Below are 115343 nucleotides of genomic sequence, written 5' to 3' on the forward strand. Positions count from 1 at the left end.
ATGAAATTACGGCCTTTTAACTTGGGTTTAATGAAGAACCATTGTTTAAAGCTATGCTTCTTGGGAAAACGTAAATACAGACCACTCAATACAAAGAAAATCAGCATCAGGGTAGAGGCGCCAGTAATCTGTGCCCCAAATTCACCTGCCGTTAAATTACGGTGTAAACGTTGAATAAATTGCAACGTATCGCGACCTTTAATATCAGGTAAAACTTCCGCTGTATATGGGTTGACCATCATGTTATAGCCACGGCGCGCACCTTCTTTTTTGATATTGACGGTGGAGGACGCAGCGGGATCAGCAGCAATGGTAATACTGTTAATTTCAATTTCTGGTTGTTGTTGATTGAAATGTTGATAAAGCTGGGCAGGGGTTAATTTGGGTGTTTGAGCCACTTCAACAACATAGCTGTCCTGATTGATCCATTTAAGGATTTGTGGCTCATATGAGTAAATCGCCCCTGTAACTCCCATTAAAGAGAGAATAAGCCCCGCGGTGATCCCTAAAAACCAGTGTATCTGGAAGAAAACTTTTTTAAACATGGTCAAAAAATGTAAATAGAGTGGAATTCATGTAAAAAATTATAACTCAAGAATAAGAATACAATGTGGATTTTGCAGGTAATATTGATTTTGATTCTCATTTATTTTATGGGCAATAAAAAACCTCTCATGGTGAGAGGTTTTTGTTCATCCGTGTCTTAAATCGATTTAGGCGCGCCTACAGTTTCATTTAAGTGCTTGCGAACGGTATTAAAAGAAAAGTTCTTTGAATCCATACGCTTTGGCAAGATGTAAGCCCCTTGTTGTTGTTCACCTTTAGGCGTTTTTACCTTGAAGTTCACCAGGATAAAGTCAGGAGAGCTATACCATTCATAGATATCTTTCCAGCCAATGGTAGCAGTACCTTCTTGTAGGCCCATTTTTTGGCGCATCACGATCCCGTGTGGTTGTACACCTAAACGTAAGCCTTTAATTTCCTGAACAGGGAATTCGGTCATCTTGCGTTTCACGTACCATTCCAGACCAAATTTCTTGATCAGATAAAACAGCACCACCCCTACAATCACCACCCAGCACAGTACGGTTGAGTAGGTTGAGTAATATTTAATAAGTCCTGCTGCAACCAAGGAAAGCACCACAAGTGCAATCATAATCATCCATGCTTTGCGGCTGAATTTGTTGGTACTACGCCAAATCATAAGTTGAGCTTGACGTTGTTCAGCTTCAGAAACTTCGTAAGGAACAGGTTGTAGCGTATAAGCGTATAGCGTTTTGGCGGTCATAGTGTAAAAAATGAGTCTAGAACTGGGTTAAGTTTAACACCTATTGGCATGCAAAGATATTATGCCAATGGCGAATGATTAGAGCGATGCATACTCGGTGCCGTCTTCATGGGGTTCATGACTCAGGCTTTGTTTCAGCATACTCAAACGGGTGAGTACGCCCAGCATCAGTGACAGTTGTTGCAAGATAATCAATGAATTCTGTTCATTTTCCTCATTGCGGCTTAAACGGTCACGAATGGCTTGCATCATATTCTGTGCAGATAAATCAGGCACTTCGTCTCTGAGTAACGCACCCTGAATATCATCCAGTGCCTGATCCAGTAAGGACAGCACTTCCTGATCCTGAATTTTTTCACGGTGCGCACCCAAGGCAGCGATATAACTTAAAAAGGTATGGCTGAGACAGAGAAATTCGAAGGCCAGACTTTTCTGGTTAACATCAATATTCGGTTCGGTGGCAATGGTTGAAATCAGTGATGCCACTTCTGCATCGGTATTATGGGCCGCCCGACGTACCACCCGATAATTCAGGGCATTATTACGACCATGATGATATTGCGCGACCACTTCACTCAGGTATTGACATTGGGCCTGTAAAGAACGGCGGATTGAACGGGGCAGTCTACGGAACTTCCAGTCTGGCCAGATAAAACTCACACCAAACCAGGCCAGCGCGCAACCGAGCACGGTATCAATAAAGCGGGGAAAACCTGCTGCAAAGGCAGAGCCATCCAGATTGAAGTTGATCAAGGCCAGAATGGTAATAAAGGCCGTGGCTTGTGCATATTGCTTACTGCGCAGTTCTAAAAATAGCACACCGCTCAGCACCAGCATGACCAGTTGTCCTTCAATGGAAGGAATAAAGTAGATTATCGCAAGACCGACAATAATACCAACCAATGTACCGATAATCCGTAAATAGAGGCGGCGTTTGGTGGCGTTAAAATTCGGTTGGCAGACGAACAGCGCCGTTAACATGATCCAGTAACCGTATGCGATATCGGTCATCTGGATAAACACATAGCCAATAAATAGCACAATGGATAAACGTACAGCATGACGGAACAATACCGATTCAGGAGAAAGATGCTGTTTTACACGGACAATAATGTCATTCCAGCCTTTGAGATCATCATCTTTCAGCTGGCTTTCTGCATGTTGGGCATTGATCTTTTGCAGATTGCGTTCGGTTTCCAGATTCTGTAATTGCGCATCAATCGATTTCAGGTTCTGATACAGCGCAAACAGGGCATTAATCCGCACCTGATCATAATGTCCATCTTGCCGCAACTTTTCCAGAGAGGTGCGTAAATTTTCAAAACTATGCTTAAAGCGTTTGTTATGCACATAACGGGTACGACTTAAAATCGATTGAGACAGATCCTGACAGGCTTTGCCCTGAATCGACAGGATGCGCTGGAAGCGGAACAGGATGTCACTATGCTGGAACACTTTGGCCAGTTTCTGATAATCAATATGCGCTGAATCGGCACGTTCATGAATATCTTGCGCCACAAAATAATATTGCAGGCTGCGTCGGGTATCTTTTTGACCGCGGTCACCTTTGAGTCGGGTTAACAAGGACATGCGCAGATCATTAAAGATCGCCACCAGCTTGCCATTTTCCATGGCAATATCAATCATGCTTTGTTGATAACTGGATGGGGTCATGTCGACATCAAACAGGTTGGACTTGGCAAACAGAAAACTTCCCAGCGCTGAATAAGATGCCGAAAGCTGATCCCGGACTTTTCGTACCGGGAACAGCAGGAAACTGATGGTAGAGAGTAGGCCATACCAGGCCGCACCTGCAACCAGAAGCGTGGGTTGAACATACCATTGCTCAAATAAATGTACGCCTAGCATGGTATAGACGGAAGTCACCAGACAGCCGTACGCAATGGTGGCATAACGTCTTCCCAGCGAGCCAAGCAAGATCCAGCCGATACAGGAAGCAATCAGGCCGATTGCAAAGGCAACCGGATAAGGGAATAACAGTTGAACCGATGCAGCGGTGATAAAAAATCCGATATAGGTATAAATCAGATTCATGATGCGCACAGAAAAGCGGTCATCAATATCACTAATCGCTGCAGCAACCACACCGAGGGTTAAGGGAATGGTGGCGAGTTGATAATCGAGTAAATAAGGAACGAAAGCTGTTCCGGTAAAGGCAATCAGCATACGCACGTTATACATCAACGTGGTGTTATAGGTTGTTTGTTTTAAACGTCCGAACCAAGGATTCAAGGGTTGTCCTTCTTGTATTCTACAATTGAATTTTCATCGTGGCTGTTCACAGGGTTAAAGTGTTCGCAGACGTTAATATTATGCACAAAACTGATGGGGATGCTAAGCTTAGAATATTCCAAAATTTGTTAAAGTGGGGCAGTATGCAGGCCGAGCAAACCAATCAACGTCAATATTCAACAGCATGGATTATGTTGCTTGCTTTGTTAACTGCGTTAGGGCCGTTATCGATTGATATGTATTTACCCGCATTGCCGCAAATGGCCAATGAATTTGGGGTAAGTACACAAATGGTTGCCAATACCTTGCCTGCCTATTTCTTGGGTCTGGCGATGGGTCAACTGATTTATGGTCCGGTCAGTGACCGGATTGGGCGTAAAAAGCCGCTTTATTTTGGCTTGGCACTATATGCCATCGCCAGTCTGGCGTGTGTCTTTGCAAGCAATGAATGGGCCTTGATCGCAGCCCGTATTTTCCAGGCTTTAGGCGGCTGTGTCGGGGTTGTAATGGCGCGTGCTGCAATCCGTGACCGTCTGGATATGCAGGGTTCTGCACAGGCATTTTCCAGCATGATGATTGTGATGGGGCTGGCGCCCATTCTGGCACCCATCTTTGGGGCATGGATTCTCAACTTTTTTCCGTGGCAAGCGATTTTCATTACCTTGGCGCTGATCGGGGTAATATGCTGGCTCTGTGTGCATTTCTTCTTTAAAGAATCTTTGCCGGTTGAGCGCCGTTTAAAATTATCGGTCTATCAGGTGACCACGCTATATGCGGCGATCTTAAAAGATGAGAGTTTCCGTGTGCCGATGTTTGCAGGCTGCTTAACTGGTGCGGCCTTATTCTGTTATATCAGCTCGGCTTCTGCGGTTTTTATGGGACAGTATGGCTTATCTCAACAACATTTCTCTTATGCCTTTGCCTTAAATGCAGCAGGCATCATGCTGATGTCCTCGATTAATAAACACCTGAATACCCGTATGGGCATTTTCCAGCGTTTAAAACTGGGAGGCGCGATTCAGTGTTTTGGAGCCTTGATTGTACTAGGCGCAGGGCTGATGGCAGATGCACCTTTAGCCTTACTGATGCCGGGCTTGTTTTTGGTGGTCTCCGGGATTGGTTTAACCGGGCCGAATGCCATGGCTTTGGCCATGTCTCAACAGGGCGCGCGTGCAGGTACAGCCAGTGCAATTATGGGCAGTATGCAATTTGCCTGCGGTTTACTGGCTGGGATCATCCTGAATTTCCTGTTCTGGAAAGCATCGCTGAATATGGGCATCATGATGTTGTTATTTACCAGCGCCGGCTTCTTTGCCATCTTAAAAGTCGGTAAACAACAAAGCAGTATCTCTGGTTAAAGAAATACTGCTGCATCTCGGATGGTTTAATCTAAAAAGACAGTGAAGTTTTCAACAGGCTCACGTGGCGTAATGAAAGTATTCACAATATGGTCAGGGTCGGCATAACCCAAGGCAATGGTACACACCAGTTCTTCATCTTCTGGCGCGCCCAGAATATCCAGAACGATCGGGTGGAAATGATTCCAGGCTGCTTGCGGGCAGGTATCCAGTCCACGGGCCTTGGCGGCCACCATGACATTCTGCAACATCATGGAAATATCCATTTTTGAACCGATGCCCATGATTTTATTCACGGTAAAATACAGGGCGACCGGCGCATCAAATAGCTGGAAGTTACGCAGCTGTTGCGCTGCCATTTTCTCTTTTTCACCTTTCTGGATACCCAGCAAGCCATAGAGACCCCAGCCATTGGCACGACGACGATCGATAAATGGTGAAATCCAGGTTTCAGGGTAGTAAGCAAAGGTCTCCTGATATTGTGCGGCCAGTTCTGGTTTTTGTAGAAGTTCGATTTGTGCAGCGCACACACGGTCAATCATTTCGGCACGTTTTTGTCCAGTGACCACATAGACTTTCCAAGGCTGAACGTTGGTCCCAGAAGGGGCACGGCTGGCGACAGTCAGGATGTCTTTAATGGTTTGGGTGTCCACAGGGGTATCTAAAAATGCACGTACCGAATGACGAGAGGTAATGGCCTCGTCCACCAGGCGGACTTGTTCCGTGTTCATGAAAACTCCTAACATTTTGATCTTTTAATGACAGGAGAATATAAATCAATAAATGTTTTTTGTTGCGGGTTTTTCAGGTATAAATATAGGGTTGCATAAAAAATACGCAAAAAAATTAGAGGATTAACACTAATTGTTGTGAGTTTTCTATCTTTTGTTAGGTTTGTGTGAAAAATAATTCTATAAGTAACATAATGAAATCGAAATAATATTTATGCCTACTCAATGGAATCAATAAAACTCTTTAAATAAAAAGTACACACAATATCCGAAATTTATGCATAATACGCCCTTTTTAAAAATGATTAGACTTTCCTTGCTGAATGGCTAAGGGGGAATTTTCTATTTTAAAGACAGCTTGAATTTATCCAATTCAATCTCTGTGGGAAATGTTGAAATATACACTATATACAAGGAGCTTCTCATGAGTTTATCTCTCATCCGTAAGCCGTTCGTAATGCAAGGATTAGCAATCACAGTTGCTGCCTTAATGATGAACAGTACACACGCTGCCAGCGAGCAAGAACAGATTCAGCAACTTCGCGATGAAGTGAAGGAATTAAGAGCTTTATTACAGCAATATGTTCCCCAGGCAAAACAACAAAATGATGCCGCTCAAGTTGCTGTCGCCCCTGCAACTGCAGTAGCTGCAACCAATAATCAAAATACAGCAGCGGTAGTCACAACCACTGCCCCGAAAAAATCTCCATTAAGTTTTAGCACTGCTTCTGGTGCGGAAGTAAAACTGTACGGTTTCTTGCGTGGTGACGCGTCTTATCAGGCAAAAGGTGGTGACGGTATTTTTAACCGCATCAATAAGGTTGATCTGGAAGGTGCTGAAAAGAACAGTGACCGTTTCTATAGCACCGCAACCGTGACCCGTCTTGGTCTTGATTTTAAAGCACCGGTTGAAGGCGCTGATGTTGGCGGTAAGTTAGAAGTGGACTTCCGTGGTGGTAGCAGCAATGACACGATTCGTATCCGTCACGCTTATATGACTTATAACGACTGGCTATTTGGTCAAACCACATCGACCTTCCTGGCCACAGATTTGCAACCGGAAATGCTGGACTTTAACTCGCCACTGGGGATTGGTACCTACCGTACACCTATGGTTCGTTATAGTGGCAAGTTCACACCAGAAACCAGCTATGCGGTTGCTTTAGAAAAAGGCAATGACGATAACCGTGCGCCATCCTTAACCTCAAAAGTAAAATATGATTTTGCTGAAGGCAAGGGAACCACCTCTGCACGTGCCTTGTTGACAGAAGCACGTAGTAAAGCGACCTATGACAACAACAATAACCGCATCAATTCAGGCGAAGCTGAACTGGGTTGGGGTGTTGCTGTGGGTGCAAAATATAAATTCACAGATTCATTACAGGCCATGATTGACTATTCGCATGTCAAAGGCGATAGCAAATTCCTGCTGTATACCAACAATGCCTTCAATGTAAATCCAAATAATTTTGATTTGAATCTGAATGAATTTGATGCAGTGACAGTTGGTACAACCTATCAGATTAACCCGAAATTACGTAGTACTTTGGCCTATGGCGCCATGTTTGCAGATGACAGCAATGACTTTGCAAAACAGGCCGTGGTTGCAAAAGACACCGCCCAGAACAAAACCCTGCAACAGGGCTGGTGGAATATCATGTATTCACCAGTAACACCGATTACGTTCGGTCTGGAATATATCTACGGTGAGCGTAAAACCTTTGACGGGCAAAAAGGTAAAGATAATCGTGTAGGAGCAATGGCTCGCTATAATTTCTAAGCCATTTCAACCCGCAGATGCAAATCATCCGTGAAAACTGAATCACCATAACTTGCAAAGGTTCTCACATTGAACTGTATGCTTTTTATAAAGTTGATTGAGTTTTCACTCATTTTTAGAGTTACTATTTTGGCAGTTTGAAAGGGGCTACCCGCCGTCAGATGAACTACCAAGATAAACGGAAGAAGATATGGAATTTACTTTTAATGGTTTTTATACTCTGATTTCAGCCGTTATCGTGTTGTTATTAGGGCGTTTGCTCGTTAATAAAATTGATTTCTTAAGACGCTATAACATTCCCGAGCCGGTTGCTGGTGGTCTGGTTGCAGCCGTAGTTTCACTGCTGGTACATTCGCTTTGGGGCTATAGCATTGTCTTTAGTAGCGAGTTACAAACCAGTTTTATGTTGATCTTCTTTGCTTCGATTGGTTTAAGTGCCAATTTCCTGAAGCTTAGAGAAGGCGGTATCGGCTTGGTGATCTTCCTGGTCTGTGTTGCATCTTTCATTGTGGTACAGAACGCGGTCGGGATGAGTCTGGCAACCTTGCTTGGTATTGATCCGCTGGTGGGGCTGATTGCAGGTTCAATCACCTTGACCGGTGGTCATGGTACAGCAGGGGCATGGGGCGAAATTCTTGAAACCCAGCACGGGATTCAAGGTGCTCTAGCTTTAGGTATGGCGAGTGCAACTTTTGGTCTGATCATCGGGGGGATTATCGGTGGTCCATTGGCGAAATTGTTAATTAACCGTTATAGCCTTGCTCAAGCGCAGACACCGGCTGAGATCAAAAACCGTGATACGCATCTAGATCAGCATCCTGACGAGCTGGCACCATTTGAAAATCCACATCAAGTCCGTTTAATCACTGCTGATAATGCCATTACCACTTTGGGTATGTTTGCTGCGTGTCTTGCATTTGCAGAGTTCATGACCGGATTCAGTAAGGGCACTTGGTTCGAGCTACCAACCTTTGTCTGGGCGCTTGGTGGCGGTGTGATTTTACGTAACATCCTCGAAAGCGTATTAAAGGTAGATATCTTTGATCGTGCTATTGACGTGTTTGGTAATGCATCATTGTCACTTTATCTGGCAATGGCATTGCTGTCGCTCAAATTATGGCAGCTGGCTGATCTTGCTGGACCGCTCGTTGTCATTTTAGGTGCGCAAACCATTACCATGGCATTGTATGCAGCATTCATTACTTTCCGTGTGATGGGTAAAAACTACGATGCGGCTGTATTGGCTGCAGGTCACTGTGGTTTTGGTATGGGGGCAACACCAACTGCGGTTGCCAACATGCAGGCCATCACCAATATGTATGGACCTTCTCATAAAGCGTTCCTGATCGTTCCGCTTTGTGGTGCGTTCTTTGTTGATTTAATTAACGCAACAGTAATTCAATTAATTTTGAAATTCTTTGCCTAAGTCGGATCAAAAGCCCCTAAAGGGGCTTTTTTGATTCATCCATTGTTATCGTATATGTACGTATGTACATAAAATCTTTAAAAGCGAATAAGTGATGAATGAAAAATTAAATGACACCCTGATGGCTTGGGTAAGTTTTTTCAATGATCCTTTATGGGACTTTCTGGTTATTTTCCTTCTGGCAGTAGGTATCTTCTATACCATTGCGACCAAAGCTGTGCAGATCAGAATGTTCTTTCACAGTATCAAAGTGATGAAGGGCAGCCGTAGCAAAGGCGAAGAGAAAGATTCACACGGATTAACACCCTTCCAGGCATTCGTAACAGGCTTAGCCAGTCGTGTCGGTGTAGGTAATATTGCAGGTGTTGCGATTGCGATTGCGATTGGTGGCCCTGGTGCCGTGTTCTGGATGTGGTTTACTGCATTACTGGGGATGAGCTCGGCTTTTATTGAGTCTTCGCTTGCTCAGTTATTTAAAGTAAGAGACAGTAATAGCAAGCAGTTTCGGGGTGGACCGGCTTACTATATTACTCAGGGCTTACGTAGCAAAACCTTTGGTGTGATCTTCGCGCTGGCATTGATCTTCACTTATGGTTTCGTATTCAACTCTGTTCAGATCAATGCGATTGCCAATGCTTCCTCACATGCGTGGGGCTGGGATAAGGCCAATATGATTGCGCACCTGGGCGGTGTTGATCTGGAAATCTCATGGGTTGGTCTGGTACTGGTTGTGTTAGTTGCATTGGCAATTTTTGGCGGTATTAAACGTATCGCTAAATTTGCCGAGATGTTTGTGCCATTAAAAGCAGGTCTATACTTGGCTGTTGCTTTATATATCGCCTTAAGCAACTACGAACTTCTGCCTGGCATTTTCAAATTGATCTTTACTGAAGCATTCCAGTTTAATGCTGCAGCGGGCGGTTTCTTTGGTGCCATGATTTCCATGGCGATGATGCAAGGGATCAAGCGTGGCCTGTTCTCAAACGAAGCCGGTATGGGTTCGGCGCCGAATGCTGCCGCAGCTTCTGATGTGAAGCATCCGGTGAACCAAGGTTTGGTTCAGATGCTGGGTGTATTCGTCGATACCTTTATTGTGTGTACCAGTACTGCGATGATTATCCTGATTTCTGGTGTTTATCACGATGCCGGTTTCGTCGGGGTTGAATTAACCCAGCGTGCGTTAGAGACACAAGTGGGTAGCTGGGGGGGTGACTTCCTTGCGATTCTGTTATTCCTGTTCTGTTATTCAGCCGTGTTAGGTAACTATGCCTATGCAGAAAGTAATGTACAGTTCATCAATAACAATCCAAAAGTCATGTTCATCTTCCGGGTTTTTGTGTTGGTCATGGTGTACTTCGGTGCAATTGGTAGTGTTCCGCTGGTTTGGTCGATGGCTGACTTGTTCATGGGAATCATGGCAACCATTAACCTGGTGGCAATCTTATTGTTAACCCCAATGGCACGTACCTTACTGAAAGACTATACCGCACAGTTGAAGAAAGGCATTAAAGAGCCTGAGTTCAAGATTGATAACTATCCGGAACTGAAGAAAAAAGTTGATTCTGATATCTGGTAAGTGATTTGAATAATGCCTTGAATGTATAAAAAAAGTTCCTTGCGAGGGACTTTTTTTATGAAGATTTCATGACATATGCAAAGAAATTGATACATCTTTTCAGATGTGCTGACGCTAAAATCCGACACAGAAAAACAGACAATATGGCAACACTGCGTATGAAACAGCTTAAATTCTGGGCCCTTGGTCTTTCAATCATGCTCTTGGCAGGTTGCCAAACTACAGCGCATGTAAGCCCTGCTGTAGAAGATGCTCAGGCACATACTGTTTCGCAACCTTTTAGTTATATCAAACAGCAACAAAAGCGACCTGTGGTGGCGTTGGTGCTGGGCAGTGGCGGGGCACGGGGATATGCGCATATCGGTGTGATCGAAGTACTAGAACAACAAGGCATTCGCCCTGACTTTATTGTTGGAACCAGTGCGGGCAGTATTGTCGGTTCAATCTATGCCAGCGGTAAAAGTGCTGCTGAACTGCGTGATATTGCCTTGAAGCTAAAAGCCACTGATGTCCGTGATGTCAATCTGAGTCTAAAAGGCTTTTTTGATGGTAAGAAGGTGGAAGACTATATCAACCAGCAAGTCCATAATACGCCCTTACAAAAGTTGAAAATCCCGCTGTATGTGGTGGCAACCGAGTTAAAGGACGGTTCAAAAACCGTATTTAACTATGGCAATACCGGACAGGCGGTTCGTGCTTCCGCTTCGATTCCAAGTATGTTTGTACCAACCATGATTCATGATGTGGAATATGTCGATGGGGGGCTGGTCAGTCCAGTACCTGTGCAGGTAGCACGTGAGCTCGGCGCCGATGTGGTGATTGCGGTGGATATTCTGGCTCAGCCAATCCATACCGAAACCACCAATGTGTGGGGCCTGTTTAACCAGAATATCAATATTATGCAAGGTCGTCTGGCTGAAGAAGAGCTCAAAGAAGCAGATATTGTGATTCAACCTGACCTACGTGAGAAAGCACATATTTTTGATGTAAAAGGTCGTGAGCAGACCATGCAGGCAGGCATTGATGCAGCAAATGATAAACTGGCCGATATACAATGGGCTATCCAAAATAAAAGCAAGCCCTCTAGAGCGGATCAGCAGAATATGGCGGTCAAGCAAAATTCAGCCCTGCCACGGTGATTGAATATTGTTCAGATTTGTAGGGGGAGTTAAGTGTTTGAGTCTATTTGCTAAAATTCATTTTTTATAAAAACAGCTTATAAATATTCTACAAAAAACTATTAAAACGTCCAGAAAAATAGTAAATAACTACAAATCATAAAACTTTTCTATCAGAGAGTTTTAAGTTTTAGGTCATAGGATGACCTCATCAAATAAATTGTTTCATAACAAGGATTGTTAAACAGATGTTTAAGTCTTTCTTTCCGAACCCGCGTCTATTTTTTATTTCTGTGGTTGTCTGGCTCGCACTTAATATGCTGCTTTGGTACAGCGGTGGACATAGCTGGGGCGAATATCTGGGTTTTCCTAAAGGCTATGCTAATGCAGAATTACCGATTGATGTCAGTCGCTTTTGGGCGCCTTCATTTATCTGGTTTTATTGCTGGTTCTTTATTGCTACAGCTTTGTTTGCGGGTTTTTGGCGTATTTTTTCAGATAATAAGTGGCAGAAATGGTCGATTTGGGGCTCTGCTTTTATTTTGTTTAACATTTGGTTTTCAGTACAAGTCGATGTCGTATTAAATGCTTGGTATAACCCTTTTTATTCATTAATACAGAAAATGGTTTCTAGTGGTGGTGGTGATTTAAAGCAGCTTTATAGTGGAATGTTTACTGTTATTTTGATAGCCATGGTCTATGTCACCATCGCTATATTGAATTTATTTTTTGTTAGCCATTATATCTTTCGCTGGCGTACAGCAATGAATGATTATTATACCCAGTATTGGAAGCGACTACGTCATATAGAAGGTGCATCTCAGCGTATTCAAGAAGATACGATGAGATTTGCTGGAACTTTAGAGGGGCTAGGTGTAAGTTTGATTGAGGCGATTATGACTTTAATCGCCTTTTTACCGATTTTGATCCAGCTTTCAGTTCACGTCAAAGTTTTACCTATAGTTGGCGAAATTCCGCATACACTAATGATAGCTGCTCTAGGTTGGGCAATTTTTGGAACCGTAGTCTTAATGGTAGTTGGTGCTAAGCTTCCAGGATTGGAGTTTAATAATCAAAAGGTTGAAGCTGCATATCGTAAAGAGTTAGTTTATGGTGAAGACCATGCTGATCGAGCTGATCCTTTAACACTAAAAGAGTTATTTAGTAAGGTACGTTTGAACTACTTTAAATTGTATTTCCACTATACCTATTTTAATTTAGTGCGGTTTTGGTATTTACAATTGGATAATTTATATGGATTTTTTATTTTAGCACCATCAATTGCAGCAGGTGCGATTGCTCTAGGGATCATAATGCAGATTATGAATGTATTCCAATTGGTTAGAAAATCTTTTCAATATCTTATCACTTCATGGCCAACGATTATTGAGTTGCTATCAATTTATAAACGTCTTCGCACATTTGAAAAAACGTTAGATTAGTTTGAATGACCTAATTTTAGTCAGCCTTCAGTTGATGTGAAGGCTTTTTTTATTGGCTGTATGCTGAGTGGATTTGTTTCTTATGTGACGTTTGCATATGTATTTCTGTGAAAATTACTTTATTTGAGTGTGTGCTTTCACTATAGTCCTTTGATAAAATTAATGATCTCTCATTTTGCTCTTGTATAGCGTAGAACTTAAATAAATAGGATAAATCATGAAACCTGCATTGCTTAAAAGTGCATTAGCGCTTGCACTGACTGCTTTTACTGCAAATGTATGGGCAGACCCAGCAATTAAATCCTCCCTAAGTCAAAAAAAATCAGGCATTGACCAGCAATATATCGATCAAACTGTGTCTGCCCAGCATGATTTTTATGATCATGTAAATGGAACATGGCTAAAGGAGACTGCGATTCCTGCAGATAAGTCACGTTGGGGCGCATTTAACGAGTTACATGAATTATCGACCAACCAGTTGCATGCCATTGTGGAACAACTGAGTGCCCAAAAATGGGCAGCAGGCAGCGTAGAGCAAAAGATTGCCAGTCTGTACGCCAGCTTTATGGATGAAAAAACCATTGAAGCACAAGGCCTTCAACCTTTACAGCAGGAACTGGCGCAGGTTGATGCAATTCAAAATAAACAAGACTTTGCTCGATTAATGGGGCATTTCTCGCGTATCGGCGTGAGAACGCCATTTGATATCAGTATTGATCAGGACATGAAACGCTCTGATGTAATGATTGCAGGTTTGGCACAGCGTCGATTGGGCCTACCAGATCGTGACTATTATTTGAAAGATGATCAGAAGTTTGTGGAAACGCGTGCAAAATATCTCAAGCATATTGAAAAGATGCTGCAGCTTTCTGGCGATCAGCAAGCCGCTCAGCATGCCAAACAAATCCTCCAGCTGGAAACAGAACTGGCCAAGATTCAGTGGAGTAATGTTCAAAATCGTGATTTATCCAAGCGTTACAATATTTACCCGCTTAAAGATTTGAATCAGTTAAGTCGTAACTTTGATTGGGATAGTTATCTGAAGACGGTTGGGGTAAAGGATAAAATCCAGACCATTCAGGTACATCAGCTCAGCTATTTTAAGGCGCTTGATCCAGTGCTGAATAGAACTCCTTTAGAGGTGTGGAAGGCCTATTTTAAATGGAACCTGATCAGCAGTTTCGCCCCTTATCTGAATAAAGCTCTTGTTGATGAAAGTTTCGCGTTTTATGGTAAAAGTTTGCGTGATGTGGCTGAGCAGGAAGTGCGCTGGAAACGTGGCGTACAAACGGTAAACGGTGTGCTTGGTGACGGCCTGGGTAAAATCTATGTAGAAAAACATTTTTCTGCGGATAAAAAACAGCGCATGGATACCTTGGTTCAGAATCTGATCCGGGCTTATGATCAAAGTATTAGCCAGCTGGACTGGATGAGTCCTGCAACCAAAGTACAAGCTAAAAAGAAACTGGCTAGCTTATCCATTAAAGTGGGTTACCCGAAGAAATGGCGTGATTATTCAGCATTGGACATTAAAGACGGTGATTTGATTGGTAACGTGATTCGGGCCAGCGAGTTTGAGCATCAGGACGAACTGGATAAGCTCGGTAAACCTGTTGACCGTGATGAATGGTTTATGTCACCGCAAACGGTAAATGCGTATTACAACCCATCCTCCAATGAAATTGTATTCCCGGCTGCCATCTTACAACCGCCTTTCTTTAATATTGAAGCCGATGATGCGGTCAATTATGGCGGGATTGGGAGTGTCATTGGGCATGAGATCAGTCATGGTTTTGATGATCAGGGCAGCCAGTTTGATGAATTGGGCAATATGCGTAACTGGTGGACCAAGCAAGATCATCAGAAGTTTAAGGCCAAAACACAGGCTTTGATTGCACAGTACAATGCTTATGAACCGATTGCAGGGTATCACGTCAATGGTGAGCTGACGCTGGGTGAAAATATTGCCGATAACTCGGGATTATCGATTGCCTACAAAGCGTATCAATTGTCCTTGGCAGGCAAGCCTGCGCCTGTGATTGAAGGGCGTACGGGGGAGCAGCGTTTCTATATGGGCTGGGCGCAAGTCTGGCGCGCCAAAACCCGTGAAGCACAAGCGATTGTATATTTAAAAACAGATCCACATGCGCCCGATAAAGTCCGGGCCAATGGTGCTTTAGTCAATCAGGCGCCGTTCTATGATGCTTTCAAGATTAAAGCCGGGGACAAAATGTATTTGGCCCCTGAAAAGCGGGTCAGTATCTGGTAATCCAGAATTCAATAAAAAACCTGCATCATGCAGGTTTTTTATTGGCTCGATTTAAAGGAAGGCAATTCCTAGTCCTGCGCCTGCGGCCATCACCCAAAGTGGATGGATCTTTTTAAACATCCCGAGCACTGCAGTAACAACTACGATAATGACCAAGAGCAGGTTTTGTGCGGAAGCATCGGCAATCATCCAGGCACTGACCAAGACCAAGCCGACAGTAATCGGTTTCAGGGCTTTTTCAAAACGCGCCCGTAACGGATTGGCTTTAAAGCGTTCCCAAAATTTCAGCGCATAAATGGTAATGATGGAAGATGGACCAAATTTTGCCAGTGAGGTGACCAGTAAACCTGCTGGACCTGCCACATGCCAGCCGACCAAAGGCACAATCATCATATTCGGACCGGGTGCTGCCTGCGCCATGGCAAATAGCGAGCTAAACTGCTCTGCACTCATCCATTGATGCACGGTTACCACCTGATGCTGCATTTCAGGCAGGATGGCATTACCACCCCCAAAAGCCAGCAATGAAAGCTGAGTAAAAACCACGGCAAGGGTGACTAAGATCATGATTTTTTCACTCCCAATACCAGCATGTTAATGGCCAGTAGAATCGCTAAAGTCAGTGCCAACGGCAGCTTGATCCAGATCATGAACACGAAGGTCAGGCCGATGGTAAAAAGGGTCAGGTAACTTTTCAAGATGGGTTTGAGCATCTTAAAGCCTGTGGCAAACAGCAAGCCTGCTGCTGCTGCGGCCAAACCCTGGATCATGTGTTTGACGGCAGGTAGATATTGAAAATGCTCATAGACCTGATAGATCATTAGCACAATTGCAGTTGGGGCTGAGATCAAACCGAGGACTGAACTGATCGCACCTTTCACGCCCTGGAATTCCATTCCAATGGCAACCGCCATATTGATGATGTTACCGCCCGGTAATAACTGGCACACGCCAAGTAAGTCGGTAAATTTGCCAGCATCAATCCATTTATGTTCTTCAACGATAATGCGATGTGCCAGTGGTAGCACGCCACCGAAACCCATCAATCCCAATTTCATAAACCCCGTAAAAAGTGCCTTACAATCAGGAGCAGTCGTTAATGGTTCACGCTCTATTGATAGGACTTGGGCTTTCATTGGATTACCTTTCTGTTCAATCTTGTGAGCTATAGCATGAAAGATTTATGGTATATTCACAAATGCTATTTTTGCCATTATCTATACTTTTAAGGTATGTATGATCGATATTCATAAGCTCAATGCATTCGTGGCTGTAGTGGAAGAAAGCAATATTTCCAAAGCAGCGGTCAGACTGCATATGCAACAGCCGCCATTGACCCGATTGATCAAAAGTCTGGAACAAGAACTGGATACGGCTTTGCTGAAACGTCTGCCTCGTGGTGTCGAGGTCACGGAAGCCGGTAAGGCTTTGTATCAGGAAGCGATCACCATTTTGGCGCATGCCCAGTCGATTCCGAAACGGGTAAAAAACATTGCCCAGGGACTGGAAGGTCAGATCAATATTGGCTTTACCAACTCCGCAGGCTTACATCCTTTTTTGCCAGCGGTGTTGCGTCAGTTTAGGGAGCAGTTCCCTGCGGTAGCGATTCATCTGGAAGAGGACAGCAGCACTGCTTTAACGGATGCCGTGATCAATGAAAAACTGGATATTGTTTTTCTACGCAAACCGGCACCGATTCATACCGAAGTCCAAAGTATTCATGTACTGGATGAGCCTTTAATTGTCGCGTTGCCGAGTAATCATCCTTTGGCTGGGCAAGCGGGAGCAATCCGTTTAGTCGATTTGGAGCCTTATGAGTTTGTGTTGTATCGCCGTATCGCGGGACAGGACCTGTTCGATAATATTCTGGCGAACTGCTATCAGGCCGGTTTTAGTCCCAATATTGTTCAAGAGGCTCCTCGCTTAACCTCGAGCCTTAATCTGATTGCCGCAGGCATTGGACTGTCTATTGTTCCTGCGTCAATTCAGGACTTCTGGAACAAGCAGATTGTGTATAAATCGCTAGAGGCGAAAAAACCATGTATTGCCCCGATTTATGCAATTTGTCGTGCCCAAGGCAATAGTGTTCGGGTTGAGCATTTCTTGAGTTTACTCAAAGCCAGTCAAGCGGTTTGAAACGGTTCAATGGTTAAAGTGATAGAAATTTAAAATCGGCCCGGCCAGATGTTGCTGTGATTGATCCAACGTCACTTTAATGACCCTGAAGTTAAAGTCACCTTGGTCAATATATTTAGCCACACCATGAGTTCTGTAATTCAGTTGTGGAATCTGATAGCTAAAGAACGCCACCTGTTTGGAGGGATGTACCATCTTGACCAGTTTTTGCGGGTCTTTATAGCCGCCATATTCATTTTCAATACTCTGCTTTAACAGATTAGGAAAATAAAGCGTGGCATAGGGCATACCGCAGCCCACACAAACGGATGAGTCGTATAATTCAATCGCCTGTTTTTGATTTGGGCTCATCAGCAAAGCTGAACCGGTACCATTTGCACCTGCACTTGCCTCTACATCGTGCCAATCTTTCGGGATCAGCACAGCACCAATTTCTGGGAGTGCAACAAGTTTAAGCTGCTTGGCCTGAGATGCATTCAGCTTAAAGTCAAAATGGCAGCTTTTGGCTGTACAGCGTTTAAAGTCTTTTAATAAGCCTTCATCGGCTGGATTCAACGCAGTAACGCCATAAAAGGGAACGCGGACATCGTTGGCAAAGGATACTTCACCCAAGGCATAGATTTGGTTTTCGGCTTTACGCTGTTGGACTGTATTTGAAAATTGGGGAAAAATGGGTTTAAAGCTACGGACTTCTGCATGAGCCGAAGCCACTGATAAGATGAATAAAACAGTAGAAATAGCGGTAAAGGATTTCATTTTTTAATTAAGTATTTTAGATTTGAGTTCAAATGAATATATTCTGCAATACAAGAACCTACAACCTGTTCTATGCAATCGCATTAGAATATTTCAACGAATAATAAATAAATTGCATTGAGACATAATCCCTATGAACAAGATCTTTACAGTCTGTTGTTTTATTGCGTTGAGTTCGAGTGCTTTTGCCCAAGATATTAAGGGCATTTCTTTCTCGTATCAGGATTGGGAAATCTACTGTAGCAATACGGGTACTTGTCGGGCTGCAGGTTATCAAAATGAAGCGGAGCGTAATGAGCCTGCTTCATTATTATTGACCCGTCAGGCGGGACCACGGCAAGCTGTACAGGTGGAATTCGCACTGGCACGTTATGAAGAGGAGTCTTTTCCGGCCGCCAAGCTTAAAAATATTCATTTTTATATCAATGGTAAAGATTTGGGTGCAATCGCGTTTGAGGGGACTGAATTTCCGCTGATGGGTAAACTCTCAGCAAATCAAGTGAATGCTTTATTACAGCAGTCCCGACAACAGACCGAGATCGTGTTTAAAAATGCGCAGCTGCAATGGAACATTTCAGATGCAGGCATGACTGCAGTCTTGCTAAAAATGGATGATTTCCAGAAACGTATTGGTACGGTAGGCGCTTTGATTAAAAAGGGCCAAGCGGATGAGTCAAAGGTATTGGCAGCTCAACCCAGATTTACGGTCAAACAGATCAAAACCTCCAGTAAACCTTATCTAACTTTGCAGCCAAATAACAAACGCTATGCAGCGTTATATCGTAATTTGATGGCAGCTCAGCCGATGCCAAAACAGGAGGGCTTTTGTGAAGGGATGTATGAGGATGGTGAAACAAAGCCTCAAATGATCGAACTGTATAAACTGACCAATAAAAAAGTATTGGCGATGTCCTTGTGTTGGCGTGGTGCCTATAACGAAGGTTATGGCGCATGGGTGCTGGATGATTCACTTGCAAACAAGGCAAACTTTGTGACTGAACAGGCTTCCGAGTTTTATAACGGTATTTTGAGTAGCTCACAAAAAGGTCGTAGTATTGGTGATTGCTGGGCCAGTGATGAATGGGTCTGGGATGGACAGAAGTTTGTGCATACTCAAGATCGCTGGACAGGAATGTGTAAAGGACTTGCCGCAGGTGGGGTGTGGGATCTTGATCAGATCGAAGCCATCGTTAAATAATGTATTGGACATAAAAATAGCCTAAGGAAATATCATGCTAAAGGATAAAAATGTTTGGCCTGCAATGATTCTGCTGGGTGCATCCGCCTGTTTTAGTGCAACTATTTTTGCTGCACCTTTACAGATTCTGGAATTTAAAAAGGGACAACTGAGTTCAACCGAACAGACGCAACTTTGTGAACAGGTCAAAGACCTATGTCAGAACAAACCACAATTGCTAAGCTTAAAAACACCTGATCAAGGTTTATGGTTATTATCTGAGGGCAATATTGCTCGGTTTAGTATTTCAACTACAGGTTTTAAACTATTGAAACAGTGGCATATTCCATTAGCCTCGTCGGAAGAAATGGCTCGATCAGGACAGTATATTTTCCCTAAGCTATTTCCCATGGATCAGAATCGTTATGCCATTGCCGTGATTAATACTTCTTCTGAAATGTATTCCGGTGGTGGGGCAGGAATTGAACGGGCCAGCTTTTATGAGTTAAAGGATTCGGGTCAGACACATCGCTTTATTGAAAATTATCCATTTCATTTTTATCGCATGATTCGGGCCTGTTTCTCGGAACAGGACTATGAACGTTCTAAGGGTAACTGTCATGATGAAGATAGTTTGAGCCTAGATATTCGTCCGATCAAACCAATGCTTTGGCAATTCCGTTATCGCTACAGTCTGGATGTGTCACCTGCGTCAGATTCGGGCGAGAAATCATTTAAGGGCAGTCGTAATCTGAATATTGATTTAAATAAAGCCCCGCAGCAGCCAAATATACCCGCATCATGGGATTATGCCGGTATGGAATAAATGCGCATGCAGGAATATAGGATTGTTGTAGAGGATCATTTTACACTTTGCTAAAGCTTTAAGGGCGTGGGCTTACGCAATTTACAGCGTCATAACAGATGATTTGCACCGTACATGGTACAAAGGGAAAGATTGCAATTTGGAACTGTGCTTATGTCTCGCATTTATTCTTCTACCCGCCGTAAATTTTCTCATCTGAGTCGTTCGGTTTTGATGGCTGCGGCTGTGTTGGGTACCACCCAAATGGCAACGGCAGGGCCAACAGTCGATCAACTGAGTGACTGTTTAGTAAAAGCCACGACGGCAGCGGATAAAACCACAGTGTTGCAATGGACGTTTAGCGCTTTAGCTGCGCATCCTGATTTAAAGGCATTCAGCAATGTCACGCCTGAGCAGAAAACCCAATTGGATCAGAAACTGGCGCAGGTGTTACAGCGTGTGATTGTAGAGCAATGTTCGACGCAGACTAAGGCTGTGATCAAAGCCGAAGGAATTCAGGCTGTCGGACAGGCTTTTCAGCAGTTAGGTCAGAGTGCGGGACAGGATATTGTCAAAGACCCAGCGGTCAGACAGCAGTTGCAAGGCACCTTGCGTTATATTGATTTAAATAAATTGGTCACGACTTTTTTAACACCTGATATTTGGAATAAGTTGGGTGTATTAAGAGGGCAGTGATAATCTGGATGTAAGGTAAAATAGATTTTTATTTTTAGTTAGGCTGTGGTTTATAAAATTAGATCCATTGTCTAAATGGGTTTGAAAAGCTAGCGTATCTTAATATATTATTAGTTAATTTTTTTCCTTTAACTAGTTAGTGATGACAGAGTTTATAAAAAAACATAAATTTTTTAGTTGGGTAGTTGGAATATTAGGGACTTTAATCATTGGTGGGTTAGGGAGTGGCGTTTGGGAGATGATGCTAAAGCCTATGTTAAGTTTTTTAAGCAATGGTATTATTAACTTCCTAGTCCATACTTCTACTAGCTTTAGTAATGAAATTTATCAAAGTATTTCAATGCGTAGTTTGGATAGGTTTCAAGCAAAAGCCTATAGTTTGATAGTCACAATTTTAGGTTCTATAACTCTTTTCCTTTGGTTTATTCTATTTACTAAAGGTAAAAAGCTGTTAAATGAAGAGAGAGACGAGAGAAATGGTATTCATGAAAGTGTAAAAGAAAGAGTTTGGATACTAAAAAATTTTAAAAATTTCTATATTTTTATGACCTTTTATTTTGTATTAGGGTGTATTCCTTTCTTTATATACACTTATGATGGAATAAAAACCAGTTTTATATCAGTAAAAGTCATTAATTTTGAATACTTGTTGAAAGTAAATAGTGATGTTTTATCTGAGAATGAGCTTAAGAGATTAGAATCTAATTTCGCACAAATTAAGAATGCTCAAGACTATAATGAAATTATTGATTATTTGAAAAAGTTAGCAATTAAGAATAATAAACACATAAATAGAAACCCGCTCTAAAGCGGGTTTTCTTTTGAAGTTAGATCAGTTTAACCAATCAATTTCTTCATTAATTCATTCACTTGAGCTGGGTTGGCTTTACCTTTTGCAGCTTTCATGACTTGACCAACCAGACCGTTAAAGGCTTTTTCTTTACCCGACTTGTACTCTTCAACCATTTTTTCATTGGCTGCAAGCACATCTTTGATAATCGCTTCAATCGCACCGGTATCGGTTTCTTGCTTCAAGCCTTTTTCAGCAATAATGTCATCCGCAGATTTTCCTTCTGCTTCCCACATAAAGCCAAACACTTGCTTCGCGATTTTGCCGTTAATAGTGTTATCCACGATACGTGCAATCATGCCACCCAATTGCTCAGCAGAAACAGGCGAATCCACCAATTCCAGGCCCGCTTTGTTTAAAGCACCTGAGAATTCACCCATTACCCAGTTTGCTGATACTTTACCTTGTGCCACACCGCCAGCAGCAACTACAACTGCTTCGTAGAAGTCTGCCATTTCGCGTGACAGCGTCAATACATGCGCATCGTACTCAGTCACACCGAAGTCAGCAATAAAGCGTGCACGGCGTGCTTTAGGCAGTTCTGGAAGAGCAGCACGTGCCGCTTCGATCTGCTCGTCAGCAATGATCACTGGCAACAAGTCTGGATCTGGGAAGTAGCGATAGTCGTTCGCTTCTTCTTTCGAACGCATTGAACGGGTTTCCATCTTGTTCGGATCGAACAAACGAGTTTCCTGATCAATCTCGCCGCCGTATTCCAGAATTTCCATTTGGCGTTCAATTTCAACATTGATCGCTTGCTCAATGAAACGGAATGAGTTGAGATTTTTTAACTCGCAACGTGTACCGAATGGTTGACCCGGACGACGGAGTGACACGTTACAGTCAGCACGGAATGAACCTTCTGCCATGTTACCGTCAGAAATACCTAACCAACGCACCAAGGTGTGAATCGATTTGATATAGGCAACCGCTTCTTCCACCGAACGCATATCAGGCTCAGATACGATTTCAAGCAATGGTGTGCCCGCACGGTTTAAGTCGATACCCGACATACCTTCGAACTGGTCATGAATCGATTTACCAGCATCTTCTTCAAGATGGGCACGAGTCACGCCAATACGCTTCACAGTGCCATCTTCAAGCTGGATGTCGATATGACCCAAGCCCACAATCGGATTATCCATCTGGCTGATCTGGTAGCCTTTTGGCGAGTCTGGATAGAAGTAGTTCTTACGCGCAAATACAGAGGCTTGGTCGATATAGGCATCGATACCCAAACCAAAGCGAATCGCAAGATCAACCACTTCTGCGTTCAATACTGGCAATACGCCCGGCATGGCTAAATCAACAAGGCTGGCTTGTGTATTTGGGTCTTGACCAAATTCAGTCGATGAACCCGAGAAGATTTTAGATTTGGTTGCAAGCTGAGTATGGATCTCGATCCCGATAACGACTTCCCAACCGTCAATTAACTTTAACTTTTGAGCTTCAGTCATTATGCATTCTCCTCAGCAATTGCCGCACGTTTGGTATGCCAGTCTGTGTTTTGTTGATATTGATGCACAATCGACAGCAATTGTGATTCTGACCAGTAGTTACCAATCAACTGTAAGCCTACAGGCAAGCTGTCTTTATCAAAACCAACTGGTGCGTTGATGGCTGGTAGACCTGCCAAGTTCACAGCAAGGGTATAGATATCACCTAAATACATTTCAGTCGGGCTGAGATTCGCACCGATCTTATAGGCTGTGGTTGGTGCAGATGGCGCCGCAATCACATCAACATTTTCAAATGCTTTGAGGAAATCTTGCTGAATCAAACGACGTACTTTTTGTGCTTTGACATAGTAGGCATCGTAATAACCCGCAGAAAGGGCATAAGTCCCGATCAAAATACGACGTTGGACTTCAGCACCAAAACCTTCTGAACGTGAACGTTTGTACAAATCCATCAAGTCCACAGGATTTTCACAACGGTAACCATAACGTACGCCATCAAAACGTGACAGGTTTGAAGAGGCTTCCGCAGGCGCGATCAGGTAGTACGTCGGCACATAGGCTTCTGTCATGTTGAGATCAATCTCAACCAAGATTGCACCCATGTCTTCTAACTTTTTCAATGACTCTTCAACGCGTGCTTTTACATCTGCGTCTAAACCTGCCACATTGAAGTATTGCTTTGGAATACCAATGCGTAAGCCTTTCACCGCTGTGCCGTTCAAATTAGCAACGTAATCATCCACTTCTTTGTTGATCGAAGTCGAGTCTTTGGCATCATGACCTGCAATCACATTCATCAAATAAGCACAGTCTTCTGCAGAACGTGCCATTGGACCGCCTTGATCCAGTGATGATGCATAGGCAATCATACCGAAGCGAGACACACGACCATAGGTCGGTTTTAAACCCGTTAAGCCGCAGAATGAAGCAGGTTGACGAATTGAGCCACCTGTATCGGTGCCTGTCGCAATCGGTGCAAGATCAGCTGCCACAGCCGCTGCTGAGCCACCAGATGAACCACCCGGTACATGATCCAGTGCCCAAGGGTTAGAGGTTGCACCGATATAAGAATTTTCAGAGGTTGAACCCATGGCAAATTCGTCCATGTTCACCTTACCTAAAGTCACGAGACCCGCAGCTTTGGCTTTTGCAACCACGGTTGCGTCATAAGGTGAAATGAAGTTATCCAGCATTTTTGAACCGGCCGTGGTTTTAATGCCTTGGGTACAAAAAATATCTTTATGGGCAAGGGGAATACCCGCTAGCGCATGTGCATTGCCTGACTTCAGTGCCGCATCAGCCGCATCAGCTTCGGCCAATGCCTGTTCTGCGGTGACGGTCACATAGCTTTTTACTTTCGGGTCAATTTTTGCAATACGCTTTAAATAATGTTCAGTCAATTCACGTGATGAAAATTGGGCTGTTTTTAAGCCTTCAGAGAGTTCACGGATTGATAAGCGATGTAAATCTGTCATATGAAAAATTTCTTTACATTCTAAATATAAAATATTGACTAATCGAATAAAACTTATTCAATTACGCGAGGTACGAGGTACAAACCTGCTTCAGTAGCAGGGGCGACCGCTTGATATTCATCACGATGGTTGCTTTCAGTCACAACGTCAGCGCGTAAAGGTTGCGGGTTATCAAATGGGCTCTTTAAAGGCTCAACATCATCGGTATTAATGCCTTTCAAGCTTTCCATCATGCCAAGGATTTTATTTAAACTTTGAGCATATTCAGCAGATTGCGTGTCATTGAGAGATAAACGTGCAAGGTGTGCGATTTGTGAGACCGTTTGCGCGTTTAAGTCTGTTGTCTGCTGAGCATCTGATGATGTAGACATAACTTTACCTAATTCAGTATTAAAAAATTTCAAAATATCGTGCGTTATAATAAGCGATTGACTTGTTCAAATCATCACATTTAGTTAAAGTTGCCACCTTGTATTCACACAAAGTTTAATTGAGAACGCCCCCGTGATTCTAAAACGACTAATTGGCTTGTTTTCGCCGGATTTAGCCATTGATTTAGGTACTGCAAATACACTTATTTATGCACCAGGCCGTGGCATTATATTAAATGAACCAACTGTTGTGGCAATTCGTCACAGTGGTTCACAAAAAATTGTTGCCGCTGTAGGACTTGATGCTAAACAAATGTTAGGCCGTACACCAGCGAATATTTCAGCGATTCGTCCGATGAAAGACGGTGTCATTGCTGACTTTGAAGTAACTGAGACCATGTTGAATCAGTTTATTGGCAAAGTGCATGAAAAGCGTTTATTCCCGCCAGCACCACGTGTGGTGGTGTGTGTACCATGTAAATCGACTCTGGTTGAGCGTCGTGCCATTCGTGAGGCTGTATTCAATGCAGGTGCACGTGATGTCCGCTTGATTGAAGAGCCAATGGCGGCTGCAATTGGCGCAGGTATGCCGGTTGAGCAAGCCTGTGGTTCGATGGTCGTTGATGTCGGTGGCGGTACCACTGAAATCGCCATCATTTCATTGCAAGGTTGTGTATACGCAGATTCATTACGTATCGGTGGTGATGTATTTGATGAACAGATCATCAACTACGTTCGTAAAGCGCACGGTTGTGTGATCGGGGAAACCACAGCTGAAGTGATCAAGAAAGAAGTGGGTATGGCTGTTACAGACGGCAAAACCCTTGAAATCGAAGTTCGCGGCCGTAATCTGGCAGAGGGTGTTCCTCGCGCGATTACCGTGACTTCAGATGAAATCACCCAAGCCATTGCTGATCCATTGCAAAGCATTGTCAGTGCAGTGAAATCTGCACTTGAACAAACGCCTCCTGAATTGTCTTCGGATATTGCGGAACGCGGTATCGTGTTGACCGGTGGTGGTGCGTTGCTACGTAACCTGGATAAATTACTTGCGCAAGAAACAGGTCTGCCTGTGATTGTTGCAGATGATCCTTTAACTTGCGTTACTCGTGGTGGCGGTAAAGTTTTAGAGTTCTTTGACAATCCAAACCATGACATGCTTTTCGTTGGTTAAATCATAAGGACGAGGCGGTGCAACCGAATCTTTTTTCAAGACAACCGCCATCTTTTCGCTCATTTGTCATTGCGGTCATTACATGTCTGGTGGTGCTTTTCTTTGATTGGCGCATGCCCTATGTCATCCAACCCGCAAGGGATGTCTTGTATGCCGCGTATAATCCGATTTATGCGCTGGCAAGCTATCCTGTACTGTCGCGAGAATGGCTTAACCAACAAACCAAATCCGAAGCCCAATTGCGCCGTGAAAATACGGCCATGCAGGCTGAACTCCTTCAGGCACAAGTCCGTCTACAAAAGCTTTCAGAGCTCTCTGCGGAAAATAACCGTTTAAGAGGGCTGTTGGATACCCCATTGATTATTGATGGACGTATGCAGATTGCCGAAGTGATCGGGACCGATGCTGACCCATTGCGGCATATTATTATCATTAACCGTGGTTCCATGGATCATTTAAGAACAGGACAAACTGTGCTGGATGATAAGGGGATTATGGGACAGATTATTAATGTCTATCCACATAGTTCACGGATTATGCTGCTGTCTGATAAAGAACATTCATTATCCGTACGTCTAGAACGTACAGGAATGCGTGCCATTGTCACGGGTACAGGTGATCTGGGACAACTTAAAATGGAATATGTGCCGACCAGTGCCAATATTCAGGTTGGGGACAAGGTCTATAGCTCTGGACTCGGTGAACATTTTCCGGCAGGTTACTTAGTGGGGACGGTATCCAAAGTCAGTCGACATACCTCGGGTGAATTTGCTGAAATCGACGTGGCACCTGCTGCCCAGCTGGCTAGCGGTCATCATGTGGTTGTTTTATTCTCGGAATCTTTAGCGCAGGAGCAACCGTATGCCGATCGCTAAACTGAACTATGAGAAACGCAAAGATCCACTGTTGATGATTATCCTGTCGATTGTGATAGGTTCCGTATTGATGATCTATCCGATCCCTTATGAGGCATCTGGATGGCGTCCATCGATGATGTTGATGATCATGCTGTTCTGGATTCTTTACCAACCGGTCTGGTGCGGGGTCTGGTTTGCCTTCGGGATGGGTCTTTTTGTTGACCTGTTGCTTGATGCACCGTTCGGTTTAAATGCGCTGAGTTTTGTACTGATTGCCTTTACAACACGCTATTTGATTCGTGAACGTCGCATTCTGACCTTCGGAAATTCCTGGGTGATTGCGGTGTTGGCAATTGTTGCGCATATTACCTTTCTGTGGATTAGCCAGACCATTGCCGGAACACATTTCTCGATTGCGCGTCACTGGCAACCTGTGGTGACAGGTGTGTTAGTATGGCCACTGGTTTATTATTGTTTGCATAAATGGCGCATATAATTCTCGCATCCAGCTCGCCGCGTCGGCAGGAGCTATTGACACAACTGGGTCTGGACTTTGAAATTTACAGTCCGGATATCGACGAGGCTGTGCAAGATGGGGAAGCGGTTGAACACTATGTTGAACGTTTGGCCCGAGCCAAGGCGCAAGTGGTGTTAGAGCAGTTTCCTGACGCCATTGTGATTGCGGCAGATACCAGTGTAAGTTTTGCGGGCAAGATTATTGGAAAACCAGAATCAAAACAGCATGCCTTTGAAATCTGGGCCATACTGTCTGGACAATGGCATGAGGTTTACTCTGGCCTCTGTGTGGCAACGTCTGCACAGGTGCTGAGTACCGCGGTATGCACTCAGGTCGAGTTACAGCCACTGAGTCCGGCAGAGATGGAAAAATATTGGGCGACTGGCGAGCCAGTAGGAAAAGCGGGCGCCTATGCGATACAGGGAATTGCTGCACAATATATTCCTCAAATTCGGGGCAGCTACAGTAATGTAGTGGGTTTGCCTCTTTATGAGACAGCACAGTTATTAGAAAGGGTTAAAGCCTAAGTATTGGAATACTGGGGATAACACTTTCGGATATAAGAATTTTTATAAAGTTTTGAGTTTGTTATGGCAGAAGAGTTGCTGATTAACGTCACCCCGATGGAATGTCGTGTGGCATTGATTGAAAATGGTACGGTCAATGAACTATTTGTTGAGCGTACGGTTAAACGTGGGTTAGTGGGTAATATCTACAAAGGTAAAGTGGTGCGTGTCCTGCCGGGGATGCAAGCGGCCTTTGTCGATATTGGTTTATCTCGAACCGCTTTTTTGCATATTAACGATATGGTGTGGTCGCGTTCGCAACCCACCCCCAATGTCTTCGAGCTATTACATCCCGGGCAAATGCTGACGGTTCAGGTCATGAAGGACATGCTGGGAACCAAAGGCGCGCGCCTGAGCACCGATCTTTCCATTCCTTCGCGTTATCTGGTGTTGATGCCGTATGGTAATCACATTGGTGTATCTCAGCGAATCGAATCTGAAGATGAACGGGATCGGCTACGTGGCATTATTGAAGGCATTCAGGCCGAGCATCATTTGCCGGGCAGTGTAATTGTGCGTACTGCCGCTGAAGGCGTCGATGAAGCTGCGATTGCACAGGACATGTGCTATCTCAGCAAGTTATGGGAATTTATCCAGCGTAAACAAAAAGAAGCCGCAACAGCTGAACTGATTTTTGAAGAGTTACCTTTACCGCAACGCATTGTGCGTGATCTGGCCAGTGATGAAACGGCGAAAATTTATGTCGATTCACGCGAGATTCACGGCAAACTCAGCGAGTTTGTGGATGAGTTTGTGCCGACCATTCAAAACCGTCTAATTCATTATCCTGGTGAGAAACCGTTATTCGATTTATATAACGTCGAAGAAGATATTCAAAAAGCCTTGCAAACCCGCGTCGCGCTCAAGTCAGGCGGTTATCTGATGATAGACCAGACCGAGGCCATGACCACCATTGATGTCAATACCGGTTCTTATGTCGGCGGGCGTAGCTTGGAAGACACGGTATTTAAAACCAATATGGAAGCCACGCAGGTGATTGCAAGACAGCTACGGCTGCGTAATCTGGGCGGTATTATCATCATTGATTTTATTGACATGCAGGAAGCTGAGCATCGTGAAGAAGTGATGCGCCAGTTCGAACGTATGCTCGAGCGCGACCACGCCAAAACCAAAATTACCCAGGTTTCTGAGCTAGGTCTGGTGGAGATGACGCGTAAACGGACCCGTGAATCTTTGGAACATTTACTCTGTGAATCGTGCCCAACCTGTCAGGGGCGGGGATACGTGAAAACAGCAGAGACAGTATGTTACGAGATATTTCGAGAGATTCTGCGTTATGCCCGTGCATTTGATTCCAAGGGTGGCTTTACTGTCGTTGCGCATCCAGCAGTGATTGATCGGCTCTTAACAGCAGAAGCCCCAGCTGTCGCGGATTTAGAACATTTTATTAATCGTGTGATCAAATTCCAGGTGGAAAATCTGTATACGCAAGAGCAATACGATATCATTTTAACCTAAAGTTGTAACAAGATTTCGCTTAAGCCTTGTTACAACTGAAATTTTACTTTCTATCATGAATTTTAAATACTAGAACCATAGAATGAGCCATAGGTACTTTAGAGTCCCTTAGCAAATAATATGAGGTATATAATGATGAATGTAACTGAAAGATTAGTGAGTCACGGTTTTAAACACGTTTTAGACAGCACCCCTGTAAACACTTGCTACATGGTCGACAGTCAAGGTAAAGAAGTTCAGATTACCACAGCGATGATTCGCTCAGCCTGCCATCAGCTCTTACAGCGTTGCCGTACAATTAAAAAGTAAGGGGCTAACGAAAGCCCCTTAATTTATTCTGTTATTCTAATTTTCGACTTTTTGCGCTTGCGGCAAATCTTGAATCGCCTGTTCAAAACGTTGAATTTCTTCTTCTAAATGTGTCAGTAAATTCTGCATTTTAGGCAAAGCATTACGACATGCAATCAAGCCGACTTCCAGTTTATCCAGATAACTGGTCATGGTGATATTCAGTGCCTGACCATCCATCACAATCGATGCAGGATAGAGTGCATCCAGTTTGGCACCATTCCAGTACAATGGCTCACGCGGGCCGGGTACATTTGAAATCACAAGGTTAAAGGCCTGACGCTTAGGCAACATACCTGAGGCAATGTTTAAACCAGCAGGGCCATAGACGACTGCGCTATAGTTCAAGATTTCGTTAGCAGTCATACGACTAAAACGCTGTTTTGAGTTTTGTACGCTACGACGAATGATGTCGAGACGTTCAATCGGGTCTTCGATATGAGTCGCAAGATTGGCCAGAATCATGGTAATACGGTTGCTGACATCAGAATCATCGGTACGTAAAGACGCAGGCACCATCGCAATCAGTGGCTTTTTAGGCAAGCTATTGTGACTGAGCAGATATTCACGTAATGCGCCCGAGCAGACGGCCAAAATTACATCATTCAGGGTTACGCCCAACGACTTGGCAATACGGCGGAAACGTTCCAGTTCAAATGATTGTGCTGCAAAGCGACGTGAAGAACTCACGCGTTGATTCAGGATAGAGGGCGGTGCCTGAAAGGTCGAGACATAGTCCGGATTTTTGCCCATCTCTTTAAAGATAGTTTGTGACAGCTCCTGCATGACCTTTGGAGCCACTTCAAGCTGGGATTTAATTCCTTCCATCACGCCTTTAATTTTGCTCACCGTCGGTGGCTTAGGCGCTTTTAAACGTTTAGTTCTTTTGCCTTCTACGCACCATAACGGTACAACATGCTTTTCATTTGGATCATGAGAAAGCGATTTTTCAATCAGACGCATGCCTGCCACGCCGTCGACCATGGCATGGTGAATCTTGAAATACATGGCAAAACGGTTGCCTTCAATACCTTCAATAATGTCGCAGGTCCACAGTGGCTTAGCACGGTCAATCAATGAACTATGCTGCTGAGAGATATACACCAGCAGTTCACGGATACGTCCTGGATTTGGCAGGGCAATATGACGGAAATGATGATCCAGATCAAACTCGCTATCCTCACCCCAGAATAAGCCATTCAGCTGATTGTTGAATGGAGGCACAGGAATACTCTTGGACTGACGAATTTCCTCAACCAAATCATGTACAAAGGTCGATGATGCATTTTCAGGAAGCTCGAATAGAAACAATCCCCCTACATGCATAGGCTGTTGCCGTTTCTCTAATGAGAGAAAAATAAAATCAATGGGGTGTAGTGGGCGCATAGCAGATCTAGCCTCTCATCGCATTTTTTATAAGATACTCTATGAGTTCTTATTCGTCTTATTGAACCGTTCTGCGCAGTATATACTGTTTGTTCTGGTTAAAATATGACTTTGTACAGACGAGTCAGGAAAAATAAAACCACTGACGAATCAGTGGTTTTATTTTAATACGGAGCGAAAATCAGTGATTTAGGTGCAAACCGCATTCACGATGTTCTTCACCTTTGGTCGGATCAAAGTAATCTTCATTGTCCGGTAAATTATGTTTTTGCATATATTCCCATAGGTCTTTTGAGGTCCATTTTAATAATGGAGCAACCTTGATCAGGCCATCTGGATTAATGCTGACCGGGTCCATTTCTGCACGTACAGCGGTATCGGTTGCACGTAAAGCGGTAAACCAGACTTTAGGCGCAGTTTCACGGATTGCACGTTCAAACGGCTCTAACTTTACTTCAGCGGTAAAGGCTTCGTGTTTTGGATCATCGAGTGCTGGCACAGGGCCTTCCAGTGCTTCACGATGTGCGCGTGAACGTTTTGGCAGGTAAGTAAGAAGGTTCAAGTTCAGTAACTTGCTAATTTCATCCACATATTTATAGGTGGTTTCGGTATTGTAACCATTATCCATCCAAACCACCTGAATATCAGGTTTGACGCGGGTCAACATATGCAAAATGACAGCTTCAAATGGACGGAAATTCGTTGTCACAATGGCCTTTTCATTTAAGCTTAATGCCCATTCAATTAGTTTTTCAGCATCATTGCCAAATTCTGTATTGATTTGATCCAAATTTAAAGTCATAACACGTTGCCTTTTATGCTCATCGGTCTTCGTCGTTTACACGACATACTGCTTCATATAGTAATGCAATTATGTCTGGTCGGATATGTTCGCCAAGGAAATTCTTATTCAAAAAATCTATGGTTAGACCATGAAAAAAGGGCAATTGTTGAGCACATCTCCATGCTAAACTAGCGCAATTTTTAACACATAGGATAGTTGAATAAGCATGGAAATCGTATGCCTAGATCTTGAAGGGGTGTTAGTTCCGGAAATCTGGATTAACTTTGCAAAAAAAACAGGGATTAAAGAACTTGAGGCAACGACACGTGATATTCCTGATTACGATGTGTTGATGACTCAGCGTTTGAATATCTTAAAACAGCATGGTTTGGGCTTAAATGATATTCAGGCCGTGATTGCAGAGATGGGGCCTTTTGAAGGGGCAAAAGAGTTTGTGGAATGGGCGCGTACGCATTTCCAGCTGATTATTTTATCTGATACTTTCTATGAATTTGCTCATCCACTCATGAAACAGTTGGGATGGCCAACGATTTTCTGTCATAAGCTTGAGACAGATGAAAATGGCATGATTACCGCGTATAAATTACGTCAACCTGATCAAAAGCGCCAAGCAGTCAAAGCATTACATGGCTTAAACTTCCGTGTTATTGCGGCAGGTGATTCTTATAACGATACCACCATGCTGGGTGAAGCGGATCATGGTTTTTTGTTCGATGCACCAGCCAATGTGATTGCCGAGTTTCCACAGTTCCCACCATTGCATGGTTATGAGGCATTAAAACAGGCGATTCGTTCAGTATCACAACGTGATATTCCAGAATAATTCATCCATCTGATTACTGATTTTTAAAAATTCCAAAATAATAAAAGGCGCTTAAAGCGCCTTTTATTATGCGTCAAGCATTAGAACTTATAGCCAATTTTTAAGCCATATGCGATTGCATCATTATTCTCAAATTCAGCCACATAACCCGGTGTATTAAATTGAGAACCTGATTGCGCTTTGGCATCACCAAGCCAGAAGTATTTCACACCACCCGCAATAAAGGTTGCAGGGGTAGGGCTATATTGAACACCTACACCGATATTCCAGTAGCCTTCTGTTGGGCCTAATGTGGTGACAGGGTTGCCAGCGCCAGAATCCCAACCTACAGAGAGGTTGCCAGCCCATTGATCATTGATTTTACGACCAACGCCTGCGGTAATCGAGTATTGATCTTCGGTATAGGCCACCAGATCGAAACCATCTTTTTTGCCTGTTGAAGCAATGATTGGTGGTAAAGTCGAAGCAGCACCAAATTTATACGGACGAATCGCAAAGTCTTTCCAGTTCACCCAACGTAAATTCGCGAATGCAACTGTGTTTTCCATGATTCCAGTTTGGAAATCAAGGTTAACCGATTGAGGCGTAGTAATTTCTGTCACACCTTCTGAGTTATTAATTTTATTTAAAACAGCATCAAAACCAGCATTACCAGTCATACCCGCTACACCATGCGTTTCATAAGCATTCATTTCATGCTTGATCTTGGCGCGATAAGTTAGAGAGGCTTTAAGCGCAATCTCAGGGATTTGATATGCCACCCCAGCTAACCAGCCCACTGCTTCATCACGGCCTGTTTTAAAATCATAACCGCTATATGCACTATAGCTTTGACCGCGTAATAACACGGTACTGTCTAAGGTTTGATAAACCGCACCTGCATACAGGTTCCAGTTCTGGTTCGGCTGGTAACCGAATAACAGGTTTAAGTTTTCAGTATCCACGGTAACGGATGTGCCACCTTTAAACGGGACAGGGCGGCTTTCGATAAAGTTACTATGACCTGTATATTCTGCATCGGCACCATAAGGTTGATCATAGATCAAACCAATTGAAAATTTGTCAGTTGCTTGAATTTTTAAGGCTGCATTAGGCGAGTAATAATGGTTCGCCATATTACCTGTATGGTTTTGCGAGATATCTTTACCTGATACATTGGGATCAAGAATGGTAATACCTGCTTCAAAATAATTGTTGGGTTGCAGGAATGCTGCAATGGATTGGCCCGAGCGATCCAGTGCTGCGGCAAATGTTGTCGTTGTTGGAACCAAGCTAAGTAGAAGAGCCGTTTGAATAGCATTCAGCTTCATTAATATGTTCTCTCAAATCACTTTGTAACAGAATGGCGCGAAAAGTATCATAATTTTTATGGGCTTAAATATTTTACAAATGTCAATAAATGAACTGGCAAGGTCACCAAAAATACTTGAGCATTCATGTTTTATCTAGATGGATTGTGTGTGAGAAATGAGCAGGGGGATTTATCTATTCTTTTGATTTTATTTATTAAAATTGTATAAAAAAAGGCCATCCTGAGATGACCTTTTGATTTAAATCATTTGATTAGAATTTATAACCAATTTTTAAACCATATGCGATTGCATTGTTGTCTTCAAACTTAGCTACATAGTCATCGCTACCTGCTTGAGCACCAGTTTGCGCTTTAGCATCGCCTAACCAGAAATATTTTACGCCACCCGCGATAAAGGTTGCGGGAGTCGGGCTGTATTGTAAGCCTACACCCACGTTCCAGTAACCTTCAGTTGGACCAAGTGTCGTGACAGGGTTACCTGCACCAGAGTCCCAACCTACAGAAACGTTACCAGCCCATTGCTCGCTCAGTTTGCGACCAACACCAGCGTTTACAGACCATTGGTCATCAGAATATTCAACAAGGTTGAAACCATTTTGTTTCCCAGGGACTAAACCAGCACCACCCAATACTTTCGATAATTCTCCAAATTTATAAGGTTGGATTGAGAAATCTTTCCAGTTCACCCAGCGAATATTTGCAAATGCAACTGTATTGGCCATGATACCTGTTTGGAAATCAAGGTTTACCGATTGAGGAGTTGTGATTTTCGTTTTCTTATCAGCATTTAAACCTGCAAGTTTACTTGGATCAACGCCTAGACCTGCAAGTACATCAGTTAAACCAGGGAAGCCTAATAATGAAAGATCCTCTCTGATTTTTACATCATGATCAATTTCAGAGCGATAAGTTAAAGATGCTTTAAGTGCAATTTCTGGAATCTGATAAGCAGCACCTGCTAACCAGCCCACACCAGTTGTTTCTTTAATATCAGCATCATAGCCATTATAAACACTATATGCTTCACCACGTAGTTTTACACTACCTTTTACTGTTTGAAGTACAGGACCTGCATAGAAATTAAGGTTATTATTTGGTTGGAACCCGAACACCATTGAAAGGTTTTGGGTGTCAACTTGAACTTCTGTATTATTGGAGCCAGTACTTGAGCCAAGATAACCCTTAGCTGCATTTAATGCGGCTTGAGTTTGCTGTAACTTTTGTAATCCACCTGCGACTGTAGCATTACCGCCTTGAGCAACTTGTTGTAGCGCACCTAAAACTTCTTGTTGGGTTGGATTTGCTGGATCTCCACCAGTAGCTCCAGTAACCGCTTGTAGTGCTGGTCCAAATGATGAACCAGCCGCTTGAATTAATTGGTTAATTGATCTAGTTGATAAATCATTTAAAGATTTTTGATTCAAAACACCGTCATTTGGATTTGATACAAAAACATTGTCGCCACTATATTTTGCATCGGCGCCAAATGGTTGATCATATAATAAACCGAAAGAAATATTATCAGTCAGTTGAAGTTTTAAAGCTGCGCTAGGGAACATGTAATCGTCGCCCATATCGCCAATTTTACGTGTAGTTGACGATGTACCAGCTTCTTGACCTTTCACTGTTGGGTCTAAAACTGAAATCCCCGCTTCAAAATAATTACCCGGCTGTAAAAATGCAGACATAGATTGACCTGAACGGTCCAACGCTGCTGCAAAAACTCCTGTTGCAGGTAGCGTTGCTAAGATCATGGCAGTGCTAAGATGTTTTAATTTCATTTTTAATCTTTCCTTGAACTTCAAGATTCTTAAGTGTTAAGAAGCTATGATCTGACAACAAAAAGTTATCTATCGTGATTGGCTATAACTTCATGTAACAAAAATACCATAATTAAAATAAGAGTAAATGTTCTAAATGAACTCGACAGTATGAGCAGATCGCTGAAAGTGGACAAAAATAAATCTTAAAAAATTTATATACATATGTGTTTTTATTGGTAATGTGATGATAAATATAAAATATTATTCTAAAATAATAATCATTTATTTTTGCAGTTTTGAAAAAAAAGTTTTTTATTTGGTCAAAGATTTTTTGTAAAAAATGAGATTTATTTCTTCATGATTTAAGTTTTTGGTGTTTTTTAAGCCAATTTTCAGAATTCAAATAATTTTGCTGCGAAAGCCGTATTGTACGGGGACTGCCACACTTCAATTTATCTAGGGCTAAACAGCAGAGATGCAAGGCCACATAAGACTAAAATAAAAAAAGCATCTCATGACAAGATACTTTTTTAAACCTACTGTTGATACAGAGGTTATTTGATATTCGGATCGCCCTGTTTCAAGAAGAAACGTAAGGCCAGCTTTTGTACCCAAGTACCATACGGAGGATAGAACAGTTGGGTCGGGAAGAAACGATGACGGGCAAACACTGTTTTGGCATGTGAAAGTTCTCGGAAGCCTTCTTCGCCGTGATAAGTCCCCATGCCTGAGTTCCCAATACCACCAAAAGGCGCATCATGATTGACCACATGCCAGCCCCAGTCATTGATGGTGACCCCACCTGAGTGAGTCTGCTTGAGAATATAATCTCGTTCACCGGCATCATGGCTAAAACAATATAAGGCTAGCGGTCTTTCGCCTGCACGAATATATTGAATGGCCTCATCTAAAGTATCGTAGGCGACAACAGGTAACACAGGACCAAACAATTCTTCTTTTAAAATCCGCATATCTGCTGTGCAATTCAATACGATATGTACCGGCATACGGCGTGCATCTTTGTCACGATCATATTCACCACAGGCAATCACCTGAGCACCTTTGGCTTGTGCATCATCCAGTATCTCTAATAAACGTTTGAGATGACGCTCATTTACAATCGAGGTGTAGTTAGAGTTAGTGCTGATATTTGCCCCATACATGTTGGTAAAGCTGGATTGGCATTCAGCAACGAAGTCATCCACCTTTTCTTTTGGCACTAATGCGTAGTCAGGGGCAACACAGATCTGACCACAATTGGTCGCTTTACCATGTAATACCCGCTTTGCTGCATCGGCTAAAGGATAGTTACGGCTAATCAGGGCAGGGGATTTACCCCCCAGTTCCAGTGTTACCGGGGTCAGGTTGTCTGCCGCTGCACGCATTACCACACGGCCAATCGCAGGTGAACCTGTAAATACGATATGGTTAAAAGGCAAAGAGGTAAATTGGGCTGGATCTAAAATTTCTTCACCAAACACCGCCACTTCATCTTCCCTAAACACTTCCGCTAGCATACGTTTAACCACGGCATTGGTTGCCGGTGTTACTTCAGGCAGTTTAATCATGACTCGATTGCCCGCAGCAATTGCTGCAATCAGGGGACCCAAAGCCAGATAAACGGGGAAGTTCCATGGCACAATCACGCCAACCACACCTTTGGGCTGATATTGCACACGAAGATGATTGGATAAAAACAGCAATTCAGTATGACGTTTGCTGGGGCGCATCCAGCGTTTTAAATGACGAATCGCATGTTCTGCCTCGAGTACTGAACCGAGCAAGTCGAGTAATTTTGACTCATCAACTGAGCGTGAACTAAAGTCACTATTGATTGCAGTGGCAATCACATCTTGATAACGGATGATTTGTTTTTTTATTTGGACGAGCTTGCTGCGACGATCATCCAGCTCCGGATAAGGCTTGGCATCAAAAGCACGACGTTGTTGCTTAAAAACCGAATACATATGTTCAGTTGCCGAATCAGCCAAAGCGTGGGAAGTTGAAAGTGTCATTTGTTGCTCCTTTCATGCTTATTAGTAGAATAGACTTTATGATTGATGTGCTTTGTGGTCGATGTTAAATTGAGACAACAAAAAGTAATTTCGTGCCATTATGCATCATCACTCAAGGAAAGAGGTGAGAAAATGCGTAAATCAGCTGCTGGACACAATGTCATTGAAGGGCGCTATGATGATCCAGATACCGGTTCGGGAATTCCCTTACTTGGCTTAAGCAGTTTGCTTAATGAAATGCAGCAGCAAGGATATCCAATACCCGTTGTGCTGGAAGGAACGGGGATTGCAGTTGAAGCCTTAACCAGCGCCACGTCCAATGTCTCTCAATATCAGAAGTTAAAACTTTTTCAGAATATCCAGCGCCTGTCTAAAGACCCTCTGATCGGAATACGTGCCGGACAAAAGCAACGCTTATCTGATTTTGGGGTATATGGCTATGCCTTATATGCATCGCGCAATCTGCAACAGGCTGCTGAGTTAGGGATGCGCCATATCAAGCTTGCAGGCCCCGTTCTCAAAAAAACCTTTTATATTCAAAATAACACGGCCATTTTCGAAGGTCATGAAATTATTGCCTTGGGTAAGCTGTTACCGTTGGTGTGCGAGTTCTGGTTCAGCTCCATTCAAACCCTGATTGAATGTGTATTGGAAGCACCGTTTCAAGCGCAAAAACTGTTGCTGCCTTATCCTGCGCCGGCCTATGCCGAAGAATATCAAAAAGCCTTCCGTTGTCCGGTGGAGTTTGATGCTGATGTGATGCAGTGGCATTTTGCACTTGAGTGGCTAGATCAACCCTGTCCCAATGCCAATCCGATTACGGCGGACATGTGCCAATCCTTTTGTGCGCGTATGCTGGGTACAGCGGACGAGCAACAAGAGCCGGAATTGGTACGTACCATTCGCCTGTTACTATTAGATTCGGTCGGGGGCTTTCCGACCGCGCAAGCAATCGCGGATCAACTGCATTTATCCAAAAGGACCTTATACCGTCGTCTGGCAGATCTCGAGATGAGCTATCAGGAGATTTTAGATAGCACCAGAAGACGACTGGCAGATGAATATTTAGCCACCAGTTTAAGTGTGGATGAAATTGCGGAACGATTGGGATTTTCAGATACCTCGAATTTCAGGAAAGCTTACCGGAACTGGGTGGGTATTTCACCAAATGAATATAGAGCGCATAAAAACAAGATAATTGAATAATAAAAATAGGTTTTATTCTCAAAATATGAATTTACTCTTTTATTTTCTGATATAAATTAGAAAGTATATTGTTATAATTTTCCAGTCCTTTTAAATAAGCAGATAGCCGCTTGTATTTTAGCCAAGTGTGTCGCCGGATAATTAAATGATATTTATTTTAATTATCATTCAATAAAATGTGTTAAATTTTAATCAAAAGTTGCACCATAATGTGTCATTATTTTAATCAATATAGGTCATTTAAAAAGCTTATTTTGATTGGTCGGTATATAATAATATTTTAAAAATCATAAATTTGATAATAATTACCCCGCTTTAATTTTTAAAACATTTTTCATGTGAATGGGTGGGGTGTGCATATAATAAAATTAAATGAATTGCTTAAAGTTAAATCGCATAGAATCGGTCCTTAATTCGGGTAAGGTGTTTACCCATAAAAAAAACTTATCAGGCTAAGGATTGCTTTAAATGCTGACTTTTTTAGGTATCAGCATGATCATGTGTTTCATGTATTTGATCATGTCAAAACGTCTCAGTGCATTGGTTGCATTAATCTTAATCCCTTTTATCTTCGCTATTATTGCCTGGGGCTTAGGTTTCTATTTTGAAAGCCTGAGCCATATTCAGTTGGCTGAGCTTGGAAATACCATGCTGGATGGTATTAAGAAGCTTGCTCCAACAGGCGTAATGTTACTTTTCGCTATTTTATATTTTGCTTTAATGATCGACTCGGGCCTATTCGACCCGTCAGTCAGATGGATTTTAAAGAAAGTGAAGGGTGATCCACTAAAAATCACTTTAGGAACGGTCTTTTTAACCCTGCTGGTATCCTTGGATGGTGACGGTTCAACCACCTATATGATCTGTGTGGCAGCCATGATGCCATTATATAAACGGGTGGGAATGAATCCGCTGATCATGACCTGCTTGATGTTGCTGTGTAGTGGTGTGATGAACCTGACGCCGTGGGGTGGGCCAACCGCACGTGCAGCCAGTGCGCTTCAGGTCGATGCTAGTGATGTTTTTATCCCGATGATTCCATCTATGGTGATTGCAGCAGCCTGGTTATTCTTCCTAGCCTATCTCTATGGCAAATATGAGCGCAAACGTCTGGGCGTGATTGAACTGGTGGATATTAGCCATGCGGATAATATTTCCATTTCCAAAGATCCGGAAGCACAACGTCCGCACTTACGCTGGTTTAACGGGATTCTTACCCTGGTACTCATGGCGTCTTTGGTAAAAGGGATTTTACCGATGTCGATCCTGTTTATGCTGGGCTTCTGTATTGCATTGGTGGTGAACTACCCATGCGTCAATATGCAGAAAAAACGGATTGCGATGCATGCGGATAGCGTATTGGCCGTGGTCGGTGTGATCTTTGCTGCAGGTGTATTCACCGGTATTCTATCGGGCACGGGCATGGTTGAAGCGATGTCGAAAGGCTTCGTCGCTGTGATTCCGCCAAGCTTAGGACCTTATCTGGCACCGATCACTGGGGTTTTGAGCATGCCTCTAACCTTCTTCATGTCGAATGATGCTTTCTATTTTGGTGTGTTACCGATTTTAGCTGAAGCAGCATCACATTATGGAATTAGCCCTGTTGAAGTAGCACGTGCCTCGATTATTGGACAGCCAATTCATTTATTATCTCCACTGGTACCTTCGACCTATTTATTATGTGGTTTAGCTTCTGTTGAATTGGCCGATCATCAAAAATTTACCTTGAAGTGGGCATTTATTACCTGTTGCGTACTTATGGGTAGTGCTTTGATATTTGGTGTTTTTCCATTTTATAATCTGTAATTCTGATTATTCATGTGCTTTTATGTCGAAAATATAAAAGCACATCATTTGATTTGAATCCCTGTTTATTTATTTTTTGCTTGGAATAGAGCGAAACAGATTTGTTTTAATTTTTTTTTGAGATGGTTAGGAAGATAACAATGAAGATGAGAATTTTATTCGTCACAATGATGAGTATTGCAGCAAGTTCTGCATTTGCAGCGCCAAAATTATACGGCGAAATTGATGCCAGTCTGGATTATTTACCTGAAATGAATGCCCATTCATCCAACCGCGATGTATGGAAAGTGAACAGTAATAGTTCATTTGTCGGGATTAAAGGTGAAGAAAAATTAACCGAGCATTTAAGTGCTGTTTATTTGGCTGAATGGGCATTTTATGCCGATGGAGATAAAACCGACTGGTCGCAACGTAATCGTTTTATCGGTTTGAAAGATGACCGTTTAGGTACACTTAAAGTAGGTAAACATAATACCCCATTAAAAGATTTATCCAGCCCAGTTGATAGTTTTAATAACTATATCAGTAATAAAGCCGATATCACGGGAATTATGACCGGGGAGAACCGGGTCAATAATGTCGTGGTGTATGACTCTCCTGAGATTGCATTATATGAAGGTAATCTGGAAGCGAGTGTATTGCTGGCAACAGGCGAGAGCAAAGGGATTGAGGATGACGGGCATGGTGGTGTCAATGTCGCGGGACGTGGTTTGGGCGATGCCTGGTCTGCCTCGTTGAGCTATAACCATCCGATGTTCTTGGTTGGTGTTGGTTATGACAAGGCAATTCCAAGTGATTTCTTGGGACATGGCCTATTAAATAGCAAAGACACCGAAACTAAAGTTGATGAAGTATTTGCCGCAGCTGATACGGTACGTGTGATTGGACGTTTGACGCCAATTGAAGGACTGGCATTAAAAACCTTATATCAAACCTCTAAAGTTACTGATAAAAAAGGAAATGATGAGGCCGCAGTTGATATCGATGATGCACAGGGCTGGTTAATCGGTGCTGAGTACAAGTTTCCTAATCAGTCAAAATGGGCAGTCAAGGCGCAATATAGCCAGAACTCTACCAGCTTTAAAAATGGCGCAGCTGACTTCGAGGCCAAGCAACTGCTTGTCGGTACGGATTATGCCTTTAATAAACAAGTGAAAGTCTATGGTTATGGTGGATATTCAACTTTTGAGCAGGCCAATGCTAAAGATAAGCAACCTGTAGTTGGTAGTGGTTTAGAATTTAAATTCTAACAAAATCAAAAAATTAAGCTGAATAAATAGAGGTGATTGACTCTATTTATTCAGTAAGCTGGATTGTTGTTCCGAATGAAGCGGTTGTGTAGCCGCGTTTGCAAATCAGTGCAGAATAACCCATAAAAATTCATAATTTTTACATTTTAGTCCTGTATGGTAGGGCTATAAATCTGTCATGGATAGTATGGATAACAACGTAAAATGATTTTTAAAGATACAAATATTGCTTTGTTTAACAGTATCAATACGTTTGCCAAGGATTCTCCTGTTTTAGACAAGATCGTAATTTTTTTAGCTGAAGATTTAAATACGGTTTTTATTAGTTTTCTGGTGTTGTTATTGGTGCTTCAGTGGAAAACCTATGGTCTTCTGTTCGCAAAAACCTTGTTGATTGTGCTGTTTTCACTGGTGATAAGTGATGTGATCGAATTCTTTTATCATCATCCTCGACCATTCCAGCTGCATTTGGGCGATAAATTAATTGGGCATGGTGCCTCATCTTCTTTTCCGAGCCAACATACTTTAACCATTGTGATTATTGCCTTCTCTTATTTGCTGGCGGGTTTTAAAAAGATTGGTATCGTCGGTTTGGTGCTGAGTCTGGTGGTGGGCGCATCCCGAGTTTTTGTAGGTGTACATTTTCCTTTCGATATCGTCGGTTCTTTTATTATCGGATTTATGTTGGTTGTTGCCACCAATTATGCTGTAAAAGAAATGACGTTAAGAATCAGACGAATCCGCCCAATCCGTGTGATCGACTAGTTTTGAGATATACCTAAAGAAAAACGGAGCAGAGGCTCCGTTTTTTATGACTTATTTGGCTGGCTGGATATCCAGTTCAAAGGTCCATGTGGTGGCACTTGAGGCGTTGCTAGGGTCTGCATATTTGACATCTGTGAGATGTAGACGAGCGTAGCTGTTGCCTTTATTTCCTCGAATGATTGTTGCACCCTCAGGATTCGCTTTTAGCATATGGGCTGCTTGTAGACCATCTGCCTGTGCTGCACTTAAGGTTGGATAATAGTTATACCAGCCATAAGTGAGTTTTTGAGGGTATGTTCCCTTAAAGGTTGGATTCAAAATGGAGGTAATACTGTTAGAACCCCATTTGATATTGGTTGTAGAAGCAGCTGCTTTTAAATCAGCTTCTGTAGAGACATACGCATTACTATCTTTAAACTTATCAATGATTGGTTTACCGTCGGCAGAATAGAATCCTGCTGGTTGTGAGGCAACCATACTGCCTATACCTTGATTAAGTTGAACATTGTAGCGATTAAATGCGAGTTGCCATTGTCCTGTTACATTTTTACTGGTGGTACCTGTAATCAGATCAACATAGTTCCAGCCTTGAGTCGCATCAATCGTTAGGATTTTTACGTCATGAGGAAGTTGTGTATTGATATAACGGATTGAAATATAACCTGAGGTGGTGCCTTGATAATAATTATAAATTTGCACTGCAAACACAGGTTTCTCATAGCTTCCAATTGCTGTTGCAGCGCTTGAATCGGTCGTGACCAAGAAAGTTTTAAAGTTTGGTGACATACGATGATCACCAAACAGATCATATTCAAAGAAGCTGTTGCTGCCCGATGAAGTGTCCATGAATGCATTGCTATATGCATCTACACTCCATGCCTGAGCTGGTAAACTGCCGCTTTGTGTTGCATCCAGTTCTTTGGATAGGTTTGTCCATGTTGCATCAAATGGTGAATAAAGAGCACCGCCATTGCCTGAACCGCTTACACCACTGTTGGTAAATAAAAGTGGGGTACGTGTGCCCATTGCAAATTTGAGATCCCAGTCGGTTGTGGTACATGAAATTTCCGCTTGCATGTCGATATCATAACAATAAGCGTTATTTGCAGTGGGTGTAATGCTCCATTGTTTGCCTTTTACTGTAAATAGATCGGTATTGGTCACAGGCGGATTGCTGGTTCCACTGTTATCTGATGATCCACCTCCACCGCCACAAGCGATCAGAAGGGTACTTAAGGTACTTAAAGCAAATAACTTGGCGAAATTAAGATGAGACATTGGTATTGATCCTATAAAGATTATTTCAGATTGCTGTTCCAGTTAAAGCGAAGCCCCATGTAGGTATATCGACCGGCAATCGGGCGATAATCTACTGCACTAGAAAAATTACGTTGTTCATTGAAAAGATTGTCGATACCGGCAAAAGCACTGATATATCTGTTGATGTGATAATCCACTTGCGAGTCGAATGTCACCCAGCTTGGCGACTGTTGCTGATTGGCACTATCGCCGTATTCATTGCTTTGGTAACGGCCGCGTAGGGTCAAATCAAGCTGATCATTCAAGGCATAATCTGCGCCTAAACGTGCAATATGTTTGGGGCGTCGTGTTAATAGGGTATTGCTGGTTTTATCTTTTGCTTCGGTATAGGTATACGCACCATTCACCGAGAAATAAGGTGTCAGCTTCCATTTGGCAGATGTTTCAATCCCTTTGGTCTCCGCCTTGGCAACGTTGCTGTAGCTGTATTGAGTGATGCCATTGACCGTCGTGGCATGATCAAAATCGGTTTGGATCAGGTCCTGAATATCATTCCAGAACAGGTTGATATCCGCATTCCAGCGATCATTTTGAACCAGACTTAGTCCAAGTTGATAACTGGCCGATGACTCTGGTTTTAAGTTGGGATTGCCAATGACGATATAACCTAAGTGACTATGATCAAAAGAATAAAAACGTTCTTTTAAGTTAGGTACGCGATAGCCTTGACCATAACTCAGGCGCAGATCGGCGAGTAGATCATTCTGGTCGTAAAAACGATATTTGCTACTGAGTTTAAAGGCATTGTGATCGCCAAAATCATCATCATTCTGGAAACGCCAGCCGATCACAGCATCAAGGTTTTGTACGAGATTAAAGTCATTTTGAACATAAAATTCATGCCGATCCCGCTTTACCGAACCGCCTTGCATCTCAAATTTACCGTTATTGCTTTGCTCTAACTTTTCTTCATGCCAGTCATAGCCCAATTGCCAGTTTTGCTTATTCCATTTGGGTAACGTCAGTTGCGAGCTGAAATGATTATTTTCCTGATTCGAGTGTCTTAAAGCAGAAAGGTATCTATCTAAAGTTTGGGTCGAGGTTGAGTCATAGGTTTCATGGACAGCTTTTAAATCGATCTTACTATTTTTGATAAAATTAAATTGTGAACCCGCACTGAAACGTTGGCGTTCAATATCTTCAAGTTTGTATTGTTTTAAATAAAATGGCGGAACGAAATTTAGACTTCGCTGGTGATCTTTTTCTTTATATTCATTGAAATCTGCCCATAGCATAAATTGGTCTGAAGGCTGCCATGCACCATAAAATGCATACTGTTGACGCTTTTGCTCATCACCTTGTTGAGGATAATCGTTCGGATTAACGGCAAAGCCATCGCTACTAAACTGGTCTGCGATGATGCGACCTTTTAAAGTGGCATTTGCCGCTTCAATACTGACTTTCTGATGGTGATTATTGATCGATGTATTTTTACCATTTGCATTTTGTTTACCATAAGAGCCAATATCGACTTGCCCTGAAATGGCAACACCGTCTTGCACTTTTTTAGTGATGATATTGATCACACCACCCATTGCAGATGAGCCATATTGTGCCGAAGCTGCGCCTTTAATAACTTCAATATGCTCAATCACTCCAATTAAATATTGATCTAAATCAACAGTAGAACTGGTACTGGCAGCAAGTGGCAGACCATCAATCAGAATCAGCACCTGATCGCTACTCAGACCTTGTAATGAAATTTCATAACCTGATTTGCCATGAATTTCTCTTAACAAGATGCCTGGAATATTTTCCAAAGCATCTTTTAAGGTAATGGCATTGGTTCTTTTTAATTCTTCTTCATCAATAATTTCAGTTCGAATCGGACTATCAATTAATTTTTTTTCTGAACGTGTGCCGGTTACCACAATGGTATCGAGAACATGCAGAGGTGTTTTATTAACTGCATAAGTTGATTGCTCGGCTGCATACACAGAAGGAGAAATCAAACCTGCTGCTAAAAGAGAAGCAAATAAAATATTAGGTTTAGAACAAAATTGAGGAGAGAGTATATTCACAATAGTTAATCGCAATGAAAATTATTCCATAAATTAAATGGTAATCATTCTCACAATAATTTACAATGCTTTACAGGTTTATTTCAAAAAGATACAAGCGACTGAACTAGGGGAAGTTGCTTTATTTAATTGATTCAGTAATTTAGCGTCGAGTTGAGATTTTTATATGAAGCTTAAGTTGTCTTATGTTTTTGTAACTGCACTGATGATGGGGATCAGTAGTGTGAATGCTGCACAACAGCCAGTAAAATTGGCGGATGCTTTACAACAGCAATCTTTGCATGAAAATCTGACACAAGAACAAGCGCGTCAGGCCATCCTGAAAATGGCAGGAGAATACAAAGTTGATTTCCGCTTTGAAGAGCTTTATTCACTCAAACCAGACTATAAAGTTAAAAAAGATGATCTATCCAGTGGTTATGAAACTGTTGTGGTTTTAGAAAATACGCCAAATAAAGTGTCGTTACAGCATATTTTGGTTGCAGAGGGGCACGTGGTGAAGCACTGGCGTCAGGACTGGGAATATGAACCGACCAAGATGTGGAGTTATATTGGGGATTATCGCTGGAAAAGTATTGATTTAAAGCCAGAACAGAGCAAAGGCAAATGGCTGCAAACGGTATGGCAAGTTGATGATTCTCCTCGTTATGCAGGCTTGGGTACATGGACCAAAGATAATGGTGCAGTGGAGTGGGTATCGAATGAAACCTACCGCCCGTTACCACGCCGTGAGCATACCACGCGTAATGATTATGACGTGATTATTGGGATTAATCGCCATGCACTTACTGCAACGGGGTGGGTGCATGAGCAAGACAATATTAAATTTGATACCAAGACCAATACGGCACTTGCCCGTGAGCTGGGAGTTAACCAATACAATAAAGTTGAAGGCTATGATTTCAAGGCTGCTTATGATTACTGGAAGAAGAATGCAGCTTACTGGAGCGCAGTCAGAGATACATGGGCGAATGCATTTAACCAGAATCAAATCGTGGCATTAAAATTTGCAGGAAAAAATGAGAAATCTCATTTTAGTTATTTTAATGATCAGGCAAAGTCAGTCGCAGGAAAAACGGTCAAAGCAGAACAATTGCAAACCCAAGCGAAAACCTTACTTAACCAGCAGCTTGTGGAAGGCAAGCTTCATTAAAAGGGCTATGCGCTCAGCGGGACTCGAACCCACGTCGGTCGCTTAGGAGGCAACTGCTCTATCCAGTTAAGCTATAAGCGCATAATTTGATGATTATAAACAAAAAAGTGACTGCAAACGCAATCACTTTTTGAGGAAACCGATCAACTGTTAGTTTTCAGTATTACGATTTAAAAACTTATAGAAAATAAACATCAGTACAATCCAGATTGGAATCATCAGCACTGATTCTTTAAAGCCTTGCTGCCACATGATATACAGCACAACACCAATAAAGGCCAACACCAGATAGTTACTGAATGGAGACCACAGCGCAGGATATGAGGTTTTGATTTGTGCAGTTTTAATATGACGACGATATTTCAAATGGGTCAAGCTGATCATGGCCCAGTTTAAAACCAAAGCACCCACCACGACATACATCAAATGACCTAAGGCATCTTCAGGCACAAAGTAATTAAGTAACACACAGCCAAAGATCAGGAACGCAGAGAGCAGTACTGCTGGAACTGGCACACCTTGCTTATTGGTTTTGGTAAAGATTTTCGGCGCATTGCCTTGTTGGGCTAAACCAAAGACCATACGGCTATTGGCATACATTCCGCTGTTATATACCGACAATGCCGCCGTCAGGATAATAAAGTTCAGTAAATGTGCGGCCCAACCGATCCCCATCTGACTGAAAATCATCACGAATGGACTCTTATCCAAACCACCAAGATCGAGCTGGTTCCAAGGTACAAGCGACAACAGGATCGCCAGTGAACCGACATAGAATACCAAAATACGAATCACCACCTGGTTAATCGCTTTAGGAATTGTGGTCTTTGGATCTTTGGCTTCTGCTGCGGCCATCCCAATCAGTTCAATTCCCCCAAAGGCAAACATCAAGAATGCCAACATGTAGAACAGACCATCGAAGCCATGCGGGAAAAAGCCGCCCTGTGACCAAAGGTTGCTAAATGAAGCTGTTGAGTTTGCATCGGCAGTGAACAGGAGGAACAGACCAAACAGGATCATGGCCACGACAGCTGTCACCTTGATGATCGCTAACCAGAACTCTGATTCACCATAAAATTTAACATTGGTCAGGTTGACTGCGGTAATCACCACAAAGAAAAACAAGACCGACTGCCAGGCGGGAATTTGCGGCCACCAGTAATTAATATATTTACCTACGGCGGTGAGCTCAGTCATTGCCACAAGGATGTAGAGCACCCAATAGTTCCAGCCTGTAATAAAACCTGGAAATTTACCCCAATACTTATAAGCAAAATGACTAAATGAACCTGCAACAGGTTCTTCAACAATCATTTCACCTAAATGACGCATGATTAGAAAAACAATCAAGCCGCCAATCGCATACCCCAAAATAATAGATGGTCCAGCAGACTGGATAATTTGCGCAGAACCTAAAAATAAGCCCGTACCAATTGCTCCACCCATCGCGATGAGTTGGATATGGCGGTTTTTTAGTCCACGCTGAAGTTGAGAAGAATCGTTGTTCAAAGGACTGAGCTCGACGAGGAATTAACTGGATTATTCTAATAGATTGATTGATTTTCGCCTAGTAAAAGTACAGCATTGCCATGACTGCAAAGTTGTTTTTAAAAATTATTTAAAATTATATATTTAGATTAATATTAATGTGAAATTTGCTTCATATTTATACCGTAAAATCCGATTCTTGTTTTTCCCGACGGATGGATTCGCATTTTTGCCATTGTACAAGTCATGAAAAATACTCAATATAATGCACAGATTTTATCCATGAAAATATAATCAGGCACCATTGGTCGTATGGTATTTATAACGGCTGTGCAGTAATTTGAGATGCAAAATACCGCTGCACCAAGAATATGATAAAAGGAAGAATGGACATGAGCTCAGTACCGCAAATCAAAGTCGCTGCAACCTATATGCGCGGTGGCACAAGTAAAGGGGTATTTTTCAAACTGGATGATTTACCCGTAGCGGCACAGGTAGCAGGCAAGGCACGTGATCAACTACTTTTACGCGTGATTGGCAGTCCGGACCCTTATGGCAAGCAGATTGACGGGATGGGCGGTGCAACCTCCAGTACCAGTAAAACCGTGATTCTGGCAAAAAGTTCAGAGCCAGACCATGATGTGGATTATCTATTTGGACAAGTCTCCATTGATCAGCCATTTGTGGACTGGAGTGGCAACTGCGGCAACCTCACCGCTGCTGTAGGTTCATTTGCGATTTCTAATGGTTTGGTCGATGCTGACCGTATTCCTGAAAATGGCATCTGTACGGTACGCATCTGGCAGAAGAATATCCAGAAAACCATTATCGCACATGTGCCTGTGAGCAATGGCGAAGTACAGGAAACTGGTGATTTTGAACTGGACGGGGTAACGTTTCCGGCAGCAGAAGTTCAGATTGAATTTTTAGATCCTGCAGATGATGGTGAAGAAGGCAGCGATATGTTCCCGACAGGAAATGTTGTGGATCAATTGACTGTTCCTGAGGTCGGTACCTTTGACGCAACATTTATTAATGCAGGCATTCCAACCATTTTTCTGAATGCCGAAGATATCGGTTATCAAGGGACGGAATTACAAGATCATATTAACGGCGATGCAGCTGCTTTAGCGCGTTTTGAAAAAATCCGTGCCTATGGCGCGGTGCACATGGGGCTGATTAAAGACATTTCAGAAGCAGCTGCACGCCAGCACACTCCTAAAATTGCATTTGTATCAAAACCAAAATCGTACACGTCTTCAAGTGGTAAAGCGGTTGCGAGCAGTGATGTCGATTTACTGGTTCGTGCCTTGTCGATGGGCAAGTTACATCATGCCATGATGGGAACTGCCGCGGTGGCAATTGGTACAGCTGCCGCCATTCCGGGTACGCTGGTGAATTTGGCAGCTGGGGGCGGTGAACGTGAAGCCGTTCGTTTTGGTCATCCTTCCGGCACCTTACGTGTGGGTGCTCAAGCCGAACTGATTGATGGCAAATGGGCTGTGAAAAAAGCCATTATGAGCCGTAGTGCGCGTGTATTGATGGAAGGCTGGGTGCGTGTACCTGGGGATGCCTTCTAGGCATTACTGAGAACGATGTGATAAAGCCTTCATTTGAAGGCTTTATTATTTGGAATCGATTAAAATTACAAATGCAATTTCTTCAGATAAATAGTGTTATGATGTCGCCATTCTGGCAAGTCTTGTCATTTTCCTTCCATTAAGATTTCCCGAGGCAATTGTGTCATCTATTTCTCAAGTTAATGCGGATGTTTTAAAACAAGCTCAACAACGTATTCAACAGGATTTATTGACAGCATTGGCTGCATTTTCGATTCCAGAACCTTTAAAAGCAGCTGTTCATCATGCCGTCATGCTTGGTGGAAAGCGTGTTCGTCCAGCACTCTGTTATGCCACAGCGTCTTTGCAACCGAATCACAATTTTGCAGCGGCCCGCCGTGCAGCAGTGGCGGTTGAACTGATCCATTGTTATTCATTGGCGCATGATGATTTACCATGTATGGACAATGATTTACTGCGCCGTGGACAGCCGACTTGTCATGTCGCCTTTGGTGAAGATACGGCACTGTTGGCAGGTGATATTTTACAGTCGATGGCCTTTGAAATCCTGGGTAGTCGTCTGTTTGATGAACAGGGCCAGGGAACTGAAGCCGCGATTGTGTTGAAGCAGGTACAGATCTTGGCGACCGCGAGTTCAAAAATGGTCTGTGGTCAGGTCCTGGATTTGCAGGCAGAAGGGGCCGGTAAGCAAGTTAATCAGGCCGAATTGGAAAATATTCACCGCAATAAAACCGGTGCCTTGATTCAGGCAGCGATTATGATGGGTGCTGTAACCATCTTTGCGGGCACGGATCAGGCGATTCCTAAATTACGTCAATTTGGGCAAACTATTGGTCTGGCATTTCAGGTCCAAGATGACATTCTGGATATTACCGCCAGCACAGAAACCTTGGGCAAAACCGCAGGTAAAGATGAGCAAACGCAGAAGTCGACCTATCCTGCCTTAATGGGGCTGGAACAGGCACAAGCGTATGCGCAAAGTTTGCATGATCAGGCCTTTGACGCTTTAGCGTATTTTGGGGATGATGCCAAAGAACTGGTCGACATTTCGAAGTTTTTGCTAGCGCGTAAAAGTTGATATTCATTTCTTAAAATATGTATTCTGATTAATTATTTAAAGTAATGAGATAGCTTTAATTATCGAAATTTAATCTAGGTTACATATATTTATGTACATGTTAAATGTTCAAATTATTCGGTTCGTAGACTCATCTTTTCCTGGATGGGTTGAGTGTCTATTAACCGATACTTCGAATCGACAATGGTTTTTTATAGATAAAGTTCCTGTTTTTACGGAAATGAATTTGCATGAAACGAGTAGCTATCCACAGCATGGGCAGATTGCGTGTGAAATAATTCACTTATGGACTGAACAAGATGGGCAGAAACGTTGCATTATAACGACTGAACAACCTTGGGGAATTTCGGCAAAGGATGGTGAAGTAGAGTTCGAAGTGTTTTATGATCAACTAAAATGAAAAAAGCAGAGTCAAATAATAAAATTCATTTTAATAATAACAGGATATATTGTAATGAATCAGAACCAACTCGAACAATGCGCGTTGCATTATGTGCAAAACCTGCCTTTTGCAATCCAGTCGCAACCTTTTGGTCCCGAATTTGAGGTATTCAAAGTCTTTGACAAAATGTTTATGTATATCGGGTTTAATGCCGGAACATTGCTTGTCACGGTGAAATGTAAACCAGAGAAAAGTCTGGAATATCAGGAACTCTATTCTGCGATTTCAGCGGGTTATCACATGAATAAGAAACACTGGATTTCGATTGCCTGTAGTCCAGAGCTTAGCCCTGATCTGGTACAGGATCTCATTCAGGATTCCTATGATCTCATCATAGCGAAGCTACCACTTAAAACCCGAAAACTGATCGGGAGTGTTTAAATAAAAAAAGCAGCGTTTATGCTGCTTTTTTTATTGGATGGATAGCTTAATGTTTGCCCATGATGCCACGGATGGCATTGAGTACATCGGCAGGCAGAACCACGGTTTTGGCATTGCCAGATTTAGATAAATCCTGCATTGCTTTCACGTATTGTTCACCGAGCAGATACGCCACAGGGATTTCTTTATCACCTACCGCACTGGTCACCATTTCAATGGCACGTTGTGAAGACTCGGCAAGCACAACCTGTGCTTCTGCATCACGACGAGACGCTTCCAGACGACCATCCGCTTCCAGAATTGCAGCCTGTTTTTCACCATCCGCTTTGGTCACAGTGGCACGACGCTGACGTTCAGCGGCTGCTTGCGCTTCCATCGCTGCCTGCATGGTATGTGATGGTTGAATATCCTGAATTTCCACGGTTTTCAGGGTAATACCCCAATCTGAAATATCATCAGAAATGGCCGCTTTTAATTTCGCCTTGATGTGATCACGCGAAGAAAGCGCATCATCCAGATCCATTTCACCCACGATCGAACGCAGTGACGTCTGCACCAAGTTTTGAATAGCCCAGGTATAGTTCTCAATCCCGTACACCGCTTTTTCTGGTGTGGTCAGATTGATATACGCTACGGCATTCATGACCAACACCGCATTGTCGCGGGTAATCACTTCTTGTGAAGGAATATCCAGAACAATATCTTTGGTGGTAATTTTATATGCCACTTCATCCACATAAGGAATCACGAAATTTAGGCCTGGACTCAACGTGGTATGGTATTTACCTAAACGTTGCACAATCCATTTATAACCTTGGGGAACAATACGTACCCCTTTAAAAATAGTTACACCGATAAAAGCTAAAAAAGCTAAAACAACAATCGTACCGACAGACATTAGAAACCCTCTTTGTGTTTATGACGTATGAGGTTGAACGACTAAATCATTACCCAAAATATCAACCACGCGAACGCGATCACCGACCTGTACCGGAGTTGTACAACGGCAATGCCATTCATCAGAACCTAAAACAGGGATCGGAAAGCGTACAATAATTTGTCCATGCTCAAGTCCGGTCTGGATCACCATACCGACTTGACCAATGGTTGCTTCGCGAGGGAGACCCGCTTTGGTTTTATCAATCGACAGCGGTTTGATAAATTTGAACCAGAGAATCGTACATAAAATAGATAAAATACCCCAAGTAATCACTTGGGTGGTAAAACCCATCATCGGGAAAAGCCACAGTAAAATACACACCATGACTGCTGCTATGCCAAACCACAATGCAGCAAAAGCAGGCAAAATCAGTTCTGAAAGAATCAGTAAAATCCCTAATACAAACCAGTGCCAAGGTTCAACTACAAATTCCATAGATTTGCTCGCATAACTAAACGGAGTAGAGGTGAAAAAATATTCACCTTAGCACTGTAGCAGATGATTATGTTTATGAATATGAAAAGATTGTTTTTTTAGGCATTGCGGCTGTTGAGGACTAAAAAACCTGTGGCTAATGCACGTTTTAGTGGTCTCAACAGCCTTTCAGGAGAGATTAGAATTTTGGTCGTGGTGCCGGTTTTAAGGCAGCGGGAGATTTCTTGAATGCGCTAATTGCATTTTGAATCGCTGTGATCTTGGCCTGAGCTGCTTTTTCACCTTCTAAAATGGCTTGATTACTCGATTTAAGATCTAGTACACCTAGATGACCCACTTTAGGTTGAATCACGATGGTGGCCTGATTCAGTTCTTCATTAATGCTTTGTTGACCCATGATATTAATGGTCTGGTCTAACAAGCCCCACATGCTGAGCGGCTTACCACCGACAGGTCGTGCAGAAATGTCCACCGCAATCACGATATCGGCACCCATATCCTTCGCGGTTTTCACCGGAATTGGACTGACCAAGCCACCATCCACATATTTGGTCTTGCCGATGACCGCAGGGACAAAGACATTCGGAATACTGCAAGAGGCACGTACCGCCTGACCGGCATTGCCTTTAATAAACTCGGCTTTTTTGCCACTGTCTAAACGGGTGGCGACTGCAGCAAAACGAATCGGGAATTGCTCAATTGGCTTATTGCCGACTTGGCTATTTACATAATTCTGGAGTTTCTGACCGAGAATAATGCCTTGGCTATTAATGGTCAGATCACGTAAATCCGATTCTTGCAGTTTCAGGGCAAGGTTTTGCATTTGATAAGGTGTTTGACCGCTGGCATAAATACTGCCGACAAAGCTACCGGCACTGGTGCCTGTCACGATTTTCGGTTTGATACCATGCGATTCTAAGACTTTAATCACACCAATATGGGCAAAGCCTTTGGCACCGCCGCCGCCTAATGCCAGTGCAACCACAGGCTCACGTGCCTGAATTGCGGTGGTGGGTGGAGTTTTCTTTGTGATCTGATCACAGCCAAATAAAGCAAGACCAAAAACAGCCAAGCAGGACAGACGAGCAATGTTCATAACAAATGCAGATAAAATGTACAAAAAGATGGGCACATCAGAGCAGATTTGCCCTTCATTTTCTAGTTTTTTTTCACAAGTTTTTGTAAGGGTTCAGCCAACCAATCCGGATTTTTCGGCGAGAAGTGACCGACATAACGTTGCATGATCTGATCAAGGTCTTGCTGGTAATGTCCGGTCGGGGTAAATGCGCCCAAACAGTAAATGGTTTTATGGTCATAATCAAAGGCAAACATCACAATCGGAATGCCGGCTGCATGGGCAATGTGATAAAAACCACTTTTCATTTTTTCGGCTTTTTTACGGGTGCCTTCAGGCGCCATACCGACCCAGATTTTGTCATGCTGTTGAATGGTGGCAACCACTTGTTCAGTCAGACCATGGGCACTATCGCGACGAACCGGAATCAGTCCGGCCCAGTTTAATAGTGGCTGGAAAGGCGGCTTGAATAAGGTGTCTTTACCCAGCACGGTCACTTTTAAGCCCAATCCGCCAATTGCCAGAAAACCATACCAGCCATCGATATTGGAGGTATGTGGAGAAATGATCGCGACAGCTTTAGGCAGGTTGGGAATTTCTCCGACCACAGTCCAGCCTTGGGCAAGAAAGAGCTTTTTACACAATGCACGGCTATAAGCTGTGCCACGTTGTGGAACCAGGGGCGGTAAATCTGGAAAATGTTGTGGCATACATGAATATAAATAATGACAACTTTATTCATGTTAAACGCTGATGACAGCGACTGCATTGGCAAAAAATAAGATTTTATTGCCAGAAGAATAAAAGGATTGGATACTGATGCTCCCTTATTACTCCAGCGCTGGAAACTGAAAATGCCGAATCTTCGTCAGGTTTACATTTTATTGTTTTCTTTGTATTGGGCGCAGGGTTTGTCTGTAGGCTTTATGACCCATGCCTTGCCCGTGATTCTGAGGGCGCAAGGTGTATCGCTTGCCCATATTGGTGGCTTTGGCTTATTGATGCTGCCATGGTCGATCAAAGTGTTTTGGGCGGCTTATGTTGATCGTCTGGCCTTATCATCCCGATTAGGGCATTACCGTAGCTGGATTATTCCCACACAATTATCCAGTGTACTGATCCTGATGATCTTGTCCTTTTTCCCGATTCAGGCACTGGATCAACCCGGCTATCTGCTGGTTTTCTTTGTCTTGCTGTTTTTAATGAATTTAACCGGTGCCACGCAGGACATTGCAACCGATGGTCTGGCAGTCAACTTACTCAAAACAGATCAACAGCACTGGGGCAATACCTTTCAGGTGATTGGGTCACGCCTTGGGTTTATCGTGGGGGGCGGGGCAGTGCTCTGGTGTCTGGACTGGTTACACTGGCAAACCACCTTTTTGGCGTTGGCCTTGTTGGTATTTCTCAATACTTTACCCGTATTGTTATATTGTGAACCTACGCATGAAAACTCAACGACAAGAACGCAGACATCTTCTGTGCCCTTGTTGCAGGCAATTAAGGCCTATTTAAACTATTTTCAATCGTCAGCAGAATTAAAAGCCTGGTTACTGGTCCTGATCAGTTTCAAAGTAGCTGACGGGCTTTCAGGGCCTTTATTAAAGCCACTGATGGTGGATATGGGATTGAACTTCACCCAGATCGGGGTTTATATCACCATGTTCGGTGCGGTCGCTGCGCTGCTTGGGGCGGGGATGGCCGGACTGCTGCTCAAGCATTATTCCAGAATAGCCTGTTTGATGCTTTTCTCTATTCTAAAAATTATTAGCTTGCTGGCTTATGCAATGATTGCTCACGGCTATGAAAGCCATGTCCAGATTGCACATGTCTGGTTATATACCGTCAATGCCTTTGAAGATGCTTGTTCTGCCATGCTGTTGGTGGTGATGCTGACACTGGTCATGCAATATAGTCGTAAACAATGTGCCGGAACGGACTTTACTTTTCAGGTCTCGATCATGGCGACTGTCAGTGGCTTGCTGTATTTAATCAGTGGATTTGCTGGAGATGTATGGGGCTACTCTGGTTATTTGAGTTTTATCTGTGTGGTTGCGATGGTTTGTTTATGGCCGATTTTTTATTGGAAAAATAAAGTAAGCTCAGTTTAGATTTTTATTACAAATATATTGCTAAACATAATAGAAATGAAACAAAACATGAGCCTGTTTAAGTTTGCTTTATCTTGATATTTCCTGTTTTTAGTCTGAAATGAAGGATTTTCTGAATTGAGATTGTTTTCACAATGTCCTGCCAATTTGCATTATTAATTATTTGATAGAGCAATTAATTTATTAAATTATAAAGGTATAGAGTGAAATCTTAATAGACAGCTAAAATGTATAAAAATTAAACTTTAGTCGAAATTAGAATAAATAAATAAGATTTTAATTATTTTGTCATATAAAGTTAATGTGTAGGATTTGTTACAAATTAAACCAGGATGTAAACAATGAAAATCAAAATTGTAACAGCAGCAGTGCTCAGTTTACTTGCAACCACAACATTTGCAGTACCAACCTTTTACGGGGAGATTGATGCCAGTGTTGATTATTTACCAGAAAAAAATGCAACAAAATCAAATAAAGATGTTTGGGAAATCAGCTCAAACAGCTCATTCCTCGGTCTTAAGGGAGAGGAAAAGCTGACGGACCGTTTAAGTGCCGTGTATGCAATTGAATGGGGTTTTAGTGCTGATGGTGATAGCAGTGACTGGACACAGCGTAACCGTTTTGTAGGTTTAAAAGATGCCCAGTTGGGTACCTTAAAAATTGGTAAGCATGATACGCCTGTAAAACAGTTATCTAGTGTGGTTGATACCTTTAATAACTATGTAGCGAACAAAGCCGATATCGGTGGTATTTTCACAGGTGAAAACCGTATTGATAATGTACTGGTTTATGAATCCCCAGCTGTTCAATTACTGGATGGTGCATTTAAGGTGAATGCCTTACTTGCAACAGGTGAGTCTTCTGGGATCAAGGCGACTAGCGGTGGTGCAAAAGTTGCAGGCCGTGGTTTGGGTGATGCATGGTCAGCATCGGTGACCTATGATAATCCATTGCTGGTGGCAGGTATTGGTTACGATAAAGCCATTCCAAGTAACTTCTTAGGGCGTGGCTTCTTGAATGCGGCTGAACCTGCAATTACAGGGGGGAGCCTCTTCGCTGCAGCCAATACGGTTCGTGCCATTGGTAAAGTGACGCCACTTGAAGGTTTGGCATTAAAAGCCCTCTATCAAAGCTCTGAAGTAGAAAAAGCTGAAGGAAATGCAGCAGGTTCAGAAAATATTGACGATGCACAAGGCTGGTTAGTGGGCGCGGAATATAATCTTCCACAAGCCAAAAACTGGACAGTCAAAGGCCAATATAGTCAGAATGACACCAGTTTTAAAAATAATACTGCCGACTTTAAAGCGAAGCAGGTGATTGCTGGTGCAGACTATGCTTTTAACAAACAGGTCAAAACCTATGGTTATGTAGGTTATTTAACCCTTGAGCAGGCCAGCAAAAAAGATAAGCAACCGGTTGCAGGTCTAGGACTGGAATTTAAATTCTAAACTTGGCTTTTTGCAAGTACGCCCTTTAAGTTCGCTTAAAGGGCGTTTTTTATTAATTCATAAAATCATAGTAAATTAAGACCAATCGCATTAAACTGTTTTTAGAAAACAGGATGTTATTTAAACTTTTATTAAAATTATGACTGCACCGAATACTTTTAGTTTGCTTCTGATGCAGTTTAAGTCATTTTTAAGTTTTTATTCTTATCTTTAAAACACTAAGAAATTTATTTTTAGATCATGATGCCTATGTTGCTGCAAAGACTCAGAACCAAGCCAATTTCATTATTGACCTTTAATGTACTACTTGCCATCTGGTTAGGTGTGTTCCTGAACGTCGCTTTTTATGAAAAAATGTTGGCTTTAACACCCTATACAGGTATAAAGGCTGGACTTTTTGTCGCTGCTTCTGTGGGCGTGGTCACGGCCTTATATGCTTTTATTTTTCAGCTATTGAGCTGGAAATGGACCGCAAAACTGCTGGCGATTGCTCTGGTCTTTATTGGCGGTTTTGCTGCCTATGCAGTCAATACCCTAGGGGTGTGGATTACCTCTGATCAGATTCAAAACCTGATGCAAACCAACTTTTCCGAAGCACGAGACACCTGGTCCTGGCGCTTGTTGATCTGGATGGCCGGGATGGTACTGCTGCCGATTCTGGTGATTTTGATGACCAAAATCAAATCTGAATCCATTCCTCGGCAGCTGTTTAAAAAATTGATTGCTTCTGTCGTTTCCTTGACTTTGGTCGGTGGATTGTTATTTGTTTTCTATGTCGATTTTGCAGCTATTTTTCGTGAGAACCGCGATATCAAAGGCATGATCTCGCCTCAAAATATGATCACCTCTTCGGTGTCGTATTATAAAAAGAAAGCGCCTAAACAGAATTTACCGTTGGTACATTATGGTGAAGATGCACAGCGAACTCAGGCTGCAAAGGGTCTGCCTAAACTGATGGTGTTGGTGGTCGGTGAAACTGCCCGTGCAGAAAATTTCTCTTTAAATGGTTATGCCAAAGAGACCAATCCGAAATTAGCCAAGCAAAATATTATCAATTTCTCGCAAGTCAGTTCATGCGGTACGGCAACTGCTGTGTCGGTACCGTGTATGTTTTCAGGTATGCCGAGAGAAGATTATGATGAGCAGTTAGCAAGCCATCGTGAAGGCCTATTGGATATTGCCAAACGCGCAGGGTATCAGGTGACCTGGATTGACAATAATTCAGGCTGTAAGGGCACATGTGACCGGGTAGAACAGTTTAAAATTTCTGAGCCGATCCAGCAGAAATGGTGTAAGGATGGCGAATGTCTGGATGATATCCTGATTGATAGCTTAAAAGCCTATTTAGCGACGATCCCGAAAGACGATACCCAACCACGTTTAATCGTATTGCATCAAATGGGTAGTCATGGACCTGCCTATTATGAACGTATTCCGCCAGCATTCCGGGTATTCAAGCCAACATGTGATACCAATGCCATTCAAGGCTGTACGCAGGAAGCACTGATTAACAGTTATGATAATACCTTGCTTTATACCGATTATGTGCTGGATTCATTGATCGAAACCTTGAAAAATACGACCCAATATCAAACGGGTTTGTGGTATCTATCTGATCATGGTGAATCGACCGGTGAGAGTGGCATGTATCTGCATGGCGCGCCTTATGCCATTGCTCCGACTCAGCAGACCCATGTACCGATGTTGATGTGGTTCTCAAGCGCATGGCAACAACAGGCCAACAAACAGATGACATGTCTGGCCCAACAAAGTAAAAATAAACTGAGCCAAGATAATCTGTTCCCGACCTTGTTAAGTTTGCTTGATGTAAAAACCAAAGTAATAAATGCTAAAGATGACATGTTAGAAACATGTGCTAACCCATAAGGTGAAATGAAATCATGACCAAGATCTTGATGATAGAAGATGATTTTATGATTGCAGAGTCAACATTGACTTTACTGCGATATCATCAGTTTGACGTGGAATGGGTCAATAACGGAGTCGATGGACTGGCTTTGCTCACCAAGCAATCTTTTGATCTGGTGCTTCTGGATTTGGGGCTGCCACTCATGGACGGCATGCAGATCCTGAAACAGATTCGTCAACGCAGTGTCTTACCGGTCCTGATCATTTCCGCCAGAGACCAGTTGCAAAACCGGGTGGATGGTTTGAATCAGGGCGCAGATGACTATCTGATTAAACCGTATGAGTTTGATGAGCTGTTGGCACGGATCAATGCCTTGTTACGCCGTGGCAATGTTGAAACGGCACAACTGAAAAACCAGTCACAGTTGCTCAAAAGTGGCGAACTGACGCTGGATGTCGATCAGCATCTGGCTACTTTTAAAGGCCAGCAGATCGAATTGTCTAACCGGGAATGGGCGATTCTGATTCCGATGGTGACGCATCCGAATAAAATTTTCTCTAAAGCCAACCTCGAAGATAAGTTGTATGATTTCGACAGTGAAGTCACCAGTAATACCATTGAAGTGTATGTACATCACTTGCGGGCCAAACTGGGTAAAGACTTTATTCGGACCATTCGTGGTTTAGGTTATCGTTTGGGGCAGTCATAATACGATGCGCAACACCCGACATTATTCGCTGAAGAAAAGACTGATCTGGGGAACCTCGATTTTTAGCGTGGTGTTGGGTTGTTTTCTGATTTTGGCCGCTTATAAAATTTCCTTACATGAGGTCGATGAAATTTTAGATACGCAAATGCAATATATGGCTGAGCGCTCGACCTCCCAGCCTTTGACCACAGTTGCTAGCCGTGTTGAATTGCACCGGACCTATCATGAAGAAGATTTACTGATTGATATCTGGGCCTATAAAGACCAGAGCCATTTATGGCACCAGACCCATCTCTTGGTTCCGCCAGTCAAACAGGCTGGGTTTTACACCCAGAACACGCCGCAAGGGAAGTGGCGTGTTTATGTGATTCCCTTAAAAGATTATCAGATTCAGATCAGTCAGCAGGAGCAGGTGCGAAAAGCGTTCGCTTGGGAACTGGCGGGCAGCATGTTTATTCCTTATATCCTGTTGCTGCCTGTAGCGATTATTGTACTGGCCTTTATTATCAGTCTTAGTCTTAAACCGCTGGATGAATTTAAGGAAGAACTGACCCAGCGTGATTCCGATGGCTTATCACCGATTGACGTGAAAGATTATCCGCAGGAATTATTACCGACCATTGAAGAAATGAACCGGTTGTTTGAACGGATTCAGCATGCACAGACCGAACAGAAACAGTTTATTGCCGATGCTGCACATGAGCTGAGGACACCAGTGACGGCATTGAATTTGCAAACCCGTATCTTGATTAGCCAGTTTCCTGAACATGAATCTTTGCAGAATCTGAGTAAGGGACTCGCCCGTATCCAGCATCTGGTGACGCAGCTTCTGGCCTTGGCTAAACAGGATGTCGCACTCAGCCTGATTGAACCGAATACCAGTTTCCGTCTTAATGATGTGGCGTTAAATTGTGTGGAGCAACTGGTCAATCTGGCCATGCAGAAAGAAATTGATCTCGGCTTTGAGCGTAATGATTTAATTGAAATGCAAAGCCTTGAATCAACGGTGCATTCGATTATTTTTAACCTGATTGACAATGCGATTAAGTACACACCAGTGCAGGGGATTATCAATATTTCGGTCTATAGCGATACCGATGATTTTGCCTATATTCAGATCGAAGACAGTGGTGCAGGGATTGATCCTGAACAATATGACAAGGTGTTGAAGCGTTTCTACCGGGTGCATCACCATTTAGAGGTCGGCAGCGGACTGGGCTTATCAATTGTGGATAAAGCGACCCAGCGTTTGGGTGGTGTGTTGAGTTTATCGAGAAGTATTGAACTGGGTGGATTATCGGTATTGGTTAAATTACCGAAAAAACTTGCCCATCATGAAGACAAGGCAAGTCACTAAATCGTTGAGGAAATGACTCAACTGATCTGGGGTGCGGTTTCGGCTTGTTCGCGTAAATAACGTAGGAACAGCACACATTTCTGGATACGCTTGCCGTCATTGCCGACTTTACTGACATTAAAGCGTAGCACCCAGTTTAAACGTTTGCCGACTTTGCAAATATCTTTATAGACTTGTGGTTCGGCCAGGAGGGCTTGGTAAAGTTGCTGGCTAGCCTGTTCAAGCTGTTCAAACTCAAAATGATAAGCGGTGGAAAAAATAAATAATAACCAGTCACGTACAAAGCAGTCATGCAGGCTGAGTACATCTTTCGGATCGGTTTCAAAGTCAATAAAGGTAAACTGGTTTTGTTGATCAACCAGAATATTGCGCGCGAAAGCTTCGCTTAAATAACCTTGCTGCTGATGAATATAACTAATGGCTTGAATGGCCTGGTCAAATAAGGCATATCTCGCTTCAGGATGATCTTTGAGGCTGCCCAGCTTTTGATCGAGCTGACTCACAGGACTTTGACGTTGTGAGCCGACATCCTCCAATAAAATTCCCTTTTTGGATACTGCCAATACATTCGGCGTCGAGATCCCTAGCGCTTTGAGTTGTTGAATGCGCTTGAACTCGCATTGAATGGCCTTCGCTCCGCCCTGATTCGGGACCGGGGTAATTGCACCTAGATTAAAGATCTTGGCCAACCATTTCAGCGGCGTATAAAGCCATAGTCCATGGCGTTCAGAAGCCTTTTTTAACCATACTTTGCGTAAGCCTAATTCATAAGATTGAATAGAGTCTTGTTGGGAAGCAAGCGTAGATTCTAAAAATATTTGAAAATCGGACATACGACAGCAAAAAAATCCTAATGTGAGCAAAATTCAGTGCCCGCTCAATGGACACTGCTTGTCACTTTACCACATCAGATGCCAATAAAGGTACTGCATCGCGTTTTGCTGCGCGTTGATGATACTTATAAGTAAATGTATAACATACTAAATTAATTACAACACAGACCCACGCTGTCCACAGGTTATGACTGAGGAAGTGGGCACCACGCATCATCTGTGCCCAGCCCATGGCGAATCCAATCAGCATTCCAGCAAATAGATAGAACCAGGCTCTACGTTTGTGATCGAGGCGATAGACAAAATAACCGGTGATCAAGGCAAAGCCTGTACTGGCATGACCGCCGGGAAAGCAATGTCCGGTAGTTGCAGAGAAATCCCAGACAAAACCTGTTACGGTTTCATGGGTCATATACCACGGGCAGGCCTGGGCAGAGTGCGCTTTCAGCAAACCTACGATGCAGGTACACAACATACTGACCCAAAACATATAGCCATATTGCCAGCGTTGAGCTTTCAGTTTTTCAACTTTAAATGAAGCACACCACAGCAAAAAGAAGATCACGTAGATGGCAGTTAAAAGCTGTTTAACGTAACTATGGTTAAGTTGTTCCAGAAACCAGTCATGCTTATAAGGAAAATCACCATGTAAGCTGACCCAAGGCGCAATCAGATGTAAGTCAATTGCTCCGCCTACAGGAAACACTAACAGTAAAATAAAAAAACTGATAAAAACTAAAAAGCTCGTCCATAAGAAAAAAGGCGTTCTTAAAATCATGGAACATACTGTTAATGTGAGATAAACATCTCACTATTTAATTCCTAAAAGCTTAATCTGCTCTTAAATTTATATAAAAAAATGTTGGCTGAACGCTTGCTTGGAAAAGCTTAAAGATTTTATAAATCTGGAGGGCAAGTTTGAGCATTTTGTAAAATAACGCTCGAGCTTTATTCGATAAAAAGCAGCCATTTAGGCTGCTTTATTTGTTGCATATCGTTTAGGTTAATGCAAAATTTTATCGAGAAACTGCTGCGCGCGTTCACCACGTGGCGTACCAAAGAATTCATCTTTGGAGCAGTCTTCAACAATTTTACCCTGATCCATAAAGATAATCCGGTTAGCCACCTGACGGGCAAAGCCCATTTCATGGGTCACACACATCATGGTCATGCCTTCTTTGGCCAGTCCGACCATGACATCCAGTACTTCATTGATCATTTCCGGATCAAGTGCCGAAGTCGGTTCATCAAATAGCATGGCAATCGGGTCCATACTCAGCGCACGTGCAATTGCCACCCGTTGCTGTTGCCCACCTGAGAGCTGGGCCGGATATTTATTGGCATGGGCACTGAGTCCAACACGGTCCAGATAAGCCAGTCCTTTTTTATTGGCTTCTGCTTCTGAACGTCCCAAGACCTTGATCTGGGCTATGGTCAGGTTTTCAGTAATGCTCAGATGTGGAAACAGTTCAAAATGCTGAAACACCATACCGACCCGGCTACGCAGTTTGGTCATATCGGTTTTGGGTTCGTGCACGGGTACGCCATCGACAAAGATTTTACCCTGTTGAAAGGGTTCCAGCCCATTGACAGTTTTGATCAAGGTGGACTTGCCTGAACCTGAAGGACCGCAGACCACCACCACTTCACCTTGACGGATCTGGGTGCTGCAATCGGTCAGTACCTGAAACTGGTCGTACCATTTACTGACATTTTGGAGGTCTATCATTACTTTATTGTCGCTCATACCCGTAACCTCCTTTGTAAACGTTTAACTGCGAATGTGGCAATGGCGCTGATGGTAAAGTACACAAGTCCTGCAAATAGAATATATTGGGTAAGCAAGGACATTAAATCTCCACGAACATAGGTTGTTCTGAAAAAGTCGAGCAGACCAATGGCATACACCATGGTGGAATCCTGAAACAGGATAATGGTTTGCTGAAGTAATAACGGCATCATTTTTCTAAAAGCCTGTGGCAGGATAATCAGGCGCATCGATTGCCCATAACTCATGCCCAGCGCGGATGCCGCCGCAGCCTGTCCTTTCGGAATAGACTGGATACCGGCACGGACAATTTCAGAAAAGTAAGCGGCTTCAAACAGCATAAATGCCACGATACTGGAAACCAGTGCGGTATCAATGGTCAGATACTGGCCTGTTGCTGCGGTATAGATAAAGGGAACGGCAAAATAAAACCACATCAGCACCAGCAGCAGGGGGATGGAACGGAACAGGTTGACATAAGCCTGTGCAACCACATTCAGAATCCTGATGGATGACAGACGCATTAATGCCAGCAATGTACCAATGGCAATACCACCAATGGTGGCGATGACCACGACTTTTAAGGTAATGCTGAAACCATGCCAGAGAGCTGGTCCGGACTGCTGTAAATCACTGAGAAAAGAAGTTAACCATTCCATGCTACTTACCTCCTGATATTAAACCAGGAATGCGTAAACGCTTTTCCAGCAGGTTCATGGCAAAGATAAGACAGATATTGATGACAATAAAAATCACGGTAACATAGGTGTAGATTTCGATGGTGTTCTGGGTGTATTCACTGATGGTTTTCATCTGCGAAATAATTTCTGCCACACCCACCAAAGACGCAACCGAGGTGTTTTTCACGCAGTTGGTCAGCTCGGAACTCAACGGCGGTAAAATGGTACGAAAAGATTGCGGCAGAATGACATAGCGGTACAGTTGCAGAGTCGAAAATCCCATGGCATAACCGGCATTAATTTGCCCTTTGGGCAGGGCTTCAATACCAGTGCGCACCTGCTCACAGACACGTGCTGCGGTAAACAGTCCAAGTCCGATACTGGCCGAAATCAGGGCTGTGGTATTGGCACCCAGATCATTCATCCACCAGTTTTTAATCGGTGCAGGCAGAAAGTTGGGAACCACATAAAACCAGATAAATAACTGAACCAGTAAAGGGATATTCCTGAACACGGTGACATAGGCCGTACCGATGGCCCTGGCGGTTTTATTTGGAAGTGTGCGCATAATTCCGAGGATACTGCCTAGCAGCATGGCGATGGTCCATGCGACAACAGCAATCACGATCAGCCATCCCAGGCCGGTGATAATCCAGTTCAGGTAGGTGGTGTCTCCAATACCTGTCGATTGCCACAATACTCCCCAGTTCCAGCTATAATTCATAATAACTCCTGAGAAGAAACGGGAGAACATCCTGTGTTTCCCGGTTCTGCAATAATAGTCTTGTTATCGCGGGGAATTACTTATCCCGGTCATGTGGATTGGCAATCAAGGCTTTGAGCTGATCAGACATCGCAAAGTCCAAGTTAATATTTTTTGGTGGAATTGGTTGCTGGAACCATTTTTTATACATGTTATTGATTTCACCAGAAGCATAAGTGGCTTTAATGGCATCATCAACCACCTGTTTAAAGCCTGTATCACCTTTACGCAGCATACAGCCATAGATTTCATGAATTGGCGCAGTGCCGACGATTTCCCATTGATTCGGGTCTTTGGCTTTGGATTTTTCACCCGCAAGTAAAATATCATCCATCATAAATGCGACAGCACGACCATTTTGCAGCATCAGGAATGATTCGGCATGGTCTTTGGCAGAAATGATTTCGCCAATGCCAAGTTCTTGCTGGTGCTGGCGGATATAACGTTCAGAGGTCGTGCCTGCTGTGGTGACCAGTTTCTTGCCTTTTAAATCTGAAAAGTCCTTAATGCCGGAGTTCTTGGCCGTGAGTAGTCTTGAACCCACCTCAAAGAAACCGACCGAGAAATCCACCTGTTGCTGACGCTCTTTATTGTTGGTGGTTGAACCACACTCCAGATCAACCGTCCCATTAGAGACCAATGGAATACGGTTCTGGCTGGTCACCAGGTTATAGCGGATTTTCAGTTCTGGCATATTCAGCTTTTGCTTGATGGCTTCAACTACCTTGAGTTGCAGGTCATGGGCATAACCGACCGGCTGATTCGGATTGGAAGCAATGTAGGAAAAGGGAATCGATGAGTCACGATAGCCGAGTACAATCGTACCAGAGCTTTTAATTTTATTGAGTGTGCCCGAAGAAGAAGCACTACCATCCGCCGCTTTGTCACCGGCAGCAGGGGCCTTATTGTCGCTACAGGCACTGAGTCCCAACATCAGGGCGCTTGCACAAAGCAGCGAGGTCATGGTGCGTTTAGATGTCATCTACAAAACTCCTTTTGTATCATTCTGATGCATTCGTAATTGTTGCGGTTTAACCGTTGATTGTTATGAAAAATAATGTTTTCTTTCTAAACATAAAAAATACATTATTTTTCATCTTAATCAACTTGCATACGATTGCTCAAGCGATATTGTTTACCGTTTTGTTAATGGTAACTGTTGATGAATTAAGCAGTTTTTAAATGAATGAATTCTGATAAAAATGCAGGATATATAAAGCATAATTTATGCCATTCATGCCGTATGGATAAATGGCTTTATTCAGGCATTGCTGTTCTGTACGTCTATGCGCAACGAAGTAAAGAGACCGTATTTTTAAGAAGAGATAAAAAAAGCGGCCTGATCAGCCGCGTTTAAATAAGATAAACATTAGAACATCGATTCTTCAGAATTAGCTGAAATTTTATGGATGGACAGGTCGGCACCACGATACTCGTCTTCCTGGGAAAGACGCAGTCCAAGCGTGGCTTTTAACAGACCATAAACCAGGAAGCCGCCAGCCAGTGCAACGATAATGCCCAGACTGGTACCAATGATTTGTGAAATAAGGGAAACACCGCCAAGCCCGCCGAGTGCTTGTTGTCCAAAAATTCCCGCGGCAATCCCACCAAAGGCACCACATACGCCGTGTAGAGGCCAGACCCCCAGTACATCATCGACTTTCAGTTTGTTTTGGGTATAGGTAAACAGGTAAACAAACAGTGCACCAGCGATGCCACCAATCAATAACGCACCAATAGGGTGCACAATATCTGAGCCTGCACAAATCGCGACCAGACCCGCCAGCGGACCATTGTGTAAGAACCCCGGGTCATTTTTACCCATAAAATTTGCGGCTAGGGTGCCACCAACCATCGCCATCAATGAATTAATCGCCACCAGACCTGAAATGGCTTCAACCCGTTGAGCGCTCATCACGTTAAAGCCAAACCAGCCGACGATCAGGATCCATGAACCTAAGGCGAGGAATGGAATTGAAGAAGGTGGGTGTGCGCTGACACGTCCATCATTTTTATAGCGACCATGACGTGCACCGAGTAAAATCACGGCAGCCAAAGCGATCCAGCCACCCATAGCATGCACCACAACTGAACCGGCAAAGTCATGGAAACTTGCACCAAATGAGTTCTCGAGCCACTTTTGCAAGCCATAGTTGCCATTCCAGATCATGCCTTCAAAGAAGGGATAGATCAGCGCCACCAGAAGCAGGGTCGCAATCGCTTGCGAGCGCATCTTGGCACGTTCGGCAATCCCGCCCGAAATAATCGCCGGAATGGCTGCTGCAAAGGTCAGCAGGAAGAAACAGCGCATCAGGTTATAACCATGGTCTGAGGCTAAGGTGCTCCCTGCATGGAAGAAATTCTGACCATAGGCAATCCAGTAGCCGACAAAGAAGTAGGCAATCGCTGAAATGGCGAAGTCGGTCAGGATTTTACTTAAGGCATTCACTTGGTTTTTATGCCGTACTGTGCCGAGTTCCAGAAATGCAAAGCCAGCATGCATTGCCAATACCAGTACTGCACCGAGCAGTAAGAAAAATAGATCTACGTTTTGCATAGTGGTGCTCAAAAAAAGTGCTAAATTCGATTCTGGCGCATAGCTTTGATTCATTTTTTGCACCAAAAAGGATTTAGTAAATCTAAAAACTCAGGCTGTAGGGGAACAGCCCAATTTAATGAAATAAATAATGCAAAAAGTGCACCAATTTAGAAAGTAATTTGTAATTTTGGTGAATAGTGGTGCAATTTGCTTAAAAACAGCACAGTTTATGCGGTGGTTTGAATGCAACATCACCCTGCAAATTTCATTTATTTTTTAGTTGATGAACAAGCGCAAGCGAGCATACCACCGTCACGCTTCATCTTGATCGGATAGACGATCATGCCTGACGATGGCGAGCCTGCGTATTTACAGCACAGGTGGGGTATAGCTTAAGGTTCTGCCTAAAATCCAGAGTAAAAACAGCACCAAAGGTAAATGAACGACCAGTTGGGTGACGGTAAAACCAATCACGTCTTTGGCTTTGAGTTTTAAAATCCCGAGCATGGGCAGCATAAAGAAGGGGTTGATCAGGTTGGGCAATGCTTCTGCTGCATTATAAATCTGTACCGACCAGCCGAGATGCACTTGCAGATCATTGGCAGCCTGCATCACATAAGGCGCTTCAATAATCCATTTCCCGCCGCCAGAGGGTACAAAGAAACCTAGAACGGCAGAATAAATTCCCATCACAATGGCAAAGGTTTCTTTGGAGGCAATCGAAACAAAGAATTCGGCAATATAGTGGGATAGGGAAAGATCTTCGCTGTTTAAGGCTTGCGTCATAATAAAGGCGATACTGCCGTAGAGCGGGAACTGGATCAGAATTCCTGAGACCGCAGGCACCGCCTGACTGACGGCATTGAGAAAATTACGCGGGGTACGGTGTAAGGCCAGACCTAACATTAAAAACACAAAGTTATAGGTATTCAGACTGGAAATGGCAATGATGGGATTGGTTTTGGAAAACTCGATAAACATCCAGATCAGGCCTAATGCCACCACAACAATGGTCAACAGTGGCGAGTTTTCCAGCCAGTCGCCAGGTCGGGTCGATTTGACTTCCGTCTTTTCCTCTTCATCAAAACTCAGCTCAAAATCCTGCATGGTTTTGACGTTATCGCCCTTAGGGGCCGACCAGTAGGCAATCGCAATTGAAACAATCACCAAAATTAAAGTCATGAGCAAAGACTGCCACAGGAAAATGGTTTCAGTAAATGGAATCACACCGGTTAGGTTATAGATCGACTCAGGCAGACTGGTTTTATTGGCCTGTAATTGTGCTGCAGATGAACTGATGCCCAGTGCCCAGGTCGCACCCATGCCGATAATGGCTGCAGCCGCAGCAGCGCGATAGTCCATATGCAGTTCTTTACGCTTGGCCAGTGCAATCACCAGTAAGGCGGTTAAAATGGTACTGACCGCCCAATTGACCAGTGAAATAAGCAGACTTGTGGTGGCAACCAAGACAATGGCACTACGTCCCGAATGCGGAATACGCGCCATCATCTGAATCAGTTTTTTCACAGGCGCAGACACGGAAACCACGTAACCGACGATAATCAGCATGGTCATTTGCAGGGTAAAGGGAATTAAGCTCCAGAAACCGTTACCGAACGAACTGGCAACATCTTGGACCGGGGCACCGATACAGGTTGCAGCGAATGAAACAATGATGACACCGAGTAAGGCAAAGATATAAGAGTCTGGAAACCATTTTTCCGACCAGTTACTGATCCGTAATGCGAAACGCTCCAACAGCGCAGGTTGTTTATTCATCTTAAGCATCCATCTTTGATTGTTATAAAGTTCATTTGTCCTAAATGAATTTTTTGTTGCCTAGAAACGGCTAAAAGTGATGCTCGGAAAGCATCACTTCAATAAGGGAAATAAAAGGAAGTAATCAGTTAAGCTTGGGCTTCAATCAACAGCTCAACACCCGTCGCTTCCCGGATTTGCTGTTCAGTCACATCAGGGGCTAACTCGACCAGTTTGATGCCTTCAGCAACCACATCCAGTACGCCCAGATCAGTAATGATGCGATGCACCACTTTTTGTCCTGTGAGCGGTAAGCTGCACTGTTTGACGATTTTGGCTGTTCCATCTTTGGCATTGTGTTCCATCAACACCACCACGCGTTGTACGCCGGCAACCAGATCCATGGCACCGCCCATCCCTTTGACCTTTTTGCCCGGAATCATCCAGTTGGCGAGGTCGCCTTGTTCAGAGACTTCCATGGCACCCAGAATGGCGATATTGACGTGACCACCACGGATCATGGCGAAGGATTCACTGCTTGAGAAAAAGGCCGCACCTGCACGTGCAGTGACAGTTTGTTTACCTGCATTGATTAAATCAGGGTCGAGTTGTTGTTCGGTAGGAAATTCGCCAATGCCGAGTAGACCATTTTCCGATTGCAGCCATACATCCATATCCTCTGGAATGTAGTTGGCAACCAGTGTTGGCAGGCCAATACCGAGATTGACGTAGAAACCATCCTGTAATTCTTTTGCGGCACGTTGTGCCATTTGTTCACGTGTCCATGCCATGATTATGCGTCCTGTGCTTTTAGGGTTTTTTGTTCGATACGTTTTTCAGGTGTGGCATTCAGTACCACACGATTGACGTAAATGCCCGCTAAATGGATTTCATCTGGATCAAGTTCGCCAATCTCAACGATCTGTTCAACTTCGGCAATGGTAATTTTTCCAGCCATGGCACATTCAGGGTTGAAGTTTTGCGCGGTTTTACGGAATACCAGATTGCCGGCTTTATCCGCTTTATAGGCTTTAACCAGTGCCACATCTGCGGTCAATGACGGTTCAAGGATATAGGTGCGACCATTAAATTCACGTTGTTCCTTTCCTTCAGCCACCAAGGTACCTGCACCTGTTGCGGTATAAAAGGCAGGAATGCCTGCGCCCCCAGCACGTAATTTTTCGGCGAGTGTGCCTTGAGGTGTGAGTTCAACCTCAAGTTCGCCATTTAGATACTGGCGTTCGAATTCTTTATTTTCGCCTACATAAGACGAGATCATTTTTTTAATTTGTCGGGTCTTGAGCAGCACACCCAAGCCAAAATCATCAATGCCTGCATTATTGGAAATACAGGTCAGGCCAGTTACACCTGTGTCTTTTAGCGCTTGGATCAATGCCTCAGGAATACCGCATAGGCCAAAACCGCCCACTGCAAAGGTCTGCTGATCTTGCACCACATCTTGTAGTGCCAGTGCTGCGGTTGAATAGACTTTATTCATTTTTTTCACCTGTAAATTCCTTGGTTTCTATTAGTTTTAGCACTCAGGGATTATTTACAGAAGTTTAAATTTCTAAAGGATTAATGAGGGAAACTCATTAATACCAGAAAATTCATCGATTTCACTCAAAAGGGCGCTATGACGGGCGAGTTGGTCTTGGTGTAGTGACTGCAAGGACTTAGCCAAAATCATGTTGTAGCAGGATCTCGATAAACTCGGCTGAAATATTGGAAAGCTCAAAATCTTTTTTATAGACAATGCCAATCGCTTGCGGCAGTTTACCATCTTCAATTTCAATCAGAACGTTATGTTCCTTGTCGATAAAATTCTGAAAATGGCGGGGAATGGCACTAACGCCCATATCCAGTGCCACAAAGCTGGAGAGGGAACTGATCTGATGACATTCAACTTTTAAATCTAAAGTCAGATGATTTTTAAGACAGTTTTCTTCAATCAGGTGACGAACAATGGAGGGATGCTGCAAGGTCACAAAGGGATTGGCGCACAGCTGTTTCCAACTGATCGAATCTGCACTTGCCAGTGAATGCGTCTTGGGCAACAGCGCCAGAAAATCTTCCTCAAATAAGGGCTTAAATTCCAGTTGATCATTGCGTGGCGGTTCAAAGCAAATCCCGATTTCAAAAATACCATCCTGCACATTTTCCAGTACTTTCTCATTGGGAATATCATGAATGGAAAAGCTGATATTGGGATGCTTGGCTAAGAAGCTATGAATCACTTGTGGCAAAATCGCATGGGTGACAAAGGGCATCGAGGCAATATTGAGGGTGCCGCGATTGAGTTTAAAACGTTGTTTAACATCCTTTTCCATATCCTCCCAGTTGGCCAGTAATTTCTTGGCATAGGGAATCAGTGATTTTCCTTCCTGTGTCAGCTCGACCCGACGGGTATTGCGCTTAAACAGCTTGCCCCCAAGTTCTTCTTCCAGTGATTTGATACTCAAACTTAACGCAGACTGACTGAGATGCAGTTCAGCAGAGGCATTTGCATAATTCAGGGTACGCGTCAGCGCAAGAAATGCCTTGAGTTGCTTAAGTGTCATGTTCAGTCGCCTGTTCGGAAAGTTTTTGATTTATATGGTGTAATTTATAAAAAAAACAGCACATTGTGACTGGCATTTTTGTTAATTCGGTAGCGAGAGGCAAGCCGTTTGTTTTTAACTCAAGGACAAATGATTATTCACTCACTTTATCTCAATATCGAAAAATGGATTTTAAAAAGAATAAGCTAAATATAATTTGATGAGATTGATGAGTATTTTTGAACAGTTAATTTGTTTTACTAATCAATTAAATTATTTGCTGTTAATTTATATAATATATTGATTTTTATTAAAAAATAAAATGATGTATTTTGTTTTAATCGTCTTGTTTTTTATGGTTTTAATGCTATTTTAAAATACGTTTGAGCATGTATCTTTGTTTTGAGATGCTGTATTGCCATCGGCAGTTTCTTGATTTTATTTATGGTTAGGATAACCACCACACAGTATAAAAAAAATAATCTGGTTGACCCTGACATATATTCTTTGGAATGGAGTAAAAGAATATGTGGGACTTATTTGTCATTCTGCTGTCTTTAGGCTTGCTGATGTACACGGCCTATCGCGGTTTTTCCGTCATTCTCATGGCGCCGTTATGCGCCTTGCTGGCAGTCTTTCTGATTAACCCCGCCAATGTGCTGCCGTTTTATTCGGGCGTTTTCATGCCAAAGATGGTCAATTTCATTAAAGACTATTTTCTGGTGTTCCTGCTGGGGGCGATCTTTGGCAAAGTGGTAGAAATGTCGGGCATTGCCGAGTCGATTGCCCGCACCATTGTCAACTGGATTGGTGCCAAGAAAGCCATTTTAACCGTGGTCTTACTCGGTGCCATTCTGACCTATAGCGGTGTCAGCCTGTTCGTGGCGGTATTTGCGATTTATCCATTTGCCAATCAGCTGTTCCAACAAGCCAATATTCCAAAACGTCTGATTCCCGGCACCATTGCCTTAGGCGCATTTACATTCACCATGGATGCCTTGCCGGGGACACCGCAAATTCAGAACGTAATTCCAACCACGTTCTTTGGCACCAATATCTATGCTGCACCATTTTTAGGTGTGATCGGGGCGATTTTTGTCTTGGGGATGGGGCTGCTGTATTTGGAGTCACGCCGTAAAGCTGCGGCTCGTGCAGGTGAGGGCTATGCAGGTTTTGCTATTGAAGATGTAGCCACGCAAACGACAGCTGATGTTGAATCATCAACCCAAAGCAATAGTTCAGTACTGCGTCAATGCATGGCCTTTGTGCCATTGATTCTGGTTGCGGTGATGAACCGTTATCTGTCCACAGCCATCAAAGAATGGTATCCGAATGGTTTTGATTTTAATGCCATTGGTTTAGCCAACTACACGGTAGATGTTGCAAAAACAGGGGCGATTTGGGCAGTCGGTTTGGCCTTGATTGTCGGGATTATTGCGGCGATCTTGTTCGATTATCAGCGCGTAGTGACCAACTTTAAAGAAGGGGTGAATGCCAGTATCAGTGGTTCATTGCTGGCGGTGATGAATACTGCTTCAGAATATGGCTTCGGTGCGATTATTGCGGCATTGCCAGGCTTCGCTTTGATTAGCCATGCACTCGGTACTACCTTTACCAATCCTTTGGTCAATGGGGCTGTGACCACGACCGTATTGGCAGGGATTACCGGTTCAGCCTCGGGCGGGATGAGTATTGCCCTGAGTGCGATGGCAGAAACCTATAACGCTGCCATTGTCGCAGCAGGAATTCCACCGGAAGTGATGCACCGTGTGGTGGCGATGGCCTCGGGCGGTATGGACACACTCCCCCATAATGGCGCGGTAATTACCTTGCTTGCCGTTACAGGCTTAACCCATAAGCAATCCTATAAAGATATTTTCGCAGTGACGATTATTAAAACCTTGGCGGTATTTGTGGTGATTGCTGCATTTACATGGTTCGGGATTGTATAAGACATATTTTAATTTGAGCTTGCCCATAATAAGGGCGAGCAATCCAGATAAACAAAAACAGGAGTAGCACCGTGACTCAACAACTTGAAGCCAAAGTGGCCTTTATTACCGGTTCAGCCAGTGGCATTGGTCTGGAAATTGCGAAAAAATTTGCGCAGGAAGGCGCCAAAGTGGTGATTTCTGATGTCAATGCCGAGAAATGCCAGCAAGCGGTGGAACAGTTAAAACAGCAAGGATTTGAAGCCTTGTCTGCGCCTTGTGATGTAACTGATGAACAGGCTTATAAAGCCGCGATTGATTTGACTACACAAACCTTTGGGTGTCTGGATATCCTGATCAATAATGCCGGTTTTCAGCATGTTGCAGCGATTGAAGACTTTTCAACCGAGATTTACCAGAAACTAGTCCAAGTGATGCTGACAGGTTCATTTATCGGGATTAAACATGCATTTCCAATCATGAAAGCACAACAATATGGCCGGATTATCAATATGTCTTCGATCAATGGATTGATTGGTTTTGCCGGAAAGGCGGGTTATAACAGCGCCAAGCATGGGGTGATTGGTTTGACCAAAGTGGCAGCTCTGGAATGTGCCCGTGATGGGATTACTGTGAATGCACTCTGCCCAGGCTATGTGGATACACCATTGGTGCGTGGGCAAATTGCGGACTTGGCCAAAACCCGTAATGTGAGTCTGGAAAGTGCTTTGGAGGATGTGATTTTAGCCATGGTGCCGCAGAAGCGTTTACTCAGCGTGGAGGAAATTGCCGACTATGCGATTTTCCTAGCCAGCAACAAAGGGGCAGGGATTACAGGGCAGGCGGTGGTAATGGATGGGGGTTATACCGCACAGTAATCCGTTTACGTGATTAAAAAAGCCGCTCAATTGGGCGGCTCTTTTATGAAATGACAGTGATGAGTTAGCACAGCGCAATGCGTTTAATTTTTTCATCTGTTAAGAAAAACACAGATGTTGCACAGGTTTCTTCTAAAACATTGACAGAAATACCATCACCTTTGAACTTTAGATAATGTTTTGGGTCAATTTGCTCATCAGCTAAGATATTTCCATCTTCATCAAAGCGATAATCTTCATCCACGTAAATATCTGTTTTAGGTGCAACTTCAAAAGTTCCGAAAATATCAAGGTCATAATCTTTATCTGTATTTTCGTAGTAATAAACTTTGTTGCTATTTGAGATACGGAATTCAAAGAGATATTTCATTCCTTTTTTATTTGGGTTTTTCAGCACTCGAAAGGTATCCAGATTTCCATCGCCATCAAAGTCAATAAACAAAGGCTTTTTGAGATGGGTTGTATCGACTGAATAGCCTTTTGGTAGTGGGGTTGAATTATTGGCGAGATAATCGGATTCGGGTGTAGCAGCAATAAGCACAGGTTCTGACACGGCTTGAGTCTGTTGAGCTGCCTTTTGAATGGGTTGATCGCTTTCTGCTGATGTTTTTGGTTTTTCATTACATCCAGCGAGCAAAATAAATGAGGTGAGTAATAGGACTTTATTCTTCATACAATTTGAGTATTTAAATGATGATGTATATAACAGATTTTAGCTTAAAAGTTGGATCTGTCATTTTTAATGTTTAATTCAAATTGAGGAGTATGAGAACTTTCTTTAGTCGATATTTTTTGAGTTAGAATGAACCTGCCTTTAATTCTAATACGACTTCATATGAACAATAAATTTGTCAGTTTTTGCTTTTTATCAGTCTGTTTAACTCAAATAAACCAAGCCCAAGCAACGCCATTCAAGACGTATCAATCTGAGCCATTGCATTGTGGCGAAGCGACTTTTCAAGTGATTTCATCCTGTTATGATCCCGATGAAGGCGCATTGAGAGGAAGTGGCGGCGTCATGCGTGAATCTTGTCAATTCAGTCATTTGCTGGTGAACTGGAAAGGACAGCAAAAGCGCATTGATTTTCCCATCGCAACAGCAGAGCAAATGCAGCAATTAAAAAGCAAAGGCTATAGGTTGCAAAAAGTGATTCGCCAAGGGGATTGGTCACCACAAAGTTTGGCCTGTGGTCAGGTCAAAGGCATTGACGGGTATTTTGTGGTGGTCAATCAATCAACCACCAATGATTTGAATCAAGAGTACTTGGGCAAAGGATCGTTGAGTGAAGAACCTGTGTTACTGAATCTGAATGGCACGATGACCAGTAATGCACTGAGACAAAAAATTTATCCCTTGCTGAAACAGGATAAAGTTAAAATCACCAAAGTCGTTTCAGCCAATGCCTTATTTGGCGATGAGTAAAGCTTCGTTCAGCGACTGGTTTATCCAAACACGATATTGAAAGTGTTTGCTGACTTTGTCGGTTAATTATTGCTACACTTTTTTATTTTTAGGCAGATGCGTGATGTCTTTTGATCTTAAAGTCAGTTTAAAGAAAAGGGCTGAACCTTCCTCACAGCAGAAGAAGCTGAATCGTCTGATTGATCAAATAGAACAGCAAAAAATCAGCCTTGCCACATGGCAGAATGCGCAAGCCGAGATTCAACAGCACACAAGGCAAAAGCTGATGCCTGTGTATAGCGAATTGCATGAAATCCTGTTTCAGCAGTTGGATCAACTTTGGAATTTGTTGCAACAGCATGAGTTTTCCAAAACTAATATGCAGCAACTGGATGAAAAAATTGCCCAGCTTGCCCAACTGTTAAAGCGTTCCAAGATATTGAAGGATGAACAGTTAAAACTGGTCAAGCAGATTGATACTTTTTATCAGCAACACGCCCAGCAATCGATTAAAAAGACTAAAAAAGTACAGTCAGCCAAGTTTGAACAGCATCAAAGTTTTGAGCACAGTACGGCATCAGAAGAAGATGACTTTGAACAATATGCGGCCGAGCAGCAACAGGCACGAGAAAAGGCCAAGCAACTTAGACAGCAACAGAAACGTGAACAAGCTGAGCAAATGGCAGCGCAATCGCTGAAAACCGTGTATTTAAAAATTGCTGCGATGATTCACCCTGACCGTGAGCAAGACGAGACCAAGAAAAAAGAAAAAACTGAGTTATTCCAACAAGCGAGTCAGGCCTATGAACAGCAGGATTTGTTTTATTTACTCAAACTTCAATTACAGCTTGAGCAGAATAAAGGTGTCGGGACGAAAGAGTTATCGGCAGAGCAAGTAAAGTTCTATAAACTGGCTTTGGATGCACAGAGTCAGCAGCTTGAAAGTCAAATTGATGAGATTTTAGATTCTTTTCAATTGGCTAAGAAAGTCAAAGCTGAGCATCTGCATATTAGTGATGTGTATAAAGCCATAGATGCAGATTGTGCCGAGTTAAAGCAGCAATTGAAGTGGGAAAAAGAGCGTTTAAAGTATATGAAAAAGGTGAGTGGGGTGGAGATGTTGTTAGGGCATGGGGTTTTATAAACCTCTCCTAAGTAGAGAGGTTAATTTATTCAACGTGAAATTGTATAATTAATTTATAAAGACTTTTTAGACTCCATGACTTATTTTGAACCTAATTCTTTTAAAAGCCAATTTAATTGATTTCTCGCGGTTGAGATGATTTCATCAAATACTAGAATTTCAACATTAGGCTCCGAGTAATTTCTGTTAGCTAAGTCAGGTGACCTTTTTCCACCCATTAATATTACTTTTATATCTTTATTGGTATATGGTAAAAAATCATGCCTATAATGAGTTACTTGTTGATAGTCACTAAAAGCTAGAGGGTGCTTAGGGCGCTTAAACTCTATAAGTAAATATTGAGAAAAATAATTTTCACTTAGCATTAAGTCAGGTCTTTTATCTGCTCTTTCACCTGAATAGTGTTTTTTAAAATAATTGTTAATTTGCTTTTTTAGAGTAGTGTTACTACTAAAAATTGAATATTGAGCGCCTAAAATCCATAAGTTATTTTCTAAACTTTTATGAACTTCGCTTTCTAGGGTTGCATCTTCGTCACAAAGTTCCTCAAAATAATCTAAGAATTTTAATCGAGTCTTTGTTTGTTCGGCAATAATTGCTAATTCAGCTAATCCAAAATCTGATAGGGCTTCAGCTAGCTTGGAAATGTCATTTTTATCAGCTTCATTTATATAATCTAATATTGCCCTGTAGTCTGATTTTTCCAAAGAATCTAGTAAAACGTTGACGATAGGTTCAAGCTTTGAATCAGGTTCACCATAGTATTTCTCTAATATAGACTTGATTGCTTTGTCTGCAAATTGCCTTTTATATTCTGGTAATAAAGCTAAGCGTTCTTGAGCTTTCTTTTGCAAACGAGCTTTTGCTAAGTTTATTTCTCGTCCATATTCCTCTTTTACTTTAGCAATTAAAATTGGCTGAATAACTTCTTCAAGCTTTTCTAAAAGTAAACTATTCTCAATAAATGAACCCCAGTCAGCAGTAACATGATCTGATAGCCAATCGGCTTCTATTTCGCCATATATTTTATCTAATAGCTTTGCAGGGAAGCTTTCATGTTTATCTAAACCAAAAAAATAAGGATTCCCAACCACTTTCCCTTGAACTTTAATAGATATTCCTGCTTGTTTTAATTTCGATTTTTCTGTTGAGATCACTAATTGTAATTTTACTTCCCCTAATTTTTCTATATTAATAGTTTCGTTATGAAAATTACCTTTAAGATCATCAATATCTAATGTTTTAGAATTTATGATTATTTTGAAATTATCGCTACGTCTATATTCTCGAATTAATATAGATTTAAATTTCTCTGGATTAGGAAAACGTAAATTCTGTTTTAAATTATAGAATGAAATTCTAGTGCCTTTTAGTGATGTATCGCATTCTGTTGAAATTATAGATAAATCTAACTGTCCCAATTCTATTGCTTCATTTAATTTGTGTGAGGAAATTTCAAAGCTAGAATGTTTACCTCTTGCCCATGTTTCTAATTTCATATTATTAGCTATCATTAAACCAGCAAATTTTCCAATTCCTTTCTTACCTTTTACTTTTCTTTTAAATATTTTAGTAAGCTCTCCTCGACGCTTTCTGCGATCACTCGCAATAAAAAGGTATTCATTTGATAGTTCTTGTTCAGTCATTCCAGAACCGAAATCATGAATAACTATGGGGGTATTTGTTAATATTTCGGGAAGTTCTATCTGAACTGTATCAGCATCTGCATCCCAAGCATTATCAATCAATTCTTTTAGTGCTAATTCAGATGAATTATAAGACTGCGAAAGTAAGGTTAATAGGCGAGTATCAACTTGGAATCCTTTTTTTTCCATAATGTCCTCAAAATATATTTATATTTTCGTTACTTTAGCACTTAAAACAAATTGCCTAAATATTAAACATAAAAAAATCCCCTCATTTGAGGGGATTTTTTTAATCAAATTACTACTTAAAGCGCAGCAATCTGCTCCATACTTTGCTTAATTTTCGCTAACTGATCAGCAAACTCAGCCAATTTCACTTTTTCACCTTCAACAACCGCTGCTGGTGCTTTAGCAACAAAACCTTCATTCGAAAGTTTATTGGCAATTTGATCATGTTGCTTTTGAACTTTATCCAAGTCCTTCTGCAAACGACCCAATTCAGCTTTAGGATCAATCAAGCCCTTCATTGGTACAAATACCGATGCATGACCTACAACACTTGAAGAAGAAAGCGGTGGTTCTTCGCCTTGTGCCAGGAAGGTAATGCTTTCAACTTTTGCCAATGCTTTAAATAACGCTTCGATACGTGTGATTTGCTCACGTTCAGCATCAGAAATGTTTTGCAGCAATACCGGCAATAAACGCGCATTACCCAAGCCCATTTCACCACGAATGTTACGTACCGCACCAATCAGGCCTTGTAACCACTGCATATCTGCTTCAGCTTGATCATTCACTTTCGCTTGATCAGGCACAGGATATTGCGCAGTCATAATGGTAGCGCCGCCTTTGCCTAACATCGGCGCAAGCGTTTGCCAGATTTCTTCAGTCAAATACGGCATCAATGGATGAGCTAAACGTAAAGACGCTTCCATCACAGCAAGTAATACACGGCGAACTTCGGCTTTACGCTCTTCAGATACATTGGCATCGTTCAGAACCGGTTTGGTTAACTCAACGTACCAGTCACAGTATTCATTCCAGATAAAGTCATAGATCGCTTGCGCAGCAAGGTCTAAACGATAGGTCGCGAATGCCTGGTGTACCGCAGCTTCAGCTTTTTGCAGACGGCTCATGATCCATTGTTCAGGCAGTTCCCAAAGATCAGGACGTGCTTCTTGACCAACAGTTTGTCCTTCCACATTCATCAATACGAAACGGGTTGCGTTCCAGATCTTGTTACAGAAGTTACGGTAGCCTTCAACACGTTTCATGTCGAACTTGATGTCACGACCGGTGTTGGCAAGCGCACAGAAAGTGAAACGAACCGCATCTGTACCGTAAGCCTGAATGCCTTCCGGGAATTCTTTACGCGTTGATTTCTCAATCTTCGCTGCCTGTTTCGGGTTCATCAAACCTGTAGTACGTTTTGCAACAAGGCTTTCAAGATCGATACCGTCAATCAGGTCGAGTGGGTCAAGCACGTTACCTTTAGACTTCGACATCTTCTGGCCTTCGCCATCACGGACCAAGCCGTGCACGTAAACGGTCTTGAATGGAATCTGTGATGTCCCATCTTCATTTTTCATGAAGTGCAGGGTCATCATGATCATACGTGCAACCCAGAAGAAGATGATGTCAAAACCTGTCACCAACACATCAGTCGGATGGAAAGTTTTAAGGAAATCATTGGCCGCATCTTTCTCTGCATCACCGGTCCAACCTAAGGTTGAGAAGGTCCACAGGGCAGAGGAGAACCATGTATCCAGTACATCTTCATCCTGATTTAGGGCTGTATCCGCAGGGATGTTATTTTTGGCACGAACTTCAGCTTCGTCACGACCCACATATACATTGCCTTCTGCATCGTACCAGGCCGGAATACGGTGACCCCACCACAACTGACGTGAAATACACCAGTCCTGAATGTTGTTCATCCACGCCATATACATGTTGCTGTATTGCTCTGGAACGAACTTGATACGACCATCTTTCACCGCTTCGATTGCAGGCTCTGCCAATGGCGCAATTTTCACATACCATTGGTCAGTCAATAATGGCTCAATGATCACGCCAGAACGGTCACCGCGAGGTGGTTTCAAGGTATACGGTTGAATCTGTTCTAACCAGCCTTCAGCTTCAGCCTGTTCAACCAGTTTCTTACGCGCTTCAAAACGTTCTAAACCGATATAGTCTGCTGGCGCAGCAATGGTTTTAGAAATCTGCTCGCCGGCTTTGGCAATGTATTCAAACTCGGCCAGAACTTCTGCATTTTTATTGAAGATATTGATGATTGGCAATTCACAACGCTTACCTACCTCATAGTCATTGAAGTCGTGCGCAGGGGTGATTTTTACACAGCCGGTACCAAATTCTTTGTCGACATATTCGTCTTTAACGATTGGAACAGCACGGCCGGTAATTGGCAGGATAATGTTCTGGCCTACAAGATGTGCATAGCGTTCATCATCCAGTGCCACTGCAACAGCGGTATCACCCAATAAGGTTTCAGGACGTGTGGTTGCGACTACAATGTGATCTTTACCATCGTGGGTACGCAGTGATTTGTCTTCAAAGAAATATTTGAAGTGCCACAATGAACCTGCTTCTTCTTTATCTGACTCAACTTCGAGATCAGACAGCGCAGTCTGTAGTTTCGGGTCCCAGTTAACCAGACGCTTGCCACGATAGATCAAGCCATCTTCATGCAGTTTGACGAACACTTCTTTCACTGCATTGGATAAACCTTCGTCCATGGTGAAACGTTCGCGTGACCAGTCTACAGACGAGCCGAGACGACGGATCTGACGGGTAATGGTACCGCCTGACTGTTCTTTCCATTCCCAGATTTTTTCGATGAACTTTTCACGGCCCAGGTCATGACGGCTAATGTTTTGCGCACCCAATTGACGCTCGACCACCATCTGCGTTGCAATACCTGCGTGGTCAGTCCCCGGTTGCCATAAGGTATTTTTACCCATCATACGGTTATAACGGGTGAGGGCATCCATGATGGCATTGTTAAAGCCATGACCCATGTGCAAGCTACCGGTGACGTTCGGTGGTGGAATCATGATACAGAATGATTCACCTTGACCTGAAGGCTTGAAGTAACCCTGTTGTTCCCAGATTTGATACCACTTCTTTTCGATCTCGGTTGGATCGTAAGTGGTTGCAATATTTTGAGCAGATTGAGCGTCAGTCATAGTACAGAAGATTAAAATTGAATAAAAAATTGCATCTATTGTAGCAAAAAATCCTCGCTTCTGTAGGTCTTTCAGCATGCCATCGCCGATTCAATATAGCCGCTCAAATAATGTCTGCATTCTGGTTTGTTGCAGTGACATGAGAGCACATCCAGTTTCTTTAGCACAGATGATCTAAATGCAGGCAAGACGGGCTAAATCCTGATAAGGCACTTATAAACTTTGATTTTTTCTCATAAAACCGATGAAAGGCGTTGGATTTTTAAACAAATAAGATTAGATTTATGTGTAATGCATCACATAACTCAAAAATATTGATGCGTAAAACAATAATATAAAAATGCGAAAACTAAAAAGGGATGAGGCTCATGAGTTATTCAATTCTGTTGAAGATTAATGAAGTTACACATGGACAGTTTGAAACAATTCGCCAGCAATTGAATGCGGGGACGTCTGAAAGTCAGGCTCGTCTGCTGGGAGAGGTCTTGTCGGAAATCGCCTGTGATATTGTTGAGCAGGTCTTTTCAGTGTTGCTTATACAGAATCGCCAGCCGACCCAGTTAACGCAAAAATATACCGCTGAATCTGAAAAAATCATCCAGCAAATTATTGGCGCGGTACGCAAATATATGCCCTGGTCGATTTCATTTTTTGGCAATGAACGGCTATGTCCCTTTGCCAACTATTTTTCCGATATGATCAAGTATCACGATGAGCAGGTCTATGTGTCTTATCCGATTGACCGACATTTGGTACAACAGGCACATGCCTTGGTGACCCGACTCAAGAATAATGAAATCAGTGATATGGTCGATGTGTTCCAGACCCTGATCCAGATTGTAGATCTGGGCGTAACCAGCCTGATCCGTGAACCGAAAAAATGTCTCCACTTTAATACCGTGGTGGATAAAACCCTGAACGGGGTGATTAATATGACGGCTCATCTCAGTTATAAACGTTTGGAAAAAATGAGCGATCAGGTCGATAGCAATGCTGCAACTGATTGTGTGAACCATTTTTTAGCATTTATGCATGTCGATAGCGAATAGAGTGTGATAAATTCGGCGGATACAACGCCAAAAACGATAGAAAAATAGATTGGATAAAAAGGGCTTGTTCAACAAGCTCTTTTTTTTTCAATCTAACAATTAGGGTTATTAGAATGAACACCGCCGTTTTTTTAAATATTCATGCGGATACTTATGCACGTTTTGCACATATTCGGACACAATTATTGCAAGGGAGCAAAGAAAGTCAGGCCAGTGCTTTAGGCAGTGTCTTGTCCGAGATGGCCTGTGAAGTCATGGAACAGGTTTTTATCGTTTTATTACAAGAAAATCAGCAATATTCGCAAACAGGCGAATCTGAAAAAGTGATTCAGCAGATTCTGGACGCCATTCGTAAATATATGCCTTGGTCGATTTCATTTTTTGGTAATGACCGTCTAATTCCGCTGGTTGAATATCTTTCCAAAACCTTACAGATCGAAGATGAAACGGTTTATATGACCTATCCGGTCAAGCAGCCGTTGGCCGAGCAGGTCAAGGCGTCTAGCCAGAAACTGGCCAATGGCGATCATAACGAAATTTCAAAGTCTCTTAAATTACTCACCGAAGTCATTGATGCAGGGGTTGATCACCTGATTCGTGAGCCAAAAAAATGTTTAAAGTTCAATTTTGTGGTGGATAAAACCTTAAATGGCGTGATTAACATGACCACGCATCTGGGCTATAAACGTCTGGAAAAATTAAGTACCCAGATTGATCAGCAACTGGCTGCAACCTATGTGGATTACTTCCTCAAATTCATGCGGCATTCAGCATAGGCAGGATATAAAAAATGGCAAAACTGAAAAGTCTTGAAAATAAAGTGGTCTGGATTACCGGTGCTTCATCGGGTTTAGGCAAAGCGCTGGCACGTGAATGTGCATTGCAAGGCGCGCAGGTGGTTTTGACCTCACGCCGTTATGATGAGCTGGAAGCGGTACGGGTCGGGTTACTCAAGCCTGAACAGCATCTTTCGATTGCTGCCGATATTACCGACGAAGCACAAGTACGTCATGCGCATGAACAGGTGCTGGCAGCAAAGGGACGGATTGACTGGTTGATCAATAATGCTGGTCTGAGCCAACGTGCCTTGATTCAGGACACCACCATGCATACTGAACGGGCCATTATGGAAGTCGATTATTTCTCGCAAGTGTTCTTTACCAAGACGGTATTGCCGACTTTCCTGAAACAAAAATCAGGCCGTGTGGTATTTGTCTCCAGTGTTGCAGGGCTACTCGGTACGCAATATCGTGCGACTTATTCAGCAGCCAAAGCCGCCATTCATATGTGGGCCAATAGCTTACGTGCCGAAGTTGCCAATGACGGTGTTGAAGTCTCGGTGGTTTTCCCCGGTTTTGTCAAAACCAATGTGTCTTTCAATGCCTTAAACGGTGAAGGTAAACCGCAAGGCCATCAGGATGAAGCGATTGAAAATGGTCTGGATGCCGATGTATTTGCTGAACGGGTGGTGGAATCCTTGATGGCAGGGGACGAATACATTGTGGTGGGGGGTAAAAAAGAGCACCTCGGTGTACTGGTGTCGCGTTTATCGCCGGGTTTACTGTATAAAATGATCCGTAAAATGAAAGTGAAGTAAGTATCACAATGGCGTATTTAAAAGTGAGTCGTCATGGTCAATAGCCAGAATCGGCCAGCCCCTATCTCTGGTCATCATGTATCGATTGCCTCTATTGTCGGCTATGTGTTGCTTGCGTTACCCGCCAGCATTGTTATGGGTGGCGGTTTGAGCTGGCTATTCACGTTTAATATGGCAGACTTTGAGGGTGGCAGCGGCTATGCTGCGATCTTCGTTTTTATGTTGACAGCACCGATCAGCTTTTTAGTCAGTCTGATTGCCTTGCCGATTATGATTAAAAAGAAACCAACAATTGTGCCTCGTGTGATTTGGGTGTTTGCGGGCTTAACTTTACTATTGCTTTTATATGTCACAAGTATCATGTAGTTGCCTGAAATAATGAAAATCTGGTCTGACTGATAGATGCTAAAGGTAGAATGAAATGACAGTAGATAGCCGTAAGAAAGCCGTTTTTAACTGGAGTGGAGGCAAAGACTCTGCTTTGGCCTTGTATAAAGTCTTACAAGAAAAAGAGTTTCAGGTTATCGCTTTATTGACCACGGTCAATGAAGAGACCGCATTGTCTTCGATGCATGCGATTCCGCATACATTGCTTGAAAAACAGGCTGAGAGTATTGGCATTCCGCTTTATCCGGTATTTCTGCCCAAAAACCTTCCGGTATATGAACAACGTATGCTGGACGCCGCCAATCACTTTAAGGCGCAAGGGGTTGAGCATTTTATCTTTGGTGATATTTACCTGAGCGACGTGCGGCAATATCGTGAAGAGCGTTTGCACCCTTTAGGCATTGAAGTGGTGGAGCCGATCTGGAATCTGAACTCGGCTGAGGTGATGCAAGATTTTCTGGATTCAGGGATCAAAACCAAAATCATCGTGACCGATGCCAGCAAACTTGATGAATCCTTTATCGGGCAGGATATTGATGCCGCTTTGCTTGAGCGTATGCCAGCGGAGGTGGATGTCTGTGGTGAAAATGGTGAATATCACAGCTTTGCTTATGCAGGTGCTTTATTCAAGCATCCCGTTGAGTTTGAAATTGCGGAAACACGTCAGCTGTCGTATGAGTTCAAACTGGACAATGGCGAAGAAAAAACCTATCACTACTGGCAAGCGATTTTTGCAGAATAGGGCCAAGGTCCTGTATATGACACAGGGCGGTTAAAATTTATTAAGTTATTTCTTTATTTTTAATGGGTAAAAGCGGTTTGATCAACATTATGGAGCTTATGCACAATCGCTAGATCGATTGAGCTTTAACCCAATAGAACCACACCGTAGCAAGCAGGTCTGAGCGCTGCTTCGGGTGGCACAAAAATGAAAAAAGCTTGCCTCACTTTAACCGTGAAGGCATGGAGATTGTAGATGGAACGACGACTTTCACTTTTGGCCAAGGAACGTACGATAGCCCGTGCGGGCTATAACCGTTGGCTGCTACCACCTGCCGCACTGGCAATTCATCTCAGTATTGGTATGGCCTATGGCTTTTCCGTATTTTGGTTGCCCTTATCCAAAGCTCTGGGAATTGATGCGCCGATTGAATGTAAAGATATCGGTTTGCTTGAACAACTGTTCACCACGACCTGTGACTGGAGTGTGTCTACTTTAAGCATCATGTACACCTTGTTTTTTGTATTCCTAGGCTCATCTGCCTTTTTATTTGGGGGGTGGCTTGAGCATGCAGGACCACGAAAGGCGGGTGTGGTTGCGGCATTTTGCTGGGCGGGTGGTTTGATTCTGGCTGCGCTGGGTGTATATACGCATCAGTTGTGGCTGTTGTGGCTAGGAGGGGGAATCGGAGGCATCGGGCTGGGACTGGGTTATATTTCGCCTGTATCGACCCTGATCAAGTGGTTCCCAGACCGTCGAGGTCTCGCCACAGGTCTTGCCATCATGGGCTTTGGTGGTGGTGCCATGATTGGCGCGCCGCTCGCGGATCAGTTGATGAAGTTCTTCGCGACTGATGTTTCGGTAGGTGTATGGCAAACCTTTCTGGTCTTAGCCGCCGTTTACTTTGTTTTTATGATGGGAGGTGCATTTGGTTATCGGATTCCGCCTTCAAACTGGAAACCAAGTGGCTGGCAACCCGCAGCAAGCCAAGCGAATGCGCTGGTCACCAGTCGTCATGTACATTTAAATAAGGCATGGAAAACCAGGCAGTTTTGGCTGATTTGGGGCGTACTGTGCTTAAATGTTTCGGCAGGTATTGGTATTTTAGCGATGGCGTCTCCGTTGTTGCAGGAAGTGTTTGGTGGACGTCTGATCGGTTTAGAGATCGGGATCAATGAATTAAATACAGAACAAAAAATGCAGATTGCGACCTTTGCCGCAGGTTTTACCGGTTTACTGTCATTATTTAATATTGGTGGGCGGTTCTTCTGGGCATCTGCGTCGGATTTTATTGGTCGTAAAAATACCTATTTCATTTTTCTGGCCTTGGGCTTCTTATTATACGTTTCGATCCCACAACTGGCTCATGCCGAAAACCTGCCTTTATTCGTTTTAGCTTTCTGCGTCATTCTGTCCATGTATGGCGGGGGCTTTGCCACGGTGCCTGCTTATCTGGCGGATATTTTTGGTACCCAAATGGTCGGGGCAATTCATGGGCGTTTATTGACTGCATGGTCTGTGGCAGGGGTATTGGGTACTTTGCTGATTACCAATATTCGAGACTATCAACTGGCGCATGGCGTGGCTCAAGCCCAATCTTATGACACGACCATGTATATTCTGGCGGCTATGCTAGCCATTGGATTTGTCCTCAATTTAATGGTCAAGCCGGTTGATGAAGATCAATACATGACCGAAGATGAATTGGCTGCCGAGAAGGCCTTGGCTCATGAGAGATTACCGCAAGATTCCAGCTTGAATCATGGTGTAGCACATGCACCTTCCAAGACAATTACTGTGGTACTGGCCTGGCTGGTGGTTGGTCTGCCTTTACTGGCAGGCATTTGTTTTACCTTACAAAAGGCGATCGTTTTATTTCATTAACCTGAAAATCCTAGTCATAAAAAATGCCTCGCATCATGAGGCATTTTTTATTGTGTTCGATATGTCTGTTGCGGCTTGAGAATATGCGACTGGAACAGCTTATTCGATGATTGCCGTTCCATAAGCAAACACTTCAACCATGCCACCTTGCATCCCCAGTTCTGTCGTACTGAGGCGAACCCCCATAATCTGTTTAGCGCCTATGGCATGCGCTTCTTGCTTCAGGCGAACCACAGCTTCACGACGCGCACGTTCTACCACACTTTCATAGCTGACCAGACGTCCACCAAAGAAGTTGCGAATGGATGCCAGTACATATTTAAAATAATCGTGAGAGATCACCACATTACTGCTGATCATTTGCCCGGGTGCTGTGGGGTGTACGAAGCGATTGGTATCAATCCGGATATGGGCGAACTGTTGTTCTTTCTGATCCAGTTCACGTAAGTGTTTTTGCTCGATATGGCGACCAAAGCCCCAACCCACAGTAAACAGGATCAGAAACAGGACAATCTGAAAAATTAATCCTTCCATATGCTTGCCTATGCGCCGAATGGATCAGGGAGTTTAGGCGCATTAGGCTGCACCACTACCGCTGTACCATAAACAAACAGCTCAGATGCACCTTGGGCAATATTTGAGGTCGAGAAACGGATGCCCACAATGGCATTGGCACCTAAAGCTTTTGCCTTATCAATCATCCGTTGTGTGGCTTCTTGGCGTGACTCTTCGAGTAGTTCGGTATAGCCTGTCAGTTCACCGCCGACAATATTCTTTAAACCCGCCATCAGGTCACGTCCGACATGCTTACTGCGGACGGTGCTGCCATAAACCACATCAAGCTGACGTAAAATTTCATGGCCGGGTACAGACTCTAAACTGCTCAGTAACATCGTCTTCTTCTAAATCATCAATATTTCAATGTTTGAAGATAAGAAATATTCGCAATTGTTGCAATAAAAAAGCTCACCGAAGTGAGCTTTTTTGTCTGCAAAATCAAATTATTTTGCGTAGTGCTGTTGTGAGCTTGAAGGCTGGTGCGTAACTGTCTCGCTGGTTGAGGCTTTTAGGCCGCCACCCAGTGTTTTATAGAGCTCAACCTGATTGTTCAGGTCAGCCTGTTGCAATAACAACAAGCCTTGTTCCGCTGAGTAAGCAGAACGTTGAGCATCCAACACGGTCAGGTAACTATCAATACCAGCACGGAAGCGGGCATTTGAAAGTTTATAGGTCGTATTGGTCGCATCAACCAAACGGCGTTGTGCAGTTAAACGATCGCCAATGTTGGCACGTGTTGCCAAGGCATCATTCACTTCACGGAAAGCTGACTGGACAGACTTCTCATAGTTAGCCAATGCAATTTTCTGATCTGTTTCAGAGATTTTGATGTTGGCCTTACGTGTACCCCAGTCAAAGATCGGGATATTCAGGCTTGGACCAATTGACCATAATCCATTGGCTGATTTGAATAAATCACTCAAGTCAGTCGATGCATAACCCGCAGAACCCGTCAGGCTAATGGTTGGGAACAGTTGTGCTTTGGCAGCACCAATATTCGCGCCCGCAGCACTTAACTGGTATTCAGATGCTTTGACATCCGGACGGTTGTTCAATAAGTCACTTGGTAAACCGGCACTTAATACACCTTGTCGGGTGATACGCGCAACTTGCTGTTGTGGCAACAGATTCTGAGGAACCTGCTGGCCCACCAGTAAGTTCAACAGGTTTTGTGCCTGAGCAATCTGGGTTTTGTAGTTGGCCACATCATTACGTGCTGTTTCAACTGAAATCTGTGCCTGACGCACAGGAATTTCACTATCAATACCCACATCAAAACGTTTTTTGTTCAGGTTAAACGAGTCTTGTTGCGCTTTTAGCGTCTGATCGGCAAGTTTAAGTTGTGCACTTGCAAACGAGTAATTTAACCAAGCCTGAGTGACCTGACCAATTAAGCTGATTTGCGTGGCATCACGTGAACTTTGCGTCGCGAGATAGCTATCCAGGGCTGCATCTTTCAGGCTGCGTACACGACCCCAGAAGTCCAGCTCATAAGAGGTCAGACCCAAGCCCACCTGATAGGTTGAATAGGGGTTGCCCGGATCACGGCTAGGGGTGACCTGACGAACGGCACTACCACTTGCGCCAATGGTTGGCAACTGGTTGTTTTCCGAGATCTGGTATTGCTGCTGAGCTTTTTGAATATTCAAAGTAGCCGTACGTAAATCACGGTTATTGGCAAGCGCCATATCAATCACTTGTAGTAAGCGCTGGTCAGCAAAGAAATCTTTGTAACCTTGTTCCGCGATTGATGTTCCAGAAGCATTGCCATAAGACGCGTAGCTTTCAGGAATATCTGAGCTTACCACAGGCTCTGGCCCGCGCATGCTTTGGCAGGCAGCCAAAGACAGCGCGAGTGCAGAGATTGCAATGCCACGACTGGAAATAGACCATACAGTTTGCATCACGATCAATGCTCCTGAGTATTTAAAGTTTTAGGTTTGTACTTAAAGATACTACGAATCCACACGAAGAATACAGGGATGAAGAAGATACCTAAAAGTGTTGAAGAAATTACACCACCCAGTACACCATAACCGACCGAGTGTTGGCTACCCGCACCGGCACCGCTTGCAAGGGCAAGTGGCAGTACACCGAAGCCGAAAGCCAGTGTAGTCATGACGATTGGACGTAAACGCATTTTTGCTGCATGTAAGGTTGCTTCAAACAGGTCTTCACCTTGTTCTTGCAATTCTTTGGCGAATTCGACAATCAGAATGGCGTTCTTCGCTGAAAGACCGATTACCGCAACAATTGCCACCTGGAAGTAAATGTTAAAGGATAAGTTTGGATCTCCTTTAATGATCATACCTAACCAAGTCAGTGTAAATGCACCGACGATACCTAATGGTACAACCAGTAATACCGACACAGGGACTGACCAGCTTTCATAAAGTGCAGCAAGACACAGGAACACGATCAATAATGAAAGAACCAGTAATGGTGCTGTCTGGCTACCAGAATCACGTTCTTCCAGAGATAAACCGCTCCACTCATAGTCGAAACCGGTTAAGCCCATTGATGGTAACTTACCAATGATTTCTTCCATGGCGATCATTGCATCACCAGAGCTGACGCCCGGTGCAGGGGTACCCTGAATGTTCACCGATGATACGCCGTTATAACGCTCTAGACGAGGAGAACCGTAAGTCCATTCACCTTTGGCAAAGCCAGAGAATGGAACCATTTCACCCTTGTTATTACGTACATACCACTTGTTCAGGTCTTCAGGCATCATGCGTGTATTCGCTTCACCCTGAACATAAACTTTCTTCACACGACCACGGTCAACGAAGTCATTGATATATGAACCACCCCAAGCCATGCTCATGGTGCTGTTAATATCTGCAAGGCTCACACCCATTGCACCTGCTTGCGCCTGATCAATGGTGATCTGGTACTGTGGTGTATCTTCCTGACCATTCGGACGTACACCAGCAAGACGTTTGTCTTGTGATGCCATACCTAATACCGCATTACGTGCCGCAATCAGTTTCTCATGACCTTGACCGCTTACATCCTTCAACTGGATATCGAAACCAGACGCGACACCCAATTCAGGCATTGCAGGTAACTGTAATGGCATGATGTACGATGCATCTTTCACAATCATGTTCAATGCCATACCACGTTGAATAATGGCACCGATCTGTGATTCAGGCGTTGTACGCTCGCTCCAGTCTTTTAACTTGATGAAGGCCAGACCCGCGTTTTGACCGACCCCTGTGAATGAGAAACCAGCCACAGTAAAGATCGAATCGACGTTTTCTTTTTCCTTGTTCAGGAAGTAGCCTGTCATGGTATCAATGACTTTGTCCGTACGCTCCAAGCTTGCGCTCGGTGGTAACTGCACTAAGGTCATGACTACACCCTGGTCTTCTTCTGGCAAGAATGAAGATGGCAACATTTTGTAGATGCCGACCAAAGCTGCGATCACCGCAATATAAAGCACACCAGAGAATAACTTGTGGTGAGTCATGCGATTGACACCACCTTGGTATTTCTCTGCAACTTTTTCAAAACTACGGTTAAACCAGCGGAAGAAACGCGCAAAAATGTTATTGCTTTGTTCTTTGTTTGGATCATGTTGTTTTAACAGGGTCGCACACAGGGCAGGGGTAAAGGTCAATGCCACGATCAAAGAAAGGATCATCGCCGTAACCAAGGTGATGGAGAACTGACGGTAAATTACCCCGGTGGTTCCGCTAAAGAATGCCATCGGTACGAATACCGCGGTTAATACACTGGTAATACCCACCAGCGCACCGGAAATCTGACTCATCGACTTTTCAGTCGCAGGCACAGGTTCCAGATGTTCTTCTTGCATCACCCGTTCAACGTTCTCGACCACAACGATGGCATCATCGACCAGAAGACCGATGGCCAGTACCATGGCGAACATGGTCAAGGTGTTAATCGAGAAACCGAAGATATTAATTACGGCAAATGTACCCAGTACAACGACTGGTACCGCCAGAGTTGGAATAATCGTTGCGCGCCAGTTCTGCAAGAACAGGAACATCACGATAAATACCAAGACCACTGCTTCAATCAGCGTGTGGACAACACTTTCAATTGATAGACGAATAAACGGAGTGGTGTCATACGCAAGCTTGTCTTTTAAACCGCTTGGATAGTTATGACGTAACTCGGATAAACGTTTTTCAACCGCTGCTGCTGTATCAAGTGCGTTGGCACCGGTTGCAAGTTTGATTGCAACACCACCCGCAGGGTTACCATTAAATTTCGAGTCGAACTGATAGTTATCAGAACCCAATTCTACACGAGCAACATCACCCAAACGTACCTGTGCACCATCTGAAGAGTTTTTCAGGAAGATGTTTTTAAATTGCTCAGGTGTTTGCAACATGCTTTGTGCATTTACCGTCGCATTCAGGACTTGGCCTGCTGTTGATGGCGCACCACCGAGCTGACCGACTGCAACTTGCGAGTTTTGTGCACGAATTGCGGTTGCCACATCGTTTGGTGTCAGGTTAAAGCTGGTCAGTTTTGCCGGATCTAACCAGACACGCATCGCATACGAACCACCAAACACCTGTAGTTCACCCACACCTGCAACACGACTTAGCGGTTCAGAAATGTTTGAGTTTACATAGTCTTTAATGTCCGATGCAGACAGACTGTTATCTGGCGAATAGAACGCGATAACCTGCAAGAAGCTGGCGCCAGACTTGGTGACTTTTACACCCTGACGTTGTACGTCAGCAGGTAACAGCGCTGTTGCCGATTGCAATTTGTTTTGAACCTGAACCTGTGCGATATCCGGATCGATACCTTGTTCGAAGTTCAAGTTAATGGATGCTTGACCATTACCCGCACTGTTCGATGAAATGTAACGTAACCCATCCAGACCATTCATTTGTTGTTCAATGATCTGGGTAACGGTATTTTCAACAGTTTGAGCAGAAGCCCCAGGATAAGTCGCAGAAATCGTGACCGTGGGGGGAGCAATTGTCGGATATTGTGCAACTGGCATTTTTGTCAGCGTGATAATCCCCGCCAACATAATGACCAGTGCAATCACCCAAGCGAAAATTGGGCGATGGATAAAAAATTGAGCCATGCAATCTACCCCTTAAGCTTCTGAAGTTGCTTTTTGTTCAGCTTTTGGCGAGTTGGCTTGCTTTTGTTGTTCAGCTGCTTTTGGCGCTGCATTCTGACCTTCAGCTGCTTTTGGTTGATAAGGTTTTACAGACACTTCCTGTCCTTCTTTGACCTTAGCCACACCGTCAACAACAACTTTATCACCAGCCTGTAGGCCATTCGTTATAATCCAGTCCTGACCTTTGACACCAGCAGTGGTGACCGGACGGGTTTCAATCACACCTTTGGCATTGACCACCATTGCAATGGCTTGTCCTGTCGGTAAACGAGATACCGCTGCTTGTGGAATCAGGTAAGCATTAGGCAAAATCCCTTGCGAAATCTTGGCAGTTGCATACATGCCTGGTAATAACAAATGGTTTGGATTCGAGAATACCGCGCGTAAAGTCACGGTACCTGTATCCGGATTGACACTTGCATCAGAGAATGCCAGCTGGCCTTCGACAGGGTATTCCGACCCATCTTCAAGCGTGATTTTGACACGGGTATTATTACTGTTATTCAAGCTGCCTTTGCTCAGTTGTTGACGCAGACGCAATAACTCGGCACTTGATTGGTTAATATCCACATAGATTGGATCAAGTTGTTGAATGGTCACCAATGGATCGGCCTGGTTTGCAGTTACCAATGCACCTGGTGTCACCGAAGAACGGCTAGACTGACCAGAAATTGGCGCACGCACAGTTGAGTAGCCCAAGGTAATTTCAGCATTTTTCAATGCGGCTTGAGACGCTGCAACATCTGCTTCAGCCAGTTTGACCTGAGCATTGATATCGTCATACTCTTGTTTAGAAACCGCATTGGTTCCCACAAGTTGACGATAACGGCCTTCTTTTACGCGTAAAGCATTCAGGTTCGCTTGTTGACGTAATAACGCCGCACGTGCATTGTCTGCAGTCGCACGGTTGGTATTTGCATCAATTTGATAGAGTGCTTGACCCGCCTGAACGTAGCTACCTTCAGCAAATAATCGTTTTAAAATCACGCCGCCTGTTTGCGGACGAACTTCTGAAACTTGATACGCAGAGGTTCGGCCTGACAGTTCGACGTTCTGTTCAACGCTTTGTGGTTGAGCAACAATGACACCTACTTCAGCAGGTGGCATTTTTTGAGCAGCAGCAGCTTGCTGTGCATCTTTAGGATCTTTGCTACAACCAACAAGCGCAATGCTTGTTGCTAATGCGCAAGCAGTGAGGGCAGGAGCCCAAAGCTTAGCCGACATCATTATTCCACCTCAATTTAGATTTTTTATCTAAAAACAAATTGTTGCTGAAAGTGCTTTGAAACAGCCCAAACCAAAGCAACGCAGTCCAAATCAACCCAATTCCCCAACCGGCAAGAACGTCGGTCGGGTAGTGAACCCCCGCATAAACTCTAGATATCCCCATGAAAATAAACCATAAAGTAGATACTAAAATGACACTGGTGCGATATTTATGTTGTTGGCATAACAACATGATGATACTCGCCAGGGTTGCAGCATAAAGGCTATGGGCACTTGGGAAGGATGCGCCATAACTTTGAACCAAGTGATAAAACTCCATTGGTCTTGGCCGATCAATGCTCCATTTCAGAAGCCAACCAATCACAATACTGCCACTCACGCTTAAAGCGATAAAGGTCACATTCCTATAATTTTTAATCCAGCTTTGGTACACACACAAAATAGACGTTAAAAATAATAAAAAAGGCATGCCACCCAGACGGGAGAGCAGAACTGTCACATGGTTAAGCGTAAATGAACGGTGCTCAAAAAAAGCTTGAACACTAAAAAGGTCTAAAGTTGATGCGTTGGCATTCATGAATCCAATCGCACCGAGTCCTAAAAAAAAGCAACCAATACAAAGCAATAGGTACGGCATGCGCTACTCATTATTTGCTTAACCGTTGTTCAGGGTTGTTGAGTGTTTGAAAGTGTACTCGCGAGTACACTTTAGGTCAAGTCTTGAAATTTTATGATAATTTCATTTTGAAGTTTTTTTAAGGTTCAGTAAAAAAACATAACAAAATTTGATGCATATCTCATTTTGGCTTTTAAGTGTTTAATGTGGCATTCATGCGCTGTAATCATTTTTCCAGAGGTTTAGAATGCATCAATCCATCAAGTTTCTGACAGAACATCTGTAAAAATAAAGTCATAAATTCACCGCATCCGCTGTGCCCGTTTTTTTAAGTTTAACTAAAAAATCCAGTTCAGATCAGCGATCACCTGTTGCACCAAGCACAGCATAGAAAGGGGCAACCGATCTATTGAAACTATTTCTGGCGGGTTGATTATATCCAAAAATAGTTCAAATGTTAGACTTGTAGTTTGCTGACTTTTCTGTACAAAGTTAATGAGATGATGAGGCGTTTTTAGGCTGCTCTTCCACTTCAACCGGTTGCTTTGGCGGCCAGAAAAAATCGCTTGGTCGGGTCAGGAAGTGGGTCATCACTAATTTGGCCAAAGGTTTCCATTGTGCAAAACGAACCCGGCGTGCACGCAAAGCCACAATAATGGTCAAGGTAAAGCTGACAAACAAGTTGGTGAGACCAATGAGCAGGACGCCGAGGAACGACACGATAATCAGACCGATATCCGGATTACCAATAGTCATTAGACCCTGGATAAAGTTTGCCGAGGCAAAGGCAATATGACGGATATCCAAAGGTAAACCCAGAATAAATCCAATCGTACCCATGCTTCCCAGCATAATCCCGAACAGGAAATTACCGGCTAAGGCACCGAGATTGGTCTCAATATAGCTTGCAAATTTATCCAGACGTTTTTGTCCCATCCAGCGCTTGAGACGTGGATGCTGTCTTAGACGCGGCCCTACCTTACGATAGACGGCCAGATTATCAAAATAGCCGGCAATCAGGCCGGATAAAAACAGACAGACACCGGCAATCGCAGCATGAGGCACGGCTAAAGAAGTGAAAGGGTTGAGGCTATGCAGAATTTTTGCCGATTTGGCGTGGTTAAGCAGTGGTTCTCCCAGATTGTATTGCCACAAAAAGGTAATCAGCGCCGCCGTCGGGATCGCAATCGAAATATTCCCCAGAATCGCAATAAACTGGGTCCGGATAATATTAATAATCAAAGCGGCCAGTTCAGCAATCTGGGCAGTTTTACTGCCTTTCTGTTGCTGTACTGTGGTTGCAAGTGCAGCTGCTGTCATGGCCGGCTGTTTGGTTGCCACTGTAAAGTGCAACACGTGAATCAGTAAAAAGCCCAGCGAGTAATTCATACTGAACAAAAAGGCTTGCATTAATGGTGCAAGCACTAAACGTGCAGTTAAAATCTTGAGGCTTGCCATGATGGCAATAATCACACCTGCGCCAGCCGCTGCCTTGTACATGCCAAAGAAGCCAGCCTTGTCGGTACTTACATAATGCTCACCCGTTCTGCTGGCATTTTCAGTCACCTGAAGGGCGATCAGTTCACTGGTCGAGTTAAGTAAATGACGAACACTTTTACTGTCATAATGCGCTTTGGTCAAATCGATGATCAATTCGCCCAGTGCGGTATAACGCGCTTCAGTTTTACTGGCCAAGAGTGTCAGCAACAGTTCAATCCGGTCCAGAGACTGCTCCAGTAACGATAGCAGATAGGTCAGACTGATACTGACGCCGATCCGTTTGGTGGCACGACGTATTTTAAGTACCACATCACGACACTGGTCCAGCATCACAAAGGCTTGTGAGGCATCAGGTGGGGGTAAAACCACAACCGCATCCTGATCTTCAATCTGTTTTTTATATTTCTCAATGAACTCAATGATATCGCGGTTCTGAACCAGAAAAGGTGATTCGTATTCGATAATGTCCGGCTGAGCATTAATAAACTCAGGATACAGGCCAATTCCGCTAATCCGGTAAGATAAAACCGTAATTGCCTTGATCAGTTCGTTTTTGGAAACCTGTTTCTCGATGGTATTGCTTTGACTTTCAGCCAAGAGGTTAAATAAGGTCGTCCAGTCCTGATTATCGATCAGATCAAGCCATTCATAATCATTTTCCTGATGAAAGACTTTTCCAATCAGGGTTTTCAGTTGTTGACCATCCTCGACCAGTGGCAGAAAATGTGCCCCTAAGCGCTGTCCTAACTGATTCCAGAAACCATCCAGCGAAAGAATGCCACTATCGGCATATAAACTAATCTGTTTATATTGGCTGATCAGTTTGAGTAAAAAGTTTTGTAGCAGAATGGCAGAGGTTGGGGTGAGTAATAAGATTCTGATCAGGGCGTGAATACGTTGTTTGACTTCATCCGCATCGTTTGGATTTTTAGGGCGGATACGATTGACCAGTTCAATCAGGAGATTTTCATCAAGAACAGCTTGAGGTTGGTCAAGCTGTTCCTGCATTTTTAAAAAAAGATCAGATAAAGTTAAATGCATAAGCAGTCAGAAAAATTATTGTAGTCGATGTAAAGCCATGAGCGTCAAATTGATCAGTGCTTGGCGATATTCATTATCAGGCAGCGCTTTTAATGCTTCCAAAGCCGCATCTGTTTCCTGCTGAGCACGTTTTTGACAATATTCCAGGCCACCAGAGTGATGAACAATCTCAATCACTTTGTCCAGTTGCTCAACACCACCTGTTGCAATACTACGACGAATAATCGCATGATCATCACCAGTTGAATGAGCTAATGCTGAAATTAACGGTAAAGTCGGTTTACCTTCCATTAAATCATCACCGATATTTTTACCTAATGTTTCTGCATCGGAGGTGTAATCCAGAATATCATCGATGATCTGAAAGGCATTGCCAAAATGGCCAGCGAAGCGACGTAACGGTTCCCGGTATTCTTCCGCCCCCGCTAAAATTGCCGCACCTTCAGTCGCAAGTTCGAATAAACGTGATGTTTTGCCGTGAATAATGCTGAGATAGGTTTCTTCGGTGGTATCCGGCTGATGCTGGGATTGCAGTTGCAGGACTTCACCTTCCGCGATTTCACAAGTTCCGGTTGAAAAATCTTTCAATAAGGTCATGTTATTCAGGTCAACCAACAGATCAAACGCACGTGAGATCAGGAAATCACCGACCAGAACTGCAGTCTGGTTGTTCCAGGTTGCATTTGCGGTTGGACGACCACGGCGCAAGCTCGATTCATCGACCACATCATCATGGACCAGTGTGGCGGTGTGCAGCATTTCAATCACGGCCGCCAGATGCTGGGCCTGTTGCATATCGGCCAAACCGCAGGCGCGGGCTGCAAGTAGGCACATAATCGGACGCATGCGTTTGCCACCGGCTTCGACCACATGCTTGCTGACACTCATCACCAAACCGACTTTTGAGCTAATTCCTTCATTGATGAGGCGATCCATCGCAGCAAAATCTGTCGCAACAGGGGAGAGAATGTCTTGCTTAAAATCGATAACCATATGAAGAAAAACCTCGTATAGGTGGGTAATGTTGCCAAGTGTAGCAATTAATCTGTGACTAAACTGTTGTGCAGACGGTGTAATCCGCTATTTAAAACGCGATCATGAACTCTTTGCTCTTAAATTAGACAGAAAAAGGGCTGTTCCCACCAAGCGTTATTACTTTACTCACCACAGTACAAAATACAGTTTGTTATTGTCACAATTTGTTTTTGAAAATGTATTGCAAATCTTGACGCGAATCAATCAAAAAAGTGCGCCCACAATCTAATTGATTTTACTAAAAATTCCAAGCAAGTTATCGATATACGGGCATTTATGCAAAATTACTTGTTGTTTGAGCAATTTTCACTTAAAATTTGTCCCCTTGTATAACCCCAGTGGCGTTCGTCTTAAGATCGATATGTCCCTTTATCGGCACGACGACACGGGCAAGTTGGAGTACATTATGTACGCAGTAATCCAAAGCGGTGGTAAACAGCACCGTGTTGTTGAGGGTGAAACCCTTAAAGTAGAATTATTGAAAGCTGAAACTGGCGCGACTATTACGTTTGATGACGTATTAATGGTTGTTAACGGTGACAACATTCAAATCGGTGCTCCAGTTGTAGCTGGCGCAAAAGTAACTGCAGAAGTAGTTGGCCATGGTCGTCACGACAAAATCCGCATCATCAAAATGCGTCGTCGTAAACACTACCGTAAGCAACAAGGTCACCGTCAATGGTTTACCGAGTTGAAAATTACTGGTATCGCAGGCTAACACGAGGAGTAAATAGACATGGCAACTAAAAAAGCCGGTGGATCGACGAAGAACGGTCGTGATTCGAATCCTAAGATGTTGGGTGTTAAAGTTTACGGTGGTCAAACTGTAACTGCTGGTAACATCATCGTTCGTCAACGTGGTACTGAGTTCCACGCTGGTGCAAATGTTGGTATGGGCCGTGACCATACTTTATTTGCTACTGCTGACGGCGTAGTAAAATTTGAAGTGAAAGGTCAGTTTGGCCGTCGCTATGTAACTGTTGAAGCTTAAGTTTTAATAGTTCGAAAAAACCCGCGTTGAGCGGGTTTTTTTATGCGGATAAGTTTTGAATTGTGGTTTAGTCCGAAGCTTTTCCAAAGTTTCCGGTTTTTAAGTCTTCATAGGCCTGTAAAATCTCCTCATAACTGTTCATGACAAAAAAGCCGTGTCCATTGATCGGTTCCTGCAAGGGAGGTGCCGATAAAAATAACAGATCACAGTTTTCTAAGGCGATGATCGCAACATCGGTATCAAAGCTGGACATTACTGCCAAGGCTTGCTCTTCCAGAATCTCTTCATCAGTAGTGAACTGCAGTTTGCCTTTGCGTAAATAAATTAAAGTCGTGTCACCATGATGGGCCGGCAGGATAAGTTGCTGTTGTTTATTTAGATGGACATCTAAAACATTCATTGGGCTATAAGTGTGGGCAATGCCCTGAATATTGCGGAACTGACCAGCCACGATACGTACATAACCTGCTTCATGTTCCAGTTGCACCGTAGGGATGCTATGACTCTGCAAGCTTTGATAGTGCGGAGCTGCCATCTTGTCTTTTGCGGGAAGATTGACCCACAATTGCAGCATTTCAAAATACCCACCGCGCTCACGAAAGGCAGGGCTAAAATGTTCCGTATGTTGAATACCGGCAGCTGCGGTCATCCATTGCACATCGCCTGATGTCATAATGCCGCCATGGCCGGCAGAATCCTGATGTTGTAATTCACCTGCAAACACAAAGGTCACCGTTTCAAAGCCGCGATGCGGATGTTCATTCACGCCTTTCTTCGTACTTTTGGGCGATAAGCGTCCTTGCCCCAGATGATCCAGTAATAAAAAGGGTGAAGTGGTGTTACCCAGTTCCTGATAAGAAAATACCGACAATGCCGGATAAAAGTCACCAATGGCAAAACGCGTGTCATTACGGTGGATAAAGGCCAGGCTTTTCATGGTGGATTCTGTTCAATATGCTTGGCTTTAGCTTAGCAAACGCTACTGATTCGTCTAGATAAAAACGGATCAATAATTTTCTCTCACCAGACATTGACTTGAGAATGAGTGAATCAGCAAAAAGTTGATTTTTTACTCTTACAATCTCTACATAAAGGTCGCAACTTCATACATAATGCAGAACTTTGCGACACGAACTACACAAAACCTGTGCTTTTCTTCATTTTTTTAATGATCAAAAACAGTAAGATGTCGGCATAACAGTAGAAATCTGATAGAAGGTTGTTTTTATGAATTTCGTAAAAAAAATGGCTTATGCTGCAACATTAAGTGCAATCACACTTGCTCCGGTTGTGAGTAGTCAGGTCTTTGCTGCACCTGTTGCTGCATCGGCTCAGCAAGCAACAAACAGTCTGGTTCAGCAGTTATCTGGCCTGCAACGATTCACCGCAGATTTTGAACAAACCACAAAAGTTGCAAGTAGCAACAGCAATAAAACCGCACAGAAAAAAAGTTTGACCGCTCAACATATGAATCAGACCTTTAAGGGAACGATGAAAGTTGAACGTCCAGGAAAATTTTATTGGGAAACTACCAGTCCGGCCAAACAAACGATCGTGACCACAGGTAAGGTGGTATGGATCTATGATCCTGATTTACAGCAAGCCGTCCGTCAAAGTCTGGATGATCAAATTGCCAATACCCCTGCATTATTGTTATCGGGCAATACCAACCAGATCATGCAGTCTTATCGTGTGACTCAGCCGGACCGTAGCAAGCTGTATTACACCTTGTATCCGAAACAGCAAGATGGCGCATTCCAAAGTCTCACCATTAGTTTTGGTGCCAATAAAGCACCGAACTTGATGATCTTGCAGGATTCTTTGGGACAAACCACCTATGTACGTTTCAATAATCTCAAAGTGAATCCTTCGATTCCAGCACCGGTGTTTAATTTCACACCGCCTAAAGGGACCGATATTATTGATCAGTAAGTCCTGATTAGATAAAAAAAGCCGCAGATGATGCGGCTTTTTTTATTGAACCGTTTATAGATACATTTCTTAATTTCATCTACGGGCAAGGCTTTGTATAGTGAAGAAAAACATCAGAGACGTGTAGGACGATGAATACTTCACAATTATCAAAATTTCTTCCCATTCTTCCTATCCTGACGGTTGTCGCATTAGCCGGGTGTCAGCCGAAAAAAGAAGCGGCTACCCCGACGGAAAAAACCAGCGATATTCCGCTTATTCATGCCAACGTTAGCGCGGTTAAAATTCCAAAACAAAAGGTGTGTCTGGAAGATGGCTGTACCACCTATGACTTGCAAACGGTACACACCAACCAGACATGGATAGATGACTATTTCATGAACCGGATGAAAAAGGCTGAGCCGAATGCGTTTGCAAATCTGGCTGACCAAGAGGTTAAAGCTCCCGCTGATGGAATGGTACAGAATGAGAGCAGTACCTCTGTCCGTTTTGTGGGGCAAAATTATAACCTTGCCACCTTTGCCATTCAGAGTTACTCATATTCAACAGGTGCGGCACATGGCATGTCACATCAGGAATTTGTCAACTTCGACTTGAAGAATAAGAAGCACATTACCGTGAGCGAACTGCTAAAACCGGAGATGAATAATAAACTTCGTGATGAACTATATGCTGCAAACCAGAACTGGTTAGAACAGCATAACATCAAGAAAGACCAGTTACAGGTCAGTGATAATTATTACTATGGCGTAAACGGCATCGTCTTTGTTTATCCGTTGTATGAGCTGGCTTCTTATGCAGAAGGAATGAGCGAACTGACCTTGCCATATTATGCGGCGAAGGAGTTTGTCAAAGCCGAATACTTGCCGAGCTTGCCAAAAGATGCAGGCTAGTTTGAGTACAGCCTCTACATATCGTGTGTAGAGGCTGTACAAGCGCTGTATTTTTTTAGGTTTAAGCCTTACACTATAGCCAGTTTTTTCCTCTATTCATGATTGATTATGATCGACCCAAAGTTACTCAGAAATAATATTGAAGCAGTGAATGCTGCTTTGGCAAAACGTGGTATTCAGTTAAATGTACAAGAGTGGGCTGATTTAGAAGCTCGCCGTAAAGATTTGCAATCCAAAGCTGAAAACTTACAAGCAGAGCGTAATGCTGGTGCTAAACAAGTCGGTCAAATCAAAAAATCGGGTGGGGATGCTTCCGAAATCATGGCGCGTATGGCAGCCATCGGGGATGAGATCAAAGCTGCTGAAGTGGCTTTGGCTGAGTTGCAAGCTGAGCTAGAGCAAAAGTCTCTGGCCATTCCAAACTTGCCAGATGAGTCGGTTCCCTTTGGTAAAGACGAGAGCGATAACCTTGAAATCTTGAAATGGGGCACTCTACGCCAGTTTGATTTTGAAATCAAAGATCATACCGACCTGGGTGAAATGATGGGTGGTCTGGAGTTTGAAACAGCGACCAAATTGACAGGTTCACGTTTCAGCGTCTTGAAAGGGCCTTTGGCGCGTTTACAACGTGCGTTAACCCAGTTCATGCTGGATACCCATACCCTTAAAAATGGTTATACCGAAGCTTATGTACCGTATTTGGTCAATGCAGACAGCTTGCGTGGTACAGGTCAACTTCCTAAGTTTGAAGAAGATCTGTTCAAGCTACAAGGTGAAAAAGAATATTACCTCATTCCAACCGCTGAAGTGCCAGTGACCAACTTCGTGCGTGACGAAATTATCGATGCGGATCGTTTACCGCTGAAATATTCTGCGCATACCCCATGTTTCCGTAGTGAAGCAGGTTCTTATGGTCGTGATACCCGTGGCTTGATCCGTCAACACCAATTCGACAAGGTTGAAATGGTGCAAATCGTTAAACCAGAGCACTCAATGCAGGCGCTTGAAGACTTAACTGCACATGCAGAGGGCATTTTGCAGGCTCTTGGTCTGCCATATCGCAAGATTTTGCTCTGTGGTGGTGATATGGGCTTTGGTGCGGTTAAAACTTATGACCTTGAGGTTTGGGTACCGAGTCAAGATACCTATCGTGAAATTTCAAGCTGCTCAAATATGGGCGATTTCCAGGCACGCCGTATGAAAGCGCGCTACCGTGTGGATCAGAAGAAGATCGAATTGGTACATACCTTGAACGGTTCTGGTCTGGCAGTTGGTCGTACTTTGCTTGCAGTGATGGAAAACTATCAACGCGCAGACGGTTCAATCGAGATTCCGGAAGTGTTACGTCCATATATGGGCGGTGTTAGCTACATCGACTAAACTTTGCATCGAATTTGTGCATAGTTTTTGCTTGAGCTCAATCAGATTGAAAATATAGAGGCGTGACGTGGAAATCTTCCCAATCTCTTTAAAGTTGCAACAGCAACGTTGTCTGATTGTGGGTGGTGGGCATATTGCCTACCGCAAAGCAAATTTACTGGTCAAGGCAGGTGCAATTGTGGATGTGATTGCACCTGATATCCTGCCCGAATTACGCCAGCTGGTTGAACAATCAAGCGGACAGTATCATCAGGCATCTTTTTCTGAAACTATTCTGGCTACGCCGTATCGCTTGGTGATTGCAGCGACAGATCAGCCTGATGTCAATAAAGCAGTATTTGAACAGTGTGAACAGCGTAATCTGCTGGTGAATAGTGTCGATGATATTCCGCATTGCCGTTTTATGGTACCTGCGATTATTGATCGTTCACCCTTGGTGATTTCGGTCGCTTCCAATGGTGCATCCCCAGTTTTATCCAGACAGTTACGCACGCAGATCGAAACCATTGTGCCGCATGGCATGGGTAAGCTGGCTGAGTTTTCAGGCCAGTGGCGCAAGCAAGTCAAAGCCAAAATTGCCAATCCGGATGAGCGTCGTATCTTCTGGGAAAACCTGTATGCCAGTCCGCTGAAAGAACAGGTTTTCAATGACAATATTGCTGTAGCCAATGATCTGATTGAGCAGGCTTTAACAGAATGGACCGCACCGAAAGGTGAGGTTTATCTGGTTGGGGCAGGCCCCGGTGACCCAGAACTGCTGACTTTAAAAGCATTACGCCTGATGCAACAAGCAGATGTGATAATTTACGACCGTCTGGTCTCTGCGCCGATTCTGGACTTGTGCCGCCGTGACGCTGAAAAGATTTATGTCGGTAAAGCGCGTTCTAACCATTCGGTTCCACAAGATGGCATCAATGCCTTACTGGTGGAATATGCGCAACAAGGTAAACGTGTTTGTCGCTTAAAAGGTGGCGATCCGTTTATCTTTGGCCGTGGTGGTGAAGAGATTCAGGAACTGGTTGAAGCCAATGTCACTTTTCAGGTCGTGCCGGGCATTACCGCAGCTTCCGGCTGTTCCGCCTATGCCGGTATTCCTCTGACGCATCGTGATTATGCACAAAGTGTACGTTTCCTGACAGGACATTTAAAAGAAGGCTCACCTGAGCTGCCGTGGAATGAACTGGTCTATGAAAACCAGACCTTGGTGCTATATATGGGCTTGGTCGGTCTGGAACGTATTTGTGAGCAATTAATTGCACATGGTCAGCGTCCAAGCATGCCAGTGGCCTTGATTTCCAAAGGCACCACGCCGGAGCAAAAAGTGGTGGTGGGTACTTTGGCGGATATCGCAACCAAAGTATCTGATAATCAGATCGTCGCGCCAACTTTGACCATTATTGGTGAAGTGGTCAGTTTACGTGAACAGTTAAAATGGCAATAGAATCCCTCCTTGCGGAGCTATAACCGCTCCTCACCTCTTTAAAAAAGAGGAGAGTTCCTCCCTTTTTCAAAGGGAGGCTAGGAGGGATTATGAAAAGTAGAGAAAATTTGTGATTCATGTCGTCCTATACGAGCCTGAGATTCCAGCGAATACAGGTAATATCATTCGTCTATGTGCCAATACAGGTGCGCAACTCCATTTGGTAAAACCTTTGGGTTTTGAGCTGGATGATAAAAAGTTAAAACGTGCAGGTTTGGATTACCATGAATGGGCACGAATGCAAATTTGGGACACTATCGAACTTTGCCTTGCTGACTTAAAAGCCAAAGGGGTTGAGCATGTCTTCCCATTGACGACTAAAGGCAGTGCCACACCGCATACGGTGGACCTGAATCGTCCAGTTGCCTTATTGATGGGGCCTGAAACCCGTGGCCTGCCTGAGCAGGTACGTATGATGTTTCCACAAGAGCAGTGGATTCGTTTGCCAATGGCGGAAAACTCAAGAAGCTTGAATCTTTCCAATGCGACCGCTGTCATTGTCTATGAAGCATGGCGACAACAAGGCTTTAAACAACTCTAATCAAAGATCGCCATATGGGCTTGCCACAACCAGCGTATATCCATTGAGGTCTCTAAACCAGATCTCCCGATGATGCGCATTGGGATTGTATTTAGGGCCTTCCAGAATTTCGACTTGATGGGTTTGTAGTTTTTGCACAATCTCATCAAATCGATTGCTTTCAAACCACAATGACACGCCGTTACCGATCACTCGTTTCGGATCTCCGATATGTGGATGTTCATGTGCTTGCCATTGATGCAACTGCAACACCATATGCTGTTCAAACAGTAACTGTTCATATTCTTTACCGCCATGACCACTTTCTAGGCCAAGTATTGTCTGGTACCACTGACTGGTTTTCTCAACATCTGCAACTGCAATTAAAGGTTGTGGATACATATTCGTACCTCATTGTGTTATTCGATCTCTTGTTCTTGTATCGAATCAAAATGTTGTTGAGCGTAGATGACCTGTTCGATATTACTCTCAGCCCAATCTTTGAGTTGATATGCCATTTCTGCCACTTCCAGACCGAGTGGGGTAAGTGAATAATCCACTCGAATCGGGGCGGTATTCTGCACCTGACGCTGGATAAAGCCATCTCGTTCCAGCATTTTGAGCTTCTGAGACAATACTTTAGGCGAAATGCCTTGAATACTTTTTTTCAATAAATTGAAATGTTGGATGTCTCGTGCCAGCACATTAATAATCATCAGTACCCATTTGTCTGCAATTTTTTCGAAAAATAAACGGGCAGGGCAATGTTGTTGATAAATATCGTATTTTAATGCCTGATTCATAGCGATAACCCTCATTTTCTCAATCGAATGTCAGTAGTTACCAATTGGTAACTAATTGACACCTAGTTTCTAAAATATATCATTAAATCGAACTTTTGAAAAATTTTGGAAACTCTCATGACACAAATTGCAGTTGTATATTTCTCTGGCTATGGTCATACCAAAGTAGTTGCTGAAACTTTTGCGGGTGCAATTGATGCGACTTTGATTGAAATTGATCAGAATGGCGAGATTACTGAACAAGACTGGCAAACCCTCAATAATGCACAAGGTATTGTATTTGGCGCACCCACCTATATGGCAGCAACGCCTTGGCAATTTAAGAAATTTGCCGATGCTTCTTCAAAAATCTGGTTTACCCGCGGCTGGCAAGATAAGGTATTTGCAGGTTTTACCAATAGTGCAAGTCTGAATGGTGACAAGCAAGTGACCTTAATTCAATTACAAACCTTGGCATCACAACATGGTGGTATTTGGGTGAGCTTGGGTTTATTACCTGCCAATACCAAAGCGGCTAAACGTGAAGATATTAATAATTTGGGTGGTTCAGTTGGTCTGCTGGTTCAGTCACCGTCAGATGCAAGTACTGATGAGATTCCAACAGGCGATTTAGAGACTGCGAAGCTTTATGCACAACGTGTGAAAGCAATTGTTGAAAAATTGCATGGTTAAAATAAAAGATAATAAAAAAGGCGCATTAAGCGCCTTTTTTATTTTAATGTGATGAAAATTAATGTTTATCATCAAATTCATTATGTTGTGGTGCGTTGTATTTAAAGCCCTTGGTTTTATAACCCAAGTATAAAATACCAAACATGGCCCACCATAAACCGAACTTCAATGCCGATTCTTCAATTTCAAGCCACATCGCAAAGATGCTGATAAAGCCGAGCAAAGGAATAATCACAAAGCTGATTATGTCTTTCAAGTTTTTAGTTCGGCCATCTCGTAAAGCATATCGAGAAATCACAGACAGGTTTACAAAGGTAAATGCTGTCAGTGCACCAAAGCTAATCATTGAAATCACAATATCCAGATCCATAAAGCCCGCAGTCAATGCGACTAAACCGACAATGATAATGTTATACGACGGAGTAAAGGTTTTTGGACTGATATGACCGAAAATCTTCTTATTGATTACGCCATCACGACCCATCACGTACATCAGGCGAGAAACGCCTGCATGTGCAGAAATCCCGGAAGCCATGACCGTTACAATGGCAAAAGCAAGTACGTAAGACTGGAATAATGAACCGCCGACCAAAAGCAGAATCTCGGGTTGAGTTTCAGCAATATTGGTGAAATACGACTTTGGATCATTCGGGAAGTAAATCTGCATAAAGTAGGTGCTAATAATGAAAATAACACCAGCAAATAATGCCGTCAGGAAAATCGCTTTCGGTAAGGTCTTTTCTGTATCTTTGGTTTCTTCTGCCAAAGAGCTGAGTGAGTCAAAACCTGTAAATGAGAAGCAGAGCAGGGTCGCACCTGTGATTAATGCACCCACTGAGGTGAGTTCATTCCAAAACGGTTCCAGACTCCACAACTGATAACGGGTTTCAGCCGTAATCGCGCCGTCTGCATTAATCCCCATCTGTAATTTGTCATAAACCAGATAGGTAAAGGTACCAATCACAATCAGCTGCACCAGTACAATCCAGCTATTGAAGTTGGCAACAAAACGGGCACCACGCAAGTTGATCCCTGTCATGAATGCTGTGAGGACAACCACCCAGACCCAGTGATTTACTGTTGGGAACAAGGCTTCCAGATAAATCACCGCCAAGATAATATTGACCATCGGCGAGAGTAAATAATCCAGCCAGGATGACCAACCCACCATGAAACCTACATTGGGATGAATTGATTTTTGTGCATAGGTATAAGCCGATCCTGATGAAGGGTATCGACGGATCATGTGACCATAACTGATTGAAGTAAATAAGATTGCAATCAGGGCAACAATATAAGAGGTCGGAACATGGTGATGACTTTCTTCGGAAACCAGTCCGAAAGTGTCAAACAACGTCATGGGTTGGATGTAAGCTAAACCAATAATAATAATATGCCAAAGACCAAGTGTCTTTTGCAGCTTAGCTACCGGTGGAGTCCCAGAGATATTTGTCAACGGCGTTATCCTCATAATCGTTGATCAAGGATCAGCTATGGTTTAAGGATCATTTGAGACGAAATGATCCCCCCTACAGAAAAAACGAAGTGCGCCAATCTATCGTAAAACGCTATAAATTGGCAGTACTTTTACAATTTTTTTAGCAACTTTTTTGCCAAAAGGGTAAACAAAAAGATGAATATCGATTCACCACAATAAAATAAAGCCTCAATGATGAGGCTTTATTTTGTTTAAAATTAATTAATTCAATGAATTACCATGCTTTTTGCAAGATTGCGCGGATATCTTGCAGGTTGGCTTCTTTTGGATTGTAGATGATAGAACCATCATTTAACGCCTTTTCAGCTACTTCATCCAGTTGTGCTTCAGTAATTTTACCTGTTTCGCGCAAAGTACGTGGAAGCTTGGTCAGGCTAAATAAGCGGTCGCGCATTGCAAGTACAGTGGCAATGGCTTTGTCGGCACGTAAACTTGCTGGCGTTTGTGCATAAATATCGGCGCCTGCAAGTGGCAGTAATAGTTCACCAATCTTGTCGCCATTAATTTCTTTGTTATATTCAAGCACATATGGCAAGAACAGGTTCATGCATAGGCCGTGGGGCAGGTGAGCTACTGCGCCCAGCGCATGGCCGAGTGAATGAACCAGACCAACCATTGAATTCGAGAAGGCAATCCCGGCCATGGTAGATGCCTGCGCAAGCTCTAAACGACCTTGTGCATCGCTTGGGTTATCCAAAACTTTGAACAGGTTTTCACTGATCTTTTTAATGCCGGCACTGGCATAGGCATCACTCAATGGATTGGCTGCCAAGCAGGTATATGCTTCAACACAGTGCGTCAATGCATCCATACCCGTCATGGCGGTTAAATGCGGGGGCAAGGTCTGGGTCATGCGTGGATCGAGAATCGCTGCATGTGGCATCAGGTAGTAAGAGGCAAAAGCCAGTTTTACATTGCGTTGCGTATCCGAAACTACCGCCACCATGGTCGCTTCTGAACCGGTACCTGAGGTGGTTGGAATCACGAAGAAAGGTTTCAGTGGTTTAGGTAGGTTGTGTGCACCTGAATATTGCAGCAGGTCATCACCCCCTTCAGACACTAGGATATTGGTTGCCTTAGAGGTATCGATAACTGAGCCACCCCCAATCGCAATAATCGCATCACATTTTTGCTTGCGATACAGTTCTGCTGCTAAGCGAACCACTTCCAGACTTGAATCGGGTGGAACATCATCAAAGATTGCACCAATCACCGCATCTGTGGTGCTAAAAGCAGCCTCGATTGGGCTGAGTAAACCATTGGCACGTACGCCTTTGTCGGTAATGATCATGGGGCGTTTTGCGCCTAAGGTCGCAAGTTCAAAAGGAATGTGCTCTAACGCAGCGTTACCAGCAATGACTTTTACAGGACAGAAAAACTCGTAATAAGGCTTAGCCATGTTATGCGCTCCGGTTCAGATATGATTTTGCGACTTTAAGATAGATATTTTTTGCACCTGTGAATTTTTGTTTTAGTGTCAATTCAGCAGGGTAGCGTTTGACTGCCAGTGAAGCGATCAGTTTTGGTAGGATCAAGGCTTCCATTTTATTCAGACAGCGCACCAGACGGATGGCACTGGAGACATCACCATCAGCAATCATACGGTCATTGGCAAAGGCCTGTGCCGTACTTTCCTGAAAAGAAAACACCAGAAAGGCATGGGTCAGATGCTTGAAAGTAATGGTCAAATCAGGCTTGCCTTTATAGTTTGACAACAGCTCTAACTGTTTTTCTTCGGTCACACGTGCCACAAACGCAGGTCCATTTGGAAAAACATTCATTGAAAGGATAAAACCAACAGGAAACTTGGACACTTCCTCTTGAACTTCACGATCCACTTGGCTTGCCATTACGAGGCCACGACCCACAACGTCCATCATGAGTTTGACATAGGCAAATTGCAAAGTGGGCTTCACTGCTTTGGTTGAAATCACTTGCTCGTCCCTTGTTAAAATTATGCACTGCTAATTTAGAGTATTTACTCTAATTTATTTTAATTGGATTGAAAAGTAAATTATTCAGATATGACTACAAGGTCATTAAAGAAATCCGTATTTTTTAGGTAGCTAATGAATGTATCGCAAAGCTGCTCAAAGCTTGGGTAATCTTGCAGTAAGTCTTGCAAGCGCACCATTTCTAAACCTGCATAGCCGCATGGGTTAATGGTTTGAAAGCCAGTGAGGTCGCAATCGATATTCAGCGCAAGTCCATGATAACTACGACCGCGACGGATCTTAAAGCCCAGTGAACCGATCTTACGTCCATCGACGTATACCCCGGGTGCATCAGGTTTGGCATAAGCGTCAATATTGTATTGTTTGAGCAGATCGATCATGACCTGCTCGGCAAAGCTGACCAACGTTCGGACATGCCACTTCAAGCGATTTAAATCCAGAAGGATATAGGCCACCAGTTGACCTTTGCCATGCCAGGTGACTTGGCCGCCACGATCGGTGTGAACGACCGGAAGATTACTGTGCATCAGAATATGTTCTGCCTTACCTGCTTGTCCTTGGGTCAAGACATCCTGATGTTGTAATAACCAGACTTCGTCAGGGGTGTTTTCATCACGCTGGGTTGTGAAGTCTTTCATGGCTTCAAAACGTGTCGTGTAATCTTGCAGATCATTGAAACAACGAATGATTAAGGTCGGTTTTACAGCACTCATTACAGCAGAATTTCCTTTGCAGCTTTTAATCGGGGAGTGGCTTAATTATGGAATGATTTTGAGCAGATAAATAGCCGTTTAAGCATAGATAGGCTGTTATTTTTAACGTAAAAAAATCCAAAACACTGTCGCATTTTGGATTTCTGTATTAAAGCGCTGTCTTGATTAGAGGACAGGCTGCAAGGTCAGCATAGAGTGCATGAACTTGTTCCAGCTCTTCAAAGCGTAGCTGAGCCGTTAAAGAGTGGTATTTACCTGTACGTGAAGGCTGAACTTTTACTGAGTTGCCATCAAATTCAGGGAAGTGCTTCTGCAAAATATCAACAACAGCGACTCGAAGTTCATCCCCTGCATTACCAATCAGTTTGATTGGATAGTCCATTGGGAAGACCCAAAGATGTTCTTGTAATTCACGAGAAGGAGTGCGGTCTAACATGAGCAACCTCTTAATTTGAAACGCCTGCATCAGTGCAGGCGCTTTTGATCTAATACATAGATGGGGATGAAGTGTTGAACTTCAAGTCCTGAGGAAGGGCCTTAACCCTCACTCAAGAGGTCCCAAAAGATTAGTCGTTTTCCAGGAATGAACGTAAGTGTTCTGAGCGAGAAGGATGGCGAAGCTTACGTAACGCTTTCGCTTCAATCTGACGAATACGTTCACGTGTTACGTCAAACTGTTTACCAACTTCTTCCAAAGTATGATCGGTTGGCATATCGATACCAAAACGCATTTTCAATACTTTAGCTTCACGTTCAGTTAGGTTTTCAAGCACTTCACGGGTCGCTTCTTTTAAGCCTTCCGAGGTCGCAGCATCCACTGGAGAAGTGATGTTCGAGTCCTCAATGAAGTCACCAAGATGCGAATCTTCATCATCACCGATCGGTGTTTCCATCGAAATCGGTTCTTTCGCGATTTTAAGAACTTTACGAACCTTGACTTCGTCCATTTCCAGACGTTCACCTAACTCTTCAGGCGTTGGTTCACGACCCATTTCCTGAAGAAGCTGACGTGACACACGGTTGATCTTGTTGATTGTCTCAATCATGTGTACTGGAATACGAATGGTACGGGCCTGATCCGCAATCGAACGGGTAATCGCCTGACGAATCCACCAGGTTGCATAGGTCGAGAATTTATAACCACGACGGTATTCAAACTTGTCTACGGCTTTCATCAAACCGATGTTACCTTCCTGGATCAAGTCAAGGAACTGTAAGCCACGGTTGGTGTATTTCTTCGCAATCGAAATCACCAGACGTAAATTTGCTTCTACCATCTCTTTTTTGGCACGGCGTGCTTTGGCTTCGCCAACCGCCATACGTTTTGAAATCTCTTTGATGTCTTTAACGTTTAGGCCAAGGTCGTTCTCGATATCGGCAATCTTTTGCTGGAATGCCAATACGTCTGGACGTACTTTTTCCAGATGGGCTTTGGTTTCAGCAGGCGCTTTGGCAATTTGTTCGTCTAACCAAGCAGGATTTGATTCTTGCTCAGGGAAGGTGGTACGGAACTGGTTACGGTCCATACGGCCACGACGCACTGCATAACGCATGATTTCACGTTCATTTGAACGGATCTGTTCATGGGTACCACGAATCATTTCTGAAATGATTTCGAATAGGCGCGGGGTAAATTTGAACATCATGAACACAGCAGCAAGTGCTTCGAGTGCTGCTTTCGCTTCTTCACTGTTACGGCCATGTTTTGCCACAACAGTTTTTGTTTCATTCCAAGCCGCTTCTAATTCCGAGAAACGAACTTTAGCAACCTCTGGGTCTGGACCTGAATCACCTTCAGAGTCATCATCACCTTCAGATTCTTCTTCTTCGTCATCATCATCAAGTTTGACGTCTTTGGCTTTAGATGAAGAATCTTTTTCTTCATCTTCTTCTTCAATCTCAGCTTCTTCCAGAACTTCTGGAATATCTTCATCAGTTTCTGGGTCTAAATAACCAGAAAGAATATCGGCAAGACGGCGTTCGCCAGTTAAAAAATCATTATATTCTTGTAAAACAACTTCAACAGCATTTGGCCAGTAAGCAATCGAGTGTAAAACGTCACGAATACCTTCTTCGATGCGTTTTGCAATGCTAATTTCGCCTTCACGTGTAAGAAGTTCAACGGTACCCATTTCACGCATATACATACGTACAGGGTCAGTGGTACGACCAGGCTCACTTTCAACCGATGCTAATACGGCAGCAGCTTCTTCTTCGGCAACTTCGTCAGCAGC

The 115343-nt window shown here is 43.4% G+C and carries 104 protein-coding genes and 1 tRNA gene (2 of these 105 only partly in view); 51 read left to right on the plus strand and 54 right to left on the minus strand.

From position 1 onward, the window contains the following. The 3 genes from IEV39_RS13270 to yccS form a co-directional block, all read right to left on the minus strand. Positions 1–545, minus strand: the beginning of a protein-coding gene (locus IEV39_RS13270) for a PepSY domain-containing protein (RefSeq protein WP_005288774.1). 1999 nt of this gene lie to the left of the window's left edge; the window shows 545 of its 2544 coding nt (coding positions 1–545); the start codon lies at positions 543–545; its stop codon lies off the left edge, out of view. A 158-nt stretch (positions 546–703) separates the two neighbouring features. After that, entirely contained in the window at positions 704–1288 is a 585-nt protein-coding gene (locus IEV39_RS13275) for a YcxB family protein (RefSeq protein ID WP_005226976.1), read from the minus strand. Positions 1289–1366: 78 nt separating this feature from the next. After that, positions 1367–3541: a YccS family putative transporter gene (gene yccS / locus IEV39_RS13280; protein WP_005288772.1), complete on the minus strand. Its 2175-nt coding sequence runs from the start codon at positions 3539–3541 to the stop codon at positions 1367–1369. Between the two features lie 143 nt (positions 3542–3684). Between yccS and IEV39_RS13285 the strand changes: the two genes are divergently transcribed. Next, entirely contained in the window at positions 3685–4899 is a 1215-nt protein-coding gene (locus IEV39_RS13285; RefSeq protein WP_032883200.1) for a multidrug effflux MFS transporter, read from the plus strand. Positions 4900–4925: 26 nt separating this feature from the next. Here the strand turns inward: IEV39_RS13285 and IEV39_RS13290 are convergent, their stop codons facing one another. Further along, positions 4926–5630 carry a nitroreductase gene (locus IEV39_RS13290; RefSeq protein ID WP_005288766.1) on the minus strand — a complete coding sequence of 235 codons (705 nt, stop codon included), beginning with the start codon at positions 5628–5630 and terminating at the stop codon, positions 4926–4928. Between the two features lie 424 nt (positions 5631–6054). Between IEV39_RS13290 and IEV39_RS13295 the strand changes: the two genes are divergently transcribed. The 6 genes from IEV39_RS13295 (at position 6055) to IEV39_RS13320 (ending at position 15241) form a co-directional block, all read left to right on the plus strand. After that, positions 6055–7410: a DcaP family trimeric outer membrane transporter gene (locus IEV39_RS13295; protein ID WP_005288763.1), complete on the plus strand. Its 1356-nt coding sequence runs from the start codon at positions 6055–6057 to the stop codon at positions 7408–7410. A 190-nt stretch (positions 7411–7600) separates the two neighbouring features. After that, entirely contained in the window at positions 7601–8836 is a 1236-nt protein-coding gene (gltS, locus tag IEV39_RS13300) for a sodium/glutamate symporter (RefSeq protein ID WP_005226981.1), read from the plus strand. 94 nt (positions 8837–8930) lie between these two features. Next, complete coding sequence (locus IEV39_RS13305) at positions 8931–10412, plus strand: alanine/glycine:cation symporter family protein (RefSeq protein ID WP_005226982.1); 1482 nt, start codon at positions 8931–8933, stop codon at positions 10410–10412. 158 nt (positions 10413–10570) lie between these two features. Beyond that, the gene (locus tag IEV39_RS13310; RefSeq protein ID WP_032883292.1) at positions 10571–11551 is read left to right on the plus strand and encodes a patatin-like phospholipase family protein; all 981 of its coding nucleotides are present in this window, start codon (positions 10571–10573) and stop codon (positions 11549–11551) included. A gap of 227 nt (positions 11552–11778) precedes the next feature. Next, positions 11779–12972, plus strand: a complete 1194-nt coding sequence (gene sbmA / locus IEV39_RS13315; RefSeq protein ID WP_005288755.1) for a peptide antibiotic transporter SbmA — start codon at positions 11779–11781, stop codon at positions 12970–12972. Between the two features lie 217 nt (positions 12973–13189). Next, entirely contained in the window at positions 13190–15241 is a 2052-nt protein-coding gene (locus IEV39_RS13320; protein WP_005288752.1) for a M13 family metallopeptidase, read from the plus strand. 51 nt (positions 15242–15292) lie between these two features. On the opposite strand, the gene IEV39_RS13325 is transcribed toward IEV39_RS13320, so the two are convergent. After that, positions 15293–15808 (minus strand): chromate transporter, encoded by a 516-nt coding sequence (locus IEV39_RS13325; RefSeq protein WP_005226986.1) that lies wholly within the window; start codon positions 15806–15808, stop codon positions 15293–15295. Further along, positions 15805–16377, minus strand: coding sequence for a chromate transporter (locus IEV39_RS13330; protein ID WP_005288748.1), 573 nt, complete (start codon positions 16375–16377; stop codon positions 15805–15807). Before IEV39_RS13330 ends, IEV39_RS13325 begins: the two co-directional genes overlap by 4 nt. Before the next feature lie 100 nt (positions 16378–16477). Between IEV39_RS13330 and IEV39_RS13335 the strand changes: the two genes are divergently transcribed. Continuing rightward, complete coding sequence (locus tag IEV39_RS13335; protein ID WP_005288745.1) at positions 16478–17377, plus strand: LysR family transcriptional regulator; 900 nt, start codon at positions 16478–16480, stop codon at positions 17375–17377. 6 nt (positions 17378–17383) lie between these two features. Here the strand turns inward: IEV39_RS13335 and IEV39_RS13340 are convergent, their stop codons facing one another. After that, positions 17384–18133: a DUF4850 domain-containing protein gene (locus IEV39_RS13340; RefSeq protein WP_005288742.1), complete on the minus strand. Its 750-nt coding sequence runs from the start codon at positions 18131–18133 to the stop codon at positions 17384–17386. A 133-nt stretch (positions 18134–18266) separates the two neighbouring features. On the opposite strand from IEV39_RS13340, the gene IEV39_RS13345 reads away from it, so the two are divergent. The 4 genes from IEV39_RS13345 to IEV39_RS13360 all read left to right on the plus strand — a co-directional run bounded on the left by IEV39_RS13345 (position 18267) and on the right by IEV39_RS13360 (position 21619). Beyond that, positions 18267–19331, plus strand: a complete 1065-nt coding sequence (locus IEV39_RS13345) for a DUF1176 domain-containing protein (RefSeq protein ID WP_005288739.1) — start codon at positions 18267–18269, stop codon at positions 19329–19331. A gap of 34 nt (positions 19332–19365) precedes the next feature. After that, entirely contained in the window at positions 19366–20136 is a 771-nt protein-coding gene (locus IEV39_RS13350; RefSeq protein ID WP_005288736.1) for a hypothetical protein, read from the plus strand. A gap of 153 nt (positions 20137–20289) precedes the next feature. Continuing rightward, on the plus strand, positions 20290–20811 hold the full coding sequence (locus tag IEV39_RS13355) for a hypothetical protein (RefSeq protein ID WP_005288733.1): 522 nt from the start codon (positions 20290–20292) through the stop codon (positions 20809–20811). A gap of 142 nt (positions 20812–20953) precedes the next feature. Continuing rightward, positions 20954–21619, plus strand: coding sequence for a hypothetical protein (locus tag IEV39_RS13360; RefSeq protein ID WP_005288729.1), 666 nt, complete (start codon positions 20954–20956; stop codon positions 21617–21619). Between the two features lie 29 nt (positions 21620–21648). Here the strand turns inward: IEV39_RS13360 and gatB are convergent, their stop codons facing one another. From gatB to gatC, 3 genes are read right to left on the minus strand one after another with little or no spacing between them, the layout of a single operon-like run. Next, a complete protein-coding gene (gatB, locus tag IEV39_RS13365; RefSeq protein WP_005288726.1) occupies positions 21649–23118 on the minus strand; it encodes an Asp-tRNA(Asn)/Glu-tRNA(Gln) amidotransferase subunit GatB in 1470 nt (489 codons plus the stop codon). Continuing rightward, positions 23118–24596: an Asp-tRNA(Asn)/Glu-tRNA(Gln) amidotransferase subunit GatA gene (gene gatA, locus IEV39_RS13370; RefSeq protein WP_005288724.1), complete on the minus strand. Its 1479-nt coding sequence runs from the start codon at positions 24594–24596 to the stop codon at positions 23118–23120. The genes gatB and gatA overlap by 1 nt, the downstream gene beginning before the upstream one ends. 53 nt (positions 24597–24649) lie before the next feature. Continuing rightward, positions 24650–24967, minus strand: a complete 318-nt coding sequence (gene gatC / locus IEV39_RS13375) for an Asp-tRNA(Asn)/Glu-tRNA(Gln) amidotransferase subunit GatC (protein WP_004652310.1) — start codon at positions 24965–24967, stop codon at positions 24650–24652. A gap of 133 nt (positions 24968–25100) precedes the next feature. Between gatC and IEV39_RS13380 the strand changes: the two genes are divergently transcribed. The 6 genes from IEV39_RS13380 to IEV39_RS13405 all read left to right on the plus strand — a co-directional run bounded on the left by IEV39_RS13380 (position 25101) and on the right by IEV39_RS13405 (position 29869). Continuing rightward, positions 25101–26141, plus strand: coding sequence for a rod shape-determining protein (locus IEV39_RS13380; protein WP_005226999.1), 1041 nt, complete (start codon positions 25101–25103; stop codon positions 26139–26141). A gap of 17 nt (positions 26142–26158) precedes the next feature. Then, a complete protein-coding gene (gene mreC / locus IEV39_RS13385) occupies positions 26159–27016 on the plus strand; it encodes a rod shape-determining protein MreC (RefSeq protein WP_005227000.1) in 858 nt (285 codons plus the stop codon). Next, a complete protein-coding gene (gene mreD, locus IEV39_RS13390) occupies positions 27003–27494 on the plus strand; it encodes a rod shape-determining protein MreD (RefSeq protein WP_005288719.1) in 492 nt (163 codons plus the stop codon). Before mreC ends, mreD begins: the two co-directional genes overlap by 14 nt. Continuing rightward, entirely contained in the window at positions 27482–28042 is a 561-nt protein-coding gene (locus IEV39_RS13395; RefSeq protein WP_005288717.1) for a Maf-like protein, read from the plus strand. The genes mreD and IEV39_RS13395 overlap by 13 nt, the downstream gene beginning before the upstream one ends. Before the next feature lie 63 nt (positions 28043–28105). Continuing rightward, a complete protein-coding gene (gene rng, locus IEV39_RS13400; RefSeq protein ID WP_005227003.1) occupies positions 28106–29560 on the plus strand; it encodes a ribonuclease G in 1455 nt (484 codons plus the stop codon). Between the two features lie 135 nt (positions 29561–29695). Beyond that, positions 29696–29869: a PA1571 family protein gene (locus tag IEV39_RS13405; RefSeq protein ID WP_104021909.1), complete on the plus strand. Its 174-nt coding sequence runs from the start codon at positions 29696–29698 to the stop codon at positions 29867–29869. 36 nt (positions 29870–29905) lie between these two features. Here the strand turns inward: IEV39_RS13405 and IEV39_RS13410 are convergent, their stop codons facing one another. Then, positions 29906–31294: a WS/DGAT/MGAT family O-acyltransferase gene (locus tag IEV39_RS13410; protein ID WP_005288714.1), complete on the minus strand. Its 1389-nt coding sequence runs from the start codon at positions 31292–31294 to the stop codon at positions 29906–29908. A 181-nt stretch (positions 31295–31475) separates the two neighbouring features. Further along, positions 31476–32096 (minus strand): phosphoadenosine phosphosulfate reductase domain-containing protein, encoded by a 621-nt coding sequence (locus tag IEV39_RS13415; RefSeq protein WP_005288711.1) that lies wholly within the window; start codon positions 32094–32096, stop codon positions 31476–31478. Positions 32097–32304: 208 nt separating this feature from the next. Between IEV39_RS13415 and thrH the strand changes: the two genes are divergently transcribed. Next, a complete protein-coding gene (gene thrH / locus IEV39_RS13420; protein ID WP_005227007.1) occupies positions 32305–32922 on the plus strand; it encodes a bifunctional phosphoserine phosphatase/homoserine phosphotransferase ThrH in 618 nt (205 codons plus the stop codon). 80 nt (positions 32923–33002) lie between these two features. Here thrH and IEV39_RS13425 read toward each other — a convergent pair whose 3' ends face one another. From IEV39_RS13425 to IEV39_RS13435, 3 genes are all read right to left on the minus strand, one after another. Further along, a complete protein-coding gene (locus IEV39_RS13425; RefSeq protein WP_005288708.1) occupies positions 33003–34232 on the minus strand; it encodes an OmpP1/FadL family transporter in 1230 nt (409 codons plus the stop codon). A 253-nt stretch (positions 34233–34485) separates the two neighbouring features. Continuing rightward, on the minus strand, positions 34486–36015 hold the full coding sequence (locus IEV39_RS13430) for a hypothetical protein (RefSeq protein ID WP_005288703.1): 1530 nt from the start codon (positions 36013–36015) through the stop codon (positions 34486–34488). Between the two features lie 536 nt (positions 36016–36551). Continuing rightward, positions 36552–38012 (minus strand): coniferyl aldehyde dehydrogenase, encoded by a 1461-nt coding sequence (locus IEV39_RS13435; protein WP_005288700.1) that lies wholly within the window; start codon positions 38010–38012, stop codon positions 36552–36554. A 132-nt stretch (positions 38013–38144) separates the two neighbouring features. Here IEV39_RS13435 and IEV39_RS13440 point away from each other — a divergent pair, with 132 nt between their 5' ends. From IEV39_RS13440 to IEV39_RS13455, 4 genes are all read left to right on the plus strand, one after another. Continuing rightward, on the plus strand, positions 38145–39218 hold the full coding sequence (locus tag IEV39_RS13440; RefSeq protein ID WP_005288697.1) for an AraC family transcriptional regulator: 1074 nt from the start codon (positions 38145–38147) through the stop codon (positions 39216–39218). A 468-nt stretch (positions 39219–39686) separates the two neighbouring features. Beyond that, complete coding sequence (locus tag IEV39_RS13445) at positions 39687–41024, plus strand: CitMHS family transporter (protein WP_005227013.1); 1338 nt, start codon at positions 39687–39689, stop codon at positions 41022–41024. 140 nt (positions 41025–41164) lie between these two features. Beyond that, positions 41165–42274: a porin gene (locus tag IEV39_RS13450; protein WP_005288693.1), complete on the plus strand. Its 1110-nt coding sequence runs from the start codon at positions 41165–41167 to the stop codon at positions 42272–42274. Between the two features lie 204 nt (positions 42275–42478). Continuing rightward, positions 42479–43039 carry a phosphatase PAP2 family protein gene (locus IEV39_RS13455; RefSeq protein ID WP_005288692.1) on the plus strand — a complete coding sequence of 187 codons (561 nt, stop codon included), beginning with the start codon at positions 42479–42481 and terminating at the stop codon, positions 43037–43039. 51 nt (positions 43040–43090) lie between these two features. Here the strand turns inward: IEV39_RS13455 and IEV39_RS13460 are convergent, their stop codons facing one another. Both IEV39_RS13460 and IEV39_RS13465 read right to left on the minus strand, forming a co-directional pair. Beyond that, positions 43091–44317 (minus strand): HmuY family protein, encoded by a 1227-nt coding sequence (locus tag IEV39_RS13460; protein ID WP_005288689.1) that lies wholly within the window; start codon positions 44315–44317, stop codon positions 43091–43093. Positions 44318–44337: 20 nt separating this feature from the next. After that, positions 44338–46395, minus strand: a complete 2058-nt coding sequence (locus IEV39_RS13465; protein WP_005288686.1) for a TonB-dependent receptor plug domain-containing protein — start codon at positions 46393–46395, stop codon at positions 44338–44340. A 151-nt stretch (positions 46396–46546) separates the two neighbouring features. On the opposite strand from IEV39_RS13465, the gene IEV39_RS13470 reads away from it, so the two are divergent. Beyond that, positions 46547–47533 carry a DUF6607 family protein gene (locus tag IEV39_RS13470; RefSeq protein ID WP_005288683.1) on the plus strand — a complete coding sequence of 329 codons (987 nt, stop codon included), beginning with the start codon at positions 46547–46549 and terminating at the stop codon, positions 47531–47533. Between the two features lie 8 nt (positions 47534–47541). Here IEV39_RS13470 and IEV39_RS13475 read toward each other — a convergent pair. Beyond that, a tRNA-Arg gene (locus IEV39_RS13475) sits at positions 47542–47614 on the minus strand. Positions 47615–47683: 69 nt separating this feature from the next. Beyond that, on the minus strand, positions 47684–49042 hold the full coding sequence (locus IEV39_RS13480) for an amino acid permease (protein WP_005227016.1): 1359 nt from the start codon (positions 49040–49042) through the stop codon (positions 47684–47686). Positions 49043–49413: 371 nt separating this feature from the next. Here IEV39_RS13480 and prpF point away from each other — a divergent pair, with 371 nt between their 5' ends. The 4 genes from prpF to IEV39_RS13500 all read left to right on the plus strand — a co-directional run bounded on the left by prpF (position 49414) and on the right by IEV39_RS13500 (position 52502). After that, the gene (prpF, locus tag IEV39_RS13485) at positions 49414–50601 is read left to right on the plus strand and encodes a 2-methylaconitate cis-trans isomerase PrpF (protein ID WP_005288679.1); all 1188 of its coding nucleotides are present in this window, start codon (positions 49414–49416) and stop codon (positions 50599–50601) included. 160 nt (positions 50602–50761) lie between these two features. Continuing rightward, positions 50762–51679: a polyprenyl synthetase family protein gene (locus IEV39_RS13490; protein ID WP_005288676.1), complete on the plus strand. Its 918-nt coding sequence runs from the start codon at positions 50762–50764 to the stop codon at positions 51677–51679. Between the two features lie 226 nt (positions 51680–51905). Further along, positions 51906–52079 (plus strand): hypothetical protein, encoded by a 174-nt coding sequence (locus IEV39_RS18535; RefSeq protein ID WP_227554520.1) that lies wholly within the window; start codon positions 51906–51908, stop codon positions 52077–52079. Between the two features lie 54 nt (positions 52080–52133). Then, positions 52134–52502 carry an MmcQ/YjbR family DNA-binding protein gene (locus tag IEV39_RS13500; RefSeq protein ID WP_005288671.1) on the plus strand — a complete coding sequence of 123 codons (369 nt, stop codon included), beginning with the start codon at positions 52134–52136 and terminating at the stop codon, positions 52500–52502. A 46-nt stretch (positions 52503–52548) separates the two neighbouring features. Here IEV39_RS13500 and IEV39_RS13505 read toward each other — a convergent pair whose 3' ends face one another. The 4 genes from IEV39_RS13505 to IEV39_RS13520 form a co-directional block, all read right to left on the minus strand. Then, complete coding sequence (locus IEV39_RS13505; RefSeq protein WP_005227021.1) at positions 52549–53400, minus strand: SPFH domain-containing protein; 852 nt, start codon at positions 53398–53400, stop codon at positions 52549–52551. Between the two features lie 18 nt (positions 53401–53418). Continuing rightward, positions 53419–53877, minus strand: coding sequence for an NfeD family protein (locus IEV39_RS13510; RefSeq protein WP_005288669.1), 459 nt, complete (start codon positions 53875–53877; stop codon positions 53419–53421). Between the two features lie 178 nt (positions 53878–54055). Beyond that, the gene (locus IEV39_RS13515) at positions 54056–54973 is read right to left on the minus strand and encodes a patatin-like phospholipase family protein (protein WP_005288666.1); all 918 of its coding nucleotides are present in this window, start codon (positions 54971–54973) and stop codon (positions 54056–54058) included. 62 nt (positions 54974–55035) lie between these two features. After that, positions 55036–55662, minus strand: a complete 627-nt coding sequence (locus tag IEV39_RS13520; protein ID WP_005288663.1) for a lysophospholipid acyltransferase family protein — start codon at positions 55660–55662, stop codon at positions 55036–55038. A 144-nt stretch (positions 55663–55806) separates the two neighbouring features. Here IEV39_RS13520 and IEV39_RS13525 point away from each other — a divergent pair, with 144 nt between their 5' ends. From IEV39_RS13525 to IEV39_RS13545, 5 genes are all read left to right on the plus strand, one after another. Continuing rightward, entirely contained in the window at positions 55807–57063 is a 1257-nt protein-coding gene (locus tag IEV39_RS13525) for an MFS transporter (protein WP_005288660.1), read from the plus strand. A gap of 341 nt (positions 57064–57404) precedes the next feature. Then, positions 57405–58511 (plus strand): porin, encoded by a 1107-nt coding sequence (locus tag IEV39_RS13530; protein WP_005288657.1) that lies wholly within the window; start codon positions 57405–57407, stop codon positions 58509–58511. A gap of 249 nt (positions 58512–58760) precedes the next feature. Continuing rightward, positions 58761–60398 carry a phosphoethanolamine transferase gene (locus tag IEV39_RS13535; RefSeq protein ID WP_032875004.1) on the plus strand — a complete coding sequence of 546 codons (1638 nt, stop codon included), beginning with the start codon at positions 58761–58763 and terminating at the stop codon, positions 60396–60398. Positions 60399–60412: 14 nt separating this feature from the next. Then, positions 60413–61090, plus strand: coding sequence for a DNA-binding response regulator PmrA (locus tag IEV39_RS13540; protein ID WP_005288649.1), 678 nt, complete (start codon positions 60413–60415; stop codon positions 61088–61090). Between the two features lie 4 nt (positions 61091–61094). Further along, the gene (locus tag IEV39_RS13545; protein WP_005288647.1) at positions 61095–62447 is read left to right on the plus strand and encodes an ATP-binding protein; all 1353 of its coding nucleotides are present in this window, start codon (positions 61095–61097) and stop codon (positions 62445–62447) included. Positions 62448–62464: 17 nt separating this feature from the next. On the opposite strand, the gene IEV39_RS13550 is transcribed toward IEV39_RS13545, so the two are convergent. The 11 genes from IEV39_RS13550 to IEV39_RS13600 form a co-directional block, all read right to left on the minus strand. After that, positions 62465–63280, minus strand: coding sequence for a BUD32 family EKC/KEOPS complex subunit (locus IEV39_RS13550; RefSeq protein WP_005288644.1), 816 nt, complete (start codon positions 63278–63280; stop codon positions 62465–62467). Between the two features lie 61 nt (positions 63281–63341). Further along, the gene (locus IEV39_RS13555) at positions 63342–64058 is read right to left on the minus strand and encodes a phosphatase PAP2 family protein (RefSeq protein ID WP_005288641.1); all 717 of its coding nucleotides are present in this window, start codon (positions 64056–64058) and stop codon (positions 63342–63344) included. Positions 64059–64283: 225 nt separating this feature from the next. Then, the gene (locus tag IEV39_RS13560) at positions 64284–65009 is read right to left on the minus strand and encodes an amino acid ABC transporter ATP-binding protein (RefSeq protein ID WP_171062180.1); all 726 of its coding nucleotides are present in this window, start codon (positions 65007–65009) and stop codon (positions 64284–64286) included. Positions 65010–65023: 14 nt separating this feature from the next. Continuing rightward, a complete protein-coding gene (locus tag IEV39_RS13565) occupies positions 65024–65707 on the minus strand; it encodes an ABC transporter permease subunit (protein ID WP_005288636.1) in 684 nt (227 codons plus the stop codon). Between the two features lies 1 nt (position 65708). Beyond that, positions 65709–66452 (minus strand): amino acid ABC transporter permease, encoded by a 744-nt coding sequence (locus tag IEV39_RS13570; RefSeq protein ID WP_005288634.1) that lies wholly within the window; start codon positions 66450–66452, stop codon positions 65709–65711. A 76-nt stretch (positions 66453–66528) separates the two neighbouring features. Continuing rightward, entirely contained in the window at positions 66529–67473 is a 945-nt protein-coding gene (locus tag IEV39_RS13575) for a transporter substrate-binding domain-containing protein (protein ID WP_005288631.1), read from the minus strand. A 387-nt stretch (positions 67474–67860) separates the two neighbouring features. After that, a complete protein-coding gene (locus IEV39_RS13580; protein ID WP_005288629.1) occupies positions 67861–69048 on the minus strand; it encodes an ammonium transporter in 1188 nt (395 codons plus the stop codon). A gap of 351 nt (positions 69049–69399) precedes the next feature. Next, positions 69400–70809: a short-chain fatty acid transporter gene (locus IEV39_RS13585; RefSeq protein ID WP_005288626.1), complete on the minus strand. Its 1410-nt coding sequence runs from the start codon at positions 70807–70809 to the stop codon at positions 69400–69402. Positions 70810–70937: 128 nt separating this feature from the next. Next, positions 70938–71579, minus strand: a complete 642-nt coding sequence (locus tag IEV39_RS13590; protein ID WP_005288623.1) for a CoA transferase subunit B — start codon at positions 71577–71579, stop codon at positions 70938–70940. A 2-nt stretch (positions 71580–71581) separates the two neighbouring features. Beyond that, complete coding sequence (locus tag IEV39_RS13595; RefSeq protein WP_005227039.1) at positions 71582–72286, minus strand: CoA transferase subunit A; 705 nt, start codon at positions 72284–72286, stop codon at positions 71582–71584. Positions 72287–72464: 178 nt separating this feature from the next. Then, positions 72465–73349, minus strand: a complete 885-nt coding sequence (locus IEV39_RS13600) for a LysR family transcriptional regulator (RefSeq protein ID WP_005288619.1) — start codon at positions 73347–73349, stop codon at positions 72465–72467. A gap of 506 nt (positions 73350–73855) precedes the next feature. On the opposite strand from IEV39_RS13600, the gene IEV39_RS13605 reads away from it, so the two are divergent. Beyond that, entirely contained in the window at positions 73856–75280 is a 1425-nt protein-coding gene (locus tag IEV39_RS13605) for a GntP family permease (protein WP_005288617.1), read from the plus strand. Between the two features lie 71 nt (positions 75281–75351). After that, entirely contained in the window at positions 75352–76137 is a 786-nt protein-coding gene (locus tag IEV39_RS13610) for a 3-hydroxybutyrate dehydrogenase (RefSeq protein WP_005288614.1), read from the plus strand. Between the two features lie 64 nt (positions 76138–76201). Here the strand turns inward: IEV39_RS13610 and IEV39_RS13615 are convergent, their stop codons facing one another. After that, a complete protein-coding gene (locus IEV39_RS13615) occupies positions 76202–76810 on the minus strand; it encodes a hypothetical protein (RefSeq protein ID WP_005288611.1) in 609 nt (202 codons plus the stop codon). 162 nt (positions 76811–76972) lie between these two features. Here IEV39_RS13615 and IEV39_RS13620 point away from each other — a divergent pair, with 162 nt between their 5' ends. Both IEV39_RS13620 and IEV39_RS13625 read left to right on the plus strand, forming a co-directional pair. After that, a complete protein-coding gene (locus IEV39_RS13620; RefSeq protein ID WP_032883197.1) occupies positions 76973–77560 on the plus strand; it encodes a hypothetical protein in 588 nt (195 codons plus the stop codon). Between the two features lie 103 nt (positions 77561–77663). Further along, positions 77664–78683 (plus strand): coiled-coil domain-containing protein, encoded by a 1020-nt coding sequence (locus IEV39_RS13625; protein WP_005288606.1) that lies wholly within the window; start codon positions 77664–77666, stop codon positions 78681–78683. Positions 78684–78763: 80 nt separating this feature from the next. Here the strand turns inward: IEV39_RS13625 and IEV39_RS13630 are convergent, their stop codons facing one another. Continuing rightward, complete coding sequence (locus IEV39_RS13630; protein ID WP_005288603.1) at positions 78764–80518, minus strand: Shedu anti-phage system protein SduA domain-containing protein; 1755 nt, start codon at positions 80516–80518, stop codon at positions 78764–78766. A 116-nt stretch (positions 80519–80634) separates the two neighbouring features. Next, entirely contained in the window at positions 80635–83535 is a 2901-nt protein-coding gene (locus IEV39_RS13635; RefSeq protein WP_005288600.1) for a valine--tRNA ligase, read from the minus strand. Positions 83536–83903: 368 nt separating this feature from the next. Between IEV39_RS13635 and IEV39_RS13640 the strand changes: the two genes are divergently transcribed. The 6 genes from IEV39_RS13640 to IEV39_RS13665 all read left to right on the plus strand — a co-directional run bounded on the left by IEV39_RS13640 (position 83904) and on the right by IEV39_RS13665 (position 89173). Further along, a complete protein-coding gene (locus tag IEV39_RS13640) occupies positions 83904–84584 on the plus strand; it encodes a hypothetical protein (protein WP_005288597.1) in 681 nt (226 codons plus the stop codon). A gap of 113 nt (positions 84585–84697) precedes the next feature. After that, entirely contained in the window at positions 84698–85360 is a 663-nt protein-coding gene (locus IEV39_RS13645; RefSeq protein WP_005227049.1) for a hypothetical protein, read from the plus strand. A gap of 14 nt (positions 85361–85374) precedes the next feature. After that, complete coding sequence (locus IEV39_RS13650; protein WP_005288594.1) at positions 85375–86181, plus strand: SDR family NAD(P)-dependent oxidoreductase; 807 nt, start codon at positions 85375–85377, stop codon at positions 86179–86181. Positions 86182–86214: 33 nt separating this feature from the next. Continuing rightward, the gene (locus IEV39_RS13655; RefSeq protein WP_005288591.1) at positions 86215–86547 is read left to right on the plus strand and encodes a hypothetical protein; all 333 of its coding nucleotides are present in this window, start codon (positions 86215–86217) and stop codon (positions 86545–86547) included. Positions 86548–86602: 55 nt separating this feature from the next. Continuing rightward, the gene (locus IEV39_RS13660) at positions 86603–87310 is read left to right on the plus strand and encodes a Dph6-related ATP pyrophosphatase (protein ID WP_005288588.1); all 708 of its coding nucleotides are present in this window, start codon (positions 86603–86605) and stop codon (positions 87308–87310) included. Positions 87311–87544: 234 nt separating this feature from the next. Continuing rightward, complete coding sequence (locus IEV39_RS13665) at positions 87545–89173, plus strand: OFA family MFS transporter (RefSeq protein WP_005288585.1); 1629 nt, start codon at positions 87545–87547, stop codon at positions 89171–89173. A gap of 99 nt (positions 89174–89272) precedes the next feature. On the opposite strand, the gene IEV39_RS13670 is transcribed toward IEV39_RS13665, so the two are convergent. The 8 genes from IEV39_RS13670 to sdsA all read right to left on the minus strand — a co-directional run bounded on the left by IEV39_RS13670 (position 89273) and on the right by sdsA (position 100230). Next, entirely contained in the window at positions 89273–89707 is a 435-nt protein-coding gene (locus tag IEV39_RS13670; protein WP_005288582.1) for a YbjQ family protein, read from the minus strand. An 8-nt stretch (positions 89708–89715) separates the two neighbouring features. Continuing rightward, entirely contained in the window at positions 89716–90066 is a 351-nt protein-coding gene (locus IEV39_RS13675; RefSeq protein WP_005288578.1) for a YbjQ family protein, read from the minus strand. A 108-nt stretch (positions 90067–90174) separates the two neighbouring features. After that, positions 90175–91635, minus strand: a complete 1461-nt coding sequence (gene adeK, locus IEV39_RS13680; protein ID WP_005227056.1) for a multidrug efflux RND transporter AdeIJK outer membrane channel subunit AdeK — start codon at positions 91633–91635, stop codon at positions 90175–90177. 5 nt (positions 91636–91640) lie between these two features. After that, positions 91641–94814 (minus strand): efflux RND transporter permease subunit, encoded by a 3174-nt coding sequence (locus IEV39_RS13685; protein WP_005288574.1) that lies wholly within the window; start codon positions 94812–94814, stop codon positions 91641–91643. Positions 94815–94826: 12 nt separating this feature from the next. After that, complete coding sequence (locus tag IEV39_RS13690) at positions 94827–96080, minus strand: efflux RND transporter periplasmic adaptor subunit (protein WP_005227058.1); 1254 nt, start codon at positions 96078–96080, stop codon at positions 94827–94829. Continuing rightward, the gene (locus IEV39_RS13695) at positions 96067–96717 is read right to left on the minus strand and encodes a phosphatase PAP2 family protein (RefSeq protein WP_005288570.1); all 651 of its coding nucleotides are present in this window, start codon (positions 96715–96717) and stop codon (positions 96067–96069) included. Before IEV39_RS13695 ends, IEV39_RS13690 begins: the two co-directional genes overlap by 14 nt. Before the next feature lie 471 nt (positions 96718–97188). Continuing rightward, positions 97189–99237 carry a site-specific recombinase gene (locus IEV39_RS13700; RefSeq protein ID WP_005288567.1) on the minus strand — a complete coding sequence of 683 codons (2049 nt, stop codon included), beginning with the start codon at positions 99235–99237 and terminating at the stop codon, positions 97189–97191. 15 nt (positions 99238–99252) lie between these two features. Further along, positions 99253–100230 (minus strand): All-trans-nonaprenyl-diphosphate synthase, encoded by a 978-nt coding sequence (gene sdsA / locus IEV39_RS13705; protein ID WP_005227061.1) that lies wholly within the window; start codon positions 100228–100230, stop codon positions 99253–99255. A 448-nt stretch (positions 100231–100678) separates the two neighbouring features. Between sdsA and rplU the strand changes: the two genes are divergently transcribed. Both rplU and rpmA read left to right on the plus strand, forming a co-directional pair. Next, positions 100679–100990: a 50S ribosomal protein L21 gene (gene rplU, locus IEV39_RS13710; RefSeq protein ID WP_004652230.1), complete on the plus strand. Its 312-nt coding sequence runs from the start codon at positions 100679–100681 to the stop codon at positions 100988–100990. An 18-nt stretch (positions 100991–101008) separates the two neighbouring features. Further along, complete coding sequence (gene rpmA, locus IEV39_RS13715; RefSeq protein WP_004640422.1) at positions 101009–101263, plus strand: 50S ribosomal protein L27; 255 nt, start codon at positions 101009–101011, stop codon at positions 101261–101263. 67 nt (positions 101264–101330) lie between these two features. Here rpmA and IEV39_RS13720 read toward each other — a convergent pair whose 3' ends face one another. Continuing rightward, entirely contained in the window at positions 101331–102200 is an 870-nt protein-coding gene (locus tag IEV39_RS13720; RefSeq protein WP_005288563.1) for a pirin family protein, read from the minus strand. Between the two features lie 290 nt (positions 102201–102490). On the opposite strand from IEV39_RS13720, the gene lolA reads away from it, so the two are divergent. From lolA to IEV39_RS13750, 5 genes are all read left to right on the plus strand, one after another. Next, positions 102491–103195 carry an outer membrane lipoprotein periplasmic chaperone LolA gene (gene lolA / locus IEV39_RS13730; RefSeq protein ID WP_005288560.1) on the plus strand — a complete coding sequence of 235 codons (705 nt, stop codon included), beginning with the start codon at positions 102491–102493 and terminating at the stop codon, positions 103193–103195. A gap of 131 nt (positions 103196–103326) precedes the next feature. Next, positions 103327–104088 carry an RsiV family protein gene (locus IEV39_RS13735; RefSeq protein ID WP_005288557.1) on the plus strand — a complete coding sequence of 254 codons (762 nt, stop codon included), beginning with the start codon at positions 103327–103329 and terminating at the stop codon, positions 104086–104088. A gap of 108 nt (positions 104089–104196) precedes the next feature. After that, the gene (serS, locus tag IEV39_RS13740; protein WP_005288554.1) at positions 104197–105468 is read left to right on the plus strand and encodes a serine--tRNA ligase; all 1272 of its coding nucleotides are present in this window, start codon (positions 104197–104199) and stop codon (positions 105466–105468) included. 67 nt (positions 105469–105535) lie between these two features. Continuing rightward, positions 105536–106909 (plus strand): siroheme synthase CysG, encoded by a 1374-nt coding sequence (gene cysG / locus IEV39_RS13745; protein WP_005288552.1) that lies wholly within the window; start codon positions 105536–105538, stop codon positions 106907–106909. 109 nt (positions 106910–107018) lie between these two features. Further along, entirely contained in the window at positions 107019–107489 is a 471-nt protein-coding gene (locus IEV39_RS13750; protein ID WP_005227068.1) for a tRNA (cytidine(34)-2'-O)-methyltransferase, read from the plus strand. On the opposite strand, the gene IEV39_RS13755 is transcribed toward IEV39_RS13750, so the two are convergent. Next, a complete protein-coding gene (locus IEV39_RS13755; RefSeq protein ID WP_005288550.1) occupies positions 107490–107870 on the minus strand; it encodes a VOC family protein in 381 nt (126 codons plus the stop codon). It lies immediately after the preceding gene. Positions 107871–107887: 17 nt separating this feature from the next. After that, positions 107888–108271: a winged helix-turn-helix transcriptional regulator gene (locus IEV39_RS13760; RefSeq protein WP_005288545.1), complete on the minus strand. Its 384-nt coding sequence runs from the start codon at positions 108269–108271 to the stop codon at positions 107888–107890. Positions 108272–108388: 117 nt separating this feature from the next. On the opposite strand from IEV39_RS13760, the gene IEV39_RS13765 reads away from it, so the two are divergent. Next, positions 108389–108943: a flavodoxin family protein gene (locus IEV39_RS13765; RefSeq protein ID WP_005288543.1), complete on the plus strand. Its 555-nt coding sequence runs from the start codon at positions 108389–108391 to the stop codon at positions 108941–108943. Between the two features lie 58 nt (positions 108944–109001). On the opposite strand, the gene IEV39_RS13770 is transcribed toward IEV39_RS13765, so the two are convergent. From IEV39_RS13770 to rpoD, 6 genes are all read right to left on the minus strand, one after another. Continuing rightward, positions 109002–110399: an APC family permease gene (locus IEV39_RS13770; protein ID WP_005288539.1), complete on the minus strand. Its 1398-nt coding sequence runs from the start codon at positions 110397–110399 to the stop codon at positions 109002–109004. Between the two features lie 256 nt (positions 110400–110655). Further along, positions 110656–111840, minus strand: a complete 1185-nt coding sequence (locus tag IEV39_RS13775; protein ID WP_005227076.1) for an iron-containing alcohol dehydrogenase — start codon at positions 111838–111840, stop codon at positions 110656–110658. A gap of 1 nt (position 111841) precedes the next feature. Beyond that, positions 111842–112375, minus strand: a complete 534-nt coding sequence (locus tag IEV39_RS13780) for a hypothetical protein (protein ID WP_005288536.1) — start codon at positions 112373–112375, stop codon at positions 111842–111844. A gap of 80 nt (positions 112376–112455) precedes the next feature. Then, positions 112456–113109, minus strand: coding sequence for a lipoyl(octanoyl) transferase LipB (gene lipB / locus IEV39_RS13785; protein ID WP_005288532.1), 654 nt, complete (start codon positions 113107–113109; stop codon positions 112456–112458). 148 nt (positions 113110–113257) lie between these two features. Then, entirely contained in the window at positions 113258–113545 is a 288-nt protein-coding gene (locus IEV39_RS13790) for a YbeD family protein (protein ID WP_004775193.1), read from the minus strand. A 130-nt stretch (positions 113546–113675) separates the two neighbouring features. Next, positions 113676–115343: the 3' portion of an RNA polymerase sigma factor RpoD gene (gene rpoD, locus IEV39_RS13795; RefSeq protein ID WP_005227079.1), read on the minus strand. Its footprint extends 222 nt past the window's final position; only the last 1668 of its 1890 coding nucleotides appear in the window; its start codon lies off the right edge, out of view; it ends in the stop codon at positions 113676–113678.

This window comes from Acinetobacter courvalinii, assembly GCF_014635545.1.
Taxonomy (GTDB): Bacteria; Pseudomonadota; Gammaproteobacteria; order Pseudomonadales; family Moraxellaceae; genus Acinetobacter; species Acinetobacter courvalinii.

Bases quoted from the DNA above. Each gene is read 5' to 3' on its own strand.
- IEV39_RS13670 (WP_005288582.1), bottom strand. From the start codon at position 89,707: ATGGAAGGATTAATTTTTCAGATTGTCCTGTTTCTGATCCTGTTTACT.
- adeK (WP_005227056.1), bottom strand. From the start codon at position 91,635: ATGCAAACTGTATGGTCTATTTCCAGTCGTGGCATTGCAATCTCTGCA.
- IEV39_RS13585 (WP_005288626.1), bottom strand. From the start codon at position 70,809: ATGAATAAACAACCTGCGCTGTTGGAGCGTTTCGCATTACGGATCAGT.
- IEV39_RS13275 (WP_005226976.1), bottom strand. From the start codon at position 1,288: ATGACCGCCAAAACGCTATACGCTTATACGCTACAACCTGTTCCTTAC.
- IEV39_RS13310 (WP_032883292.1), top strand. From the start codon at position 10,571: ATGAAACAGCTTAAATTCTGGGCCCTTGGTCTTTCAATCATGCTCTTG.
- IEV39_RS13640 (WP_005288597.1), top strand. From the start codon at position 83,904: ATGAGTTATTCAATTCTGTTGAAGATTAATGAAGTTACACATGGACAG.
- IEV39_RS13695 (WP_005288570.1), bottom strand. From the start codon at position 96,717: ATGCCGTACCTATTGCTTTGTATTGGTTGCTTTTTTTTAGGACTCGGT.
- IEV39_RS13575 (WP_005288631.1), bottom strand. From the start codon at position 67,473: ATGACATCTAAACGCACCATGACCTCGCTGCTTTGTGCAAGCGCCCTG.
- IEV39_RS13520 (WP_005288663.1), bottom strand. From the start codon at position 55,662: ATGCCACAACATTTTCCAGATTTACCGCCCCTGGTTCCACAACGTGGC.
- rng (WP_005227003.1), top strand. From the start codon at position 28,106: ATGGCAGAAGAGTTGCTGATTAACGTCACCCCGATGGAATGTCGTGTG.
- IEV39_RS13560 (WP_171062180.1), bottom strand. From the start codon at position 65,009: ATGATAGACCTCCAAAATGTCAGTAAATGGTACGACCAGTTTCAGGTA.
- sbmA (WP_005288755.1), top strand. From the start codon at position 11,779: ATGTTTAAGTCTTTCTTTCCGAACCCGCGTCTATTTTTTATTTCTGTG.
- IEV39_RS13415 (WP_005288711.1), bottom strand. From the start codon at position 32,096: ATGACTTTAAATTTGGATCAAATCAATACAGAATTTGGCAATGATGCT.
- IEV39_RS13440 (WP_005288697.1), top strand. From the start codon at position 38,145: ATGCGTAAATCAGCTGCTGGACACAATGTCATTGAAGGGCGCTATGAT.
- IEV39_RS13525 (WP_005288660.1), top strand. From the start codon at position 55,807: ATGCCGAATCTTCGTCAGGTTTACATTTTATTGTTTTCTTTGTATTGG.
- IEV39_RS13790 (WP_004775193.1), bottom strand. From the start codon at position 113,545: ATGTTAGACCGCACTCCTTCTCGTGAATTACAAGAACATCTTTGGGTC.
- IEV39_RS13590 (WP_005288623.1), bottom strand. From the start codon at position 71,579: ATGGCATGGACACGTGAACAAATGGCACAACGTGCCGCAAAAGAATTA.
- IEV39_RS13615 (WP_005288611.1), bottom strand. From the start codon at position 76,810: ATGAAGAATAAAGTCCTATTACTCACCTCATTTATTTTGCTCGCTGGA.
- IEV39_RS13455 (WP_005288692.1), top strand. From the start codon at position 42,479: ATGATTTTTAAAGATACAAATATTGCTTTGTTTAACAGTATCAATACG.
- IEV39_RS13685 (WP_005288574.1), bottom strand. From the start codon at position 94,814: ATGGCTCAATTTTTTATCCATCGCCCAATTTTCGCTTGGGTGATTGCA.
- IEV39_RS13625 (WP_005288606.1), top strand. From the start codon at position 77,664: ATGTCTTTTGATCTTAAAGTCAGTTTAAAGAAAAGGGCTGAACCTTCC.
- IEV39_RS13690 (WP_005227058.1), bottom strand. From the start codon at position 96,080: ATGATGTCGGCTAAGCTTTGGGCTCCTGCCCTCACTGCTTGCGCATTA.
- IEV39_RS13555 (WP_005288641.1), bottom strand. From the start codon at position 64,058: ATGATTTTAAGAACGCCTTTTTTCTTATGGACGAGCTTTTTAGTTTTT.
- IEV39_RS13660 (WP_005288588.1), top strand. From the start codon at position 86,603: ATGACAGTAGATAGCCGTAAGAAAGCCGTTTTTAACTGGAGTGGAGGC.
- IEV39_RS13405 (WP_104021909.1), top strand. From the start codon at position 29,696: ATGAATGTAACTGAAAGATTAGTGAGTCACGGTTTTAAACACGTTTTA.
- IEV39_RS13620 (WP_032883197.1), top strand. From the start codon at position 76,973: ATGAACAATAAATTTGTCAGTTTTTGCTTTTTATCAGTCTGTTTAACT.
- IEV39_RS13470 (WP_005288683.1), top strand. From the start codon at position 46,547: ATGAAGCTTAAGTTGTCTTATGTTTTTGTAACTGCACTGATGATGGGG.
- IEV39_RS13650 (WP_005288594.1), top strand. From the start codon at position 85,375: ATGGCAAAACTGAAAAGTCTTGAAAATAAAGTGGTCTGGATTACCGGT.
- IEV39_RS13305 (WP_005226982.1), top strand. From the start codon at position 8,931: ATGAATGAAAAATTAAATGACACCCTGATGGCTTGGGTAAGTTTTTTC.
- sdsA (WP_005227061.1), bottom strand. From the start codon at position 100,230: ATGGTTATCGATTTTAAGCAAGACATTCTCTCCCCTGTTGCGACAGAT.
- IEV39_RS13700 (WP_005288567.1), bottom strand. From the start codon at position 99,237: ATGCATTTAACTTTATCTGATCTTTTTTTAAAAATGCAGGAACAGCTT.
- IEV39_RS13445 (WP_005227013.1), top strand. From the start codon at position 39,687: ATGCTGACTTTTTTAGGTATCAGCATGATCATGTGTTTCATGTATTTG.
- IEV39_RS13515 (WP_005288666.1), bottom strand. From the start codon at position 54,973: ATGAACATTGCTCGTCTGTCCTGCTTGGCTGTTTTTGGTCTTGCTTTA.
- rpmA (WP_004640422.1), top strand. From the start codon at position 101,009: ATGGCAACTAAAAAAGCCGGTGGATCGACGAAGAACGGTCGTGATTCG.
- IEV39_RS13395 (WP_005288717.1), top strand. From the start codon at position 27,482: ATGGCGCATATAATTCTCGCATCCAGCTCGCCGCGTCGGCAGGAGCTA.
- gatB (WP_005288726.1), bottom strand. From the start codon at position 23,118: ATGACTGAAGCTCAAAAGTTAAAGTTAATTGACGGTTGGGAAGTCGTT.
- IEV39_RS13535 (WP_032875004.1), top strand. From the start codon at position 58,761: ATGTTGCTGCAAAGACTCAGAACCAAGCCAATTTCATTATTGACCTTT.
- IEV39_RS13530 (WP_005288657.1), top strand. From the start codon at position 57,405: ATGAAAATCAAAATTGTAACAGCAGCAGTGCTCAGTTTACTTGCAACC.
- IEV39_RS13290 (WP_005288766.1), bottom strand. From the start codon at position 5,630: ATGAACACGGAACAAGTCCGCCTGGTGGACGAGGCCATTACCTCTCGT.
- IEV39_RS13605 (WP_005288617.1), top strand. From the start codon at position 73,856: ATGTGGGACTTATTTGTCATTCTGCTGTCTTTAGGCTTGCTGATGTAC.
- IEV39_RS13355 (WP_005288733.1), top strand. From the start codon at position 20,290: ATGTCTCGCATTTATTCTTCTACCCGCCGTAAATTTTCTCATCTGAGT.
- prpF (WP_005288679.1), top strand. From the start codon at position 49,414: ATGAGCTCAGTACCGCAAATCAAAGTCGCTGCAACCTATATGCGCGGT.
- IEV39_RS13505 (WP_005227021.1), bottom strand. From the start codon at position 53,400: ATGTCTGTCGGTACGATTGTTGTTTTAGCTTTTTTAGCTTTTATCGGT.
- IEV39_RS13720 (WP_005288563.1), bottom strand. From the start codon at position 102,200: ATGAAAAGCCTGGCCTTTATCCACCGTAATGACACGCGTTTTGCCATT.
- IEV39_RS13565 (WP_005288636.1), bottom strand. From the start codon at position 65,707: ATGGAATGGTTAACTTCTTTTCTCAGTGATTTACAGCAGTCCGGACCA.
- gatC (WP_004652310.1), bottom strand. From the start codon at position 24,967: ATGTCTACATCATCAGATGCTCAGCAGACAACAGACTTAAACGCGCAA.
- IEV39_RS13425 (WP_005288708.1), bottom strand. From the start codon at position 34,232: ATGAAGCTGAATGCTATTCAAACGGCTCTTCTACTTAGCTTGGTTCCA.
- IEV39_RS13320 (WP_005288752.1), top strand. From the start codon at position 13,190: ATGAAACCTGCATTGCTTAAAAGTGCATTAGCGCTTGCACTGACTGCT.
- lolA (WP_005288560.1), top strand. From the start codon at position 102,491: ATGAATTTCGTAAAAAAAATGGCTTATGCTGCAACATTAAGTGCAATC.
- lipB (WP_005288532.1), bottom strand. From the start codon at position 113,109: ATGAGTGCTGTAAAACCGACCTTAATCATTCGTTGTTTCAATGATCTG.
- IEV39_RS13460 (WP_005288689.1), bottom strand. From the start codon at position 44,317: ATGTCTCATCTTAATTTCGCCAAGTTATTTGCTTTAAGTACCTTAAGT.
- IEV39_RS13580 (WP_005288629.1), bottom strand. From the start codon at position 69,048: ATGCAAAACGTAGATCTATTTTTCTTACTGCTCGGTGCAGTACTGGTA.
- IEV39_RS13775 (WP_005227076.1), bottom strand. From the start codon at position 111,840: ATGGCTAAGCCTTATTACGAGTTTTTCTGTCCTGTAAAAGTCATTGCT.
- IEV39_RS13325 (WP_005226986.1), bottom strand. From the start codon at position 15,808: ATGATCTTAGTCACCCTTGCCGTGGTTTTTACTCAGCTTTCATTGCTG.
- mreD (WP_005288719.1), top strand. From the start codon at position 27,003: ATGCCGATCGCTAAACTGAACTATGAGAAACGCAAAGATCCACTGTTG.
- IEV39_RS13330 (WP_005288748.1), bottom strand. From the start codon at position 16,377: ATGAAAGCCCAAGTCCTATCAATAGAGCGTGAACCATTAACGACTGCT.
- IEV39_RS13340 (WP_005288742.1), bottom strand. From the start codon at position 18,133: ATGAAATCCTTTACCGCTATTTCTACTGTTTTATTCATCTTATCAGTG.
- IEV39_RS13435 (WP_005288700.1), bottom strand. From the start codon at position 38,012: ATGACACTTTCAACTTCCCACGCTTTGGCTGATTCGGCAACTGAACAT.
- serS (WP_005288554.1), top strand. From the start codon at position 104,197: ATGATCGACCCAAAGTTACTCAGAAATAATATTGAAGCAGTGAATGCT.
- gatA (WP_005288724.1), bottom strand. From the start codon at position 24,596: ATGACAGATTTACATCGCTTATCAATCCGTGAACTCTCTGAAGGCTTA.
- IEV39_RS13345 (WP_005288739.1), top strand. From the start codon at position 18,267: ATGAACAAGATCTTTACAGTCTGTTGTTTTATTGCGTTGAGTTCGAGT.
- IEV39_RS13635 (WP_005288600.1), bottom strand. From the start codon at position 83,535: ATGACTGACGCTCAATCTGCTCAAAATATTGCAACCACTTACGATCCA.
- IEV39_RS13450 (WP_005288693.1), top strand. From the start codon at position 41,165: ATGAAGATGAGAATTTTATTCGTCACAATGATGAGTATTGCAGCAAGT.
- IEV39_RS13675 (WP_005288578.1), bottom strand. From the start codon at position 90,066: ATGTTACTGAGCAGTTTAGAGTCTGTACCCGGCCATGAAATTTTACGT.
- IEV39_RS13655 (WP_005288591.1), top strand. From the start codon at position 86,215: ATGGTCAATAGCCAGAATCGGCCAGCCCCTATCTCTGGTCATCATGTA.
- IEV39_RS13430 (WP_005288703.1), bottom strand. From the start codon at position 36,015: ATGAAATTAAAACATCTTAGCACTGCCATGATCTTAGCAACGCTACCT.
- IEV39_RS13760 (WP_005288545.1), bottom strand. From the start codon at position 108,271: ATGAATCAGGCATTAAAATACGATATTTATCAACAACATTGCCCTGCC.
- IEV39_RS13540 (WP_005288649.1), top strand. From the start codon at position 60,413: ATGACCAAGATCTTGATGATAGAAGATGATTTTATGATTGCAGAGTCA.
- IEV39_RS13665 (WP_005288585.1), top strand. From the start codon at position 87,545: ATGGAACGACGACTTTCACTTTTGGCCAAGGAACGTACGATAGCCCGT.
- IEV39_RS13645 (WP_005227049.1), top strand. From the start codon at position 84,698: ATGAACACCGCCGTTTTTTTAAATATTCATGCGGATACTTATGCACGT.
- IEV39_RS13285 (WP_032883200.1), top strand. From the start codon at position 3,685: ATGCAGGCCGAGCAAACCAATCAACGTCAATATTCAACAGCATGGATT.
- IEV39_RS13600 (WP_005288619.1), bottom strand. From the start codon at position 73,349: ATGACACTTAAGCAACTCAAGGCATTTCTTGCGCTGACGCGTACCCTG.
- IEV39_RS13735 (WP_005288557.1), top strand. From the start codon at position 103,327: ATGAATACTTCACAATTATCAAAATTTCTTCCCATTCTTCCTATCCTG.
- IEV39_RS13765 (WP_005288543.1), top strand. From the start codon at position 108,389: ATGACACAAATTGCAGTTGTATATTTCTCTGGCTATGGTCATACCAAA.
- IEV39_RS13595 (WP_005227039.1), bottom strand. From the start codon at position 72,286: ATGAATAAAGTCTATTCAACCGCAGCACTGGCACTACAAGATGTGGTG.
- IEV39_RS13550 (WP_005288644.1), bottom strand. From the start codon at position 63,280: ATGTCCGATTTTCAAATATTTTTAGAATCTACGCTTGCTTCCCAACAA.
- IEV39_RS13410 (WP_005288714.1), bottom strand. From the start codon at position 31,294: ATGCGCCCACTACACCCCATTGATTTTATTTTTCTCTCATTAGAGAAA.
- IEV39_RS13510 (WP_005288669.1), bottom strand. From the start codon at position 53,877: ATGGAATTTGTAGTTGAACCTTGGCACTGGTTTGTATTAGGGATTTTA.
- IEV39_RS13360 (WP_005288729.1), top strand. From the start codon at position 20,954: ATGACAGAGTTTATAAAAAAACATAAATTTTTTAGTTGGGTAGTTGGA.
- IEV39_RS13570 (WP_005288634.1), bottom strand. From the start codon at position 66,452: ATGAATTATAGCTGGAACTGGGGAGTATTGTGGCAATCGACAGGTATT.
- IEV39_RS13500 (WP_005288671.1), top strand. From the start codon at position 52,134: ATGAATCAGAACCAACTCGAACAATGCGCGTTGCATTATGTGCAAAAC.
- IEV39_RS13335 (WP_005288745.1), top strand. From the start codon at position 16,478: ATGATCGATATTCATAAGCTCAATGCATTCGTGGCTGTAGTGGAAGAA.
- IEV39_RS13295 (WP_005288763.1), top strand. From the start codon at position 6,055: ATGAGTTTATCTCTCATCCGTAAGCCGTTCGTAATGCAAGGATTAGCA.
- IEV39_RS13350 (WP_005288736.1), top strand. From the start codon at position 19,366: ATGCTAAAGGATAAAAATGTTTGGCCTGCAATGATTCTGCTGGGTGCA.
- IEV39_RS13545 (WP_005288647.1), top strand. From the start codon at position 61,095: ATGCGCAACACCCGACATTATTCGCTGAAGAAAAGACTGATCTGGGGA.
- gltS (WP_005226981.1), top strand. From the start codon at position 7,601: ATGGAATTTACTTTTAATGGTTTTTATACTCTGATTTCAGCCGTTATC.
- thrH (WP_005227007.1), top strand. From the start codon at position 32,305: ATGGAAATCGTATGCCTAGATCTTGAAGGGGTGTTAGTTCCGGAAATC.
- rplU (WP_004652230.1), top strand. From the start codon at position 100,679: ATGTACGCAGTAATCCAAAGCGGTGGTAAACAGCACCGTGTTGTTGAG.
- IEV39_RS13630 (WP_005288603.1), bottom strand. From the start codon at position 80,518: ATGGAAAAAAAAGGATTCCAAGTTGATACTCGCCTATTAACCTTACTT.
- IEV39_RS13755 (WP_005288550.1), bottom strand. From the start codon at position 107,870: ATGTATCCACAACCTTTAATTGCAGTTGCAGATGTTGAGAAAACCAGT.